General features: G+C 62.6%; 101 protein-coding genes, 2 other RNA genes and 1 pseudogene (2 of these 104 running past the window's edge). 45 read left to right on the forward strand and 59 right to left on the reverse strand.

Annotated elements, in window-relative coordinates; all coding sequences use genetic code 11:
- The 6 genes from M5C98_RS12825 to M5C98_RS12850 all read right to left on the reverse strand — a co-directional run.
- Positions 1-856: the 5' portion of an IS5 family transposase gene (locus M5C98_RS12825; protein WP_272547823.1), read on the reverse strand. Its footprint begins 494 nt before the window's first position; the window shows 856 of its 1,350 coding nt (coding positions 1-856); the start codon lies at positions 854-856; its stop codon lies beyond the left edge, outside the window.
- 123 nt (positions 857-979) lie between these two features.
- Positions 980-1,234, reverse strand: a complete 255-nt coding sequence (locus tag M5C98_RS12830; protein ID WP_272547824.1) for a hypothetical protein — start codon at positions 1,232-1,234, stop codon at positions 980-982.
- Positions 1,235-1,257: 23 nt separating this feature from the next.
- Positions 1,258-4,218, reverse strand: a complete 2,961-nt coding sequence (locus tag M5C98_RS12835) for an RHS repeat domain-containing protein (protein ID WP_272547825.1) — start codon at positions 4,216-4,218, stop codon at positions 1,258-1,260.
- A 12-nt stretch (positions 4,219-4,230) separates the two neighbouring features.
- On the reverse strand, positions 4,231-6,690 hold the full coding sequence (locus tag M5C98_RS12840; RefSeq protein ID WP_272547826.1) for a DUF6531 domain-containing protein: 2,460 nt from the start codon (positions 6,688-6,690) through the stop codon (positions 4,231-4,233).
- A 494-nt stretch (positions 6,691-7,184) separates the two neighbouring features.
- Positions 7,185-8,096, reverse strand: coding sequence for a hypothetical protein (locus M5C98_RS12845; protein WP_272547827.1), 912 nt, complete (start codon positions 8,094-8,096; stop codon positions 7,185-7,187).
- A 268-nt stretch (positions 8,097-8,364) separates the two neighbouring features.
- Positions 8,365-8,895 carry an Mpo1 family 2-hydroxy fatty acid dioxygenase gene (locus tag M5C98_RS12850; RefSeq protein WP_272547828.1) on the reverse strand — a complete coding sequence of 177 codons (531 nt, stop codon included), beginning with the start codon at positions 8,893-8,895 and terminating at the stop codon, positions 8,365-8,367.
- Between the two features lie 174 nt (positions 8,896-9,069).
- On the opposite strand from M5C98_RS12850, the gene M5C98_RS12855 reads away from it, so the two are divergent.
- Together M5C98_RS12855 and M5C98_RS12860 are read left to right on the forward strand one after the other, a co-directional pair.
- Entirely contained in the window at positions 9,070-9,777 is a 708-nt protein-coding gene (locus M5C98_RS12855; RefSeq protein ID WP_272547829.1) for a Crp/Fnr family transcriptional regulator, read from the forward strand.
- Between the two features lie 121 nt (positions 9,778-9,898).
- Complete coding sequence (locus tag M5C98_RS12860; RefSeq protein WP_272547830.1) at positions 9,899-11,332, forward strand: aldehyde dehydrogenase family protein; 1,434 nt, start codon at positions 9,899-9,901, stop codon at positions 11,330-11,332.
- Between the two features lie 77 nt (positions 11,333-11,409).
- Here M5C98_RS12860 and M5C98_RS12865 read toward each other — a convergent pair whose 3' ends face one another.
- Together M5C98_RS12865 and M5C98_RS12870 are read right to left on the reverse strand one after the other, a co-directional pair.
- Positions 11,410-12,309 (reverse strand): ZIP family metal transporter, encoded by a 900-nt coding sequence (locus M5C98_RS12865; RefSeq protein WP_272547831.1) that lies wholly within the window; start codon positions 12,307-12,309, stop codon positions 11,410-11,412.
- An 86-nt stretch (positions 12,310-12,395) separates the two neighbouring features.
- Positions 12,396-13,028 carry a superoxide dismutase gene (locus tag M5C98_RS12870; protein ID WP_272547832.1) on the reverse strand — a complete coding sequence of 211 codons (633 nt, stop codon included), beginning with the start codon at positions 13,026-13,028 and terminating at the stop codon, positions 12,396-12,398.
- A 366-nt stretch (positions 13,029-13,394) separates the two neighbouring features.
- On the opposite strand from M5C98_RS12870, the gene M5C98_RS12875 reads away from it, so the two are divergent.
- The 8 genes from M5C98_RS12875 (at position 13,395) to M5C98_RS12910 (ending at position 22,890) form a co-directional block, all read left to right on the forward strand.
- Positions 13,395-16,481, forward strand: coding sequence for a LodA/GoxA family CTQ-dependent oxidase (locus M5C98_RS12875; protein WP_272547833.1), 3,087 nt, complete (start codon positions 13,395-13,397; stop codon positions 16,479-16,481).
- Between the two features lie 4 nt (positions 16,482-16,485).
- Positions 16,486-17,793: an FAD-dependent monooxygenase gene (locus M5C98_RS12880; RefSeq protein WP_272547834.1), complete on the forward strand. Its 1,308-nt coding sequence runs from the start codon at positions 16,486-16,488 to the stop codon at positions 17,791-17,793.
- A gap of 50 nt (positions 17,794-17,843) precedes the next feature.
- Positions 17,844-18,614 carry an SDR family oxidoreductase gene (locus M5C98_RS12885; RefSeq protein ID WP_272547835.1) on the forward strand — a complete coding sequence of 257 codons (771 nt, stop codon included), beginning with the start codon at positions 17,844-17,846 and terminating at the stop codon, positions 18,612-18,614.
- Positions 18,615-18,676: 62 nt separating this feature from the next.
- Positions 18,677-19,816 carry a GTP 3',8-cyclase MoaA gene (moaA, locus tag M5C98_RS12890; RefSeq protein WP_272547836.1) on the forward strand — a complete coding sequence of 380 codons (1,140 nt, stop codon included), beginning with the start codon at positions 18,677-18,679 and terminating at the stop codon, positions 19,814-19,816.
- Between the two features lie 3 nt (positions 19,817-19,819).
- Positions 19,820-20,500 carry a molybdenum cofactor guanylyltransferase MobA gene (mobA, locus tag M5C98_RS12895; RefSeq protein WP_272547837.1) on the forward strand — a complete coding sequence of 227 codons (681 nt, stop codon included), beginning with the start codon at positions 19,820-19,822 and terminating at the stop codon, positions 20,498-20,500.
- Entirely contained in the window at positions 20,497-21,045 is a 549-nt protein-coding gene (locus M5C98_RS12900; RefSeq protein WP_272547838.1) for a GNAT family N-acetyltransferase, read from the forward strand. The genes mobA and M5C98_RS12900 overlap by 4 nt, the downstream gene beginning before the upstream one ends.
- Entirely contained in the window at positions 21,042-22,412 is a 1,371-nt protein-coding gene (moeA, locus tag M5C98_RS12905) for a molybdopterin molybdotransferase MoeA (RefSeq protein WP_272547839.1), read from the forward strand. The genes M5C98_RS12900 and moeA overlap by 4 nt, the downstream gene beginning before the upstream one ends.
- Positions 22,413-22,557: 145 nt before the next feature.
- Positions 22,558-22,890: a thioredoxin family protein gene (locus tag M5C98_RS12910; RefSeq protein ID WP_272547840.1), complete on the forward strand. Its 333-nt coding sequence runs from the start codon at positions 22,558-22,560 to the stop codon at positions 22,888-22,890.
- A gap of 24 nt (positions 22,891-22,914) precedes the next feature.
- On the opposite strand, the gene rnhA is transcribed toward M5C98_RS12910, so the two are convergent.
- Both rnhA and M5C98_RS12920 read right to left on the reverse strand, forming a co-directional pair.
- The gene (gene rnhA, locus M5C98_RS12915; protein WP_272547841.1) at positions 22,915-23,364 is read right to left on the reverse strand and encodes a ribonuclease HI; all 450 of its coding nucleotides are present in this window, start codon (positions 23,362-23,364) and stop codon (positions 22,915-22,917) included.
- A gap of 5 nt (positions 23,365-23,369) precedes the next feature.
- Complete coding sequence (locus M5C98_RS12920) at positions 23,370-24,224, reverse strand: class I SAM-dependent methyltransferase (protein WP_272547842.1); 855 nt, start codon at positions 24,222-24,224, stop codon at positions 23,370-23,372.
- On the opposite strand from M5C98_RS12920, the gene gloB reads away from it, so the two are divergent.
- Positions 24,223-24,999, forward strand: a complete 777-nt coding sequence (gene gloB / locus M5C98_RS12925; RefSeq protein ID WP_272547843.1) for a hydroxyacylglutathione hydrolase — start codon at positions 24,223-24,225, stop codon at positions 24,997-24,999. The two genes, M5C98_RS12920 and gloB, sit on opposite strands and share 2 nt — an antisense overlap.
- A complete protein-coding gene (locus tag M5C98_RS12930) occupies positions 24,996-26,528 on the forward strand; it encodes a transglycosylase SLT domain-containing protein (protein ID WP_272547844.1) in 1,533 nt (510 codons plus the stop codon). The genes gloB and M5C98_RS12930 overlap by 4 nt, the downstream gene beginning before the upstream one ends.
- 73 nt (positions 26,529-26,601) lie before the next feature.
- Here M5C98_RS12930 and M5C98_RS12935 read toward each other — a convergent pair whose 3' ends face one another.
- From M5C98_RS12935 to dnaX, 6 genes are all read right to left on the reverse strand, one after another.
- Positions 26,602-26,754, reverse strand: coding sequence for a DUF3096 domain-containing protein (locus tag M5C98_RS12935; protein ID WP_272547845.1), 153 nt, complete (start codon positions 26,752-26,754; stop codon positions 26,602-26,604).
- A 190-nt stretch (positions 26,755-26,944) separates the two neighbouring features.
- Complete coding sequence (locus M5C98_RS12940; RefSeq protein WP_272547846.1) at positions 26,945-28,003, reverse strand: ABC transporter substrate-binding protein; 1,059 nt, start codon at positions 28,001-28,003, stop codon at positions 26,945-26,947.
- A gap of 152 nt (positions 28,004-28,155) precedes the next feature.
- Entirely contained in the window at positions 28,156-28,560 is a 405-nt protein-coding gene (locus tag M5C98_RS12945; protein ID WP_272547847.1) for an MAPEG family protein, read from the reverse strand.
- A gap of 65 nt (positions 28,561-28,625) precedes the next feature.
- A complete protein-coding gene (gene recR, locus M5C98_RS12950; protein WP_272547848.1) occupies positions 28,626-29,216 on the reverse strand; it encodes a recombination mediator RecR in 591 nt (196 codons plus the stop codon).
- Positions 29,217-29,360: 144 nt separating this feature from the next.
- On the reverse strand, positions 29,361-29,693 hold the full coding sequence (locus tag M5C98_RS12955) for a YbaB/EbfC family nucleoid-associated protein (protein ID WP_272547849.1): 333 nt from the start codon (positions 29,691-29,693) through the stop codon (positions 29,361-29,363).
- A 78-nt stretch (positions 29,694-29,771) separates the two neighbouring features.
- Positions 29,772-31,814 carry a DNA polymerase III subunit gamma/tau gene (gene dnaX, locus M5C98_RS12960; protein ID WP_272547850.1) on the reverse strand — a complete coding sequence of 681 codons (2,043 nt, stop codon included), beginning with the start codon at positions 31,812-31,814 and terminating at the stop codon, positions 29,772-29,774.
- Between the two features lie 166 nt (positions 31,815-31,980).
- Between dnaX and ffs the strand changes: the two genes are divergently transcribed.
- An RNA gene (gene ffs / locus M5C98_RS12965) (signal recognition particle sRNA small type) lies at positions 31,981-32,077 on the forward strand.
- Positions 32,078-32,575: 498 nt separating this feature from the next.
- Positions 32,576-33,787 carry a GGDEF domain-containing protein gene (locus tag M5C98_RS12970; RefSeq protein WP_272547851.1) on the forward strand — a complete coding sequence of 404 codons (1,212 nt, stop codon included), beginning with the start codon at positions 32,576-32,578 and terminating at the stop codon, positions 33,785-33,787.
- Here the strand turns inward: M5C98_RS12970 and M5C98_RS12975 are convergent, their stop codons facing one another.
- The 3 genes from M5C98_RS12975 to M5C98_RS12985 all read right to left on the reverse strand — a co-directional run bounded on the left by M5C98_RS12975 (position 33,788) and on the right by M5C98_RS12985 (position 41,190).
- On the reverse strand, positions 33,788-35,158 hold the full coding sequence (locus M5C98_RS12975; protein WP_272547852.1) for a TIGR03862 family flavoprotein: 1,371 nt from the start codon (positions 35,156-35,158) through the stop codon (positions 33,788-33,790).
- Positions 35,159-35,228: 70 nt separating this feature from the next.
- A complete protein-coding gene (locus M5C98_RS12980) occupies positions 35,229-38,612 on the reverse strand; it encodes a UvrD-helicase domain-containing protein (protein ID WP_272547853.1) in 3,384 nt (1,127 codons plus the stop codon).
- Between the two features lie 10 nt (positions 38,613-38,622).
- Positions 38,623-41,190, reverse strand: coding sequence for a PD-(D/E)XK nuclease family protein (locus M5C98_RS12985; RefSeq protein WP_272547854.1), 2,568 nt, complete (start codon positions 41,188-41,190; stop codon positions 38,623-38,625).
- A gap of 109 nt (positions 41,191-41,299) precedes the next feature.
- On the opposite strand from M5C98_RS12985, the gene trxA reads away from it, so the two are divergent.
- Together trxA and rho are read left to right on the forward strand one after the other, a co-directional pair.
- Positions 41,300-41,632, forward strand: coding sequence for a thioredoxin TrxA (trxA, locus tag M5C98_RS12990; RefSeq protein WP_272547855.1), 333 nt, complete (start codon positions 41,300-41,302; stop codon positions 41,630-41,632).
- Positions 41,633-41,888: 256 nt separating this feature from the next.
- Positions 41,889-43,151: a transcription termination factor Rho gene (gene rho / locus M5C98_RS12995; protein ID WP_272547856.1), complete on the forward strand. Its 1,263-nt coding sequence runs from the start codon at positions 41,889-41,891 to the stop codon at positions 43,149-43,151.
- Positions 43,152-43,259: 108 nt separating this feature from the next.
- On the opposite strand, the gene M5C98_RS13000 is transcribed toward rho, so the two are convergent.
- On the reverse strand, positions 43,260-44,669 hold the full coding sequence (locus tag M5C98_RS13000) for a CoA transferase (protein ID WP_442867179.1): 1,410 nt from the start codon (positions 44,667-44,669) through the stop codon (positions 43,260-43,262).
- 100 nt (positions 44,670-44,769) lie between these two features.
- On the opposite strand from M5C98_RS13000, the gene M5C98_RS13005 reads away from it, so the two are divergent.
- The gene (locus M5C98_RS13005) at positions 44,770-45,984 is read left to right on the forward strand and encodes a citrate synthase family protein (protein ID WP_272547857.1); all 1,215 of its coding nucleotides are present in this window, start codon (positions 44,770-44,772) and stop codon (positions 45,982-45,984) included.
- Here the strand turns inward: M5C98_RS13005 and M5C98_RS13010 are convergent.
- Together M5C98_RS13010 and sbcD are read right to left on the reverse strand one after the other, a co-directional pair.
- Complete coding sequence (locus M5C98_RS13010) at positions 45,948-49,403, reverse strand: AAA family ATPase (RefSeq protein WP_272547858.1); 3,456 nt, start codon at positions 49,401-49,403, stop codon at positions 45,948-45,950. The two genes, M5C98_RS13005 and M5C98_RS13010, sit on opposite strands and share 37 nt — an antisense overlap.
- A complete protein-coding gene (sbcD, locus tag M5C98_RS13015; RefSeq protein ID WP_272553272.1) occupies positions 49,400-50,620 on the reverse strand; it encodes an exonuclease subunit SbcD in 1,221 nt (406 codons plus the stop codon). The genes M5C98_RS13010 and sbcD overlap by 4 nt, the downstream gene beginning before the upstream one ends.
- A gap of 143 nt (positions 50,621-50,763) precedes the next feature.
- On the opposite strand from sbcD, the gene M5C98_RS13020 reads away from it, so the two are divergent.
- The 3 genes from M5C98_RS13020 to M5C98_RS13030 all read left to right on the forward strand — a co-directional run bounded on the left by M5C98_RS13020 (position 50,764) and on the right by M5C98_RS13030 (position 54,270).
- Positions 50,764-51,021 (forward strand): type B 50S ribosomal protein L31, encoded by a 258-nt coding sequence (locus M5C98_RS13020; protein ID WP_092739517.1) that lies wholly within the window; start codon positions 50,764-50,766, stop codon positions 51,019-51,021.
- A 175-nt stretch (positions 51,022-51,196) separates the two neighbouring features.
- Positions 51,197-52,912, forward strand: coding sequence for a hypothetical protein (locus M5C98_RS13025; RefSeq protein ID WP_272547859.1), 1,716 nt, complete (start codon positions 51,197-51,199; stop codon positions 52,910-52,912).
- Positions 52,912-54,270: an MATE family efflux transporter gene (locus tag M5C98_RS13030; protein WP_272547860.1), complete on the forward strand. Its 1,359-nt coding sequence runs from the start codon at positions 52,912-52,914 to the stop codon at positions 54,268-54,270. The genes M5C98_RS13025 and M5C98_RS13030 overlap by 1 nt, the downstream gene beginning before the upstream one ends.
- Here the strand turns inward: M5C98_RS13030 and phoR are convergent.
- The 7 genes from phoR to pstS all read right to left on the reverse strand — a co-directional run bounded on the left by phoR (position 54,233) and on the right by pstS (position 60,903).
- Positions 54,233-55,606: a phosphate regulon sensor histidine kinase PhoR gene (gene phoR / locus M5C98_RS13035; protein ID WP_272547861.1), complete on the reverse strand. Its 1,374-nt coding sequence runs from the start codon at positions 55,604-55,606 to the stop codon at positions 54,233-54,235. The genes M5C98_RS13030 and phoR overlap by 38 nt on opposite strands.
- 53 nt (positions 55,607-55,659) lie before the next feature.
- Positions 55,660-56,367 (reverse strand): phosphate regulon transcriptional regulator PhoB, encoded by a 708-nt coding sequence (phoB, locus tag M5C98_RS13040; protein ID WP_272547862.1) that lies wholly within the window; start codon positions 56,365-56,367, stop codon positions 55,660-55,662.
- Between the two features lie 16 nt (positions 56,368-56,383).
- Positions 56,384-57,085 carry a phosphate signaling complex protein PhoU gene (gene phoU, locus M5C98_RS13045; protein WP_272547863.1) on the reverse strand — a complete coding sequence of 234 codons (702 nt, stop codon included), beginning with the start codon at positions 57,083-57,085 and terminating at the stop codon, positions 56,384-56,386.
- 11 nt (positions 57,086-57,096) lie between these two features.
- Positions 57,097-57,879, reverse strand: a complete 783-nt coding sequence (pstB, locus tag M5C98_RS13050) for a phosphate ABC transporter ATP-binding protein PstB (protein WP_272547864.1) — start codon at positions 57,877-57,879, stop codon at positions 57,097-57,099.
- A 19-nt stretch (positions 57,880-57,898) separates the two neighbouring features.
- Positions 57,899-58,780, reverse strand: a complete 882-nt coding sequence (gene pstA / locus M5C98_RS13055; RefSeq protein ID WP_272547865.1) for a phosphate ABC transporter permease PstA — start codon at positions 58,778-58,780, stop codon at positions 57,899-57,901.
- Positions 58,777-59,790: a phosphate ABC transporter permease PstC gene (gene pstC / locus M5C98_RS13060; protein ID WP_272547866.1), complete on the reverse strand. Its 1,014-nt coding sequence runs from the start codon at positions 59,788-59,790 to the stop codon at positions 58,777-58,779. Before pstC ends, pstA begins: the two co-directional genes overlap by 4 nt.
- Before the next feature lie 72 nt (positions 59,791-59,862).
- A complete protein-coding gene (gene pstS, locus M5C98_RS13065) occupies positions 59,863-60,903 on the reverse strand; it encodes a phosphate ABC transporter substrate-binding protein PstS (protein ID WP_272547867.1) in 1,041 nt (346 codons plus the stop codon).
- A gap of 194 nt (positions 60,904-61,097) precedes the next feature.
- Here pstS and M5C98_RS13070 point away from each other — a divergent pair, with 194 nt between their 5' ends.
- From M5C98_RS13070 to M5C98_RS13080, 3 genes are all read left to right on the forward strand, one after another.
- Positions 61,098-61,592, forward strand: a complete 495-nt coding sequence (locus tag M5C98_RS13070; RefSeq protein WP_272547868.1) for a fasciclin domain-containing protein — start codon at positions 61,098-61,100, stop codon at positions 61,590-61,592.
- 125 nt (positions 61,593-61,717) lie between these two features.
- Positions 61,718-63,196: a Ppx/GppA phosphatase family protein gene (locus M5C98_RS13075; protein ID WP_272547869.1), complete on the forward strand. Its 1,479-nt coding sequence runs from the start codon at positions 61,718-61,720 to the stop codon at positions 63,194-63,196.
- A 61-nt stretch (positions 63,197-63,257) separates the two neighbouring features.
- Positions 63,258-63,731, forward strand: coding sequence for a hypothetical protein (locus M5C98_RS13080; protein ID WP_272547870.1), 474 nt, complete (start codon positions 63,258-63,260; stop codon positions 63,729-63,731).
- Between the two features lie 50 nt (positions 63,732-63,781).
- Here the strand turns inward: M5C98_RS13080 and M5C98_RS13085 are convergent, their stop codons facing one another.
- The 3 genes from M5C98_RS13085 to M5C98_RS13095 are packed head-to-tail and all read right to left on the reverse strand — an operon-like array spanning position 63,782 to position 67,384.
- Entirely contained in the window at positions 63,782-64,246 is a 465-nt protein-coding gene (locus M5C98_RS13085; protein ID WP_272547871.1) for a SixA phosphatase family protein, read from the reverse strand.
- Positions 64,243-66,531, reverse strand: a complete 2,289-nt coding sequence (gene ppk1 / locus M5C98_RS13090) for a polyphosphate kinase 1 (RefSeq protein WP_272547872.1) — start codon at positions 66,529-66,531, stop codon at positions 64,243-64,245. The genes M5C98_RS13085 and ppk1 overlap by 4 nt, the downstream gene beginning before the upstream one ends.
- Before the next feature lie 16 nt (positions 66,532-66,547).
- A complete protein-coding gene (locus tag M5C98_RS13095) occupies positions 66,548-67,384 on the reverse strand; it encodes a GNAT family N-acetyltransferase (RefSeq protein WP_272547873.1) in 837 nt (278 codons plus the stop codon).
- Between the two features lie 232 nt (positions 67,385-67,616).
- On the opposite strand from M5C98_RS13095, the gene M5C98_RS13100 reads away from it, so the two are divergent.
- Positions 67,617-69,836, forward strand: coding sequence for a sensor domain-containing protein (locus M5C98_RS13100; RefSeq protein ID WP_272547874.1), 2,220 nt, complete (start codon positions 67,617-67,619; stop codon positions 69,834-69,836).
- A 36-nt stretch (positions 69,837-69,872) separates the two neighbouring features.
- On the opposite strand, the gene glmM is transcribed toward M5C98_RS13100, so the two are convergent.
- The 4 genes from glmM to M5C98_RS13120 form a co-directional block, all read right to left on the reverse strand.
- A complete protein-coding gene (glmM, locus tag M5C98_RS13105) occupies positions 69,873-71,207 on the reverse strand; it encodes a phosphoglucosamine mutase (protein ID WP_272547875.1) in 1,335 nt (444 codons plus the stop codon).
- The gene (gene folP, locus M5C98_RS13110; protein WP_272547876.1) at positions 71,204-72,082 is read right to left on the reverse strand and encodes a dihydropteroate synthase; all 879 of its coding nucleotides are present in this window, start codon (positions 72,080-72,082) and stop codon (positions 71,204-71,206) included. The genes glmM and folP overlap by 4 nt, the downstream gene beginning before the upstream one ends.
- Positions 72,083-72,167: 85 nt before the next feature.
- Positions 72,168-74,087 carry an ATP-dependent zinc metalloprotease FtsH gene (gene ftsH, locus M5C98_RS13115; protein WP_272547877.1) on the reverse strand — a complete coding sequence of 640 codons (1,920 nt, stop codon included), beginning with the start codon at positions 74,085-74,087 and terminating at the stop codon, positions 72,168-72,170.
- A gap of 190 nt (positions 74,088-74,277) precedes the next feature.
- Complete coding sequence (locus M5C98_RS13120) at positions 74,278-74,940, reverse strand: RlmE family RNA methyltransferase (protein ID WP_272547878.1); 663 nt, start codon at positions 74,938-74,940, stop codon at positions 74,278-74,280.
- A 20-nt stretch (positions 74,941-74,960) separates the two neighbouring features.
- On the opposite strand from M5C98_RS13120, the gene M5C98_RS13125 reads away from it, so the two are divergent.
- Both M5C98_RS13125 and M5C98_RS13130 read left to right on the forward strand, forming a co-directional pair.
- Positions 74,961-75,437 carry a YhbY family RNA-binding protein gene (locus M5C98_RS13125; protein WP_272547879.1) on the forward strand — a complete coding sequence of 159 codons (477 nt, stop codon included), beginning with the start codon at positions 74,961-74,963 and terminating at the stop codon, positions 75,435-75,437.
- Entirely contained in the window at positions 75,437-76,180 is a 744-nt protein-coding gene (locus M5C98_RS13130; protein ID WP_272553274.1) for a glycosyltransferase, read from the forward strand. Before M5C98_RS13125 ends, M5C98_RS13130 begins: the two co-directional genes overlap by 1 nt.
- 24 nt (positions 76,181-76,204) lie before the next feature.
- Here M5C98_RS13130 and M5C98_RS13135 read toward each other — a convergent pair whose 3' ends face one another.
- From M5C98_RS13135 to carA, 4 genes are all read right to left on the reverse strand, one after another.
- The gene (locus tag M5C98_RS13135) at positions 76,205-76,615 is read right to left on the reverse strand and encodes a DUF4149 domain-containing protein (protein ID WP_272547880.1); all 411 of its coding nucleotides are present in this window, start codon (positions 76,613-76,615) and stop codon (positions 76,205-76,207) included.
- 15 nt (positions 76,616-76,630) lie between these two features.
- A complete protein-coding gene (gene greA, locus M5C98_RS13140) occupies positions 76,631-77,107 on the reverse strand; it encodes a transcription elongation factor GreA (RefSeq protein ID WP_272547881.1) in 477 nt (158 codons plus the stop codon).
- 185 nt (positions 77,108-77,292) lie between these two features.
- The gene (gene carB, locus M5C98_RS13145) at positions 77,293-80,538 is read right to left on the reverse strand and encodes a carbamoyl-phosphate synthase large subunit (protein ID WP_272547882.1); all 3,246 of its coding nucleotides are present in this window, start codon (positions 80,536-80,538) and stop codon (positions 77,293-77,295) included.
- Positions 80,538-81,701 carry a glutamine-hydrolyzing carbamoyl-phosphate synthase small subunit gene (gene carA / locus M5C98_RS13150; protein ID WP_272553276.1) on the reverse strand — a complete coding sequence of 388 codons (1,164 nt, stop codon included), beginning with the start codon at positions 81,699-81,701 and terminating at the stop codon, positions 80,538-80,540. Before carA ends, carB begins: the two co-directional genes overlap by 1 nt.
- Positions 81,702-82,089: 388 nt before the next feature.
- Between carA and M5C98_RS13155 the strand changes: the two genes are divergently transcribed.
- The 4 genes from M5C98_RS13155 (at position 82,090) to M5C98_RS13170 (ending at position 86,377) form a co-directional block, all read left to right on the forward strand.
- Complete coding sequence (locus tag M5C98_RS13155) at positions 82,090-82,182, forward strand: DUF2243 domain-containing protein (protein WP_272547883.1); 93 nt, start codon at positions 82,090-82,092, stop codon at positions 82,180-82,182.
- 354 nt (positions 82,183-82,536) lie between these two features.
- On the forward strand, positions 82,537-83,499 hold the full coding sequence (locus M5C98_RS13160) for a methyltransferase (RefSeq protein WP_272547884.1): 963 nt from the start codon (positions 82,537-82,539) through the stop codon (positions 83,497-83,499).
- On the forward strand, positions 83,496-84,821 hold the full coding sequence (locus M5C98_RS13165; RefSeq protein WP_272547885.1) for a phosphoribosylamine--glycine ligase: 1,326 nt from the start codon (positions 83,496-83,498) through the stop codon (positions 84,819-84,821). Before M5C98_RS13160 ends, M5C98_RS13165 begins: the two co-directional genes overlap by 4 nt.
- Positions 84,822-84,913: 92 nt before the next feature.
- The gene (locus M5C98_RS13170) at positions 84,914-86,377 is read left to right on the forward strand and encodes an iron-containing redox enzyme family protein (protein WP_272547886.1); all 1,464 of its coding nucleotides are present in this window, start codon (positions 84,914-84,916) and stop codon (positions 86,375-86,377) included.
- A 36-nt stretch (positions 86,378-86,413) separates the two neighbouring features.
- Here the strand turns inward: M5C98_RS13170 and M5C98_RS13175 are convergent, their stop codons facing one another.
- The 4 genes from M5C98_RS13175 to rpoN all read right to left on the reverse strand — a co-directional run bounded on the left by M5C98_RS13175 (position 86,414) and on the right by rpoN (position 89,350).
- Positions 86,414-86,863: a hypothetical protein gene (locus tag M5C98_RS13175; protein WP_272547887.1), complete on the reverse strand. Its 450-nt coding sequence runs from the start codon at positions 86,861-86,863 to the stop codon at positions 86,414-86,416.
- 203 nt (positions 86,864-87,066) lie between these two features.
- Positions 87,067-87,381 (reverse strand): KGG domain-containing protein, encoded by a 315-nt coding sequence (locus M5C98_RS13180; protein WP_272547888.1) that lies wholly within the window; start codon positions 87,379-87,381, stop codon positions 87,067-87,069.
- Between the two features lie 278 nt (positions 87,382-87,659).
- Entirely contained in the window at positions 87,660-87,890 is a 231-nt protein-coding gene (locus M5C98_RS13185) for a hypothetical protein (protein ID WP_272547889.1), read from the reverse strand.
- Positions 87,891-87,979: 89 nt separating this feature from the next.
- Positions 87,980-89,350 carry an RNA polymerase factor sigma-54 gene (gene rpoN, locus M5C98_RS13190; RefSeq protein WP_272547890.1) on the reverse strand — a complete coding sequence of 457 codons (1,371 nt, stop codon included), beginning with the start codon at positions 89,348-89,350 and terminating at the stop codon, positions 87,980-87,982.
- A 283-nt stretch (positions 89,351-89,633) separates the two neighbouring features.
- Here rpoN and M5C98_RS13195 point away from each other — a divergent pair, with 283 nt between their 5' ends.
- From M5C98_RS13195 to M5C98_RS13220, 6 genes and pseudogenes are all read left to right on the forward strand, one after another.
- Positions 89,634-90,791 (forward strand): ATP-binding response regulator, encoded by a 1,158-nt coding sequence (locus M5C98_RS13195; protein ID WP_272547891.1) that lies wholly within the window; start codon positions 89,634-89,636, stop codon positions 90,789-90,791.
- An 84-nt stretch (positions 90,792-90,875) separates the two neighbouring features.
- Positions 90,876-92,255, forward strand: a complete 1,380-nt coding sequence (locus M5C98_RS13200; RefSeq protein ID WP_272547892.1) for a sigma-54-dependent transcriptional regulator — start codon at positions 90,876-90,878, stop codon at positions 92,253-92,255.
- 53 nt (positions 92,256-92,308) lie between these two features.
- A pseudogene (locus tag M5C98_RS24805) lies at positions 92,309-92,503 on the forward strand (hypothetical protein); the annotation flags it as partial.
- A gap of 85 nt (positions 92,504-92,588) precedes the next feature.
- A complete protein-coding gene (locus M5C98_RS13210; protein ID WP_272547894.1) occupies positions 92,589-93,053 on the forward strand; it encodes a response regulator in 465 nt (154 codons plus the stop codon).
- 233 nt (positions 93,054-93,286) lie between these two features.
- Positions 93,287-94,135 (forward strand): ammonia-dependent NAD(+) synthetase, encoded by an 849-nt coding sequence (gene nadE / locus M5C98_RS13215; RefSeq protein ID WP_442867180.1) that lies wholly within the window; start codon positions 93,287-93,289, stop codon positions 94,133-94,135.
- Positions 94,136-94,194: 59 nt separating this feature from the next.
- Positions 94,195-94,347, forward strand: coding sequence for a hypothetical protein (locus M5C98_RS13220; protein ID WP_272547895.1), 153 nt, complete (start codon positions 94,195-94,197; stop codon positions 94,345-94,347).
- Positions 94,348-94,391: 44 nt separating this feature from the next.
- Here M5C98_RS13220 and M5C98_RS13225 read toward each other — a convergent pair whose 3' ends face one another.
- The 3 genes from M5C98_RS13225 to M5C98_RS13235 form a co-directional block, all read right to left on the reverse strand.
- Positions 94,392-95,132 carry a hypothetical protein gene (locus tag M5C98_RS13225; RefSeq protein ID WP_272547896.1) on the reverse strand — a complete coding sequence of 247 codons (741 nt, stop codon included), beginning with the start codon at positions 95,130-95,132 and terminating at the stop codon, positions 94,392-94,394.
- A 71-nt stretch (positions 95,133-95,203) separates the two neighbouring features.
- On the reverse strand, positions 95,204-95,389 hold the full coding sequence (locus tag M5C98_RS13230; RefSeq protein WP_272547897.1) for a hypothetical protein: 186 nt from the start codon (positions 95,387-95,389) through the stop codon (positions 95,204-95,206).
- A 564-nt stretch (positions 95,390-95,953) separates the two neighbouring features.
- A complete protein-coding gene (locus tag M5C98_RS13235; protein ID WP_272547898.1) occupies positions 95,954-96,583 on the reverse strand; it encodes a TetR/AcrR family transcriptional regulator in 630 nt (209 codons plus the stop codon).
- A gap of 79 nt (positions 96,584-96,662) precedes the next feature.
- Here M5C98_RS13235 and sdhC point away from each other — a divergent pair, with 79 nt between their 5' ends.
- A complete protein-coding gene (sdhC, locus tag M5C98_RS13240) occupies positions 96,663-97,100 on the forward strand; it encodes a succinate dehydrogenase, cytochrome b556 subunit (RefSeq protein WP_272547899.1) in 438 nt (145 codons plus the stop codon).
- A 58-nt stretch (positions 97,101-97,158) separates the two neighbouring features.
- Positions 97,159-98,121 carry an arsenic resistance protein gene (locus M5C98_RS13245; protein WP_272547900.1) on the forward strand — a complete coding sequence of 321 codons (963 nt, stop codon included), beginning with the start codon at positions 97,159-97,161 and terminating at the stop codon, positions 98,119-98,121.
- A gap of 253 nt (positions 98,122-98,374) precedes the next feature.
- On the opposite strand, the gene M5C98_RS13250 is transcribed toward M5C98_RS13245, so the two are convergent.
- From M5C98_RS13250 to M5C98_RS13275, 6 genes are all read right to left on the reverse strand, one after another.
- On the reverse strand, positions 98,375-98,626 hold the full coding sequence (locus M5C98_RS13250; protein ID WP_336298472.1) for a type II toxin-antitoxin system MqsA family antitoxin: 252 nt from the start codon (positions 98,624-98,626) through the stop codon (positions 98,375-98,377).
- On the reverse strand, positions 98,623-98,991 hold the full coding sequence (locus M5C98_RS13255) for an H-NS histone family protein (RefSeq protein WP_272547902.1): 369 nt from the start codon (positions 98,989-98,991) through the stop codon (positions 98,623-98,625). The genes M5C98_RS13250 and M5C98_RS13255 overlap by 4 nt, the downstream gene beginning before the upstream one ends.
- 43 nt (positions 98,992-99,034) lie before the next feature.
- The gene (locus M5C98_RS13260; protein WP_272547903.1) at positions 99,035-99,616 is read right to left on the reverse strand and encodes a hypothetical protein; all 582 of its coding nucleotides are present in this window, start codon (positions 99,614-99,616) and stop codon (positions 99,035-99,037) included.
- Between the two features lie 14 nt (positions 99,617-99,630).
- Positions 99,631-100,524 (reverse strand): DUF6538 domain-containing protein, encoded by an 894-nt coding sequence (locus M5C98_RS13265; RefSeq protein ID WP_272547904.1) that lies wholly within the window; start codon positions 100,522-100,524, stop codon positions 99,631-99,633.
- A gap of 373 nt (positions 100,525-100,897) precedes the next feature.
- Positions 100,898-101,086: a hypothetical protein gene (locus tag M5C98_RS13270; protein WP_272547905.1), complete on the reverse strand. Its 189-nt coding sequence runs from the start codon at positions 101,084-101,086 to the stop codon at positions 100,898-100,900.
- Positions 101,087-101,155: 69 nt separating this feature from the next.
- Entirely contained in the window at positions 101,156-101,410 is a 255-nt protein-coding gene (locus tag M5C98_RS13275) for a helix-turn-helix domain-containing protein (protein ID WP_272547906.1), read from the reverse strand.
- Between the two features lie 261 nt (positions 101,411-101,671).
- Here M5C98_RS13275 and M5C98_RS13280 point away from each other — a divergent pair, with 261 nt between their 5' ends.
- The 4 genes from M5C98_RS13280 (at position 101,672) to M5C98_RS13295 (ending at position 104,588) form a co-directional block, all read left to right on the forward strand.
- Entirely contained in the window at positions 101,672-102,484 is an 813-nt protein-coding gene (locus M5C98_RS13280; protein WP_272547907.1) for a hypothetical protein, read from the forward strand.
- Between the two features lie 274 nt (positions 102,485-102,758).
- Positions 102,759-102,953, forward strand: a complete 195-nt coding sequence (locus tag M5C98_RS13285) for a hypothetical protein (protein ID WP_272547908.1) — start codon at positions 102,759-102,761, stop codon at positions 102,951-102,953.
- Between the two features lie 45 nt (positions 102,954-102,998).
- Positions 102,999-103,856, forward strand: coding sequence for a hypothetical protein (locus M5C98_RS13290; protein WP_272547909.1), 858 nt, complete (start codon positions 102,999-103,001; stop codon positions 103,854-103,856).
- 24 nt (positions 103,857-103,880) lie between these two features.
- Entirely contained in the window at positions 103,881-104,588 is a 708-nt protein-coding gene (locus M5C98_RS13295; RefSeq protein ID WP_272547910.1) for a hypothetical protein, read from the forward strand.
- Between the two features lie 101 nt (positions 104,589-104,689).
- Here M5C98_RS13295 and M5C98_RS13300 read toward each other — a convergent pair whose 3' ends face one another.
- Positions 104,690-107,218 (reverse strand): MobA/MobL family protein, encoded by a 2,529-nt coding sequence (locus M5C98_RS13300; RefSeq protein WP_272547911.1) that lies wholly within the window; start codon positions 107,216-107,218, stop codon positions 104,690-104,692.
- Between the two features lie 404 nt (positions 107,219-107,622).
- Here M5C98_RS13300 and M5C98_RS13305 point away from each other — a divergent pair, with 404 nt between their 5' ends.
- Complete coding sequence (locus M5C98_RS13305; RefSeq protein ID WP_272547912.1) at positions 107,623-108,192, forward strand: hypothetical protein; 570 nt, start codon at positions 107,623-107,625, stop codon at positions 108,190-108,192.
- A 187-nt stretch (positions 108,193-108,379) separates the two neighbouring features.
- Entirely contained in the window at positions 108,380-109,735 is a 1,356-nt protein-coding gene (locus M5C98_RS13310) for an IS5 family transposase (protein ID WP_272547913.1), read from the forward strand.
- Positions 109,736-110,188: 453 nt separating this feature from the next.
- On the opposite strand, the gene repC is transcribed toward M5C98_RS13310, so the two are convergent.
- On the reverse strand, positions 110,189-111,106 hold the full coding sequence (repC, locus tag M5C98_RS13315; protein WP_272547914.1) for a replication protein C, IncQ-type: 918 nt from the start codon (positions 111,104-111,106) through the stop codon (positions 110,189-110,191).
- 78 nt (positions 111,107-111,184) lie between these two features.
- Positions 111,185-111,355 (reverse strand): hypothetical protein, encoded by a 171-nt coding sequence (locus M5C98_RS13320; RefSeq protein WP_272547915.1) that lies wholly within the window; start codon positions 111,353-111,355, stop codon positions 111,185-111,187.
- A gap of 83 nt (positions 111,356-111,438) precedes the next feature.
- Between M5C98_RS13320 and M5C98_RS13325 the strand changes: the two genes are divergently transcribed.
- Positions 111,439-112,422, forward strand: coding sequence for an IS5 family transposase (locus M5C98_RS13325; protein WP_272547916.1), 984 nt, complete (start codon positions 111,439-111,441; stop codon positions 112,420-112,422).
- 69 nt (positions 112,423-112,491) lie between these two features.
- Here M5C98_RS13325 and M5C98_RS13330 read toward each other — a convergent pair whose 3' ends face one another.
- From M5C98_RS13330 to ssrA, 3 genes are all read right to left on the reverse strand, one after another.
- The gene (locus tag M5C98_RS13330) at positions 112,492-112,665 is read right to left on the reverse strand and encodes a hypothetical protein (protein WP_272547917.1); all 174 of its coding nucleotides are present in this window, start codon (positions 112,663-112,665) and stop codon (positions 112,492-112,494) included.
- 71 nt (positions 112,666-112,736) lie between these two features.
- Positions 112,737-114,524, reverse strand: a complete 1,788-nt coding sequence (locus M5C98_RS13335) for a site-specific integrase (protein WP_272547918.1) — start codon at positions 114,522-114,524, stop codon at positions 112,737-112,739.
- A 108-nt stretch (positions 114,525-114,632) separates the two neighbouring features.
- Positions 114,633-114,882, reverse strand: a transfer-messenger RNA (tmRNA) gene (ssrA, locus tag M5C98_RS13340); it runs 129 nt beyond the window's last position.

A 114,882-nucleotide genomic window follows, 5' to 3' on the forward strand; every position in this document is an offset into this window, starting at 1 on the left:
CGTAGGGTGTCCTGGCTTTGCCCTTGCTGATGCACTCCACCTCGGGCGCGTGCAGGGCGTACAGCTTGCTCTTGTCCTTGGGTGCCTGGGTCAGGATGCGACCTGTGCGCTGCAGCAGGTCCAGGACCTTGGCTTTGGCCGCTTCGGGCAGCACGTGCAGTTGGCGCTGCACCTCGCGGTGCACCCGCCCGACACGAGTGCGCAGCGTGCGCACGGCCTTCTTCATGCGCTTGAATTGCCTGGCGTGCGCGTAGCGCCCGATCTGCACGGCCAACCGAGGGGCCACCCGGTTGTAGTTCTGGCGCAGCCGCAGTCCGTTGTCCTCGGCCGCCTTGACCAAGTGCTGGCGACTCTTGTCCAGCAAGCGGCTGTCGGTGGGGTGCGCAATGGCCTTGGGCATCACCGTGGTGTCCACGATCACCTGCTGCGTACTGGCCTTCTGGATCACGCCGCCCTGGCGGGCAGCGTCGATGCTGGCGGCCAGCAGCGTCTCCACGCCTTCTTCGCCGATGCGCTTTCTCCAGCGCGTCAGGCTCGACGGATCGATGGGCGCCTCGGTCTGCAGGTAGGTCTCGCCGCAGAAGAACTGCCAGTACGGGTTCTCCACCCACGTATTGACCACGGCTTCGTCGGAGGCGTCGAACGTGTGCTGCAGGTACAGCAGGCCGGCGACCAAGCGCGGCGGCAAGGCCGGCCGGCCACGCACAGAAGTGAACGACACCGCGAACGTGCGCTCGATCTCGGCCCAGTCGATCAGCGCCGCCAGTCGGACCAGCGGGTGCTGCATGTTGATCAACTCGTCGAGCCGGGAGATGAACAACTCGCCGCTCTGCGGCTGTGAAGGCTTCGGACCCATCGAACTCCTCGGGGCGATTTGCAAGAAAACAGGTACTGGAACAACCATACCTTGCAAATCCTGCGTCCATCAAACCGAAGAACTGCAAGCCAGATCAACAGCTTGGGAATTGTTCAGGACGGACTAATTACCATCTGGTTCTAAGCGAATACCGTCGCAAGTGACATAGCAATCAATAAATCCAGCAATTTCACCAGGAGCATAGATCAACAAAAACCCATCATTTAAGGCAATAGTAAATTGTGGATTCGCAGTTTTTTCATCACAAATGCCATTAATCTCAACACGCTGAGCAGGTTGAATTACAAAATACTCAGAAAGTGGTTCCAGCAGGACTTTTACTGGCTCCGCCCCTTCATTTACCAAAGGCAGTTTCACGAATAAATTAGTCATATAAAAACTTACTTCCAAAGCCTCAATATTTCATCCATATAATTAGCGCGTGCAGGCGCTACTGTGCCGCCACGTCCCGCAGCTGCTGCTTGTTGGTACAAATTTCTTATAGTCTCAATTTCTGCTCTGCTTATGCTGCCTTGAATTTGTGCCATTGCAGCAGCATCGAGTCCGCCGCTAGCTCGCCGCACACCTTCAATGCCATTTCCCCACTTCAAGATTGATTTGAGTTCAGGTGCCGTTCTCGTTGCAAAAACAGCGGCTTTTGCAACATCTCTGATCGCCCCAGGTCCAAGGCAAATGTTAGGTCCACCACCGGTAGCGATGCAACCGCCATCATCGACTCGGGGAGGAGGCATCAAGGGTTCGCAACTTGACCCGGTGTCAAGGGTAAGCGGCTCCCAAAAGCTCCCGCCTGGAATTATTCCGGCCAATCCAGCGGGATCAACGTACCGTAGTGGATTCGCCCCCACATATGCATAGGTATTCAACCCTCCCTGCAGCCCTATCGGATCAGACTGCGCATATCTTCCCAACCCCGGAACGTAATCCCGATTCCAATTCTGGTGAATCCCCGACTCCACGTCATAGTACTGACCTGGAAAGCGCAGATTGAATACAAAGTCCGCTTGACCCGCAGGACTGCTCTCGGCTGCCGTGGTGCCGAACGGCTCGCTCATCCAACGCCAGCGCACCGTGTTGGCACGATCAACCACCACCCGCGGAGTATTCAAATGGTCTGCATGGATGTAGTAGACCTGTGGCGCATTCGCAGCCGCATTGGCGCCATACGCGGAATCCGGAGTGAAGACCGCCAAGGGCATGTCTCCCAGCCAGACGATTTCCCGAATCGGATTGCCTGACGCGTCGTATTCGCCCAGTAGATGGCCTTCGGCGTCGTACACGAAAATCGTCGTGCCACCGGCCAGCCCCGTGCTTTTTCGCACCCGCAGGCCGTTGTTGTCGTAGGTGTAGCTGGTGGAGCCCTGCGCATTGGTTGCCCGAACCAGCCGGCCTTTCAAGTCGTATTGCAGCGCGAAGTTGCCATCCGACGTGGTGTTGCCCGCTGCGTCATAGGTCAGCGTGATCGCTGGCTTATCGATGGAGGCCAACTGGTTGCTTTTGGGCTTGAGGTTGTACCAGCTCGATACGCCGTTGTCCGAGGCCACGTTGATGCGGTTGCCTGTACCGTCATACATGTAGGTCCAGGTTCCTTGGGCGGTGCTCACCTGTGTCAGTCTGCCCGATGCGTTGTAGCTGAACTGCTGATCCAGCGAGGGGGCCGATGAGCCGCTCGTTGCACCGGACACTGCACGGTAGTGGGTGTAGCCCGTGATACGGCCTGCCCCGTCGTAAGACACGTCACGCAGATACTCGCCCAGCGGATAGCGTATCAACCGGCCATGGGTGTCCATGACCCTGCTGTGCGCCAACGAGCCGCTGGTCATCGCCCAGTTCCAACTTTGCGGTGCGCCGAAAGGTGCGTATCGCAGCCCGGTGATCAAGGAGGTGGGGGTGCTGGAAGCATCTTTGCCGAGACCCAGGGCAACGGGCAAACCACCGCCATACCCGATATTCAGTTTGCGACCCGAAGGGTAGGTCATGCCGATCACGTTGCCCGCCGCGTCGTATTCGTAAAGCGTGGATAAGACAACGGCCTTCTGGTTGGCAGTCGAGTTCGGATGGAGCGTTTGCTGGGCCTTGGTCACACGCCCTTGGGCGTTGTAGGCATAGGTGGTCGTCCCTTCGGGGAAGCTGATCGTGGTCAACCGACCGATACCGTTGGCGAAATCGCCACCCGTCTGGTCGTAAATCCATGTGTAGCTTTGGCTCTGCTGCCCAGCCTGGCTGAAAGTGCTGCCAGTCAGCCGGTTGATGGCGTCGTAGGTATGGGTGGCAAGCACGCCACGGCTGTCTTTGCTGGTCAGCAGGTTGCCCGCAGGGTCGTAACTCAGTTCGGTGCTACCGGTATCTGGGCTGCGCTGCTGTTTGACCTGCCCCAATCCGTCGCGGTCATACTGTGTCGTCAGGCCTATCGGGTCGAATACAGCACTGACCTGGTTGCTGCTGTCGTAGCTGATGACGGTGCTGTTGCCGGATGGATCGAGAACTTTCTTGGTCCGCCCCAACGCATCGTATTCATTACTGGTTGCCAGAGCCAAGTCTGGGCTATCGGGTGCCTGGGTCACCACCGTCGGATGACCTTGAGCGTCATAAGCCAAGCTCACCACAGGTGTGGGCGAAACAGGTGGGCTGGGCAATGCCATCGGTGCACCCGCCACGGTGAAAGACAGCGCATTGGAGTTGCTGGCAGAGACCGCTGCACTACCGGCATAGCTGGCGCTCAGGTGATGGGAGCCGGCCACGGCAAAGCTGGTTTTCAGCGTCGCAACACCGGCATTCAAGTTGGCCGTGCCCAAGGAGGCAGAGCCGTCCTTGAATGTGACGGTCCCTGTGGCCGTGGATGGGCTGATGGTGGCCCGCAGGGTAACGGCCTCGTTGGCGACGCTGCTCGAAGGGGCGGCGCCCAATGCCAGCGTGCTGGCAGTGGCGGTTGCCTTGACCGTCAGTTGCTTTGCCGAAGAGGTGCTGGCAGCGTAGGTGCTATTGCCCGCATATACGGCTGTGAGACTCTGCGTGCCCACCGTAGCGAACGTTGTAGCCAGGCTGGCCACGCCTGTGCTGTTCAGGGTGGCATTACCCAAGTTCGTGGTTCCCGCCATGAAACGAACCGTGCCCTTTGCGGCACTCGGCTTGATGGTTGCCGTGAGTGTGGTGGATTGCCCCACAGAGACGGTGGACGACGCGAGCGTTAAATCGCTCGTGGTTTTGGTCAAGGCCTGAGCCTGGGTAAACCATGGAACAAGGCACCAGCACAGGATGAGAAAAAGACGGCGCAAGAATGACCGCAGAGGGGCTTTAAAAAGAGCGGCTGTATCCATCGAGGCCGGCTGAATCAATGCAAACATGTTGGGCGTCTCTTATTCCAAGCCGGTGGTCTTTTGCAAGCGGCCCACAGCGTCGTACATACGGGTGATCTGGCGGCTGAGAACACCGGCAGGATCTTTGGTTTGCTGAGCGACACGGTTACCTGCGTTGTCCAGCGTGTAATCGATTCGGTTGCCCAGGTTGTCAGTAACGGCGGCCAAACGGTGGGCAGCGTCGTACTCAAAGCCAATCCAATTAGCATCGGGCCGCGTGGCCCGCGTCAACTGACCTACGGCATCGTATGCATAAGTGGTTGTCTGACCCGCAACCGAAGTGCTCAACAGGCGCTGGCGCGCATCATAGGTATTGGCAGTGACAACACCATTCGGATCGGTAATCTGGGTGATCTGGCCTGCGCCGCTGTAGCTGTACAGGGTGACATGGCCCAGTGGGTTGGTGACCTTGGTGGTGTTCCCCGCAATGTCGTAGCCGTAGGTCCATACTTTGCCGCGCGTGTCGGTCATGCTTGCCACCAAGCCTTGATCGTTGTATGTCCAACGAACGGTCCGGCTCTCGTTGCTCGCAGCGTCGGTGATGGTTTCGCTGAGCTTGTTGCCCAACGGGTCGTAGGTGTATGCGGTCGTGCGGCTCGCCTCCGTGATCATGACCGGCAGATGCAGCGCTGGATGCCACTGAGTTTGCGTGGTTTGTGCCAAAGGGGTGCTGGCTGCGCGGGTGGTTTTAAGCAGCAAACGGCGTGAAACATCCCATTCAAAGGTGGTTTTGTTACCAAGGAAGTCCGTTTCCAGAATGGGCAGATTCAAACCATCGGCAAAACTGCGGCTGGCGACGGTAGCGCCTTCAAAGGGACCGCTCGCGCCTAGGGTGCGCACCGTGCCGTCGCCACCTTGGTAGTTCCAGGTTTGCACATTGCCACGCGGATCGGTGGTTTGAACGCTGCTTTGGTACAGGGCCCCATCGACACTGCCAGTGGTCAGGCTGCCCTTATCCGCACTATTACCTTCGGGGTATGTGACGCTATAGCTGAGTACCCCCCCTGCGTGGCTGGTGGATGTGGCACGGCCGTCAGCGTCATAACTGAAGGTCGCATAGCGCCGTCCGCTCTCATCGTTGATGCCGGTGAGCAAATCAGGATATTGAGCATTCTCATATAGATAGGATTTGCTTCGGTTGTCTGGATAAAGCACGCCAAGGGGACGACCCGTGCCATGCAAGGTATATGCGATGGTCTGGCCATTAGGGGCCGTAACGCTTGCAAGATAGCCTTGAGTGTCATAGAAGAATTGCAGCTTGCGACCAAAGGCATTGGTCACCTGGGTCAACGCACCGCCTGCATAGCTGAGTGTCATGACCCACCCGTTGCGCTGCCCTATTTTGACGAGTACGTTATTACCATCGAATTGCCAATATGCATCGTCCTCCAGGCGAGTGATCCGCCATCCATCCGTATTTTGCTCCAAGCGGTATTCCCCGCTGTCGTTGACCCAGGGATCCGTTTTGGTATTTCGGGTGAACAGGGCCAATGTCCCGTTGCCGAATTGCGCATTGCGTTGGAAATCGCCGCCTACCAGCTGAGCAGAATAATTGTGTGACCAATAGCCTCCCCAACCTACGGGGACCTGGCTACCGCTGCTGCGATAAGTGCGAACAAGGCTTAAAGGGTGAGCACTTTGGTCCTGCCAATCAGTTTCAACTTGAATTTTGGCGCCAGACACAGGGGCAACAGGATTGCCAAGCAGTACCCCTGGATCTGCTCTGCAGATGGGAACATCTGTGACATTGATATCCATTTCTGTACTAACGTTATTGCAATCTCTGCAGGCTGCGGTCAGGCGGGCAACCATCGGGCGGCGCGGGGGAATATAAGTAAATTTGAACTTTCCATTCATATCGGTCTTTCCATTGATTGATAGACCTCCAGGAACAGACACTGTAACAAGCCAATTCCTACCCGGCTCACCATTGGCTTTTAATGTTGCAGCCATCGATAATGCCGGCCCAGCAGGCAAGACTTTTGTGGCCGCCGGACCATCAATACTGATGCTGAAGCTGCTTATACAAACTTGATATTCAGGCGAATAAACTGGACTTCCTGGAGGGCAAACGCATGAGGCGTTATCTTCGCTGGGTCTAAGGTGTCCAAAAGGACCGTCAGGATACCACCCATAAGGACAAGATGCGGCGATCTCTTGTTCGCTTGCATATAGGTGCCCAGGAGCATAAAACATGCATACCTTTTGATATGAAAAGCTACCGGGCAATAATTCATACGATTCATACCACCCTGGCTTCCACGCATTGGCATCAATGATCGACTGCTCACAAGCTTCGCCTGGCGTTGCGTGAAAGCCGGGAGGCCCCCAAAGAGGAGCCGGGGGAGCAGCTGCAACACACAGCGGCGAGAACAAGAAAAGAGCCGTCAGGAGCAGGTACCGCCGGACACTTTTCAATCGCGAATTGAAAATTAGCATCAGCTTTTCAAGAAATCTCATTATTTTTCCAGCGAATTTCAAAAAATATTTTTCAGACCGATAGCGCAGTCGTGGCCAGCGCTTCAATGTCAAAGGTAAAGGTAAAAATGGGGAACCCCTCAATGCCCCCACTCGCTTTCATCAGAGCGTGTTTCTGGCGCAACTCCCCCAGGGAACCGCAGGGTTGATCAAACTCACGGAATGGGATCTGTCGGTAATTTTTATTGATGGGCCAGAGAACCCTCAAGATCAAAAATTTGCACCAACATGCATTGTCGCAAGTTTAACTTTAAAACAATAATTTTATTGCTTTAAAGTTAAATCAACCACGAAGTGGCCGGCAGACGTTTGACGAACGCGTGCTGATCCCGGTCGCCGCAGGTATCGGCAGCGCTTTATGGATAGTCCAGCATGCGCCCGAAGCGAACGTGCGGCTTGCCGAAGGCGGGAAACGCCGCATGGGTTCTGCCTGCAACCCAGCGGTGTTTTGGCTTTCGGCAGTGGTGTGATTCCCTTTATTGCCCGTTCACCAGCAGGCGTGTCGCCTCCGATGTCTTGACGCCGCTGGCATTGGCCGTGCGCACGACCAATCCCTTGTACCGGCCCGACGCGACCAGCCAGGCGTAGCTGACGTTGGCGACGGTGGCGCCGCCAGTCACTTCGACCTTGATCTTGCAGGCGGGGAACGTTCCGGCCAGCACGCTGACCGACTCTGCCGAGTAGGTGGTGATGCTGGTCTGTGCCAGCGCAGGCTGCGTGGTCCCGCCGCTTTCGGTCGTGGTGGAGTAGCTGGCCGCATAGGCCGTGCCCAGGGCCGGGTTCAGCGGCGCGCCGGTATAGGCATAAGGCGTGAAATAGCTGCTGGCCGTGGTGGTGGTGCCCTGAAAGAGATTGGAAACGGTCAAACCATAGGTCTGCCGCACATCACCGACGACGCTCGAATAATTGTTTTCGGTCGTCGTCATGACGCTGCCGCCGAAACTGCCATTCACGGCCGCATTGCTGTAAGTGGTGGTATTGACCTGGTTCACCAGGAACAGGCCGGTCTTGTCGCGAAAGCTCGCGCCATTCGACGTGGCGAATCTGCGTTGCTGGGTGGAAATGACCGTGGTGCCGTCGGTGTAATAAACGTTTCCGTCGATCTGGGCGGTATTGCCCGCCACCGTGAGGACGTTGCCGTCCTCACCGCAATCGCTGGCCACGGTCGAAGGCGCAGGGGTGGGCGTCGCAGGGGCCGTATCGCCGGGAGCGGGTGTTGTGGGAGTGGCACCCCCTGGGGTTCCGGCGATGCTGCTATCGCCGCCGCCCCCGCCGCCACATGCGGATAACACGCAAAGGGCGATGGCGCTGAGTACCGTGGTGGTGGTTTTGGAGGGTTTGAAGTGGCCAGCGTTGTTGGAACGATTTTTAATGCCGGAACGATTCATGGTGAACACAATGGTTTGAAAGGGCCCGTAGCCTATGCGAGGCGCAGATATTTTTTAAATCAATTTCAACCGGTTACATCTGCGTGCCAACAAACGACTCAAACCAGCGCCGCGTTGAAATCGACTGGCTATTTTTTGACAAATGCTTTAGCGAATGGCAGTTGCCTTCTTTATGGGCATGGAGTGATCCCAGCCAAGAAAGACCCAGCGATTGAATCGGCCTTCGCTTGAATGGCCAGCCGGCCCCAATGCCCCCAAGGGGGCGTTATCAAGCAGCCCTGCCTTGCCCACGCGGGTGCGGGCGCACCGGCCCGGAACGCGCCTCGATGGTCGCCTGCACCTCACGGCGCAGCCCCATCGCAAACCCCAGTTCGGCCGCCACGAACAGCGGCCCGACGATCAGGCCTGCCAAGTCGTCCACGAACGCCGGCTTGCGGCCTTCGTAGTAGTGGCCCACGAACTGGATCACCCAGCCCACCAAGAACAGCCCGAGCCCCGCGCCCAGCCACAGCGCCGTGGATTGCCCAGCCAGCCATTGGCCCACGGCCAGCATGGCGGCGAGCACCAGCGCCATCGCCACGCCGTAGCGCGCATCGAGCAGGAAATAGAAGACGCACACGGCCAGCGCCGCCAGCAGCGCGAGCGACACCGGCAGGCCGCCCAGCAGCCACGTGGGGCGCGACAGCAGCACCGTCACGGCCAGCATGATCATGGGCACGCCGACGAAATGGGTCTGGATATTGCGCGGATCGCGGTGGTAGTCGGCGTAGCCCGACAGGTGGTCGATCAGGGTTTTCATAGGGTGTCTCCGGGGTCTGTGCATCAGCGCTGCGCGGAATAATCGCGCCAGTGCAGCCAGGGTGTCTGTCGGCCAGCCGACACAACGGCCACCATGGCCTGGGCGCGTGCGGCACCGGCCGGCACGTGTTTCCCGAGACCGGCCTGCGCCGCCTCTGCCTCCCCTATCTTCTGCATGACCTCGCCTGCCGATCACCTGCCCACGCTGCGCTCTGGCCGCTGGTTCGCCGCGCTGCCGCCCGGCCTGGCGCAGGCGCTGATCGACATGGCGGAAACCCGCTCGCTGGCTACCGGTGAGGCGCTGTTCCTGCGCGGCAACGCGCCCTGCGGGCTCTACGCCGTGGTGCGTGGCGCCATCGACATCTCGGGCGTGGGCGGCCAGAGCGACAAGGCGCGCGCCTCGCTGCTCACGCGGCTGGAGGTGCCGGCCTGGTTCGGCGAGATCGCGCTGTTCGACGGCTCGGTGCGCACGCACGACGCGCATGCCGCCACCCCGGGCACCTTGCTGCTGCATGTGCCCCAGGAGCCGCTGCTGGCGCACCTGGCGCGGCACCCGCAGCACTGGCATGCGCTCGCCCTGCTGCTGACCGACAAGCTGCGCACCGCGCTGGTCGCCCTGGAAGAGATGGCCCTGCTGCCCGCGCCGCAACGGGTGGCGTGGCGGCTGGCGCTGATGGCCGAAGGCTACGGCCAGTGGACGGACGGGGCCCGGTCGCGGCGCGTGATCGCGCTGTCGCAGGAAGAACTGTCGCTGATGCTCGCGCTCTCGCGCCAGACCATCAACCAGATCCTGCAGGATTTGCAGGCGCGCGGCCTGCTGCAGGTGCACCGCGGAGAGATCGAGGTGTGCGACCTGCCGGCGCTGCGGGCAGCGGGCGGCTGAGCGCAGGCCCGTCGATCTGCCCGTCAAACGGCTGACCCGATGCGATCTGGCCTGACTGGCCTGGCTGGGGGCGGCCTGCTCCCCAAGCGCCGTGCAGGCCCTGCGGGCGCACAATCCGCCCATGCAGCTCCACTACATCGCCAACGCGCCCGTGGCCTCGTCCTCCGGCCGCACCATCGCCGTGATCGACCCCTCCGACGGCCAGCCCTTCGACGAGATCCAGCGCGGCACCGAGGAGGACATCGACGCAGCGGTCCACGCAGCGCGCCAGTGCCACGAGGCCGTGTGGCGCAAGCTGGCGCCGGTCGAGCGGGGCCGCCTGCTGATGCGCCTTTCGGTGCTGGTGTCCGAGCATGCCGAGGAACTGGCCGCCATCGAGCAGCGCGACTGTGGCAAGCCCACCCGGCAGGCCCGGGCCGATGCGCAGGCGCTGGCGCGCTACTTCGAGTTCTATGCCGGCGCCTGCGACAAGCTGCACGGCGAGACCCTGCCCTACCTGGACGGCTACAGCGTGCTCACCTGGCGCGAGCCGCACGGCGTGACCGGGCACATCGTGCCGTGGAACTACCCGATGCAGATCTTCGGGCGCTGCGTGGGCGGCGCGCTGGCGGCGGGCAACGTGTGCGTGGTCAAGCCGGCCGAGGACGCCTGCCTGTCGCTGCTGCGCGTGGCGCAACTGGCCACGCAGGCGGGCTTTCCGGCGGGGGCCATCAACATCGTCACCGGCTACGGCCATGAGGCGGGCGACGCGCTGGCCCGCCACCCGGGCATCGACCACATCAGCTTCACCGGCAGCCCGCGCATCGGCACGCTGATCCAGCAGGCGGCGGCGGAGCGGCACTGCCCCGTCACGCTGGAGCTGGGCGGCAAGAGCCCGCAGGTGATCTTCGCCGACGCCGACCTGGATGCGGCGGTGCCGGTGGTCATCAACGCCATCGTGCAGAATGCCGGGCAGACCTGCTCGGCCGGCTCGCGCGTGCTGATCGATTCGCTCATCTACGAGCCGCTGCTGGAGCGCCTGGGCCGCGCCTTCGAGGCCCTGCGCGTGGGCCCCGCAGCGATGGACCTGGACGTGGGCCCGCTCATCCGCCAGAGCCAGCAGCAGCGCGTGTGGGACTTCCTCTCCGATGCCCAGGTGGCGGGCATTCCGCTGGTGGCGCAGGGCACGGTGGTGGACGAGGCGCCCGAGACGGGCTTCTACCAGGCCCCCACGCTGCTGCGCGACGTGCCGGTGGACCACCGCCTGGCGCAGGAAGAAGTGTTCGGCCCCGTGCTCTCGGCCATGGCCTTCGAGGACGAGGACCACGCGGTGGAGCTGGCCAACGCCACGCGCTTCGGCTTGGTGGCGGGCGTGTGGACGCGCGACGGCGCCCGCCAGTTCCGCATGGCGCGGCGCATCGCCAGCGGCCAGGTCTTCATCAACAACTACGGCGCGGGCGGCGGGGTGGAACTGCCCTTCGGCGGCGTGAAGTCGAGCGGCCACGGGCGCGAAAAAGGCTTCGAGGCGCTGTACGGCTTCACCACCCTCAAGACGGTGGCCATCCGCCACGGGTAGCGATTGCTACCAAATCAATAGCACCATGCCCTAGTGAATATTGCGCTGGAGGCCTTTTTTTCTTCAAGGCCCCTGGCTCAGCCCAGCGCGGTGTCCAGGATCATCATGATCACGAAGCCGATCATCAGCCCACCCGTGGCCCAGGCTTCGTGGCCCTTGCGGTGCGACTCGGGAATGATCTCGTGGCTGATGACGAACAGCATCGCCCCGGCCGCAAACCCCAGGCCCCACGGCAGCAGGTGGGCGGAAAAGCCGATGACCGTGGCGCCCAGCACCGCGCCCAGCGGCTCGACCAGGCCCGAGGCCATGCCCAGCGCCACGGCCAGCCAGCGCTTGTAGCCGGCGGCCAGCAGGGCCACGGCCACCACCAGGCCCTCGGGCACGTCCTGGATGGCGATGCCGGCCGTGAGCGTGCCGGCGCGCAGCGCATCGGCGCCGCCGTAAGCCACGCCGATGGCCAAGCCCTCGGGCAGGTTGTGCAGCGCGATCGCGAAGACGAAGAGCCAGGTGCGCCGCAGCGTGCGCGGCGACGGGCCGCCCTCCACGCCCTTGATGAAATGCTCGTGCGGCAGCAGCCGCTCCATCACCAGCAGCGCCAGCCCGCCCAGCAGGATGGACGTGCCGATGATGCCGCCCGCCCCCCACGCCCCCGCGCCCGCCGACTGGGCCGCGGCAATGCCGGGAATGATGAGCGAGAAAGAGCAGGCCGCCAGCATCACGCCGGCGCCGAAGCCGAACAGCGTGTCCTGCACCCGCTCGGACAGCCGCTGCGAGAACACCACCGGCAGCGTGCCCAGCGCGGTCGCCAGGGCCGCCACCAGCCCGCCGTGCCAGGCCTGCTCCACACGCGGGTTGGCCGCCAGGAATTGGAAGAACTGCTGGCCCAGCACCAGCACGCCCGCCAGCACGATGGCCGCGCCCAGCCATTTGCGCATGCGCCAGCCGGTGCGCCCGGTGAGTGTGTCGTCAGCGTTCATGTGCAGGGCCCGGTTGGATGGGAAGGTGGTCAGGAAAAACGGGGGGTGCCGTCCGATCGAAGAATCGCTGCGGCCGCCCCCCGGCGTCAACCGCGCGCCTTCGCGTAGCGGCGGGCCACTTCGGCCCAGTTCACAACGTTATAGAACGCCGCGATGTATTCCGGGCGGCGGTTTTGGTACTTCAGGTAGTAGGCGTGCTCCCACACGTCCAGGCCCAGGATGGGCGTGTTGCCCGACAGGAGGCCGGCCATGAGCGGGCTGTCCTGGTTGCCGCTGCTCTCCACCGCCAACTGGCCGGCGGGCGTGACGGACAGCCAGGCCCAGCCGCTGCCGAAGCGGGTGAGCGCGGCCTTGGTGAAGGCTTCCTTGAACGCATCGAACCCGCCCAGCTCCGCATCGATGGCCTGCGCCAGCGCGCCGGAGGGCTGCCCCCCGCCGCCCTGGCCCGCCGGCGCCATCACGGTCCAGAACAGGCTGTGGTTGGCATGCCCGCCGCCGTTGTTGCGCACCGGTGCCTGCAGCTTCTCGGGCAGCGTCTGCACCTGGGCCACCAGCGCCTCGATCGGCAGTTCGGCCTGCGGCGTGCCTTCCAGCGCGGCGTTCAGGTTGTTGACGTAGGTCTGGTGGTGCTTGGTGTGGTGGATTTCCATGGTCTGCGCATCGATGTGGGGTTCGAGCGCGTCATAGGCGTAAGGCAGAGCGGGAAGCGTATGGGGCATGGTTTTCACTTTCAAACAAGGGAACGGAAAGGAGGCCGGGCGCAGCTTGGAGTGGCTCCGTCGCGGTGGCACCGCACCGAGGCCGGGCCGAACGCATTCACTTTGGAAATGATAATTATTTTCATTCACCACAATTCCCACGCGGTTTTGCGGGGCGTCGCCGGTGCCCATTCAGGGCCGGCAAATGCAGCGTGACAAGGGTCCCGCCCTTGTGGGTTCGCTTGTTCCACCCCGTGGAAACCCTGAATAAACCCCGTCCGATTCCCCCGCAGAATGCTTCGTCCCAAAGTGAACGGCATTCGCGCCCGCTTCTGGGAGGGAGCGTTCCATCGTCCACGACGATTCATAAAACAAAGGAGGGTTGCGATGAAAAGCACGTCAGTTCCACCCGCGCAGTCGGCCACCACCGGCACCCCCATCACCCTGCCTCCGACCCTGCCAGCCAGCCCCTGCTGCTGCGACAGCGATCCGGTGGCCGGACTCAAGCAGCTGTTCGTGGACTATTTCCAGGGCAAGGGCATGGCGGCGGGGCGCGACCCGGCCACGCGGCCCGTGTTCCTGCGCCTGCATGGCGTGGCGCACGGCCAGTTCACCATCGATCCGAACCTGCAGCCCGAACTGCGGGTCGGCGTGTTCGGGCAGGCGCCGCAGTACCCGGTGTGGGTGCGCTTCTCGGCCGACGTGCAGCCCGGAAAGCCCGACCTCAAGGGCACGACGGGCATTTCGATCAAGCTCTTCGGCGTGCAGGGCCGCAAGCTGCTGGAGCCCGACCAGGACGCCACCACGCAAGACTTCATCCTTCAGAACCACGACGTGTTCTTCACCGACACCGCGCGGGACATGTGCGAATTCACCTGCGAATCGCTGCATGGCCGGGGCGATGCCTATCTGAAGGCGCACCCCGTCACCGCGCAGATCCTGGATGACATGGAAAAAACGGTGGACTCCGTGCTGGCCACCGACTACTGGAGCGTGCTGCCGTCCTGCTTCGGCCAGGGCCGCTTCGTCAAATACAAGATCGAGCCGCTGGACGTGCCGCCGGCCGACGCGGCGCCGGACTTCGACGACCCGTTCTACCTGCGCGCCGACCTGCACGCCCGCCTGCGCAAGGGCCCGGCGCGCTTTCGCTTCCTGGTGCAGTTCCAGACCAACGACCACGACATGCCGCTCGACGCCGCCACGGTGCGCTGGAGCGAGCAGGCCAGCGTGCCGATCGAAGTCGGCATCCTGGAGTTGCCCCGGCAGGACCTGGACGCCCGGGGCCAGTCGGGCTACGGCGAAAACCTGGCCTACAACCCCTGGCATTGCCTGCCCGAGCACATGCCCATGGGCAGCATCGCCGAAGCGCGCAAGGCCGTGTACCGGGCCTCGTCCGAAAACCGCCGCAACGTGAACGGTGTGCCGCTGGGCGAGCCCGTGGTGCCGCGCCCGGCGCAGTACGCGCCCGGTGTGGACTACCCCGCCGCGAAGGACACGCGCATCGTGCGCGCCGCCATCCACCCGGCCATCGGCATCGCCCGGGTCGGCAACAGCGCGGCAGATTTCTATCTCGGCCCGCAGGTGGTGAACCCGCCGCCCCAGCCCCAGGGCTTTTACCGCGACGCCACCGGCGCGCTCAAGCGCGAGGCGGCGCAGTTCCGCATCTACGGCTACAACGCCGCGGGCGACGTGGTGCGCGAGCTGACCTCGGATTCGGCCGACATCGAATGGTCCGTGCACGTCGCCAACAGCAAGGCGGCCTGGTATCAGTGGCAGATCGCCCTCGATATTCCGGAAGCAGCCAAAACCCAGCTGCCGCTGCGCAACGCCAAGAACACCGCGCGTGACACGCTGGTCATCGACGCCGGCGTGCAGCGCATCACGGGCCGCAACGCGGCGCCGGTGCCCTGCACCGGGCAGTTCACTGGCGTGCCGGTGAAGATCGGCGAGCTGCAGACCGACGCCAGCGGCCGGCTGGTCTTCCTGCCCGGCCATGGCGTCTCGGCCTCGCCCACGGGCAGCCCGATCTTCATTCCCACCGATGGCGATTCGTTCATCAATGCCGACGGCTGGTACGACGACACCTGCGACGGGCCGGTCTCGGCCACGGTGCGCATCGAGGGCCAGGAGATTCCTGTGGAATCCGCCTGGGTGGTGACCGCACCGCCCAACTACGCCCCGCAGGTCAAGACCCAGCGCACGCTGTACGATCTGCTGCAGGACCTCTACGTGCAGGCCGGCTGGCTGCCCCCGCCGGCCACGATCTCCTTCGCCGACGACGTGTACCCCATCCTGCAGCGCCTGTCGGGCCTGCAATGGGTGAACCAGGGCTTCGCCACCCTGTTCGGCCACCAGGGGCAGTACGACTTCGAGAACCCCGCGCTGATCGAGCGGCTCTCCGCCCTGCCCCCCGCGGGCGGCTACGACCCCAACGCCGAACTGCGCCGGCAGGTGTTCAACAGCTTCCGGCCCCCCAGCCCACCGGACGGCAACCAGATGCCCTGGCCCTGGCTGTACGGCGATGCGATGACCGTGCCCGCAGGCCAGAGCCCGCGCCAGAACGCCAGCATCAGCCAGACACAGAGCGATGTGCTGGCGCGCTGGGTGCAGGGCGACTTCGTCTCCGACTGGGATGCCGGGCGCCAGCTGCCGGCCAGCATCGACGCGGTGCCGCTGGCGCAGCAGCCCGCCACGCTAGACCAGGCGGCGCTGGAGTTCTGCCTGGCCGACGCCTTCCACCCCGGCTGCGAAATGACCTGGCCCATGCGCCACGTGACGCTGTACAGCCGCCCGTTCCGCATCCGCCAGCGCCCGGCGGGCACGGCCGAGCCCAGCTACGGCCCCACGCTCGACCAGGCCACCGCCCTGTCGGCCCAGGGGCCGCTCTACGCCCAGGGGCCCGGCGACATCAACCGCTGGATGGGCCTGCCCTGGCAGGCCGACACGGCCTACTGCCGCGCGGGGTACGACACCGCCTACGACCCGTTCGCGCCCACCTTCTGGCCCGCCCGCGTGCCCAACCACGTGCTGACGGCCGAGGACTACGCCATCGTCGTGGACCCGAAGCAGCCCATGGCGCGGCGCATCGAAGCCTTCTCCAACCGCACCAGCTGGAACAAGCCGCTGCACGGCACCACGGCCGGACAGATGGAGGAGATGGTGCGCATCTTCGGATCGATGGGCCTGGTGGAGGTGCGCCCCGGCGTGCCGGATGATCCGGCCTTCCCGGCGCAGATGATGGTGGCCTCGTACGGCCCCGATGTCGCGCCCGCCGATGCCGCCAGCCTCACCGAAGCCGCGCTGGCCGCGCAGACCCGCCTGCTGGCCACTGCCGCCGTCGAGGGCGACGCGGCCGATGGGACCGCCCCCATCCACCCCAAGGCACGCCCGCTGCCGCACGGCGCCAATTTCGGCTCGCACGCGGAAGCCAGGAACGCCCCGCTGCCGGTGCGCAGCCGGCCGCCGGGCGGCTGAGCGCGTGCCCACGCTGCAGCCTCCGCAGGCCTTCGACGTGGCCATTGCCGGGGGTGGCCCCGCCGGCGCGTCGTGCGCCATTCCCCTGGCGCGCGCCGGCTTGCGCGTGCTGCTGGCCGATGGCGGCAGCGAGCGGGCCTTTCGCATCGGCGAAGGGCTGCCGCCGCCGGTGCGCAGCCTGCTGGGGGAGCTCGGCGTGCTCGACCGCGTGCTGGAGGACGGCCACCGCCCCAGCTACGGCACCCTGGCCTACTGGGGTGGACTGGCAGGCCACGCGAACGACACCCTGCGGCAATTGCACGGCAATGGCTTGCAGTTGGACCGCGTGCGGTTCGACACCGCACTGCGCGCCGCCGCCAGCGAGGCCGGCTGCGAGGTGGCCCTGGCCACCCATCTGCAGTGCGATGACGCCGAAGAGGCCAAGGCCAGCACCAATCCCAGCGCCGGCAACGGCACGGATGCCGCAGCCCCCCCCAGCGCGCCGCACCGGCTGCAGTTGCGCCGCGCCGGCGCGCCGCTCGTGCAAGTCACCGCGCGCTGGCTGATCGACGCCAGTGGCCGCATGGCCACGCAGGCCTGCCGGCTCGGCGCGCGCCGCCGCCACTACGACCGGCTGCTGGCCTTCTACCAGCGCCTGCGCAGCGACAGCCGCACCGATCAGGACGGCCGCACCTGGGTCGAGGCCGTCGAAGACGGCTGGTGGTACAGCGTGCTGCTGCCCAGCGGCGAGCGCGTGGTGGCTTTCCTGGGCGATGCCGATCAGCTGGACCGCCGCGCCCTGCTGGAGCACGACGGCCTGTGGCAACACCTGCAGCACACCGCCCACCTGGGCGCGCTGTGCGCCGAGCACGGCTATCGCCCCCACGGTGCAGTGCAGGGCGCCGATGCCTGCAGCGCCGAACTCGACCGTGCGGCCGGCGAGCGCTGGCTGGCGGTGGGCGACGCCGCCCTGGCCTTCGATCCGCTGTCGTCCAAAGGCATCGGCAACGCGCTCTACACCGGGCTGCGCGCCGCGCAGGCCTTGCTGGCGCACGAGGCGGGCGACCTGCGGGCGCCCGAGCGCTATGCGGACCACCTGCGCGACATCCACCGCGTGTACCGCAAGCAACTGCAGGGCTTCTACGCCATGGAAACCCGCTGGCCGGACGCGCCTTTCTGGGCACGCCGGCAGGCAGGCCCCGCTGTCGCGCAAGGGGCAGCGCCGGCCACGTCCGGAGGGAAAGCCGTGGCTACACTGCCCTGGCAGCCCGCGCAGCGAACAGCCACCGGCCGCGAGAACCATTCCAACGGAATCCCGCCACTGCCTTGGTGAATATTGCGCAGGCAGCTATCGAAACCATAGCGCCATCGGAGGCTTCATTCATGCGCGTGCAAGGCAAATCCATCATCGTCACCGGCGCCGGCAACGGCATCGGCGAAGGCATCGCCAAGCGGCTCGCGGCCGAGGGCGGCCGGGTCATCGTCAACGACATCCAGCCCACCGGGGGCCAGCGCGTGGTGGCCGAGATCCGCGCCGCCGGCGGCACGGCGGACTTCCTCGCTGCAGACGTCACCCGCTCGGGCGACATGAAAGCCCTGGTGGACGAGGCCGTGCGCCTTCATGGCCGGCTCGACGTGGTCGTGAACAACGCCGGCTGGACGCACCGCAACCGCCCCATGCTGGAGGTGAGCGAGGAAGAGTTCGACAAGGTGTACGCCATCAACGTCAAAAGCCTCTACCTCTCGGCCATCCACGCCGTGCCGGCCATGCGCGCCAACCCGGGCACGGCGGGCGGCAGCTTCATCAACATCGCCTCCACCGCCGGCCTGCGGCCCCGCCCGGGCCTCACCTGGTACAACGGATCGAAAGGCGCGGTCATCACCACCAGCAAATCCATGGCCGCCGAGTTGGGCCCCGACAACATCCGCGTGAACTGCATCAACCCCGTGTTCAACCCCGACACGGGCCTGGCCGCCGAATTCGCCGGCGGGCCGGTGGACGACGCGCGCCGCGCCAAATTCCTCGCCTCGATTCCGCTGGGGCGCTTTTCCACCGCGCTCGATGTGGCCAACGCGGCGCTGTACCTGGCCAGCGACGAAGCCGCCTTCGTGAGCGGCGTGTGCATCGAGGTGGACGGCGCCCGCTGCGTCTGACGGCCGGATGGCGGCCGCGCGGCCCGATAACCCTACCGCACCCCATGCGGCAAAATCCGCCCATGGCTGAACGTGTCATCCCCCTGGTGGACCAGCGCATCGCTGCGCTGCGCCCCGCCGTGCCGCAGGGCCCGGCCGGGATTCCATCGGGATGGCTGGCCGACACGCTCGGGCGCCCGCTGCGGGACCTGCGCATCAGCGTGACCGACCGCTGCAACTTCCGCTGCGCGTATTGCATGCCCAAGGAGGTGTTCGACAAGGACTACCCCTACCTGCCGCACAGCGCGCTGCTCAGCTTCGAGGAAATCACCCGCCTGGCCCGCAGCTTCGTCGCCCACGGCGTGCGCAAGATTCGGCTCACGGGCGGCGAGCCGCTGCTGCGCAAGCACCTCGAAAACCTCGTCGGCATGCTGGCGCAGCTGCGCATGCCGGACGGCACGGCGCCCGACCTCACCCTGACCACCAACGGCTCGCTGCTCGCACGCAAGGCGCAGGCGCTCAGGGACGCCGGGCTGAACCGCCTCACGGTGAGCCTGGACAGCCTGCAGGACGCGGTGTTCCGGCACATGAACGATGTGGACTTTCCGGTGGCCGAGGTGCTGGCCGGCATCGATGCGGCACAGGCCGCAGGCTTTGCGCGCATCAAGGTCAACATGGTGGTCAAGCGCGGCACCAACGACCACGAGATCGTGCCCATGGCGCGGCACTTTCGCGGCACGGGCGTGACGCTGCGCTTCATCGAATACATGGACGTGGGCGCCACCAACGGCTGGCGCATGGACGAGGTGCTGCCCTGCGCCGACGTGATCGAACGGCTGCAGGCCCACCTGCCCCTGGTGCCCCTGCCCGAACAGGCCCCCGGGGAAACCGCCCGCCGCTGGGGCTACGCCGATGCCACCGGGCGCCACGACCCGGCGCTGGGCGAGGTGGGCGTGATCGGCAGCGTCACGCAGGCGTTTTGCGGCGACTGCAACCGCGCCCGCCTGTCGATGGAAGGCAGCCTCTACCTGTGCCTGTTCGCCACCCAGGGCTGGGACCTGCGCAGCCTGCTGCGCGGCGGTGCCACCGATGCCGACATCGCCGCCGCCATCGCCGGCATCTGGAACGGCCGCGGCGACCGCTATTCGGAATTGCGCAGCAGCCTGCCTGCGGACACCGGCCAGGGCGCGCGGCGGGTGGAAATGAGCTACATCGGCGGCTGACGCATGGATGACGCCACCCGCATCACCGGGCTGGTGCTGGCCGGCGGCCAGGGCACGCGCATGGGCGGGCAGGACAAGGGCCTGCAGCCGTTCCAGGGCGTGCCGTTGGCGCTGCATGCGCTCGATCGACTGCAGCCCCAGGTCGGGCCGCGGCTGGTCAGCGCCAACCGCCACCTCGACCGATACGCTGCCTTCGGCACCCCGGTCGTGACCGATGCCGAGGCCGGCCACGCCGGGCCGCTGGCGGGATTCCTGGCCGGCCTGTCGCGCTGCGACACCCCGTGGCTGCTCACCGTGCCCTGCGACACGCCGCTGTTTCCGCCCGATCTGGCCCGCCGCCTGATGGCCGCCGCTTGGGAGATGGCCAAGGATGGCAGGCCCGCGGACCTCGCCATCGCCGCCGCACCGCAAGCCGATGGGCCGACAGCAGCCGATGCCCCCCACACAGCCGCACCGGGCGCCGCGCCCCTGCGCACGCAGCCGGTGTTCTGCCTCCTGCGGGCCTCGCTGCGGGAGTCGCTCGCGCAATTCATGGCGGGCGGCGGCCGCAAGATCGGCGCCTGGATCGCCCAGCACCGGTGCGCGGTGGCCGCCTTCGACCAGCCCGGCGACGACCCGCTCGGCTTTTGCAACGCCAACACCCTGGCCGAACTGCACGCGCTCGAACGCGCGCTCGCCCCATGACCCCTGCCCCCTTCCGGATCGACGTGCTCGGCCCCGCGCACCTGCACGCCTACAAGGCGCTGCGCGACGAGGCGCTGCGCTGCGCGCCCGAGGCCTTCACCTCCGACCACGCCAGCGCAGTGCTGCGCCCGGCCCAGTCGTATGCCGAGCGCTTCGGCGCGCCCGCAACGGGCACCTTCTTCCTCGGGGCGTTCGCCGCGGACGGCCAGTTGCTGGGCAGCATCGGCTGCGAGCGCGAGGCCCGCCTGCAGCAGCGCCACTGCGCCAGCGTGGTCGGCATGATGGTGGCGCCGCACGCGCAGCGCGGCGGCGTCGGTCGCGCGCTGGTGCAGGCCTGCGTGCAGCTCGCCGAACAGGTGGCCGGGCTGGAACAGCTGGTGCTGACCGTCACCGCCGCCAACACCCATGTCGTGCGCCTGTACGAGCGCGCGGGCTTTCGCGCCTGGGGCCTGCTGCCGCGCGCGGTGGTCATCCAGGGCATCGGGCACGACAAGCTGCACATGGTGCGGTGGCTGCCGGCCTCCCCTCTTTTCTCTGCCGCATGAAGCCCAAGACCCTTGCACAGATCGCCGCCGGCCTGCCCGGCTACGACGCCCACGCCCTGAGTGCCGAGGCCCTCACCGCCTTCCTCGAACAAATGGTGCAACCGGTGGCCGGCACCGAAACCGTCGCGCTGCCGACAGCGCTCGACCGGGTGCTGGCCTGCGACCTCGTCTCGCCCATCAGCGTGCCGCCGCACGACAACTCGGCCATGGACGGCTATGCGTTCGACGGCTCGGCCTTGCGCGCCGGCCAGCCGCTGGCGCTGCGGGTGGCCGGCACCGCCCTGGCCGGCCGGCCCTGGACGGGCCGCGCCGCGCCCGGGGAGTGCGTGCGCATCATGACCGGCGCCGTCATGCCGCCAGGGCTCGACACGGTGGTGCCGCAGGAGCTGGCCACCGTGCAGGGCGACACCGTGCACCTCGCGGCCGACGCGGTGCGGCCCGGCGACCACCGGCGCCGCGCGGGCGAAGACCTGATGCAGGGCGGCGTGGCGCTGGCCCGTGGCGAGCGGCTCACCCCCGCCGCGCTCGGCCTGGTGGCCAGCCTGGGCCTGCCCACGGTCACCGTGTTCCGCCGACTGCGCGTGGCGTGCTTTTCGACCGGCGACGAGTTGCTGAATGCCGGCGACGCCCCGCGCGGGGGCGCGGTGTACGACAGCAACCGCTACGCCCTCATCGGCCTGCTGGCCCGGCTGGGCGTGGAGCCGATCGACCTGGGCGTGGTGCCCGATTCGCCCGCGCAACTCGAAGCCGCGCTGTGCCAGGCAGCACGGCAGGCCGATGCCGTGATCACCAGCGGCGGCGTGAGCGAAGGCGATGCGGACCACCTGCGCTCCACGGTGCAGCGGCTGGGCGACGTGGCGTTCTGGCAGGTCGCCATGCGGCCCGGCCGGCCGATGGCGGTGGGACGGCTGCGCAGCGAGGACGCGCCGGGATGGATAGAAAAAATAGCCTCCAGCGCAATTTCCACTAGGGCATATAGCTATCAAAATAATAGCAATGTCTCTTCGGCAGACGGAATCCTCTGGTTCGGCCTGCCCGGCAATCCCGTCGCGGTGATGGTGGCCTTCCTGGCCTTCGTGCGGCCCGCACTGCTGCGCGCCATGGGCTGCACCCGCCCTGCCCCGCCCCTGCTGCGCGCCGTGATCACCGAGCCCCTGCGCAAGAAACCCGGCCGCACCGAATACCAGCGCGGCATCGTCAGCACCGCACCGGATGGATCGCTGCAGGTGCGCACCACCGGCCACCAGGGCTCCGGGTTGCTCCATTCGATGGTTCAGGCCAATGGCCTCATCGTGCTGCCCCCGCTCCGAGGCCCGGTGGCGGCGGGAGAGACCGTGGACGTGATGGTGTTCGACGGCGCGTGGTGAAACGCCTGCCAGCCAGGTCCCACAGCCCCGCGGCGTATGCGCCGCATGCAGCGCCCGCACGCCGGAGCCTATGCTGGCCGGTGCCCCCCAATCGCTCCATTCGACAATCCGGCAGACGCCGAGCCCCCACAAGGAACCCATTGCCATGACCTATCACGCCAGCCACCTCGAACAGCCGCCCGCCCGCGACGATGTGGACCGCCTGCAGGGTGCGGCCGTGCTGGAGTTCGGAACACCCTGGTGCCCCCATTGCCAGGGGGCGCAGCCGTTCATCCAGGCCGTGCTGGAGGGCCAGGACGGCGTGGCCCACATCAAGGTCGAGGATGGCCCGGGCCAGCGCCTGGGCCGCAGCTTCGGCGTGAAGCTCTGGCCCACGCTGATCTTCCTGCGCGACGGCAAGGAGGTGGACCGCGTCGTTCGCCCGCAGGGGCCGGAGCCGCTGAGGACGGCGCTGCAGGCCATCGCTCCCGGGGCTTGATGTCCAAGCCCCAAGGCGGCGGCTTCAGCCTCGGCCCAGTGCCTTGTCCACGCCTTTGTTGGCCAGCGCATCGGCACGCTCGTTGCCCGGGTCGCCCGCATGGCCCTTCACCCAGCGCCAGTCGATCGCGTGGCCGCCCTGGGCCACCAGATCGTCCAGCCGCTTCCATAGTTCCACGTTCTTGACCGGCTGGCCGGCGGCGGTGCGCCAGCCCTTTTTCTTCCAGCCCTGGATCCACTCGGTGATGCCCTTGCGCACGTACTGGCTATCGAGGAACAGCGTCACCTGGCACGGCCGCTTGAGCGCGCCCAGGGCCTCGATCACTGCGAGCAGCTCCATGCGGTTGTTCGTGGTGTCCAACTCGCCCCCGAACAATTCCTTTTCCAGCGCGCCCGAACGCAGCACCACCCCCCAGCCGCCAGGGCCCGGATTGCCTTTGCAAGCCCCGTCGGTATAGATCACAACCTGATTCAAAAACGTTACTCCCGTCCATCCACATGAAAAGCCGGCCCGCCCTGGCGGGCCCTGCCGCGATTGGCCACCGGCACCGGCGCCGCAGCGCCCTTGGGCGAGCGGCGCCAGGGCGCGCCCAGCAGCCGCACGCCATGCACGCGCTTGACCGCCACCACCACATAGGCGGCCCCGAGTATCGGCCACCAGCGGGCGCCCAGGCCGTCCATCCAGTCGAAACGCTCCAGCCAGGGGGCGCTGCGCACCGCCGGCCGGTAGCAGCCGAAGCTGACCGACTCGACCTCGAAATTGAGCAGCCGCAGCCAGTCGCGCAGCCGCCAGTGGCCGATGAACTCGCCCACGTCCGGCAGATACAGCTGGCCGCCGGCGCCCAGGCGCTGGTACAGCCGCGCCCTCCGCTGGCGAAGGCCCCACAAGCTGACAGGGTTCAGCCCGCTGATGACCACCCGCCCCTCGGGCACCAGCACGCGCTGCACCTCCCGCAGCGCGGCATGGGGGTCGATGCTGAGCTCCAGCGCATGCGGCAGCAGCACCAGATCGAGGCTGTTTTCCGAAAAAGGCAAGGCCACCGGGTCGGCCAGCAAGGCCGGCTCCACCGGCTCGCCACTGCCCAGGGCGCCGGCGGCGTGCCAGCCGGCCGCCTCGTCGGTCCACAGCAGGGTGTCTTCGGCGCCCAGCGCCAGCCAGCGGTGGGGCATGCGGTTGGCGCGCAGCCCCTGCAAACCCGGCATTCCGAGCTGCAGGGCGTGGTAGCCGAACACGTCGGCCACCAGTTCGTCATAGCGTTCCTGCTCCCACGCCAGCAGGTAGCGGCCGGGGGAGGAGTCGAACCAGTGGTGCAAACCTATAATTTCATCGCTCATGAACTTGCTGCCGCTGCCCGCCTTTACCGACAACTACATCTGGATGCTGCACGACACGCAGGCTGCGGTCGTGGTCGATCCGGGAGAAGCGGGCCCGGTGTTGCAGGCACTGCAAACCCTGAACCTGCCATTGCAGGCGATTCTAGTCACGCACCACCACGCCGATCATGTCGGCGGCGTGCCGGCGCTGCGCGAGGCCACCGGCGCCCGTGTCTTCGGCCCTGCGCACGAAACCATGCCCGAGCCGATCACCCGCCTGGTGCAGGGCGATGCGGCCGAGGTGCTGGGCCTGCGCTTTCAGGTCTTCGATGTGCCCGGCCACACGGCAGGGCACATCGCCTATTACGCCCCCGACGTGAACGGCGCACCCGTGCTGTTCTGCGGGGACACGCTGTTTTCCGGCGGCTGCGGCCGGCTGTTCGAAGGCACGCCCGCACAAATGCAGGCGTCGCTCGATACCCTGGCCGCGCTACCGGGCGACACCCTCGTGTGTTGCGCGCATGAGTACACCCTGTCCAACCTGAAGTTCGCCCGGGCGGTCGAGCCTGGCAACGGCGCGTTGCGGCAATACACCCGCGACTGCGAGGCGCTGCGCCAGCAGGGCCAGCCCACGCTGCCGGCGCGCCTTGCGACCGAGCGCGACATCAACCCTTTCCTGCGCACACGGCAACCCACGGTGGCCCAGGCCGCCAAAGCCTACGATGCGCAGGTCGATCCCCAAGATGCAGTGGCCGTCATGGCGGCGCTGCGCCAATGGAAAAACGAGTTTCAATGAAAATTTTGCATATCCTGGGCCTGGCAAGCGTGGTCTGGCTCACCGGCTGCGCTACCCAAGGCACCCCGTCCGGAAACGCAGCGAACAAAGACGGCTCCGGCACCCCGGCCACCGACACGTCGCCCACCTCTTCGCACACGCCATCGATTCCGTCCGGGCCGCTGCAGCCGATCTCGGCGGTGCAGGCCAGCAATGGCGAGGTGGCATCGCTGTACGCACCCTCCGATCTGTGGGACCGCATCCGCCGCGGTTTCGCCATGCCCGACCTCGACCAGGACCTGGTGCGCGACCGCGAGCAGTGGTACGCCACGCGCCCCGACTACATGCAGCGCATGACCGAGCGCTCCAGCAAATACCTGTTCCACATCGTCGAAGAACTCGAACTGCGGGGCATGCCCACCGAGCTGGCCCTGCTGCCCTACATCGAGAGCGCCTTCAATCCGCAGGCCGTCTCCAGCGCCAAGGCCGCCGGCATGTGGCAGTTCATGCCGGCCACCGGCAGCGACTACCAGCTCAAGCAGAATGCCTTCCGCGACGACCGCCGCGACGTGCTGGCCTCCACCCGCGCCGCGCTGGACTACCTGCAGCGCCTGTATGGCATGTTCGGTGACTGGCACCTGGCGCTGGCCGCCTACAACTGGGGCGAAGGCAGCGTGAGCCGCGCCATCGCACGCAACCAGAAGCTGGGCCTGGGCACGAGCTACACCGAACTCACCATGCCGGCCGAAACCCGCATGTACGTACCCAAGCTGCAGGCGGTGAAGAACATCGTGGCCAATCCACAGGCGTTTCGCACCGAACTGCCGCTGATCGAAAACCACCCCTACTTCCAGACGGTGGACATCACGCACGACATCGATGTCTCGCTGGTGGCCAGTTTGGCCGGGGTGCGCGAAGAGGATTTCCGCGCGCTCAACCCCTCGCTGCACCGCCCCGTGATCCTGGCCGCGGGCATGCCGCAGATTCTGCTGCCCTGGGACAACGCCAAGGTCTTTTTGAAGAATCTGGAAGCCCATCGCGAAGGCCAGTACGCCAGCTGGACGGTCTGGAGCGTGCCCACCACCATGACGGTGACAGCGGCCGCCCAGCGGGTCGGCATGAGCGAGAACGACCTGCGCAACGTCAACCGCATCCCGCCGCGCATGATGATCAAGGCCGGCTCCGCCCTCATGGTGCCGCGCGCCACCACCACGCGCCAGGACGTGTCGAGCCAAGTGGCCGACAACGGGCAGGTCGCGTTCACGCCGGAGATCGTCACGCGCCGCACCACGGTGCGCGCAGGCAAGCGCGACTCGGTGGCCAGCATTGCCAGCCGCTACAAGGTGAGCGCTGCCAACGTGGCCGAATGGAACGATGTGAAGGCCGGCGCCGCCTTCAAGGCCGGGCAGCAGGTGGTGATGTATTTGCCGGTGAAGCTGGCCGCCACCTCATCGGCACGGCCCGCCATCAAGCAGACCTCCACGCGCGGCGCGAAAAGTCCTGCGGCCCCCACCCGAAAGGGTGGAACGCCATCGCGCAAGAAGCGCTGAGAAAAAACCGCGGCCTCGGCGAGGCCGTCCCGGTTCAGGCGGCGCGGCCAGCGCCGCCTTGCAGCCGTTCTCCTCAGAGGCGCAGGTTGTGCATGCCCACCAGTCCCAGCACGCCCATCACGATGAGGTACAGGGCCACGATGTAGTTCAGCAGGCGTGGCATGACCAGGATCAAAATGCCTGCGATCAGGGAAACGAGGGGACCGATACTGAGGTTCAGCGACATGGAGAGATCCTTGTTGGGGTAACGGAAATCAGAGACAGAAAAAAGCGGTTCAGCGGCCACGGCACGAACGCCGCTCGCGCGCCCTCGACTCTATCGCCACATGCTGGCTGCATCGTGTCGGACAGTTCAGCCAAAGTGCCGCACCGCCCACCAGGGCAGCGCCTGCCCAGCACGCTCGGGCGCCTTGCCCTCAGGCGTTGAACTTTTGCTTGGCCTTGCGCGCGAATTCGTTCGTGAACGTGCGGCCCAAATCGATCTTGAGTGGCGCCAGTTCAGAGCGCAGACGGGCCAGCACACGCGCCGCATTGGCCGGGCCATCGTCGGGCATGAGGCCATCGGGCGAGAAGGTGTCGCGCACCTTGTGGAATGCCGCCAGGTAGGCCCCCCGTTCGCCCAGCAGGTAGCCGGACGGCACGACGCGCACCAGATCGGCCGGGCTGGCCGTCTGCAGCCACTTGAGCGCATGCACCATGGCATTGGCCAGGGCCTGCGACCGCGCCGGCTGCTTTTGCACGAACGACTGCGGCGCATAGAGACTGGCGGCCGGCATGCTGCCGCCGAACAGTTCCTGCGACCCTTTGAGCGAGCGCGTGTCGCACAGCACCCGCACCTCGGAGCGCTGCTCCAGCGCGCTGACGATCGGATCGGCATGGCACAGGGCGTGCACCTGCCCCTGGCGCAGGGCCGCCACCGCGCCCATGCCCGACCCCACGCCGATGAACGACACCTCGTCCAGCGGTGCGCCGTCCCGCGACAGCATCAGCTGCGCCACATGGTGGGTGGATGACCCCAGGGCGGACACGCCCACGCGCATCCCCTTGAAACGGGCCACGCTTTTCATGGGCCAGGCGCGAGCCGACGCCGCCAGCGCCAGTTGCGGCGCCCGCCCCTGCAGCACGATGGCACGGTAGCTGCGGCCCAGCAGTTGCTGGCGCAGCACGTGGTCGTAGGCGCCCGAGCACACATCGGCCTCGCCATCCTGCAGCGCCTGCAAAGCAAGCGCGCCGCCCGCGTAATCCTGCACCACTACGTGCAGCCCTTCGGCACGGAAGAAACCCAGTTCCTGGGCAATGGTCAGCGGTAGGTGGTACAGCAAGCCCGAGCCACCGACCGCCACCCGCAGCGGGTCGATCCCGGCCGTGAATGGGGATGGAGATGGTTCCGCCAGGGCGCCCACGCCCGCCCAACCCGCCATCGACAGGGCGGACAACGTACCGAAGTGGCGGCGGCGGAGGCGTGAAAAATCCATGAAAAAGAGCGAATTGAAAATGCTGCAGTGCAGCAATCGTGCCACCAGTGCGCAAACGCCCCGTCAGGGCAATCCCTGAGGGACTGGTGCGCCAAGGCAAGGTAACGGCCCGCACAGCGGGGTGGCAGGCCAGCGAACGGCCTCGTAGCCCTTTAGCGGTAGCCGATGAAAAGGATGGCGATGTTGACCACCATGGAACCGAACCACACGGCGCTGCGGGCGGTGGGCAGGTCGGACACGTACATCATCACGTAGAACACCCGCAGCATCACGAAGACGAACGCCAGGATGTCCAGCAGCGCCTGGGCGGCACCCAACTGGTGCGCGATCACCACGGCACCAATGAAGAAAGGCAACGCCTCGAAGGTGTTGGACTGCGCGGCCAGGGCGCGGGCGCGCCAGTCGGTCTGCCGGGAAGCCCAGCCACGCGGGTCCCGGTTGTCGGACACCTGGAAGCTGCCACGCTTGGCGATCAGGGCGCACACCGTGGGCAGCAGCGCCATCAGCAGCACGCACCAGTAGGCGACGGTGAAATGCGCCAGATGCAAGGAATTCATGGTTCAAGCCTTTTCATGCCCCAGCGCAATCAGGTATTGCGCCGGAAGCTATCAATTTTATAGTGCTAACGGCGATCGACCAGTGCATGCGCGATGGTGCCCAGGTCCACGTATTCCAGTTCGCTGCCCACCGGAACGCCGCGGGCCAGCCGGGTGACGTGCAGCCCCCGGCTCTTGAGCGCCTCGCTGATGACATAGGCCGTGGCCTCGCCCTCGGCAGTGAAATTGGTGGCCAGGATCACCTCCTGCACCAGGCCGTCGGTGGCGCGCTCCATGAGCTTGTGCAGCCCGATGTCCTTCGGACCCACGCCGTCGAGTGGCGACAGCCGCCCCATGAGCACGAAATACAGCCCGCGAAACGCCGCCGTGCGTTCCAACGCCGCCTGGTCGGCCGGGGTTTCCACCACCGCCAGCCGCGAGGCATCGCGCTCCGGGTCCAGGCAGGTGTCGCACACCGCTGCCTGGGTGAAGGTGTGGCAGCGATCGCAGTGGTGCACGGACACCGTCGCTTCGTGCAGCGCCCGCGAAAGCACCTCGGCCCCTTCGCGGTCATGCTGCAGCAGATGGAAGGCCATGCGCTGCGCCGACTTCACGCCCACGCCCGGCAGGCGGCGCAGCGCCTGGACCAGGGCATCGAGGGAATTGGTGTCGGACATGAAAAGGAACCGTTCAAGAATCAAAAAACGATGCCCACCCAGGGCATCGGAGTCGCGCGGCAAGCCCTGCGACTCAGGCAACAGGCAGGCCAGACAGGCCCGGCTTGCCGGAAGCCCCACGCCCGCCATGCGGGCATGAAGTCCTCAGAAAGGAAACTTCATTCCGGGAGGAAGCCCGGGCATGCCTGCCGTCAGCTTGCCCATCTTTTCCTGCGAGGTTTCTTCGGCCTTGCGAACGGCCGCGTTGAAGGCGGCAGCCACCAGGTCTTCAAGCATGTCCTTGTCCTCGGCCAGCAGGCTGGGGTCGATGGTCACGCGCTTGACGTCGTGCTTGCAGGTCATCAGCACCTTCACCAGGCCGGCGCCGGATTCGCCTTCCACTTCGATGTTGCCCAGCTCGTCCTGGGCCTTCTTCAGGTTGTCCTGCATGGCCTGGGCCTGCTTCATGAGGCCGGCGAGTTGTCCCTTGTTGAACATGTGAGTTTCCTTTTCTGATGGGAATGTAGGGGAAGGCTTGGAAAGGGGAATTCGTCGGAGAGATGCGGTGGCCTGCCGTCACGCCGGCTTGATGCTGCCGGGCACGATTTTGGCGCCGAAGTCGCGCACCAGTGCTTGCACGTAGGGGTCGTTGTGCACGATCTCCTCGGCCACGCGCTGGCGCTCGGCCGCTGCGGCCGCGTTGCGGCGCGCCGGGCTGTCGATGACCACGCCCAGCTCGACGCTGATCTGGGTCGCATGGCCAGCGGCCTCCAGCGCCGCGCGCAGGCGCTCGCGCGCCACGGGCTGGTTGAGCGATTCGCGCTCCACGCGCAGCAGCCAGTGCCCGGCGTCACGCGCCACCAACTGGGACTGCAGGGCCAGTTCACGCACCAGTGCCGAGATGGCTTCAGCAGCCACCAGTTGCTGCACCGTGGCGTGCCAGACATCGCCCTCTTCCGTGGCGGTGTAGCGGGCCGATGCGGGAAGGGAACCCGTCGGGGCGTTGGGCTGCAGGCGCGCGCCTGGCTCGGGGGACGTCCGCACGGGAATCGCCATGTATTCGGGCGATGGCGTGGACTGGGCCGGCCGTTGTGCGGACGACGATGCGGGTGGTGCGGCACGGCGGAAATCTTCAGGCGCATGGACCGGCAGGCGCACCGGGGCCGGAGCCGCAGCGGGGGCCGAGGGCGTCGGAAGGGTGGCCGCTGCAACGTCGGCTTGACCATCCGAATGCCCCGACGCCTCGGCCTCCGTCCAGGTCTCCGTGGATTCGGGCTCGGCGGCTACCGCAACGGATGTCTCAGCCACAGACGCAGAATTGGCCGCCTGCTGGTGCATCGACTCCGCAGGATCGGCCTCTGTCGAGGGGGAGGCTGCTTGCGAAGGGTTGGCTATCGACCCATTTCCTGGTGCCGCGCTGCTGGCCACCCGGGCAGCCATCTGCGCGGGCGCCGGCTCAACCGGCGTCAGAGTTTTTTTTTCAGCCGAAGGGGCCAGGGCTGCCGAACCATCCGCCGGCTTGAAGGCCAGCAGCCGCAGCAAGGCCATGGTCAGCGCCGCATATTCGTCCGGCGCCAGCCCCAGTTCGGCGCGTCCGTGCAGGCAAATGCTGTAGAGCAATTGGGTTTCGTCCGCGGGCATCTGCGCGGCCAGTCGGGCGATTTCCACGGCCTCGGGGTCGTTGGCATCCAGCGCCTGGGCCATGTTGGGTACGGCCTGCATGACCGCCATGCGCTGTAGCACCGCGCTCATCTCCTCCAGCGTGGAGGCGGCAGACAAACCGTTCAAACGCAGGGCATCGGAGGTCTCCACCACCGTGCGGCCATCGCCCTGGGCCAGCGCCTCGATCAGGCGGAATACATACGACCGGTCCACGCTGCCCAGCATCTGGCGCACGCCCGCTTCCTGCAACTGACCGCTGCCGAACGCGATGGCCTGGTCGGTGAGCGACAGCGCATCGCGCATCGAGCCCCGCGCCGCACGCGACAGCAGGCGCAACGCCTGCGGCTCGGCCGGCACGTTCTCTTGCGCCAGCACGCGCCCCAGGTGTTCGAGCACCGTCTCGGGCGCCATCGGGCGCAGGTTGAACTGCAGGCAGCGCGAGAGCACCGTGACCGGCACCTTCTGCGGATCGGTCGTGGCCAGCACGAACTTGAGATATTCCGGCGGCTCTTCCAGCGTCTTGAGCATGGCGTTGAACGCCGTGTTGGTGAGCATGTGCACTTCGTCGATCATGAAGACCTTGAAGCGCCCTTGCACCGGCTTGTAGACGGCCTGCTCCAGCAGGCCCTGCACCTCGTCCACGCCCCGGTTGGAGGCGGCGTCCAGCTCGGTGTAATCCACGAAGCGGCCGCTGTCGATGTCGGTGCAGGCCTGGCACACGCCGCAAGGGGTGGCCGTGATGCCGCCCTGCCCGTCGGGGCCCTGGCAGTTGAGCGACTTGGCAAGAATGCGCGAGACCGTGGTCTTGCCCACGCCGCGCGTGCCGGTGAAAAGATAGGCATGGTGCAGCCGCTGCTGCGTGAGCGCATTGGACAGCGCCTGCACCACATGCTCCTGGCCCACCATCTCCGAGAAGGTCTTGGGACGGTATTTGCGGGCAAGCACGAGGTAAGACATAGGGAGGGATTCTATGTGGCTGAGCCCGCCCTCCCGGATCGCCGGGATACCGACTCCGCACCGCGCCACGGTGCGCCTGGCCGACAGGCCGCCATGGCCAACACCTGCACGGCGAGCAGGGCCGGCTCTGCCGGAACGGTCCGCTTTATCGCCTACAATCGCCGGTGACGGGCCTCCCCGCATGGTGAAGCAGCCAACCGGGTCAGGTGGGGAACCAAGCAGCCCTAACTGTAGAGTCAGTGCCGGGGGTAAGGCTCGTCAACTCATTTTCCAGCCATCCCTGCCAGGCCTTCGTTGCCTTCACGCAGGGCATGTCCCCAAGCGGTGCACGCCGCAGCCTCTTTCGCTTTTCAACACCTTCGCAGCATTCGCCCCGGTCGATCCAGTGACCGGCAGGCGCCGGATGTGCCGCCCGAACGCTTACGCCGCCTCGGCTGGGTCCGCCCGGCAAGCACCGCTTGCGCGCTGGCCGCTCGAACCGGGCATGCGCGTCTTGCTTTGCCCCTGCGACGCTCGCGCCCTCCCCCGACTGGCCAGAACCAAGCGAAGGCCTGCATCGATCAGGTCACGCCTCATTCGCCTCGTGCAAGCCTCTTTCGCTTGCGCTCATTCCTCGGCGCCTCCCCACACAACGCGAAACCCGTCGGGCACTGACCGCCTTACAAGACCTGCTTTTCAGGGCTTAAAACCCCTGCCGATCCCCCCAAAATATTCACATTTATCAGTTTCAAGTTACTATTTGTTTCTTTTGAGGAGCCGATATGGCAGAAGGTCAAGCGCGAGGAACCGCCTACCTGTGCAACACGGCCGATACGCCGCCGGCGGTCGAGCCGGCGCGTGTCGTCAGCGCCAGCCCGCCAGCGATCGCAGACGAATCCAGCGCCAGACCGCTGGACCAGTTCACCTTCGAGAAGATGCGGCGCGTCAATGGCTCTCTCCTCGCGTTCGGCTCTCTGGGTTGGCTGGCTGCCTGGTGGACGGCCGCACCCACCTACCACTACGACAACATTCTGTTCTCCCTGCTGGCGGTCGCCTTCTTTTGTTGCATCACCGCGTCGATGTTCGCCAGCACGCCCAGAAGGGTGGTGCTGGCCGCGTTGCCGGCCTGTGGTCTGCTGGCCCACGGGTTCTGGCTGCTGTCGGTGCCGAGCCCGGCCGGCGTGTACTTCTGCCTGTCCCTGGGAGTGGCCTTCACGCTGCTGATCGCCTTCATGTTCATTTCGGTGTGGCAGTACCTGGTATCGGTGGCCGTCATCTGGCTCGCATTCGGGCACGGCGATTTCCAGCAGATGCGCTCCGCTCACGACCCCGTCTGGAGCATGCTGATCGTCACCCTGTCGTCGCTGTGCGGGATGCTCCTGAACATCGGCCTCTCGCGCCTGCGCGAAGACAGCCACCGGCAGCAGCTTGAACTGGAAACCCTGGCCTACCAGGATGCGCTGACCGGCCTGGCCAACCGCCGCAGCCTGCTCAAGCACATGCAGTCGCTGCAGGACGCCGGGCACATCGACGGCCTGTATTTCATGATGATCGACATCGATGACTTCAAATCGATCAACGACCAATTCGGGCACGACCAGGGCGACGTGGTGCTGAAGGACGTGGCTTCGGCACTGAAGCGGCAGGCCGGCCGGCACCTGTGCGGCCGCCTGGGCGGCGAGGAGTTCGGCGTGGTGGTGGATGCCGCCACGCTGCCCGAGGCCTGCGAACTCGCCCAGGCGCTGGTCACCGCCGTGAACGCGCTGTACGCGGTGCCGGCGGACCACCCCGCCTTCCAGGGCCGCCGGCTGTCCATCAGCGCCGGCATGACCCGGGGCGAGGCAGACTGCACCACCTCCGACCTGATCCGGCGCGCGGACCTGGCCCTGTACCGCGCCAAGCGCGAAGGCAAGAACCGCTTCTGCATGCACTTCGGCTCCGATGGCGACGCGGGCGCGCAGCCATCGGCCGCGCCCGTGGAACAAAACGCCTGATCAGCAGCCCCGCTGCAGCCAGTCCTTGGCGCCTTGCGCCGCGGCGATGCCGCTGGCCATGCAGGCCGTGATCAGGTAGCCGCCGGTGGGCGCTTCCCAGTCCAGCATTTCGCCTGCGCAGAAAACACCGGGCACCGCCGCCAGCATGAGGTGGCCGTCCATCGCCTCGAACGGCACGCCGCCCGCGGTGCTGATGGCCTCGTCCAGCGGCCGGGCCGCACCCACGGTGACGGGCAGCGCCTTGATGGCCTGCGGGAGGGCGGCAGCGTCGCCCAGGCCGTCCTTGCCCAACTGCTCGTACAGGATGCCCATCTTGATGCCGTCCAGCCCCAGGCGGCTCTTGAGGTGGCTGCTGAGGCTGCGGGCGCCGCGCGGATGGCGCACCTCCTTGAGCACGCGTTCGGGTGTGTGGTCGGGCAGCAGATCGAGCGTGAACGTGGCATGGCCATGCGCCTGGATCTCGTCGCGCAGCAGGCTGGAGACGGCATAGATCAGGCTACCCTCCACGCCGGTCGCCGTGGCCACGAACTCGCCCCGGCGGCTGAATGTGCGCCCCTGGCTGTCGGTGAAATGCAGCGCGACCGATTTGAAAGGCTGGCCGGCAAAGCGCTCGGTGAAGTGCGGCGTCCAACCCGCCGGGTCGGGGGCGCGCCCGATCAACTCGCGCAGAAACTCCCGCCGCGTCTCGCCTGCAGGAGCCCCGCCTGCGCGCACCGTATCGAAGCCGCAGTTGGCCGGCCGCAGCGGCGCCACCGGAACGCCTTTTTCGGCCAGCAGCGGCACCCAGGCGCCATCGGAGCCCAGCCGGGCCCAGCTGGCGCCGCCGAGCGACAGCACCACCGCCTTGGCCCGCACCGGCACCAAGCCGGTGGGGCTGGCGAAACCCAGCGTCAGGGCGCCTGCCCCGCTGCCTTCGTCTGCAGCCGCATCGCTCCAGCCCAGCCAGCGGTGGCGCATGTGGAACACCACCCCCTGGCCACGCAGGCGATGCAGCCATGCGCGCAGCAGCGGCGCGGCTTTCATGTCAGACGGAAACACCCGGCCCGAAGTGCCGACGAAGGTCTCGACACCGAGCTCCTGCGCCCAGGCGCGCACCGCATCGGACCCGAAAGCCTGCAGCAACGGCTCGATGGCGGCGCGGCGCTCCCCGAAGCGGGCCGCGAAGGGCTCGAACGCCTCGGAGTGCGTGAGGTTGAGTCCCCCCTTGCCTGCCAGCAGGAACTTGCGCCCCACGGATGGCATGGCGTCGAACAAATGCACGGCCAGGCCGTCGCGGGCCAGCACTTCGGCCGCCATCAGGCCGGCGGGGCCGCCGCCGATCACGGCGACATCACAGGCCAGCACGGGCGCGAGCGATTCGGAAACAGTCATCTTCAACCTTTGCTTTGGAAACATCGGGGCGCAGCACCGAAGGCACGAGGGCCTTGAGCGAGCCGCACCATCAAAACAGGGCGCCTTGCACCGGCGGTGGCGGTGGCGGTGGCGGTGGCGGTGGCGGTGGCGGTGGCGGTGGCGGTGGCGCAGTCTCTCCGCCCACCTCCACCATCCGCCCATCGCCGGTGAGAAAAGCCGCGCGCACCGCGTGGCCCGGCATCTGGGCCTGAACGGCTTCGCGGTAGCGCGCCAACTGGGCCATCAGATAGGGGCGCCGTTCGGGCTCCGCCGCGCTTTTGTAGTCGAGCACCCACCACGTCGGCGCACCGCCGGGATCGGCGCGCCGCACCAGGCGGTCGATCCGCAAGGTCTGTCCAGCGCGGACGATGGTGGCCTCGTTCACCGCTTGATCGACGGCGGCGGCATCCCACGCCCAGGCGCCTTCACCGTCCAGGATGCGCTGCGCCATGCCGGCGGCAAGGGCCACGGACTCGGGCACCAGGTCGAAGTCTGCGCCGAGCCGTGCCAGCCGCGCAGCCGACCATCCGCCTTCGGAAAAGGCTGGCACGCCGGCCCCCGCCATGGCGGTCTGTTCCAGCAGCTGGTGCATGGCCTCGCCCTGGCGCGATGCGGGGGTGGACGCAGCCAGGCCGGAAGTGGCCTGGCGATCGGCCGCCGGCGTGGGCGGCGGCGACCAGGCAGGCAGTTCGGCCAACACGGCGTGGCCCTCTGCTGCAATACCGCTGTCAAGCGACGGCGCGCGGCCGGATTCGGCCAGTGCGCTCTCTTGCGCCTCAAGCATCAGCGGCGCCAGCCGGTTCCACCAGCTGCCGGGCGCAGAGGACGACGGTTGCACCGACGAGATCGCAAGGCACTGCTTGGCCCGCGTCATGGCCACGTACAAGGTGTTGAGTTCTTCGCGCTGGCGCTCGGTCTGCTCGGTGGCGAGCATGCCCACCGCGCTGGGCGGCGGCGCGCTTTCGCTGGCCAGAAAGACGAAGCTGCGCGGCAGCGGTTCTTCGCCCGGCCAGTCCACCAGCACGCCCATGGTTTCGGCTTTTTGCGGGCGGGTGTCGGTGTCCAGCAGCAGCACGCTATGGGCTTCCAGTCCCTTGGCGCCGTGCACGGTGAGCAGGCGCACCGCTTGCGCGTCCACCCGGCCCGGCGCGCGCTGGCCCGCGCGCTTCATCGCCCGGACGAAGGCATAGGGCGTGAGGTAACGCCCGCCGTCGATCTGCAGCGCGGCCGACAGCAGCGCACGCAAGTTGGCGAGCACGCTGGCGCGCTGCGTTGCCGGGGCGGCGGCGGCATAGCGGGCCAGCACGTCGCGGTGGGTGTACAGCTTCTGCAGCGCGTCGTGGGGCGGCCATGCGTCGAACCAACCCTTGTATAGAGCCAAATCGGCCCCCAGCGCAATAATTCCTAGGGCATCATGCTCACTTTTTAATAGCAAGTCGAGCCAGCTGCATTCAAGGTTCTCTGGCTGCCGGCGCCACAGGGCCAGTTGCACCAGTGTCTCGTCGCCGACCCCGAACAATGGCGAGCGCAGCGCGCGGGCCAGCGACAGGTCGTGGCCCGGCGAGACCAGCACGTCCAGCAGCGCCACCACGTCCTGCACCTCGGGGGCTTCGGCCAGCTCGGCCTTTTCCGGCTGCACGCAGGGAAGGTGCAACTCGCGCAGCGCGTCCTGCATGGCGGCCAGGCGGTCGCGCTTTCGGGCGAGCACCAGCACCTCGCGCGGCGGCACGCCGGCGGCGATGCGCTCGGCCACCCAGCGGGCGGCTTGGGTGCATTCGCGCATGCGCAGGGTTTCCTCGGCCTCGTGCCGCGGCTGCGTGAGGCTGTCGCGCCACGCCATGGGGTCGGAAGCGGCGGCCCCGCTGTCCTGCGGCGCGGTGATGGCGGGCAGGCGCAACAGGCTGCCCGTGTCGGTGGACTCGGTGGTGTGTTCGCGAAAGCCGGCGTATTCCCCCTGGGCCTGCGCAGCCTGCATGGCGTGGTTGACCGCGGCGATCACGCCGGTGGCGTTGCGGCGCGTGTGGTCGCAGCTCAGCAGGTCGCCACCGAGGCCTTGGCGCACGAAGGCCTGTGCGGCCAGGAACACCTGCGGCTCGGCACGCCGAAAGCGGTAGATGCTCTGCTTGGGGTCGCCCACGATGAACACGCTGGGCGCCCTGCCCCCGCCCGCGCCCACATAGCCTGACAGCCAGGCATGCAGCGCCTGCCACTGCAGCGGGTTGGTGTCCTGGAACTCATCGACGAGCAGATGCCGCACGCGCGCATCCAGCCGCTCCTGCACCCATCCGCTCAGCACCGGGTCGGACAGCATGACCAGCGCCGTGCGCTCGACATCGTTCATGTCCACCCAGCCGCGATCGCGCTTGAGCGCAGCGAACGCCGCCACCAGAGCGCGCGTGAGCCGGGCCATCCGATGGTGGTAGCCCCAGGCCTCGTGCTGGCGGCGCGCCAGGCACAGGCGCTGCAGTTCGGCCTCGGCCTCCTGCGCCACGGCGAACTTCTCCAGGTTCTTGCTGAGCCGGTCTTCCTTGGCCACGAAGAAAGCACGTCGCAACCGCTCCAGCCGCTCGTGCAGGTCCTCGCAGGCGAAGGCATCGACCACCGCGTCCGCCGCCTTTTGCGGGGTTTTGTTGGATTCGGTGCCCAAGGCGCTTGCCCAGGCGAGCCAGCGGGCGCGTGCCGCATCGCCCTCCAGCGCGTGGGCCGGGCTGTCCAGCCCTTGCAGGTCGGGGAAGTGCGCATGGAACGGCGGGACCGAGGCGTCGATCACGCCGGCCGCGTCCGCCAGCTCGAACTCGATGCGCTTGGACAGCGCCGCGCCCAGGGCCTTGTGCGTCTGCGACCGCCCGTGCGAGGCCACCGCCGCGAGGTAGTCGGCATGCAGCGCCGCATCGTCGGCCACCTGCTGCAGGAACGGCGGCCAGACCTGGCGCACGGCTTCGGCGTCGTCCTCCAGCAGTTCGTAGTTGCCGGGCAGTCCGCGCGCATGCAGCACGGCCAGCGGCGCGGTGCCCAGCAGCGCAGCGAACCAGCTGTGGAAGGTGCGGATCTGCACCGGCCGCCCGGATTCGAGCATGGAGCGGTACAGCGTCTGCAGCAGCGCGCGTTTTTCCAGCGCGCGCTCGGGTGGGATGCCGCGGGCGACCAGTTCCCGGGCCAGGCGCTCGGGCTCGGCCTGGGCAAATTCCTGCAGCCATTCCTGCAGGCGCTGGCGCATCTCGCCGGCAGCCTTGCGTGTGAATGTGATGGCCAGGATTTCATGCGGCGCGCAGCCGTCCAGCAGGGCACGCAGCATGCGCGAGACCAGCATCCAGGTCTTGCCCGCGCCGGCACAGGCCTCCACCGCCACGCTGCGGTCCGGATCGCAGGCAATGGCATAGAACGCCTCGCGCGTGACCGGGTGGCCGTTGTGTTCGTAGGCGGCGAGCGTCATGGTGCTTTCTTCATGCCCAGAAATCCTTGCGGCACAGGCCGCGCGCGGCGCAGTAGTCGCACACCGCCCCCTCGCCCAGTGCCGGCATGGCGGCACCGGCAGCGATGCGTTCGAAGTCGTGCAGGATGCCTTCCACCAGCTGGTCGCGCAGCGCCACGATGTCGGGCTGCTCGAAGGTCCGCGTGTCGCCGCGCTCGCCCACGTTCACGTAGGCCGCGCGCAGGTGGTCGTGGTGCAGCAGCGCGGCGTAGAAAGCCAATTGCGTGTCTTCGGTGCCGGCGGCCAGGCGCTTGCGGGTGACCGCTTCGTTCTCGGTCTTGTAGTCGATCACCAGCACGGCGGGCTCTTCGCCCGGCACGCCGGAGCGGACGGCATCGATGCGGTCGAGCAGCCCCACCAGCTTGAGCGGCCCGAGCGACTGGGCAGAGCGCACCTCGGCCTGCTGGAAGGCGGCGCCCTGCCCTTCGTGGTCCTGCAGCCAGCGCAGGTAGCCGTCGCGCAGGGCCCGCCAGCCGGAGGCGAACGGCAAAAATTCGCCCGACGCCAGCCGCTGCTCGCGGGTGACGGCCTCGGCCGCCGCATCCATCAGCGCGCGGCGAGCGGGCAGCGCCTCGGCGGGCGCCGCCTGCAGTGCTTCGTGAAAGTGCTGCAGCACGGCATGCAGCCAATTGCCGAAATCCCGTTTGCCGACTTCAGCGCCCAGTTCATCGGCTTCTTGCAAGCCCAACTGGCGCAGCGCGAAGAAGCGGTACGGACAGTGGCGCAGATCGGAATAGGCGGTGGAGGACAGCTGCAGCATGGGCAGCGCCTCGCCCGTCGGCATCGGCCGGGGCACGGGTGAGAGCGGCACTTCGCGCGCACTTCGGGGGTCCGTGCCTGCGCTGGCTTGGCCGTCGAGCTGCAATGCCAGCACCAGCGGACTGGCCAGCAGCGGTTCGCCGCCGTCGTCGCCGCTGCGCCACAGCACGTCCGCGTGAGCGGTGCGCAAGGCATTGCTCCAGGCCTGCCGCTGGGCGGTTTCCAGCGTCTCGCGGGTGGGCAATCCCAACCCCTCGCGCTGCGCGCGGGTCCATGCGCCCGGTGGCTCCGGAGCGGGCGGCAGGCGCTTTTCGTCGCAGCCCGGCACCACCAGCGTGGCGAACGGGCGCGCCAGGATCTGCGGCAGCGGCACGACGAACACCGAGGCGCTGCCGTCATGGTCAGGCCGGTAGCGCGCGGCTTCGAGCACCTCGTTGACCCAGCGGGTGAACTCGGCAATGGACATGGGCCGGCCGGCGCTCGCCAGCCGCTCCAGATCAGAGGGCAAGCCATCCTGCAACCGCAGTTCGGCCAGCACACGCCCGCCAGCGGCGTCGGCGGCCAGGGCGTCCCATTGCCCCGTTGCCTGCAGCAGTTCGCGCAATGCGGCAAGCCACGCCGCCACCGGCCGCGCGGGCTGCAAAGGCGCGCGCCACGCCTGTACCTGCGCGGCCAACGCCTGCACTGCGGCCAGCGCAGGCGGCGTGGCATCGCGTGGGTCGTCGATGGACGCCCAGTGGCTGCTGCCCATCTTGCGCAGCCATTTCTCTGCTGCGTTCACGGCCTTCGGGCTGGCAGCGGGCACGTGCTTGAGCCAGTCCAGCACCGCGTCGGCGGAGGCGTTCCAGGTGCAAGCCCGCAGCGCCGCCATGACATGGGAGGCCGCCCGCGTGGTGGACAGGGTCCAACCATTTTCGTCGTGAACAGCCACCCCGCGCCCCAGCAGGAGCGCGCTGACGCGGCGGGTCAACGCGCGGTCGATCGCGGCCAACGCCAGTGGCGCATGGCCCTGCTCCAGGCGATGCAGCACACAGGCGGCGGCGCGCTGGGCCTCGTCCTCGGCATCGGCTGCTTCGTGAAGGAACACCTGGCCGGGTGATGGCGAAGCGGCATCAGGCATGCCGCCGAGCGGCAACGACAGGGCACGGTCGCCCCATTGTTCGCACAGCGTCTTCGCCAGCGGATCGGGTTGAAAGCCGCCGAGTACGACCAGCGCATCCACGGCCGATTGCGCGTCCGGCGCGAACAGCACGTCCGTCGCATGGCGGGAAGCCAGCACCCATTCGAGGGCGATGCGTGCCACCGCCGCTTCATAGCGCAGCGCCGCGCCATCGCCTGCGGGGGGCATCAGTTCGCGCGCTCCCACGGCCCAGGCTTCACGATCGGACGGCGGCACGGCGCAGACGACGCTGGCCAATTGGGCGGCCGCTTCCAGCAGCGGCGTGGCCAGCACGTCGCGCTGCTCGGTCAGGCCCGCCTGGTCGAGCAAAGCGCGTGCAGTGAGGGTGTCGCGCCCCATGTCGTGCGACAGGTCGTCGCCTTCTGGCACGAAGGGCGCGATGCGGGACGCCCAGTTGCGCGTGGTTTCAAAACGCGGCGCAAAGCCGTCGGGCAGGCAACGCGCCCATTCGCGCTGCGCCTCGGCCATCAGTTGCGCATACGGCACCAGCACCACGGTGGCGGCAGGGTGCGCGCCAATGCGCCGGATGTGGGCCTGCACCCGGTCCACGACCGAGCCCCAAACACTGCTGGACACATCGTTTTTCGCTATGACTGTCATAGCGGCGGAGGCCGCGGCCACACCGTGGGGCGGGAAATGTCTTTCTGTCACAATCCCCTGACTTTATCCGGACCCGCCCACCTCAACTTGCTCCAACAAGGAATGTGCCATGGCAAGCGAACTCATCAAACACCTTTCCGACGCCAGTTTTGAAACCGATGTGCTGCAGCCTGGCACCACGGTGCTGGTGGATTACTGGGCCGAATGGTGCGGCCCTTGCAAAATGATCGCGCCCATCCTGGACGAAGTCGCCGACACCTACAAGGACAAGCTGACCGTCGCCAAGATGAACGTGGACGAAAACCGCGAGGTGCCCGCCAAGTTCGGCATTCGCGGCATCCCGACCCTGATGCTGTTCAAGGACGGCCAGCTGGCCGCCACCAAGGTCGGCGCGATGAGCAAGACCCAGCTCACCGCGTTCATCGACCAGCAACTGGCCTGATGATGTTCGAGGGTGGCGCGGGCGGCGGCCTTGTCCGCAGCGCGCCATCCCGCTTGCACGCATTCGGTTGCAGCGATCTGGCTGCACGGGCCTTGGCAAACCGGGTTTTTTTCCTGTCATAATCGCCGCAGATCATCGCGTCCGCATGCACAAGCGGCCGGTTCCAGATCCCCAGGCCATCCGAGGTCCGCAAACAGCGGCAGCCCGGCTCCCGGCCTCCCCCTGATTCAAATCCGCTCCGTTCAGGAGTCACCCCATGCATTTAAACGAACTCAAGGCACTGCACGTGTCCGAAGTGCTCAAGCAGGCCGAAGAGCTGGAGATCGAGAACACCGGGCGCATGCGCAAGCAGGAGCTGATGTTCGCGATCATCAAGAAGCGCGCAAAGGCCGGTGAGCAGGTCTTCGCCGACGGTGTGCTGGAAATCCTGCCGGATGGCTTCGGCTTCCTGCGCAGCCCCGACACGAGCTACACCGCCAGCACCGACGACATCTACATCTCGCCCAGCCAGGTCCGGCGCTTCAACCTGCACACCGGCGACATGATCGAAGGCGAAGTGCGCACCCCCAAGGACGGGGAGCGCTACTTTGCGCTGACCAAGCTCGACGCGGTCAACGGCGGCCCGCCTGAGCAGAACAAGCACAAGGTCATGTTCGAAAACCTGACGCCGCTGTTCCCCAAGGAGCAAATGAAGCTCGAGCGGGACATGAAGGGCGAAGAGAACATCACCGGCCGCATCATCGACATCATCGCCCCCATCGGCCGCGGCCAGCGTGCACTGATCGTCGCACCGCCCAAGAGCGGCAAGACGATGATGATGCAGCACATCGCGCACGCCATCACCGCCAACAACCCCGACGTTCACCTCATGGTCCTGCTCGTTGACGAGCGCCCTGAAGAAGTGACCGAAATGCAGCGCACCGTGAAGGGCGAAATCATCGCCTCCACCTTCGACGAGCCTGCCGCACGCCATGTGCACGTGGCCGAGATGGTGATCGAGCGGGCCAAACGCCTGGTCGAATTGAAGAAGGACGTGGTGATCCTGCTGGACTCCATCACGCGCCTGGCCCGTGCCTACAACAACGTGGTGCCCTCCTCCGGCAAGGTGCTGTCGGGCGGTGTGGATGCCGCTGCGCTGCAGCGCCCCAAGCGCTTCTTCGGCGCGGCGCGCAAGGTGGAAGAAGGCGGTTCGCTGACCATCATCGCCACGGCGCTGGTCGACACCGGCAGCCGCATGGACGAAGTGATCTTCGAAGAATTCAAGGGCACGGGCAACAGCGAAATCCACCTGAACCGCCGCCTGTACGAAAAGCGCGTGTTCCCGGCCATCGAGCTCAACAAGAGCGGCACCCGCCGCGAAGAGCTGCTGCTGCCGCCCGAGATCCTGCAAAAGACCCGCATCCTGCGCCAGTTCATGTACAACATGGACGAGATCGAGTCGATGGAGCTCATGATCAAGAACATGAAGGCGACGAAGACCAATGTGGACTTCTTCGACATGATGCGCCGCGGCGGCTGATTTTTTGCCGTCCGTATTGGGTGGCTTGCGCCGCTCCCGTGTACATCCAAAAGCCCCGCAGGCCATCCGGCCTGCGGGGCTTTTTGCTGAAGGCAGCGCCCTTTTCCGTCAAGTACCGGACCACGCCGCGGCGGACGATCCCAGTGCAGGTGCAGCCAATTCCCAGTGCATCGCCATGCCTTCGATGGACAGCGGCGCCAGCAAGCGCCTGGCTGGCCCCCAGGCTGTGGCTTCGATCTCCAGAGACTGGTCATGCAAGGCATCGGGCAACAGCGGCTCCCGGTCCAGCGACGACGGCGCCTGTGCCAGCCAGTGGGCGGTTCGCGCCAGCGACGCCCGTACCTCGCAGCCCTGACCGGTCTGCCGGCGGTGCGCCAGCGCCTTCAGGGCCGCGGCCGCCATCAGGTAGCCGGTGGCATGGTCGATGGCCTGCACGGGCAGTGGCACCGGCACCTGCCGCCCGGTCCGGCGCATGCCTTCCTCGGCAATGCCGGTGCTCATCTGGATGAGGCTGTCGAAACCCCGGCGTCCGCGCCACGGGCCGCTCCACCCGTAGGCGTCGAGCGATACATCGATCAATCCGGGATGAACCGCGCGCCGCCACGAAACGCCCAGCCCCAGCCGCTCCAGGGCCTGTGGCCGCAGCCCGTGTACCAACACGTCGGCCTGGCGCAGCAAATGCGCGAACACCGCGCGGTCGGCGGCCTGCCGAAGGTCCAGGCGCGCGCAGCGCTTGCCCAAAACCACCTCGGGCACGGTGCCGGGCTCTTCCCAGCCCGGCGGGTCGATGCGCAGGACCTCGGCACCAAAGCCGGCGAGGAAACGCGTCGCCACTGGCCCCGCCAGGATGCGGGTGAGGTCCAGTACACGCACGCCATGCAGCGGGCGCTGCGTCGTTCCAGGCCAAGCGCGCTCAGGCCCTTCAGTACCAAAGGCCATGTGGAGCAACGGTTCTGCCTGGACGGCGTGCCCCTGCGGATGGGATGACCATTCGTCCAGGCTTCGCATGGCCGCAGCACAACCGCCCTGCTCCACGATGGCGGACTCCAGATCGCTCGCACGCCAGCGAGCGACCGCCTGGGCCGCCGACTCGCGGTCCGCCACCCCGCCAAGCACTGACAGCGCCGCGGCACGGTGGTGCGGCGCATTGGTGTGCAAGCGGATCCATCCATCCGTGGCTTGGTAGTCGCCCGCGACGGTATCCCACAGCGGTGCGAGAGCCCAGCCGATCGGACGCAACGATCCGCCGAACCAGAAAGAGGCCAGTCGCCGGTCCACCCGGACCTGCGGCACCGGTTTGCAGGAGGGCTTCGTGACCTCCGCCAATGCGAGACCGGCCACTCCCATTGAGGCACTGGCCAGGTCGGTCACGGGAAACACGGAAGGCAGTTGCCCCGTGCCCGTGAAATACAGCGCATCCATCGGGTCCGCTGTGCCGCCCAGGCCATCCCACAGCGTCCGTGCGAAATGGGTGAGTGATGCAGAAAAGGGCAAGGGAGCGGAGGAGTGGATGGACATGGCAGGCCTTCACAACGATGCTTCAGCCTAGATCAACCCTTTAAATTGTCAATATTGATTTATATTTTCAACATCAACCTATTTCATACCAAGAGCCCCGATGCCCGTCTATCTGTCCGCCCCTGACGCCGCCGCCCGCCTCGGTGTTTCTCGACAGACGCTCTACGCCTATGTGAGCCGGGGCCTGCTGCCCGCCCACGCGGGAGACAACACCCGCGAGAGCCGATACCTGCAGCAGGACGTGGAACGGATTGCCGGGCAGCGCAGGCGGGGCCGCAAGCCGAAAGAGGTGGTCAAGGCGGCGCTGGACTGGGGCCTGCCGGTGCTGGAGTCCTCCATCACATTGATCGAGGATGGGCAGCTTTACTACCGCGGAGAAAATGCCGTCCCGCTGGCCGCCAACTGCACTGTCGAAGATCTCGCAGGCCGGCTTTGGCGTTGCCCCGCCGAATCGGCTTTCGGCTCAGACACGCCTGCATTGCCCGCGGCCATGGCAGCAATGCAGCCCTGCCTGGCGGGGCGCCGGCCCGAGGAAACGCTGCTACCGCTCTTTACCGCGGGCAGCGAGGACGCCAGCACCGCTGTCTGGCAAACGTCGCCCGAGCGGCTGGCGCAAGGATGCGGTGCGCTGGTGCGGCTGCTGGCCGCGTGCCTGCTGGGCACGGCGCCCCAAACGGCCCCGATCCATCGGCAATGCGGCGCAGCATGGGGACTGGACCGCCACGGGGCGGATCTCGTGCGCCAGGCGCTCGTGCTTTGCGCCGACCACGAACTCAACGCTTCCAGCTTCACCGCCCGGTGCGTGGCGTCCACGGGCGCGAGCCTGCGGGCCGCGGTGATCGGTGGACTGGCCGCGCTCACGGGCGGCAAGCACGGCGGCACCACCGCACGCGTGGAAGCGCTCTGGGATGAGTTGGACAACACGGCGCCAGAACAACGCCTGCGCCAGCGCCTGGCGCGTGGAGAGGACCTGCCAGGCTTCGGCCATCATCTTTATCCGCAAGGGGATGTGCGTGCCGAATGCCTGCTGCGCCCACTGCTGCCGCACAACGAACGCTTGCAGGGCTGGATGGCGGAGGCCCAGGCCTTGACCGGCCAACGGCCTTCGATCGATTTTGCGCTGGTCGCCCTTCGGCGCCACCTGGCGCTTCCAGAAGGATCGGCCTTCGGCCTGTTCGCCCTGGGGCGGTCCATCGGCTGGGTGGCCCACGCGCTGGAGCAGCGCGACAGCGGGCAGCTCATCCGGCCTCGCGCTGCGTACAACGGACCGCGGCCGGCTCAACCCACGGAGAATCGCCGCTCCAACGCGCTGTAGCCCAGGCCCACGCCCTTTTGCACGCGAATCTGCACGGGAATGCGCTCCTTGAGCGCCTCCACGTGGCTGATGATGCCGATGGTCTTTCCGCTGGCATTGAGGGTATCGAGCGCATCCAGGGCGGTTTCCAGCGTTTCGCCATCCAGCGTGCCAAACCCTTCATCGAGAAAGAGCGAGTCGATACTCGCCTTGTGGCTTACCAGATCAGAAAGCGCCAACGCCAGCGCCAAGCTCACCAAAAAACTCTCTCCACCCGACAGGGTTCTGGTGTCACGCGCCACGTCGGCCTGCCAGGTGTCGATCACCTCCAGCTCCAGCTCGCCGGCCGAGCGGCGGCCCAGCCGATAGCGCCCGTGCAATCGCCCCAGTTGGCGATTCGCCAGATGCACCAGATGGTCGAGCGTGAGGCCTTGCGCGAACTTCCGGTATTTGGCCCCGTCGGCCGAGCCGATCAGGCCATTGAGGTGCTGCCACAGATCATGGTCGGCCTCCTGGGCCTGGATTTGCGCCATCAGCGCCTGCAAACCGCTGCGTCGCTGCGCATCGTCTTGCAGCCGGCTCGCGATGGCACCCTGCTGCTGTGCTACCGAAGTGTGCTCGGCATCCAATTGCGCCATGGACGCGGCCAGGTCCTCCGCGCTGCGTTCGGTTTGGGGCAAAGCCTGTAGTTCTGACAAGGCCGCATTGGCTGCGGCCTGCACGGCGTGCGCCTCGGCCAGCGCCTGCTGCCGCTGCGCAAGCCATGCACGCAAACGGTCGCGCTCCGGCTCGGCAATGCAGGCCGCGTGAAAAGCGGCTTCATCGACAAACGGGCTGAGCGACAGTGCGTGCACCCAGCGCTTCTCGGCCTGGCCTGCGATCGCTTGCACTTCTGCTTGCCTGCGTTGCAAGGACTCCAGCGTGCCACGCAGCGCGGCCACTTCGGTTTCGGCAGCATGCCAACGGGCCTCCGCTTGCTCGACCGCTTGAGGCAGCTCGTCAGACTCCGTTCCAAGATCGCCTCCAGGCAGGTGATCCACCTCGGCGGGCGCGCCAGGCTCGCCCCGTGACTCCCAGCGCTGGGCAGCCTCCTGCGCCATCTCGGCCATCTGCTTCAGTGTCGCTTCATCGGCGATCAAGGTTTGAAGGCGAGATTTCGATACCTGCCATGCCCTGTACTCTTCGGCACGGCTTCGTAACCAGTCGGCTCCATCGCTTGGCAGCGTGTACCCCAGGCTTTGCAACTGGTCCACCAGTGCCGATTCGGCTTCGGCATGCTGGCGCTGCTGCTGTTGGTGGTGCTGCGCGAACTCATCTGCCCGCTGCTGGGCCACCTGCAAATCCTTGGCCGAAAGGGCCAACTGTTGAGTGACCATGCGCTCAGCCTGCTCGGCCTGTTGCAACGCAGACAACGCCTGATCGAGCAGCGTCCTCGCCTGGGCGAGTGCGGCCCACTGCTGCTGAGCGGCTTCCAGTTGGACCGAGTGCCGGGCTTGGGCGTCGGCCAAAGCCTGCGCATCCACGGCATCCACCGGCCAGCCGCAGGCCGCGCAGCACGCCTGCCATTGCGCCAGTAGCTGTGCCAATGCCTGCTCTCCCTCAGCCATCTGCTGAGCCACTTGTTCGCTCTGCGCCTGCAGCGCGGCCAAGCGGGACCGGCGTGCGAGTCCTTGCTCGGTCACCTCTTCCCGTTGCGCGCAAAGCGTTGCCAATGCGGATTGGGTGGCGGAGGCGTCCAGCGCCTCATAGGCTTCGATGGCGGGATGGGTGGTCGATCCACACAACGGACAGGCTTCGCCCGGTTGCAAATGGCTACGGTGCGCCTCCAGGGCCTGAATGCGCTGCTCTTGCGCCAGGAGCTTTTCCTGGTCCTGCACTTGCCGGTGCAGACTGGCGTAGCGATCGCGCAGCGATTGCACGGCCTGCGCCTCGTCTGCCTGCTGCCGTTGCCGCTCCAGCTGGGCCTCCATCCATTGGGCTTGGCGCTCGCGCGCTTGCAGCCAGGCTCGCAGGCTCTGGCCCAGGCGGTCCCAAGCGTGGCCGCGTTCCAGCAGTTGCAGCGGGGCATTGCGCCACTCCGATTCTTCACGCCCCATCGCCAGGCGTTCATAGGCTTGGCGGGCCGCCATGGCCTCTTGCTGCGCTTGGCCCAGGGAGGCGGCGGCGCGCTGGCAGGCCTGCCCATGGCTGGCATGCCGTGTCTCCAGTGCCTGTAACTCGCTGCCGTGCTTTTCTCGACGCGCTTGGGTTTCAGCCATCTCCTGCAACCGCCGCGCACGGGCACCGAATTGCTCGCGCCATCCGCTCAGCCACTCCCCCAACTGAGCATGCTGGGGCACCGCTGCGAGTTCTTGGACAAGCGCTTCCTGAGCCTTCACACCATCGTGCCATTGGTTCAGGCGGAAATCGGCCAGCCGCCGGCTGTCGCGTTGCAGAAGTCCAAGTGTCTGAGCGCTGCGTTCCATTGCCAAGCCGTGCTGCCGTTGCGCTTCATTGCGTTGCTGATTCACGGCCACCTCGTCACGCAGCGCCGCCTGCCCTGTGGCATGGATCGGCTGCAGCCGTGCAGCGGGCTCGTCGGCAGCAAGGCGTTGACGCTGCTCGGCGGCTGCGTCCCATTCGGCCTGGGCCTGTTCCCGATACCGTGACGCCTCGTCATGCCGCATTTGGGCGCGATCTCTGTCCGCCAGCCATTGGCGCTCGCGGGCGATGGCTTGCCGCTGCGCCTGCAGCGTTTCGGTATGCAGAGCAAGCCGGCTGGCTTCCTCCGTGAGTGTGGCGCGCGTGGCATCGTCCAGCAACTCCACGCCACCCGCACGGGCACGCAGTCGCTCCAGCACGGTACGTGCGTCGCGGGTACTCTCGAACACCCGCTGCGATATCTGCCCGTAGATGTCGGTACCAGTCAACTCCTCCAGCAACTCCGCACGTTTGCCAGCGCTGGCCTCCAGGAAGGCTGCGAAGCCGCCCTGCGCGAGCAGCATGGACCGGGTGAAACGCTCGAAATTGAGGCCGGTAAGCAACTCTGTCTGGCGCAGCTTGTCTTGTACCTTGCTGGTCAAAATTTCGCCTTCACCGCGAACATGGGCCACCAGTTCCACCTGCACCTGCTGCAATGCCCCATCGGCTTTGCCGTGCGCCCTGCGCTGGCTCCAAAACGCCCGGTAGCGGGCCCCTCGAACTTCAAACTCCACCTCGGCCAGGCATTCCGCCGTGTGCCGGGTCATGACCTCATTGCCCCCTTGCGACACGCCACCGATGCGCGGCGTCTGGTGGTAGAGCGCCAGGCAGATCGCATCGAGAATGGTGGTTTTGCCAGCCCCCGTGGGGCCCGTGATGGCAAACAAACCGTTGCCGGCAAAAGGCGCGGCGCTGAAGTCGATGCGCCATTCGCCTTTGAGTGAATTCAGGTTTTTGAGACGAAGGCTCAGAATCCTCATGGTGCAGGCCGCTCCTGAAGGTCGGCAAGGACGGTTCGATACAACGCAGAAAGCCGCTCTTCCAATGCAGGTTCGAGCGATTGGGAAGCCAGCCGGCGGGCAAAGACCTCAGCAGGGCCCAGTTCGTCGAGCGTTTCTCCTGCAGATGAATCCAAAGACGCGGGAAGCGCATTCCGGGCCCGGCGCACGCGCAGGATCTGGATCGGCAGGCCCTCAGCCATCTTGGCCACGCGCAGTTGCAAGTCGGCAAGGTAGTCGTCATGGGCCACTTCGACTTCGATCCATACCGGCAGGGCATCGTGGCCAAGGTTGGCAGCCTCGGCAAATGCTGCAGGCAAATCGACCAGACGGCCGCGCACGCTCGCCAACGGCTGAAAGCATGGAACCGGCAGCGGCGTCACGGACTTCAGGCCCGCCAAGTCGAAATCGACCAGCAGCACTTCCTTGCGCTGGCGTGCCTCGTCAAAGCTCAGCGGTATTGGTGATCCGCTGTAGCGCACGTGCTCCAGCCCTCCCACCTTTTGTGGTTGGTGGATGTGCCCGAGGGCAATGTAGTCCGCCGGTGGAAACGCATTGGTGGGAAACGCCTCCAGCGTGCCCACGTAGATTTCCCGCACCGATTCGCTGGCGCTGGCGCCGACAGTGGTCAGGTGCCCGGTGGCGACGATGGGCAAACCGCCCAGCGCGGCGCTGCGCTCCAAGGCCAGGACATGCAATGCATCGTAATGGGCACGGATGGACGCCTGCAATGCCGATTGTTTGTCGGCTGCGCTTTGCCCTGGCTGACTCAACAACAGGTCCCGGGGGCGCAAAAACGGTACGGCACACAGAACGGCTGCGGGCACACCGGCGCGGGTATGAAGTACCAGCACCTGGTCTTCAGGTCGCTCCGCCATGCCCGGCACGACCCGGGTATTGAGGTGCGCGAGCAAGCTGCGGCTTTCGCCGAGCATGGAAACGGAGTCATGGTTACCGCCCAGCACGACAAACTCAGCGCCGGCATCGCGCATCGCCAGCACGCAGCGGTTGTACAGTTCCCGCGCATAGCTTGGGGGAGCGCCCGTATCGAAAACGTCGCCTGCCACGATCACGGCATCCACGCCCTGCGCGCGCACCTGCCCCGCCAGCCAGTCGATGAAAGCCAGGTGTTCAAGCTGGCGTGTCTGGCCCATGAAGTGTTGGCCCAGATGCCAGTCGGAGGTATGCAGGAGACGCAATTCGTGGCTTCGGAAGGAGTTCTGGGATGGCAATGGTCTCACTTTGGCGAGCCTATGCGATAATCGAAGGCTAATTTCCGCGGAAAGTGCGACGCAATGGGTGCGGCGTGGCTACCGCAGCAGCCCCCTGAAAGGACCATGCTATGAGAGAAGGCATTCACCCCAATTACCGCGAAGTGTTGTTCGTGGACCTGTCCAACGGTTTCAAGTTCGTGACCCGCTCTTGCGTGAACACGAAGGAAATGGGCAAGACCGATGACGGACGCGAACTGCCTCTGTTCAAGCTGGATACCTCCAGCGAATCGCATCCCTTCTACACCGGTACGCAAAAGTCCGTGGACAACATGGGCGGCCGCGTGGAGAAGTTCCGCAATCGCTTCGGCAAGACCGCAGCGAAGTAATCGGCGGACAACGATGTGTGCAGGCCCTGGCCTGCGGCGCCGCAAGGCGATCGGCCTGTTACATCAGGCCAGACACAGCGTTTGAAGAAAGGCAGCCCGGCTCGACCGCGCTGCCTTTTTCTTTGTCCTTTTGCCCGTATTCTCGGGCCTCCTTTTCGTCATCAGAACGAGCCGAGTGATCCACCCAACCCCCGCCATCGTCACCCAAGGCGCAGTGCGCCCGCTGCCACGTTGGGCGCTCTTGCTGCTGTGCCTGGCGTATGTGGTGCCGGGGTTCGTCCTGCGAGACCCCTGGAAGAACGCGGACATCACGGCGTTCGGGTACATGCTGGAACTGGCGCATGGCACAACGGCCTGGCTCTCGCCATCGCTGGCCGGCATGCCGCCTGAAACGGAAGCCCTGCTTCCGTATTGGCTGGGAGCGCTGGCCCTGCAGGTCGCCCCCTCCTGGCTCTCTCAGGAGATGGCGGCACGGCTGCCTTTCATTGCCTTGCTGGTAGCCACGCTCGTCGCTACCTGGTATGGCGTTTACAACCTTGCAAAAAGCCCAGGGGCACAGCCGGTGGCTTTCGCTTTCGGGGGCGAAGCCCTGCCGGCCGACTATGCCCGCGCCATGGCCGACGGAGGGCTTCTGGCCCTGTTGGCTTGCCTGGGACTGGCGCAACTGTCACACGAGATCACCAGCTACCTCACGCAACTGGCATGCACTGCACTGCTGTTCTTTGCTGCATCGGCCCTGCCCTATCGAACTGCCATTCCAACGGCTGCTGCTGCGCTCGGCCTGATCGGACTGGTATTGAGCGGCGCGCCCACCATGGCGGCCCTGCTGGGTGCCGGCAGTGCCTTGCTGGTGCTGCGCACTACAGACCATGAGCCGCGCTCGAGCCGCACCTGGGCGCTCGCTTTGCTGGGCATGACGGTGGTGGCCGCCTTGCTGGCTTGGAAACTGAATCTCTGGCGCTGGCGCATCGTGGGCACTGCAGAAGGCGCCAAGGACTGGCCAAGCCTGCTGCGCCTATTGATCTGGTTCGCATGGCCCGCCTGGCCCCTGGCGCTTTGGACGCTTTGGCGCTGGCGCCGGCAGATCGCCAGCCGTGCCATGCACCGGCACCTGCTGCTGCCTTTGTGGTTCACGGCCGTCACGCTCGGCGCCACCATCACCACCCAGCCGGCCGACCGGGCCTTGCTGCTGGGGTTGCCGGCCCTCGCGGCGCTGGCCGCATTTGCGCTGCCGACGCTGCGCCGCGCCATTGCATCGCTCATCGACTGGTTCACCTTGCTTTTCTTCAGCGCTTCCGCGATCACCATCTGGGTGATCTGGCTGTCGCTGCAGACAGGCATACCCGCCAAGCCCGCGGCGAACGTGGCCCGGCTGGCGCCCGCTTTCGTACCGCACTTTTCCGCCGTCGCGTTCACGCTCGCGATGATCGCTACCGCTGCGTGGTGTGCGCTGGTGTGGTGGCGCGCCTCGCGGGACCGGGCCGTGATCTGGAAGAGCCTGGTGCTGCCTGCCGGTGGAGCCACCTTGGGCTGGCTGCTGCTCATGACGCTGTGGTTGCCGCTGCTTGACTATGGTCGCAGCTACCGCCCGCAGATGAACAACCTCATGGCGGTACTGGGCCCGCAGCCGGGCTGCATCATCACGCATGGCTTGAGTCGCGCCCAAGCGGCGGCACTTCAGTACCACGGCGGGCTTTCGCTGCAGCCGACCGACGGCCACCGGTTGCCGGCCGCATCCGATTGCCAATGGCTGGTCGCGGACAGCGAAGCCCGGCCATCCGGCGGTGACATCGCCCCGGCACCAGAGTGGTCGCGCGTGACGCAACTGCCCCGGCCCACCGACAAAAACGACCAACTGTTGGTGCTGCGGCGCGCGGCCGCCCCGCAGTAATGTCCGAACGCGCCACCATCGCACGGCATGCGGGCACGGTGCTTGCCGGCCAGTTGGCGGTCATGGCATTTGGCGTCACCGACACCATCGTGGCTGGCCGGCATTCCGCCGCCGCTCTGGCGGCTCTGTCGATCGGATCGGCCATCTACGTCAGCATCTACGTGGCGCTCATGGGCGCCTTGCAAGCCCTGTTGCCTGTCTGGGCTGAGCAGCGGGGCGCAGGCGAGCGCGAAGGCATCGGCCGCACGGTGCGGCAGGCGCTGTACCTTTGCGCCATCGCCTGTGCGATTGGCATGGTGGTGCTGGTGTCACCCGGCGCCATTCTGCGATGGACCCAGGTACCCGAAGAGTTGCGTGCCGTGGTGGGCAGCTATCTGAGCGTGCTGGCGCTGGCGTTGCCCCCGGCCCTTCTGTTTCGCATTTACAGCACGCTCAACCAGGCATTGGGCCGCCCTCAGCTGGTGACCTGGCTGCAGGTGGGTTCGCTGCTGGTCAAGATCCCTCTTTCAGCGTGGTTCACTTTTGGCGGCGCGGGGCTTCCCGCGCAGGGTGCGGTGGGCTGCGCCTGGGCCACCCTGATAGTCAACTACGCTCTGCTCGCGGTGGCGGGATGGCTGCTCAATACAAACGCGCTTTATGCGCCGCTCAACCTGTGGCAACGGCTGGAAAAGCCCGACTGGGCACAAATCGGCCGTTTCGCCCAGTTGGGTGTGCCTGCCGGGCTGGCCATTCTGGTGGAGGTGACGTCGTTCACGCTGATGGCGCTCTTCATCGCCCGACAGGGCAACGTCGCGGCTGCGGCGCACCAGATCGCATCCAACCTCACGGCCGTGCTCTACATGGTGCCGCTATCGCTGTCCATCGCCACCAGTGCGCGGGTCAGTTTCTGGCGCGGATCGGGTGATGAATCCCGTGCCAGAGCGGCAGCCTGGATGGGTTTTAGGCTCTCTGCCGGGACAGGAATTGCGCTGGCAGCTATTCTTTTTATAGCAAAAGAGCATATCGCACCGCTCTACACCTCTTCGGCAGCGGTGGCTGTGCTGACAGCAACGCTGCTCTCGTGGGTGTCGGTTTATCACATCGCGGATGCGCTGCAGACGGTTTGCGTTTTCATTCTGCGCTGCTATCGCATCACCCTGGCACCGCTGGTCGTCTATGGCTTGCTGCTGTGGGGGGGAGGGCTGACCGGCGGGTACACGCTGGCATACCAAGGCGCCATGGGACTGGGGCCCCTGCGATCGCCCGCGGCATTCTGGGGGGCCAGCGCCGCTGCGCTGATCACCACGGCAATTTTGTTCGTCACAATGCTGGCCGGAGCGCTCAGGCCTGGGCGGCCGCTCCCGCCTCCAGCAGCGTGACCGGGCGGCGGCCCTGCACCCGGCTTGCAGGAAAGGTGACGGAAAAAACCGACCCCTTCCCCACCGTGCTTGAAATGTCGAGCACGGCCGAATGGCGCTGCAAAACGTGCTTGACGATGGCAAGGCCCAGGCCCGTGCCCCCCGTCTCGCGCGAGCGGCTGCGGTCCACACGATAGAAGCGTTCCGTGAGACGCGGCAGATGCACCGACTCGATCCCCGGGCCCGTGTCGCGCACCGAAAAACGGGCGCCGCCATCTTCGAGCGTCAGCCACTCCACGGTAATGGAGCCGCCGGCAGGGGTGTAACGAACCGCGTTGCCGATGAGGTTGGACAAGGCGCTTTGCAATTCAGCCGGCACACCGCCCAACTGGCCTGCCGCACGCATCGCTTCCAACGAAGGAAACTGGATCGTGTGCGGCCGCGGCTGGTTCTGGGTGAGCAAGGCGGAAAGGCCACGGGCCTCGTCCTCGCAGCGACGCAGCAGCACCTCCACGGGTGTCCACTCGGTGATGCCAGGCAAGGGGCTTCCTTCCAGCCGTGAAAGAGTTAACAGGTCCTGCACCACGCTTTGCATGCGCGCCGCCTGCTGAGACATCATGCCCAGGTAGCGCGCACGTTCTTCGGTGGAGAGAGGCAGTGTCTGCAGCGTCTCGACAAAGCCCGTCAGCACCGTGAGCGGCGTGCGGATCTCATGCGACACATTGGCGACGAAATCCCGTCGCATGGCCTCCGCCTGCTCGAGCGCCGTCACGTCACGCGACAGCAAAAGTTTGCGCCCGTCGCCATAGGGATGGAGATGGACCGAAATGCGCACTGGCCGGGAGGCCGTGCTGTCCCGGCCCTGCAGCACGACATCGTGTGAGAAATCCTGGCTGGAATAGTAGGCGCTGAAGTCCGGATCGCGCACCAGGTTGCCGATCGATTGCATGACATCGCGCTGCGCGTCGAACCCGAACTGGCCGGCTGCGATGTGATTGCACCATTCGATGCGCCCCTCTGCATCCAGAAGCACCACACCGTTGGGAGTGGCCTGGAGCGCGGCCAGTATTTCCTGGAGCCGAGCATCGCTGGCGGCCACTTCCGCCAGGCTTTGGCGCAGCAACCGCCGCGCGCGGTCGGCCGCTTCTCCCCACAGGCCACGAAGATCGGGCGCCCGGGACAGATCGCCCTCTCGCAGCCACGCGACCACCCGTGCGCCGCGCAGAAGGTCCCAGATGAACCACACCCATGCCGCCAAGGCCGCGGCCAGCATGGCACCCCACGGGCCGCCCTGCCACCATCCAATAGCAAGACCCGTCAGCTGAAAGAAGAAAAAGAAAAAAAAGCGCCAAACCATGTCGTGCAATGCGGGTCAGTGGGCGCGGCGCGCCCGGCGCCGCAAAGCGAACATTACGCCCGCATCAAAGCCGGAGGCTGCGCAGTCAGGCGATAGCCCGCACCGCGCACGGTTTCCACCATGGCGCCCGCCACGCCGAGGGCCTCCCGCAGACGCTTGACGTGCACATCAACGGTACGCTCTTCGATGAAGACGTGGTCACCCCACACCTTGTCCAGCAGTTGGGCACGGCTGTGCACGCGCTCGGGATGCTTCATCAGGTAGTGCAGCAGCTTGAACTCGGTCGGGCCGATCTTGAGTTGCTGCCCCTGGAAGGTCACGCGGTAGGTGCCTGCATCCAGCGTCAGTTCACCGATGGTCACACTGTCGCTGACCTGCTCGGGCGCTCGGCGGCGCAGCACGGCGCGGATGCGGGCCAGCAGTTCCTGAGTGGAAAACGGCTTGGTGATGTAGTCGTCCGCCCCGGCATCCAGGCCGGCGACCTTGTCCGGCTCATCGCCGCGCGCCGTCAGCATGAGGATCGGGATGGGCTTGGTGCGGGCATCGGCACGCCATTTGCGCGCAAGCGTCAGGCCGCTCTGGCCGGGGAGCATCCAATCCAGCAGGATCACGTCGGGTAACACGGCATCCAGCTCGCGCTGCGCGGATTCGCCATCCTCCGACCAGATGGGCTGAAAGCCGTTGTGCCGCAGGTTGACCGCAATCAGCTCGGCGATGGCAGGCTCGTCCTCGACGATGAGTACACGGGGAAGTCTCTTCATGAAAATGCACCGCCTTTCAAAGCACGGCGGACTCGATTTGGTCCAAGGCGGTATGGCGCACGTCCTTGCCCTTGACGAGGTAGATGATCAGTTCGGCAACATTCTTGGAATGGTCGCCGATGCGCTCGATCGCCTTGGCGAGAAAGAGCAGGTCCAGGCTGGCCGAAATGGTGCGTGGGTCTTCCATCATGTAAGTGATGAGCTTGCGCACGAAGCCGTCGAACTCCTTGTCGATGAGATCGTCCTCCTTGAGGATCGCCACGGCCGCCTTGGTGTCCAGGCGGGCAAAGGCATCCAGCGTCTTGCGCAGCAGGCCGGAGGCCAGATCCGCCGCCACCCGCAGGTCCGAGGTGGGCAGCAGCCGGGCGGAGCCGCTTTCGATGATGGACTTCACCATGCGTGCCATCTTGTTGGCCTCGTCGCCCATGCGCTCGAGATTGGCCGTGGCCTTGGAGAATGCGATCAGCAGGCGCAGGTCGCGCGCGGTCGGCTGGCGGCGCGCGATGATGGACGACAGTTCGTGGTCGATCTCCACTTCCATCGCGTTCACGCGGTGCTCGGTGGCCGCCACCTGATCGGCGGCTTCCACGCTGAACTGCGAAAGTGCATAGATGGCTTGGCGAATCTGCGATTCCACCAACCCGCCCAGTTCCATGACGCGGGCGGAAATGCTGTTGAGTTCGCTGTCGAACTGCGAAGAAAGGTGCTTGTCGGGCATGTTGTTGCTCCTCAGCCGAACCGGCCGGTGATGTAGTCCTCGGTCTCTTTGCGCTGCGGCTTGAAGAACATCTGCTCGGTTTCACCGAATTCCATCAAGTCTCCGAGGTACATGTAGGCCGTGTAATCGCTGCAGCGCGCAGCTTGCTGCATGTTATGCGTCACGATCACCACGGTGTAGTCGTTCTTGAGCTCGGCAATCAGCTCTTCGACCTTGGCGGTGGAAATGGGGTCCAGTGCCGAGCATGGTTCGTCCAGCAGCAGCACTTCGGGCTTGATGGCGATGCCACGGGCGATGCACAGCCGCTGCTGCTGCCCGCCGGACAGGCCGGAGCCGCTCTGGTGCAGCTTGTCCTTCACTTCATTCCAAAGGGCTGCCTTGCGCAGCGCCCATTCCACCCGGTCATCCATGTCGGTGGCGTTCAGGCTCTCGAACAGCTTCACGCCGAACGCGATGTTGTCGTAAATCGACATGGGAAACGGCGTGGGCTTTTGAAACACCATGCCGACCTTGGCGCGAATCAGCGCCACGTCCTGCTTGCTGGTGAGCAGGTTCTCACCGTCCAGCACGATCTGGCCTTCGGCGCGTTGCTCGGGGTACAGCTCGAACATGCGGTTGAAGGTGCGCAGCAAAGTGGACTTGCCGCAGCCCGACGGGCCGATGAAGGCGGTGACCTTCTTTTCCGGAATGTCGAGGTTGATGCCTTTGAGGGCGTGGAACTTGCCGTAGTAGAAGTTCAGGTCGCGGACCGTGATCTTGGGCGTCTCGGACACGGCGGGCGTTGGGGAGGGCATGGTGTCTTCCTTGTATTGCTTACTTCTGGCGCGTGAGGACGCGGGCCAGGATATTGAGGCCGAGAACGGCAACGGTGATCAGGAACACCCCTGCCCAGGCGAGCTGCTGCCAGTTCTCGTAAGGGCTCATGGCGAACTTGAAGATGGTGACTGGCAGGCTGGCCATGGGCTTGCCCAGGTCGGCATTCCAGAACTGGTTGTTGAGCGCCGTGAACAACAGCGGTGCCGTCTCGCCAGCGATGCGGGCCACCGCCAGTAGCACGCCCGTGATCACGCCGGCCCGGGCGGCACGCAGTGTCACCATCGTGATCACCTTCCACTTCGGGGTCCCGAGCGCATAGGCCGCTTCGCGCAGGCTGGAGGGAACCAGCACGAGCATGTTTTCGGTGGTGCGGATCACCACGGGGATCACGATAAGCGCCAGTGCCAGAATGCCGGCATAGGCCGAAAAGCTCTTGAACCGGGCCACGATCACCGCGTACACAAACAATCCGATGACGATGCTGGGTGCCGAGAGCAGGATGTCGTTGACGAAGCGGGTCGTCGATGCGAGCCAGCCCCGCGTGTCGTATTCGGCCAAGTACACACCGGCCATGATGCCGATCGGCGTACCGACGAACGTTGCGAGCGACACCATCACGAGCGAGCCGAAGATGGCGTTGGAGATGCCGCCGACCTCGTTGGGCGGCGGGGTCATCTGGGTAAAGAGCGCCAGGCTGAGCCCTCCAATGCCCAGGCGGATCGTTTCCCAGAGAATCCACACCAGCCAGAACACCCCGAACACCATGGCGGCGAGCGAGAGCGTCAGGGCGATGTTGTTCACACGCTTGCGGCTGTCGTAGCGGCGCTGGCGCAGGTCGGCCATTTCAGCGGCCGTAATGAGGGTTTGCGACGTGCTCATGCGCGGGTTCCTTCGTTCTTTTGAAGGCGGGACAGCAGCACCTTCGACAGCGCCAGTACCACGAACGTGATGAAGAACAGCACCAAGCCCAGATAGATCAGCGAAGCCTGATGCAAGCCCTCACCGGCTTCGGCAAACTCGTTGGCCAATGCAGAGGTAATGCTGTTGGCGGCTTCGAAGACCGACAGCGAATTGAGTTGATTCATGTTGCCGATCACGAAGGTCACGGCCATCGTCTCGCCCAATGCACGACCGAGGCCCAGCATCACGCCGCCCAGTACCCCCGTCTTGGTATAGGGCAGCACGACCTTCCAGACCACCTCCCAGGTGGTGGAGCCCAGACCGTAGGCCGATTCCTTGAGCAGCGCCGGGGTGACTTCAAAAACGTCCCGCATCACCGCAGCGATGAACGGGATGATCATGATGGCCAGGATGATGCCGGCCGAAAGAATGCCGATGCCGACCGGGGGGCCGGACACCAGGGCGCCCAGATAGGGAATGCCGCTGAACAGCGACTGCAGCGGCTGTTGGACCCAGGTGGCCAGAATGGGCCCGAACACCATCAACCCCCACATGCCATACACGATGGACGGAACCGCTGCCAGCAACTCGATGGCGGTGCCCAAGGGGCGCTTGAGCCAGGCGGGCGAGAGTTCCGTCAGGAACAGCGCGATACCGAAGCTCACCGGCACAGCGATGAGCAGCGCGATGAACGATGTGGCCAGCGTGCCATAGATCATCACCAGGCCGCCGTAGTCGTTCTGCACGGGGTCCCACACGCTGCGCGTGAGGAAGCTCAGGCCGTACTTCTCGATCGACGGCCAAGCGCCGACCACGAGGGACAGCAGGATGCCCACAAGGAGCGCCAGCGTGAGCAGGGCCGCACCGCGTGCGAGGAAGCCGAACACCCGGTCGGCCATCACACCAGACAGGAGAGGTGACCTCGGAGGCGGTGTGGTACGGGGAGCCTCGGCGCGAACCGGCATCGAGGACGACTGACGTACTGGCATGGTGCTGGACACTGCTGCGCCTTCCATAAGAAAAAACGAACTGGTGGCCTGCATCCGCAGGCCACCATGGGATCACTTCAGCGAAACGGCCTTGCCGGAAGTGTCCTTGATGTCACCCCAGGACTTGATGATGACGTTTTTCACTGCCTCGGGCATGGGCACGTAATCCAGGTCTGCCGCCGTCTTGTCGCCCGACTTGTAGGCCCATTCGAAGAACTTGAGCGACGTGGTCGCCTGGATGGGCTTGTCCTGTACCTTGTTCATGAGAATGAACGTGGCGCCGGTGATCGGCCATGCATCCTTGCCAGGCTGGTTGGTAAGGATCTGGTAGAAGCTCTTGGCCCAGTCGGCGCCTGCTGCAGCGGCCTTGAAAGCGCTGTCTTCCGGCGAAACGAAGGCGCCGTCAGCGTTTTGCAATTGGACGTAGTTCAGCTTGTTTTGCTTCACATAGGCATATTCGACGTAGCCGATGGAGTTCGGCAGACGGCCCACGAAGGCAGCAACACCTTCGTTGCCTTTGCCACCGGCGCCCGTGGGCCAGTTAACGGCCGTGCCCTCACCCACTTTGGACTTCCATTCAGCGTTCACCTTGGACAGGTAGTTGGTGAAGATGAAGCTGGTGCCCGAGCCGTCCGCACGGCGTACAGGCGCGATGGCGGCGTCAGGAAGGCTCAAGCCAGGATTCAGCGCCTTGATGGCTGCGTCACTCCAGTTCGTGATTTTGCCCAAGTAGATGTCGCCCAGCACTTGTCCGCTCAGTTTGATCTGACCGGGCGAGATGCCTTTGATATTCACGACAGGAACCACGCCACCGATGACCGTGGGGAACTGCAGCAGGCCCTTCTTGGCCAGTTCATCGTCCTTCAGAGGCGCATCGGATGCGCCGAAGTCCACCGTTTTTGCCTCGATCTGGCGCAGACCGGCACCCGAGCCTACCGACTGGTAGTTGATTTTGACGCCGGTGGCCTTGTTGTAATCGGAAGCCCACTTGGAATACAGCGGTGCGGGGAAGCTTGCACCAGCACCCGTGGCTTCTTGCTGTGCCCAGGCGCTGGAGAAAGCGCCAGCTGCGACCACACCAGACACCAGAATCCGAATCACAGGCAGTTTCATGTAGGAACCTCTAGGTTGAAAGAATCAGTGAGGCGACTCTAGAAGCGCTTTATGACACCATCGTGACATTCCCTGCAAGCTGTCATTCACGGTTTTCAGAGGGGCAGACACCCGCATTTGTCACGCAATCGTCATCATTGCTGCGTAGCCTCCGGCGCACCGACACCGTCGGCAACCCTTCGGAGAACCCCAATATGTACCGCCGCTACGTCTTTCCTTTTCTGATTGCCGCCCTGACTGCCGCGACGCTGAGCGCTTGCGCCTCGGCCCCCAACGCCTCCAGCCCCATCCCCGCCACTCTGGCGGCGACGCCATCCATCAGCACGTTCCGTACTTTGGCCATGCAGGCTGGATTGGCGGACACGCTGGCTGCCAACGGCCCTTACACAGTCTTCGCGCCCTCTGACGAAGCCTTCAAGGCCGTTCCGGCAAAGACGATGGCAGAACTGCAGGCCGATAAATCCAAGCTCCAGGCAGTCCTGAGCTATCACATCGTGCCCAAGCGACTGACCGCGGCCGATATCCAGCCGGGCTCGGCCAAAACCCTGCAGGGCAGCGATATCACGCTTTCCCGCGCTGGCACCTTCGTGACCGTGGAAGATGCCATGGTCGTTCAAGCCGACCTTCCCGCCAGCAATGGGGTGGTTCACGTGGTCGATCGCGTGCTGATGCCCCCGGCAAAGAAGTGATCCAGTGAACGCTTCAGGAAGGGTGGCGTTGGCCGCCCTTCCTGGCGCAGCTCCGAAGCGCCATCGACTGGAGAGGCAGGTGCTATGCTGCCCCCGCCTAAAACCAGCGCGCACTGCGCAACAACATGCACGACGGAACACTGCTTGCCGCTGTGGATCTGGGATCCAACAGCTTTCGCCTGGAAATCGGGCGTTTTGAACACGGCCATATCCAGCGTGTGGAATACCTCAAGGAAACGGTTCGCCAAGGCAATGGCCTGGACGAAGACCGCAACCTGACGCCTGAGGCCATGCAGCGCGGATGGGACTGCCTTGCCCGCTTTGCCGAACGCCTGACTGCCTTCGAAGCCCATCACGTCCGTGCTGTCGCAACACAAACCCTTCGAGAAGCGCGCAACCGCGAAGTCTTTTTGCAGCGCGGCAGCGAGATCCTGGGTCACCGCATCGAGGTTGTCTCGGGCCCCGAAGAGGCCAGGCTGATCTACCAAGGTGTTGCGCGGCTGCTTCCACAGTCCGACGAGCGCAGGCTGGTCGTGGACATCGGTGGAAGGTCCACCGAACTGATCCTGGGGCAGCAATTTTCGGCACGTGCCGTCGCGTCCTATCGGGTAGGCAGTGTGGCTTGGTCCACGCGGTACTTTCCGGAAGGCATCTTCACGCCCCAGGCATTCCGAACGGCTGAGATCGCGGCCCAGGCCGTCCTGGATGAAGCGCTCAACATCTATCGACCGGATACCTGGGACGTGGCTTACGGGTCGTCCGGCACCGTCGGGGCGGTGGGTGATGTGCTGGCCGCCGCAGGCCAGCCCAGTGGACTCATCACGCGCCAGGGATTGGACTGGCTGCAGGAGCAGCTGCTGCGCATCCGGTCGACAGATCGGCTGCGCATGGAGGGACTCAAGGAAGAACGCCGCAGCGTCATCGGCGGCGGACTCAGCGTGCTGCGGGCCATTTTCGAGTTGCTGCAGATCGATCAGATGCAGGTGGCGCAAGGGGCATTGCGCCAAGGGGCGCTGTACGACCTGCTCGACCGTGAACTGCCGGAAACGGACTTGCGGTCTTCCACGGTGCGGGGACTGATGCACCGGTTCGCGGTGGATATCGAGCACGCGGAGCGAGTCGCAAAGACGGCCTGTTGGTTGTTTACTCAGGCTTGCCGCAAACCCTGCGAACGCGCCGAGCGGAAACTGGCGTGGGCCGCGCAATTGCACGAAGTGGGCTGCCGCATTTCGCACAGCGAGTACCACCACCACGGCGCGTATATCCTGGACCATACCGACGCTGCCGGCTTTGCGGTGTGGGAACTGCACCGGCTGGGCCTTCTGGTGAAAGGCCACCGGGGGAAGGTCCGCAAGCTCGAAGCCGACCTTGACGATCCTGACCTGGCACTGCAGCTGGTCTGCTTGCGGATCGCCGTGGCGCTGTGCCATGCCCGCCGCACGCCTGATATTCAAGGGTTGTCGCTTTTCCAGCAGGGCAATCGATTCGCTTTGTCCACACGCCCCGGCTGGTCGGCAGCGTATCCACAGTCCGCCCATCTTCTCCGAGAAGAAAGCACGGCATGGGTCAAAACGCCTTGGGAGTTCGCAGCGGAGCTGCAGTGATGGACAAATCGCCGGATGAAACGGTATAAACTGTATATACCGTTTTTTTCATTCGACTTTCATGCCCAATACGTCAGACGCTTCCAACCCTTCCGTCTCGAACACGGCAGCAACCCCTGATCCCGCAGCGAGTGCCGCCCCCTCGGCCAAGCCCGCCGCACGCAGCAAGGCCGCGGCTCCCAAGAAAGCCCCGGCTCGCAAGGCGGCCGCCAAACCCGCTGTGCCCAGCCCGGCACGCGACTCCAAGGCCAAGAAGCCCAAGCTCGTGCGTGACAGCTTCACCATTCCCAAAGACGAGTACGCCGCCATCGAAACATTGAAGCTGCGCACCGGGCAACTGGGTACAACTGCCAAGAAGAGTGAATTGCTTCGTGCGGGCCTCAAGCTGCTCTCGGCATTGGGTGACGATGCATTGGTGAAGGCGCTGCAGGCCGTTCCGTCCATCAAGACCGGCCGCCCGAAGGCTCAAGAGCCTGCTCAGCCTGCACCAGCCGCCAAGAAGACTGCCAAGCCGGCGAAAACGGCGCGCAAGTAAGCCAAGAGTCCCGGGCGCCGGTTGGCCCTGCGCTCATGGTGGTGCGGGTCTCAGAGAAAATCCGGGGACTGCACCGCCAGCAGGATGGTTTCCGTCGTTTCCGGCCGTTGCCGCTGACGCAGCCACCACACCGACCCCTTGCGGATGGCGCATTCCGGAGCCTGCAAGCCCAGAAGGCTTGCCACGGCTTGGCCCAATACTGGCTGATGTCCCACCAACAGCACGGCACCGCGAGATTTTGGCCATTGCGCCAACTCAAGCAGCTCCTGTGGGGTGCCCCCAGGCAGCAGTTCGGCGCGCAGTTTGTACTTGCGCCCGAGGGCCTTCGCGGTTGCCTCGGTGCGTCGTGCGGGACTGGATAGAACGCGCAACCCATCGGGTAGCTGCCGATCCAGCCAAGCCGCCATGCGCGCAGCTTGTTTCTCTCCGCGGGCGGTCAAAGGACGATCCAGATCGTCTTCTCCCTCACGGAGTTCTTCTGCCTCCGCATGGCGCCAGAGGATCAGGTCCATCATGCCTTGGAACTGCCGCGACTGTGGTCGATTTGCCCAACTGACGCACCGTAACGGTCCATCAGGGCCTTTTGCGCACCTTTGCCGGACACCGGGTGTGGCGCACGCTCATACGTGCCGTCCGGCTGCAGCGTCCAGGCATCCCGATCGTCTTGAAGGTAAGCCACCAAGCATTCGTCGATGATGCGCTGCCGCAACTCCTTGTCCGTGATCGGCCAGGCCAACTCCACGCGACGCAGCATGTTGCGGTTCATCCAGTCTGCACTGGAGAGGTACAAATCTTCCGCTTTGCCGGCTCGGAAATAGAACACCCGGGTGTGCTCCAGAAAGCGGCCGATGACCGACCGCACCCGAATGTTGTCAGTGATGCCCTTGCGCTGAGCGGGCAGCATGCATGCCCCACGCACGATGAGATCGATGCGAGCGCCGCGCTGCCCTGCCTTGATGAGTGCGCGCATCAGTACGTCATCCGTCAATGCATTCATCTTGGCCACGATGCGCGCGTCTTCCCCCTTCGCCGCCGCCTCCCCTACCCGCTCGATCATGTCCAGCATGTGCTGCTGCAGATGAAAGGGAGCAAGCACCAGCTTGCGCAATTTGGGCAGCTTGTTTTGGCTCGCCAGATGGTTGAACACCGCATCCATGTCGGCAGTAACTTCAGCGTCAGCCGTGAAATAGCTCAGATCGGTATAAAGACGTGCGGTGCGCGGGTTGTAGTTGCCCGTGGAAAGGTGCCCGTAACGGCGCAGGTTTCGACCTTCCCGGCGCGTGACCAGAAGCATCTTGGCGTGCGTTTTAAGGCCCACCACGCCGTACACCACCTGTGCGCCGATGGACTCCAGGGCTTCAGCCCAATTGATGTTGGCCTCTTCGTCGAAGCGCGCTTTCAGCTCCACTACCGCCATGACTTCCTTGCCGCGCCGGACCGCCTCGCGCAGCAACTCCATGAGTTCCGAGTCTGCTCCCGTGCGGTAAATGGTCTGCTTGATGGCAAGCACCTGCGGGTCATTCACTGCCTCGCGCAGCAAAGCCAGTACGGCATCAAAACTCTCGAAGGGCTGGTGCGCCAATACATCACGCCGCCCGATCTGTTCGATGAGAGAGCTTCCCGACTGGATCTGACGCGGCCAGACGGAACGCCATGGGGCAAACAACAGCGCCGGGTCGTTTACCAGATCCACGAGTTGCGACAGCCTGACCAGGTTTACAGGGCCGTGTACGCGGTACAGCGCCGCGTCGGGAAGGGCAAACTGCAATTGCAGGAAATCAGACAAGAACCGGGAGCAACTCGATGAAACCTCCAACCGGACTGCCTGACCATAGTGGCGGTGCTCCAATCCCTGGCGCAGTGCCGTACGCAAATTGCGCACATCATCTTCATCCACGGCCAAATCAGAGTGGCGCGTGACACGAAACTGAGAAAACTCCGTCACTTCGCGACCAGTGAACAGCTCTGCCAGGTGTGCCCGCACAATGCTGGACAGACTGACAAATTGCGCCCCCGTCACGGCGACTTTGGCGGGCATGCGAATCAGGCGAGGCAACACGCGCGGCACTTTGACGATGGCAATTTCGTTCTCGCGACCGAAAGCGTCGTTGCCTTTCAGCCGCACGATGAAGTTCAAAGATTTGTTTGCTACCTGCGGAAACGGGTGCGACGGGTCGAGGCCGACTGGAATCAGCAGGGGCCGGACTTCCCGGTCAAAGTAGTCGTTCACCCACCGTCTTTGTGCGCCGGTACGGTCGCCGTGGGACAAGATATGGATGTCATGAGCAGCAAAGGCTGGAGTCAGGGACTCGTTGTAAAGCGCGTACTGCCGAGCAACAAGATCATGGGCTTTGGCAGCCAATTCTTCAAACGAAGCGATGGTGTACGGACCTTTGGTGTCGCCATTCTGCGCTGCTGTCAGGTGGGCCGCCGCGCGCACCTCGAAAAACTCATCGAGGTTGGATGAGACGATGCAAAGGTATCTCAGGCGCTCCAGCAATGGCACATCGATCCGAGCGGCCCAGTCGAACACTCGCTCGTTGAAAGCAAGGATGCTGTGGTCGCGATTAAGAAAATCAGGATCGGAGTTCAACGCTTTCTCTGGCAAAGGGGGCGCACTGGCTTCTTCGATTTCCCCAGTAAAAATAGCAGAGTGAAGGGGCGGTTCTGCAGGGAGGGGCTCTGAAGGCGACGGCATGGCTGCTTTGGTAGGGATGGGCTCCACCTCAGTATTAGCAGTCACCATGACATTTTCATGACACTTCGATGGAACTGTCACGGAAGATTTGCTGAGGGTCATGACAGATAAGGCGCCGTCATACTCCGAGGAAATGCTTGCGGTATCGCGATGGCAAATCAGCAATGCGCATGAGCATGGGCAAGTCGGCGGTGTTGAAATCAGGATCCCAAGCCGGAGCCCCCAGAACGCGCGCGCCCAGGCGCAAATAACCTTTTATGAGAGCTGGTGGATCGATTTCGAGTGATCCATCCAACTGCTCTACCGGCAAGGGCAGACGCGGACGTACATGGAAATCAATGGGCGCCAGATGCGACTTCTGTACTTGCCGCCAGATGCTGGCGGCAGCATCGCCGCTTACCACTCCGTTGTGCAACATGGGGATGCTGGCACAGCCGATCATGGTGTCCAATTGATTGCGAACCATGAAGTCAGCCAAAGCGCCCCAGAGCGCCAGAATGACGCCACCATGCCGATATTCTGGATGGACGCAGCTGCGCCCCAATTCGACCATGCGCGAACGGAGCGAGCGCAACCGCGTCAAATCGAACTCAGTGTCGCTGTAGGTGCCGCCCACCCGGCGCGCTTGAGCGGGTGTGAGCACGCGGTAGGTACCAATGACCTGCTGCGTGACGGCATCCCTGACCAGCAAATGCTCGCAATACTCGTCGAAAAGGTCAACGTCATGCCCTGCCACCGAAGTATTCAGGCGTGCCCCCATCTCCGACGCAAACACCTCGAACCTCAACCGCTGCGCTTCCCGGACTTCATCGCTGTGCCGCGCCCAGGCCACTTCCACGCCGCCCTCGGTGGACAAACGGCTTGCCACATCGCTCGAATGGCCAGGGCGATGAAGTGACCCCCTGGGCAAAGAATCCGGACACAAAGGCATCGTCGGGGTGGGTAGTTCGTTCACTCGTCTCTCCCTGCAAGGGTGGTTGATCACGGGGCATGAAGGACACAACACCTTCATGCTTGGATGAGACTGTGGCGAGTGGCAATGACGCCACCATGTCCAGGCAATGACAACTTCATGACTTGGATCGGTTGTCGGCGTTGCCGCCGTAGGCAACCCCATGCGTGCAGACGCAGAGCCGACTGCTACACTTTCGTACAACTTGCCGCCCCCCAGGGTCTCACTCATTTCCATGTGCCCCACGCTTGATGCGCCCGTGCTTTCTCAGTCCGGGCCGACTTTGCAACGCATCCTTCGCGAGCAGCAGACTTTGTTGGACAGCGCTGGCGTGGGCATTGTGTTCATCCGCCAACGGCAGATCGTTCGCTGCAACCGGCGTTATGCCGACATGTTTGGCTATGAAACGATTGAAGAAGTCATTGGACTGAGCAGCCAAGCTTTGTATCCCACGCTGGATGCATTCCGGGAGCTGGGGCGCCGTGCTTATCCCGTTCTCGCTCGAGGCGACACTTACCGCACGGAATGCCAGATGCGCCGCTGCAATGGCCGTTTGTTCTGGAGCAGCCTAGCCGGTCGGCTGATCAATCCATCAGACACTGCGGAAGGCTCCATCTGGACCATTGACGACATTGACGAGCAGCGACACGCGCAGATCCAGTTGCATGCCGTCGTGCAGGAAAAGCAAGCCCTTTTCGACCACGCCATGGTGGGAATCGCCTTCATTTCCAATCAGCGCATGACCCGCTGCAACCAGCACTTCGAACAGATGCTTGGCTATGGCCCGGGAGAGTTGGCCAATGCAGCGACGCGGCAGTGGCATTTCAGCGATGAGGACTGGGAAGACGCGAAGCTGCGCTGCTACGAACCTCTGGCCGACGGCAAAATCTTCGTCGGCGAAATGACCCTGCGCGGCAAGGATGGCCGGTCGGTGGCGTGTGAGGTGCGCGTCAAGGCCATCGATCCTGCCCGGCCAGCCAACGGATCGGTCTGCATTGCCATGGACGTTAGCGAACAACGGCAAGCTCAGGCGGAATTGGCACGAATGCATGCCGACCTCGAGCAGCAGGTGCACCTGCGCACCAAGCAACTCAGTGAGACGGTTGATAACCTGCAGCGCGAGATCAACGACCGCAAGCATGACCAGGAAAGAATCTATTGGCTCGCCCACTACGATCCTTTGACGGGCCTGCCCAACCGCACGTTGCTGGCGGAGCGAAGCCATCACGCGATCCGCGCTGCAGCCGAAGGGGGCACACCCCTTGCCGTCATCTTTCTCGATCTGGATCACTTCAAGCATGTGAACGATTCACTGGGCCACCGAGTCGGCGATGCATTGCTGGTGGAAATCGCCAAAAGGTTACGGGCTGCTGTGCGGGACAAGGACACCGTGTCACGTTTGGGAGGAGACGAATTCATCTTGCTGCTGCCCGGAGCAAATGCCCATGGGGCCGCGCGAGTCGCAGGCAAGCTGCAAGAGGCATCGCGTCAGCATTACCAGATCGGACACCACGAACTCACAATGGCTCCCTCGATGGGGATCGCGCTGTTCCCGCAGGACGGTGCGGATTTCGATACCCTCAGCCAATCCGCCGATGTGGCCATGTACCGGGCGAAGCTGGACGGGCGCAACACCTATCGGTTCTTCACTCCGGAAATGCAGGCCCAGTCGGTGCGAGCACTCCTGCTGGAGAACGCCCTGCGCCGTGCACTGGAGCGCAACCAGCTGCACCTTCACTACCAGCCACAGATCACCATTGCAACGGGCGAGATTCGGAGCGTGGAGGCCCTGCTGCGCTGGGAGCATCCCGAACTGGGAAACATATCGCCCGCTGAGTTCATCCCCATTGCGGAAGACAGCGGCCAGATTCTGCAGATCGGCGAGTGGGTCATGCAAACCGCCCTTGACCAATTGCAGGAGTGGCACACCATGGGCATGGACTGGCTGGCCATGGCGGTCAACCTCTCAGCTTTGCAATTCAGACAGCCGCAACTTCCCGAACTCGTTAGCCGGCTGCTGGACAGCACTTCGCTGCGCGCCAATCGACTGGAACTCGAACTGACCGAAGGCGTGGCGGTAGATGACCCCCGCTCGGCCATTGCCACCATGGATCAACTCCATGCCAGGGGCGTGCGAATGTCCATGGACGATTTCGGTACAGGCTATTCTTCGCTGAGCCAGCTCAAGCGCTTTCAGATCTACAAACTCAAGATCGACCAATCGTTCGTGCGCGACTTGGGCAACGACAGCAACGACCGCGCCATCGTCAGTGCCATCATTCGCATGGCCCAGGCGCTGGGCATTCGGACCACCGCGGAGGGCGTGGAAACGAGCGAGCAGCTGTCATACCTTCGTGAGCAAGGGTGCGACGAAGCCCAAGGCTATTACTTCAGCAAGCCTTTGCCTGCGGACCAGATCACTGCCCTGCTGCAGCGGCAGCACCCATCACGGTAGATTGGGTTGAACTAACAGCGCCTGCGGTGAATGGCTCTACCCCGCACGCGCTGCATCCGCAAGCTGCTGTGCAAACTGATTGGCGTGGTCCGCGTTGCTGGCCTCCACCATCACACGCAGCAGGGGCTCGGTTCCGCTGGCTCGGATCAGCACACGGCCCGTTTCGCCCAACGCCTCCTCGACGGACCGCAAGGTGTTCGCCAACGCGGTGTTGCTCTTCCAATCCTGGCCAGGGGCCAGCCGGACATTGAGAAGCACTTGTGGAAAGAGATGAACATTCGCGAGCATGTCCGGCAAGCCACAGGCGTTGCGAACACAGGCCTGGAGCACTTGCAGCGCGCTGATGAGTCCATCACCGGTCGTGTGGCGATCCAAGGCCAGCAAGTGTCCAGAGCCCTCGCCGCCCAACAGCCAGCGATGCCGCGCCAACTCTTCCAGCACGTAACGGTCACCAACTTTGGCACGCACGAACTGAACGCCCTGCGCCTTGAGTGCGAGCTCGACCGCCATATTGGTCATGAGCGTGCCGACCACCCCTGGCACCTGCTCGCCACGGCCCAAACGGTCCGATGCCATGAGGTACAGCAGTTCGTCTCCGTTGTAGAGCCTACCCGCCGCGTCAACCATTTGCAGCCGGTCAGCGTCTCCGTCGAGCGCCACGCCGAAGTGAGCATGATTGGCGCGCACCGCCCGCACCAATGCTTCCGGGTGGGTCGCGCCGACCTGGTGATTGATGTTCAGCCCGTCGGGGGAGCAGCCAATCGCCAAAACCTCTGCGCCCAATTCATGAAAGACCTTCGGTGCAATGTGGTACGCCGCACCGTGCGCGGCATCCACTACGATCTTCACGCCCTTGAGAGTCAGGTCTTGGGGAAACGTACTCTTGCAAAATTCGATATAGCGGCCTGCAGCGTCCTCCAGGCGTCTCGCCTTACCCAGCGACGCGGAATCCGCCCAGACAGGCGCGTCGTCCAGCGCCGCTTCCACCGCGATTTCCCAGTCGTCAGATAGCTTCGTTCCTTGTGCGCTGAAAAACTTGATGCCATTGTCGGGATAGGCGTTGTGGCTGGCGCTGATCACGACACCCAAACTTGCGCGTTGGGCACGGGTCAGATACGCCACGCCGGGCGTCGGCAAAGGGCCTAACAGCACCACATCAACCCCTGCGGAATTGAAGCCCGACTCCAGGGCGCTTTCCAGCATGTAGCCGGATATTCGCGTGTCCTTGCCGATCAGAACCGTGGGGCGCTCCTCTTTGCGGCGCAAAACCCGTCCGACTGCATGCGCCAGCCGCAACACAAAGTCGGGAGTGATGGGCGCCTGCCCCACCGTGCCGCGAATACCATCCGTACCAAAATATCGACGTGTCATGATTTTTTTGCCTCTGTCCGAAGGATATCCGCAGGCTGTGCTGGGGACGGGAGAATTTGAGCAGCCTGCCAAACTTGCAATGCAGCGACCGTTTCGCGAACATCATGTACACGAACAATGCGTGCGCCGCGCTCTACGGCCAACAAGGCCGCCGCCACGCTTGGAACCATTCTCTCGGACACTGGACATTGCGTGATCGCTCCCAAAGAGGATTTCCGCGACCATCCAGCCAGCCAGGGGTAGCCGGCACGAGAAAGCAAAGGCTGACTGGCGAGAAGCGAGAAGTTCTGCGCCACCGTCTTGCCAAAGCCAATGCCGCAGTCCAGCACGATTCGGCTCTTTTCGACCCCCAGCGCTTGCAAATCAACGGCAGATTGCTTCAAAAATGATAGCACCTCCGAAACAACGTCCCCTTGCATGGGTGCTGTTTGCATGGTTTGAGGGTCACGGTGCATGTGCATCAAGCACACCCCGCACGCAGGATGGGCAGCGATCAATTCCGCAGCACCCGGCTGGCGAAGTGCCCAGATGTCATTGATGATGTCAGCGCCCAAATCCAGCGCAGCGCGCATGACCTCGGGTTTGTAGGTATCGATGGACACAGGCACGCCCAAGCCCGTTGCCAAACGGACCAACGGCACCACCCGCGCCAGTTCTTCGCTCAGTGGCAACGCGGGGCTGCCTGGTCGGGTGGATTCACCGCCGATGTCCAATATGTCGGCCCCCTGCGCCACAAGCCTCTCGCAATGGCGCATTGCATCCGCAGTGGTGGCGTGACTTCCACCATCGGAAAAGGAGTCCGGCGTGGCGTTCACGATACCCATGACCTGCGGTCGTGAAAGATCGATTTGGAATCGGCTGGTTTGCCAGTGCATCGACAAGCTGAAAATGTTTTAGGCCAAGGGAATACAAAACGGGGCACACAGGCCCCGTTGTTGTTTACAGCGCTGCCGCGCTGGCTCAAGCTGCCGTAGGCGCAGGCTCGGTGGTCACCGCCGGCGTACCACCGCCAGAGTTGTCGCCTCCCGAAGATGGCGTACGAGGTGTCCAGTCCTTCGGAGGGCGAGGAGGCTTGCCAGCCATGATGTCATCCAGTTGCTCGGTGTCGATCGTTTCCCACTCCAACAGCGCTTTCGCCATGGCATGCATTTTGTCGCTGTTATCTTCAATCAGCTTGCGCGCCAATGCGTACTGCTCGTCGATGATGCGGCGCACTTCGCCATCGACCTTTTCCATCGTCTGCTCGCTCATGTTGTTGGTCTTCGTCACGGAACGGCCAAGGAACACTTCACCCTCGTTATCGGCATAGACCATCGGGCCCAGCGCCTCCGTCATGCCATAGCGCGTCACCATGTCCCGAGCAATAGAGGTTGCACGTTCGAAGTCGTTGCTTGCTCCCGTGGTCATCTGGTTCATGAAGACTTCTTCGGCAATCCGCCCACCGAACAGCATGCTGATCTGATTCAGCATGAACTCGCGGTCGTAGCTATAGCGATCCTTTTCAGGAAGGCTCATGGTCACGCCCAACGCACGGCCGCGGGGAATGATGGTGACCTTATGAACCGGATCACACTTGGGCAACAACTTGCCAATCAACGCATGGCCAGATTCGTGGTAAGCCGTGTTGCGGCGCTCTTCCTCGGGCATGACCATGCTCTTGCGCTCAGGGCCCATGATGATCTTGTCTTTGGCTTTCTCGAAGTCTTGCATCTCCACGGTGCGGGCATTGCGGCGTGCCGCCATCAAAGCCGCTTCGTTGCAAAGATTGGCCAAGTCCGCGCCCGACATACCAGGGGTTCCACGGGCAATCACACTCGGGTTCACGTCCTGGCCCACAGGCACTTTTCGCATGTGAACGTTAAGGATCTGCTCACGGCCGCGGATGTCGGGCAGCGTCACATACACTTGTCGGTCGAATCGCCCCGGGCGCAGCAAGGCGGCATCCAGAATGTCAGGACGATTGGTGGCTGCCACCACGATCACCCCCAGATTGGTTTCAAATCCATCCATCTCGACCAGCATCTGGTTCAAGGTTTGTTCGCGTTCGTCATTGCCACCGCCCAAGCCAGCACCGCGTTGACGACCCACTGCATCGATTTCGTCGATGAAGATGATGCAAGGGGCATTCTTCTTGGCATTTTCGAACATGTCGCGCACGCGGGCCGCGCCCACGCCAACGAACATTTCCACGAAGTCAGAGCCAGAAATGCTGAAAAAGGGAACCTTGGCTTCGCCAGCAATGGACTTCGCCAACAGCGTCTTACCGGTGCCAGGGGGGCCGACCAGCAAAAGACCTCGTGGAATACGGCCACCAAGCTTCTGAAATTTCTGCGGGTCCTTCAGGAAGTCAACGACTTCCTTGACTTCTTCCTTGGCCTCATCGCAGCCTGCGACGTCAGCAAAAGTGACCTGATTGCTGTTCTCGTCCAACATGCGGGCCTTGCTCTTGCCAAAGCTGAACGCTCCACCCTTGCCGCCACCCTGCATCTGACGCATGAAGTAAACCCACACGCCAATCAGCAGAAGCATAGGACCCCAGCTCACGAGCAGGGTCATGAGAAGCGAACCTTCCTCGCGGGGCTTGACGTCGAACTTGACGTTGTTGTTGATCAGATCGCCCACCAGCCCGCGGTCCAGATAGGTCGCAGTAGTGCGCAATTTGCGGTCATCGGTGGTGGTCGCGACGATCTCCGTGCCGCCCTGCCCTTCCTGGATGGTGGCGCTCTTGATCCGATTGCTGCGCACCTCTTCGAGGAATTCAGAGTAACCCACAGACCCCGCGCTGGCGCTAGCACGGGTGTCAAACTGTTTGAACACCGTAAAGAGCACCATGGCAATGACCAGCCACACGGCAATTTTTGAAAACCACTGATTGTTCAAGCGGGGCTCCAGAAGCAAGAGGGATAACGCCACGAACGTGTCATGGAGACGTCCTAGCGCATTTAAGGCGCATTTTAGGCGTTTCAAGGTAGACGGCGTTACGATTTACCCCAGCAGATGCCATGGTCAACCGATAGAGCCAATCAATTCATTGGATGAGAGCTCTCTCGCCACCTCCACTGCACGCCGTTCAAGACTGCTTTTTGAGTCCCATTCCTACCAGAAAAGTTTCGGAAGATTTGTCCCGAGAGGCTTTGGGCTTGAGGGGCTTGACCACTTTGAAGGTTTCTTTAAACAGCTGCACCAGTTCTGCATACCCACTGCCGTGAAACAGCTTGACCACGAGCGCACCCTCGGGCTTGAGATGCTGCACGGCAAAGTCGACAGCCAATTCAACCAGATGGGAAATACGCGCCGCATCGGCAGATCCGATCCCGGACAGATTGGGCGCCATATCGGAGACGACCACATCGACAGGCCGGCCACCTACTGCCTCCTGCAATTGCAAAAGAACAACGTCCTCACGGAAATCGCCCTGGAAAAAGGCAATTCCTTCAATCGGCTCCATGGGCAGCAAGTCCAGCGCGATGATTGTGCCGTTCAGTTGTCCGACAGCTGCTCCTCCTGGTGACATGCGTCGCCGCAGGTACTGGCTCCACGCACCGGGGGAAGAGCCCAGATCGACCACGATGTGTCCTGGCCTGATCAACCCGAGTTGCTCATCGATCTCCTTGAGTTTGTAGGCGGCACGGGCGCGATAACCCTCTTTCTGGGCGAGCTTGACGTAGGTGTCGTTGACATGGTCGTGAAGCCACGCCTTGTTCACCTTCTTGCTTTTCGTGTTTGTTTTCATCCTGCCTCGATAATACGGCCATGCCTCAAATTCAATTGACTCCCGCAGAGCGCCGGGAACACCGCGCCAACGCCCACCATCTGGACCCTGTCGTTTTGATCGGTGGCGATGGATTGACCCCCGCTGTCCAAAATGAAATCAACGCCGCCCTGAATGCCCACGGATTGATCAAAGTCCGCGTCTTCAGCGACGACCGGACATCGCGCGAACAGATTTACCAGACATTGGCGGCAGAGCTCAACGCTGCCCCCATTCAACACATCGGCAAGTTACTGGTGCTCTGGCGCCCGCAGCCTCCCAAGGAGCGCACTGTCGACGAAGACCGCATGCCCGGCCCGCGCGATGTGAAAGTGCTCAAATTCAGCAAGCGGGGCGGCCAGCGACCCGAGATCAAGCAGCTTCGTGTTCTTGGCAACCAGCGATTGACTCCTGGCGGCCAGATCAAGCGGGCCAAGAAGCCCAAGCAGAAATCCGTCAAGAAGCGCCAGGCCGATTGATGGGCTACAGCACGGCGCGAACGCGCCACGTGATTTGCATGAAATGGGGCACCAAATACGGCCCCGAATATGTGAACCGGCTTTATGCCATGGTCCGGCGCCATCTCACTGGCGATTTCCGCTTTGTCTGCCTGACGGATGATTCGACGGGCATCGGGGCACCAGTGCAATGTCTTCCGATTCCCGCCTTGGACCTGCCCGCCGGCATCCCGGAGCGCGGCTGGACCAAGCTCGCAACGTTCAGCGCCGATCTGCATGGCCTGTCGGGCACTGCACTGTTCCTGGACGTGGATGTCGTTGTCACGGGCAGCCTCGATGCCTTTTTCGAAGAGCCGGGCGAGTTCCTGATCATCCATGACTACAAACGGCCATGGCGCATCACAGGCAATTCATCGGTGTATCGGTTTGAGATCGGTGCGCACCCCGACGTACTCGAATATTTTCGCGGGCACTTCGATGCCATCCGAAGAAAGTTTCGCAACGAACAGGCCTACCTTTCGGACTTCCTGCATCAGCAGGGCAAGCTGCGCTACTGGCCCGAAGGCTGGTGTCCCAGCTTCAAGTACCACTGCATCCCTGCATGGCCTTCCAATTACTGGAAGCCACCCATCGTCCCGGCCGACGCACGCATCGTGATCTTTCACGGAGAGTGCAACCCGCCCGATGCCCTGGCAGGTCGGCGGAATCGTCGCTTTCGCCACATCCAGCCCGCCACATGGGTGGCTGAGCACTGGAAAGAATAAAGAAACCGTCCTCAGCGCGGAGAATCAGCGTCGGGAGGACGTGCGCCAGAGGACGGCCAGAGCGCATCCCCATTGCAGCGCATACATCACGCTGCCCACGCTGTGCCAAAGCCGCAGGTTCTGGCGAGCGACGATGCGGGGCGATACACCGTACTGCACCAGCAGCGCCAGCAAAAGCCCACCGATCACGAAAACCAGGGCTGCCTGAGCCCAGGCCTCCTGCGTTTCGGCATGCCTTCGCTTGGACAACAGGAGAAGGCAGACACCGCAAGCGATTGACACGAACGTTTGCGCCTCGAAAAGACGTGCCGCCATGTTGCCTGCCTGCGCTGGTGCAGGCAAGTGAATGAACAGGAGCGGTACAGCCAAAAAGCCGATGGCCGACAAACTACCCCACCACAACGCGGCAGCCAGAATAGGCAAGCGGTCGTACATGGCAGCGCCTTTCGCTCAGATGTAGCTTACGCCAACCACTTCATAGCGGCGTAGGCCGCCGGGGGCTTGGACTTCGGCGGTGTCCCCTTCTTCCTTGCCGATCAATGCACGAGCAATGGGGCTGGACACATTGATCAGACCCAGCTTCAGATCGGCCTCATCCTCGCCCACGATCTGATACGTGACGGCATCACCGCTTTCTTCATCTTCCAGCTTCACCGTGGCGCCGAACACCACCTTACCGCCTGCATCGACACCCGTCGGGTCGATGATCTGCGCAGCGGACAACTTGCTCTCGACTTCCTGGATGCGGCCTTCGATGAAACCTTGCCGATCCTTGGCGGCTTCGTACTCGGCGTTTTCGCTCAGATCGCCTTGGGCCCGCGCTTCGGCAATGGCATTGATCACCGCTGGGCGCTCGATGGTCTTCAAACGGTGCAGCTCTTCCTTGAGCTTTTCAGCGCCGCGCTTGGTAATGGGAATGGTGGCCATTGAATCAGTCTCCACGTTCAATTCGATGCCGCGCAATGCGCGGCCCTCCTGGCGCCTTGTGCACCTATAGATGCACAAGCGGACGCCCCAAAAGGAAACCGCCGCGCGTTGCCGCGCGGCGGTTTCTGGTCAGTCGCAATTATGCCGCGTTTGAAGCGGCAGAGCACTTAACCTGACTGTGCCATTCAGGCTGGCAACTGCGCGTGCAATTCCTGCAAGGAATAAACGTCCAGATGATCCAGGTGCTTCATCCCCTCCACCGCCGCTTCGGCACCGAAAATGGTCGTGAAGGTAGTGACACGCGCCTGAAGCGAACTGGTCCGAATCGCACGGGAATCGGCAATCGCATTGCGCCGTTCTTCCACGGTATTGATGACCATGACGATTTCGTCGTTCTTGATCATGTCCACGATGTGCGGACGGCCTTCGGTTACCTTATTCACCACCGCCACGGGCACACCAGCCTCCGAAATCGCGGCAGCCGTGCCTTTGGTCGCCACCAGATCGAAACCCAGGGCGACCAGTTGCCGGCCGATTTCCACTGCGCGCGATTTGTCGCTGTTCTTCACGGTGAGGAAGACCTTGCCGGAAGTCGGTAGCTTGGTACCGGCCCCCAGTTGGCTTTTCACGAAAGCCTCGCCAAACGTCTTGCCTACCCCCATCACTTCGCCGGTGGATTTCATCTCTGGGCCGAGGATCGTATCCACACCAGGGAACTTGACGAAGGGAAACACCGCTTCCTTCACACTGAAATAAGGCGGCGTGACTTCCTTCGTAATGCCTTGGCTGGCCAGCGATTGCCCTGCCATGCAGCGGGCCGCCACCTTGGCCAACTGAATGCCGGTGGCCTTGCTGACGAAGGGCACCGTGCGCGATGCACGCGGATTCACTTCAAGCACATAGATCACGTCTTTGCCGTCCTTTTCCTGGATGGCGAACTGCACGTTCATCAATCCCACCACGCTCAAGCCCTCGGCCATAGCAGCAGTCTGGCGCTTGAGCTCATCCACCGTGGCCTTGCTGAGGTAGTAAGGTGGCAACGAGCAGGCCGAGTCGCCGCTGTGCACGCCGGCTTGCTCGATGTGCTCCATCACCCCCCCGATGAAAACCTTGCCCTCGGGGTCGCGCAGGCAATCCACATCGCACTCGATCGCATCGTTCAGAAAACGGTCCAGCAGAACGGGAGAATCGTTGCTCACCTTGACGGCTTCGCGCATGTAGCGCTCCAGATCCCGCTGCTCGTGGACGATTTCCATCGCACGTCCACCCAGCACATAGCTGGGACGCACGACCAGCGGATAGCCCAGCGCAGCGGCTTTTTCTAGAGCCTCCGGTTCGGTGCGGGCCGTGGCATTGGGTGGCTGGCGCAGGCCCAGATCGTTGAGCAGCTTCTGGAACCGCTCGCGGTCTTCCGCTGCGTCGATCATGTCCGGACTGGTGCCGATGATCGGCACGCCCTCGGCCTCCAGGCCGAGGGCCAGCTTCAAGGGGGTCTGACCACCGTACTGCACGATCACGCCCGTGGGCTTTTCCTTGTCGACGATTTCCAGCACGTCTTCCAGCGTGAGCGGCTCGAAATACAGCCGGTCCGACGTGTCGTAGTCGGTCGAAACCGTTTCCGGGTTGCAGTTGACCATGATGGTTTCATAGCCGTCCTCGCGCATGGCGAGTGCGGCGTGAACGCAGCAGTAGTCGAACTCGATGCCCTGGCCGATGCGGTTGGGGCCACCGCCCAGCACCATGATCTTCTTGTTGGTGGTGGGCGCGGCTTCGCACTCGTCCTCGTAGGTCGAGTACATATAAGCTGTGTTGGTGGCGAACTCGGCGGCGCAGGTGTCCACCCGCTTGTAAACGGGGCGCACGTTGAGCGCCCGGCGTGCCTCACGCACGGCCTTTTCCTGGGTCCGCAGGAGCTTGGCCAGGCGGCGATCGGAAAAGCCCTTCTTCTTTAGCGCACGCAGCGTATCAGCGTCGATGGCAGCCAACGCGCCATCGCCTTTTTCATCGGTGAGCTTGTCCAGATCCAGTTCGATCTTCACGATCTCTTCGATCTGCACCAGGAACCACTTGTCGATCTTGGTGAGGTCATGCACCTCATCGACCGACAGGCCCATAGCGAATGCGTCGCCCACATACCAGATGCGCTCGGGACCGGGCTCGCCCAGTTCTTTTTCGAGCAGTTCGCGGTCCTGCGTCTTTTCATTCATGCCGTCCACGCCGACTTCCAGGCCGCGCAGCGCCTTCTGGAACGACTCCTGGAACGTGCGGCCCATGGCCATGACCTCGCCCACCGACTTCATCTGCGTGGTCAGGCGGCTGTCGGCTGTAGGGAACTTCTCGAACGCAAAACGCGGAATCTTGGTGACTACATAGTCGATCGAGGGTTCGAACGACGCGGGCGTGGCGCCGCCCGTGATCTCGTTCTTCAGCTCGTCGAGCGTATAGCCAACCGCCAGCTTCGCCGCGACCTTGGCGATCGGGAAGCCCGTGGCCTTCGATGCCAATGCTGATGAACGCGATACACGCGGATTCATCTCGATGACGATCATGCGACCGTCTTTCGGATTCACAGAGAACTGCACATTGGAGCCACCGGTATCCACGCCGATCTCGCGCAGCACCGCGAGGGACGCATTGCGCATGATCTGGTATTCCTTGTCCGTCAGCGTTTGTGCAGGCGCCACCGTGATCGAGTCGCCCGTGTGCACACCCATCGGATCGAGATTTTCGATCGAGCAGATGATGATGCAGTTGTCCGCCTTGTCGCGAACCACTTCCATCTCGTACTCTTTCCAGCCGAGCAGCGATTCTTCGATCAGCAGTTCGTTGGTGGGCGAAGCCTCCAGGCCGCGTTTGCAAATGGTCTCGAACTCTTCCGGGTTATAGGCAATGCCGCCGCCGGTGCCGCCCAGCGTGAAGCTGGGACGGATCACCGTGGGAAAGCCGACGGTTTTTTGCACCGTCCACGCTTCGTCCATGCTGTGGGCGATGCCCGAGCGTGCCGAGCCCAGGCCGATGCGGGTCATCGCATCCTTGAACTTGAGACGGTCTTCCGCCTTGTCGATCGCCTCGGGCGTGGCGCCGATCAGCTCCACCTTGTACTTATGCAGCACGCCATTGCGCCACAGGTCGAGCGCGCAGTTGAGCGCCGTCTGACCGCCCATCGTGGGCAGGATCGCGTCGGGGCGCTCCTTGGCAATGATTTTCTCGACGGTCTGCCAGGTGATGGGCTCGATGTAGGTCACATCGGCCGTGGCCGGGTCGGTCATGATCGTCGCTGGATTGCTGTTGATCAGGATGACTTTGTAGCCTTCTTCGCGCAGGGCCTTGCAGGCCTGTACGCCGGAGTAGTCGAACTCGCAAGCCTGGCCGATGATGATGGGGCCTGCGCCGATGATGAGGATCGATTTGAGGTCTGTGCGCTTCGGCATTATTTCTTCTCCATCAGCGCGGTGAAGCGGTCAAACAGGTAGGCGATGTCGTGCGGGCCGGGCGAAGCCTCGGGATGGCCCTGGAAACAGAACGCTGGCTTGTCGGTGCGTTCCAGGCCTTGCAACGTGCCGTCGAACAGGCTGATGTGCGTGGGACGCAGGGTCGCGGGCAGTGACTCCGCCTCTACGGCAAAGCCATGGTTCTGACTGGTGATGCTGACGCGACCATTGTCCAGATCCTTCACGGGATGGTTTGCGCCGTGGTGGCTGTTGTCCATCTTGAAGGTCTTGGCACCGCTGGCCAAAGCCATGATCTGGTGGCCCAGGCAAATGCCGAAGGTCGGCACGCCGGCATCGATGATCTGACGCGCGGCCTCGATCGCGTAATCGCATGGCGCCGGATCGCCAGGGCCGTTGGACAGAAACACTCCGTCGGGTTTCATGGCCAGCACTTCGGCAGCAGGGGTCTTGGCAGGAACCACCGTGAGCTTGCAGCCGCGCTCGGCCAGCATGCGCAGGATGTTTTTCTTCACGCCGTAATCGTAGGCCACCACGTGAAAGCGCGGCTCGGCCAACTTGCCATAGCCGGAGCCAAGCTTCCATTCGGTTTGATCCCACGGATAGGCCGCAGAGGTGCTCACCACCTGGGCCAGATCCAGGCCCTTCATGTTGGGAGCCGCCTTGGCAGCGGCCAGGGCTTCGTCGATGCGTGCCTGGGTCACCACTTCGCCAGCGGCCAGTCCAACGATGGCACCCTTCTGCGCTCCGTGGGTGCGCAAGATGCGCGTGAGCTTGCGGGTATCGATGTTGGCAATGGCAACGGTCTTCTCACGCACGAGATACTGCGAGAGGGTTTCGGTGCTGCGGAAATTGCTGGCCAGCAACGGCAGGTCTTTGATGATCAAGCCTGCGGCATGGACCTTATCGGCTTCGACGTCCTCGGTATTGACACCGTAGTTGCCGATGTGCGGATACGTCAGAGTGACGATCTGCTGGCAGTAGCTCGGGTCGGTGAGGATTTCCTGGTAGCCGGTGATGGCGGTGTTGAACACCACTTCGCCGACCGTGGTGCCGGTGGCACCAATCGAATTGCCGATAAAGACCGTGCCGTCTGCGAGCGCCAGGATGGCGGGCGGGAAAGATCCCTTGAGAGACAAAAGCACTGGGTTCTCCGAATGGTTACGGGTCGCCCGGAGTCCGCAGGAAGACATTCCTGAAGACTGCTGCTTGTTGGGGATTGCTTTGGTTGCTGCCGGGCGACGTTTTTGCGGGAAAGCCTCCAATTGTAGCCTCAGTGCAAGGGCTTCCAGATATCGGCGGCCCATCCATCCGACGGGAATAAGGCAGCCTGCTGTCAATGGTGACGCGCAGCACCTGAGGCCAGGTCGTGCCTCGCCTCTGCCCTTCCCTTGATCTGGCCCATTTGTCCTACACCAAAACAGCTCGCACACCCAGAAAGATCGCAGCGATCGCATCTCGATGTGTGCCATGCAGTCAGGGCCGCGACGCGCATCAGAACCCGCACCGTCCATCACCGCTGTATCTCGCCACATGGACTGGCCCGGCTATCTTCTTGGCTTCAGTCTGGGAGTCTTCTTCGATGGCATCGTGCTGCACCAAATCTTGCAGTGGCACCACCTGTGAGTCGGGTGGAATCGGTGCCGCTGCTGATGACTGGCGATTTCGTCATAGCCCGCCGTTGGACCATCACGGCCCACTGTCGGAGGCGCCAGCCGCATGCACTGTCGATCGTTTTAGGCGGCCCTCTCACTCTCCGGCATCGGTACAAGGCAGCGAAGTGCTGGTGCTCTTCAGTCCAAGGACCACCGCAGCGACGGCGTTCCGGCGTTTGGCGGATTGGATGCCCGCGTTCTTTAGACAGACGGTGGCGGCAAGCTCTGGGCTGTCCAGATGTCAAATGCCCAGCGCGCACTGAGCCGCCTGATCCAGCCCAATTCGGAAGTTGCTCCCTCCCCCTTACAACCCATTTCGATTTCGATGAATTCACCATCAGTGTCATGCGTCGAACAAAGCCTTCAGCGACTGAGCCAATGGCTTGCAAGCACAGGCTACCGATTCATCACCGTCACGCCGCTCACGCACGAGCGGGTGCTCGCCCGGCCGCACGACCCGGCTTCATCGGACCTTCGCGATGCGTTTGGATGGAACAGGCCATTTTTGAAACAGCGGCTCCCCGAAGATCTGGCAGTTTCATTAGTGAACGATGGCTGGCTGCAACCGACTCAAGGCGACGGGTTGAAAAGCAATGTCCGATTCAGTTCGTTAGACGGGCTACTTTTTGCCCATTCCGCGTTCCCCACAGCCGAAGAAGACGCGGTGTTCTTCGGGCCGGACACCTATCGGTTTGCCAACTTCATCCGCAACCAGTTGCTAACACGTCCCTTGCCTGAATCGGCGCGCATTGCCGACATAGGGTGTGGTGCAGGGCCGGGGGGACTCGTCGCGGCGCGGACGCAGTCGACAACAGGCGAGATGGTCCTGGCGGACATCAATCCGCGCGCACTGGTGCACGCCAAAACCAATGTGGCCGTCGCTGGCCACACCCATGCGCAGTGCATTCAAAGCGATCTCTTTTCCAAAGTGACGGGCACATTCGACCTCATCGTGTCCAACCCACCTTATCTTCTGGACGATACGACCCGTACCTACCGACATGGTGGCGGCCGGTTTGGCGAAGCCTTGTCCGAACGCATTGTGAAAGAGAGCCTGTACCATCTGAAACCCACTGGGCGTCTGTTGCTGTACACGGGCTCGACCATCGCTGGGGGACACGACGGGCTCCGGGAATCCGTCACGGCCTACGCTGCGGGGCGCGGGTTTTCCGTGCATTACGAAGAGTTGGACCCCGACGTCTTCGGCGAAGAACTCGAGCAGCCAGCCTATGCCGATGCGGACCGGATCGCCGCCGTGGGAATGGTGGTTCAACGGAGGCCTGAATGAGGTTTCTCGGTATCGGGCAGACGAATGACCTGGCGGCCATGTATGGCGGCCTGCAGAGCCGAGGGCATGATGTGCGGGTCGTGGTCGAAGACCCCGCGTGCCATGACGTCTTCGAGGGGATCTTGCAGCGCGTCGAAGACTGGGAAGGCGAACTCGGCTGGATCAAAGCTGCGGGAGAAGACGGCATCATCCTCTTCGAATCCGCCACCCATGGCGCCCTGCAGGACGCTTTGCGTTCCGAGGGCTTTCAGGTCATCGGGGGCAGTGGACTCGGCGACCGACTGGAGGCGGACCGTGCCTTCGGCCAAAGCGCTTTGCAAGCCGCTGGACTCCAAGTAGCACGCTGCCACCGATTCGCCGGCTATGACGAAGCGCTGGCTTTTCTTGATCGCTACCCCGCAAGGTATGTGCTCAAGTTCAATGGCGCATCCAGCGAACGCTCGCGCAACTATGTAGGGCAATCGAGCGATGGTGCCGATGTTCGCGCCATGCTCTCCATGCATGCGGGAAGGCCCAACGAGGACCGATCCATGGCGCCTGATTTCATCCTGATGGAATTCGTCCATGGGATCGAGATCGGGGTGGGCGGATATTTCAACGGCCACGATTTTCTGTCGCCTGTTTGCGTTGATTTCGAGCACAAGCGTTTTTTCCCGGGCGATCTAGGCGAACTCACCGGCGAGATGGGGACCATCGTCAGCTACCAGGGCAGCGCACGCCTGTACGCCACGGTCCTTCGCCCCTTGGTTTCCATCCTGCGCGAGGGAGGCTATTGCGGCTACATCAACGTGAATCTCATCGCCAATGAAAGCGGGCTGTGGCCTCTCGAGTTCACCTGCCGGTTCGGCTACCCAGGTTTCGCAATTTGCGAAGCCCTTCATACAGAGCCGTGGGAAAACATCTTTCGCAGAATGCTCCGCCGCGATGTGTTGGACTTCGGCGCGAAAGATGGATTTGCCTGCGGCGTAGTTCTCACGGTTCCGCCCTTTCCCTATCGGCATGGATACGCTGACCTTTCCAAGGGGCTGCCGATATTCGTCGATCCCAACATGACACAGGCGCAGCGTGAAAGCCTCCATTTTTCAGAAGTGGCACTGCGTCAAGGCCAACTGGTGGCCAGCGGGTCATGCGGTTACCTGGGGGTTGTCACAGGCGTTGGCACCACCGTGCAAGCAGCCAATCTGGCAGCACTCGATTCAGTTCGCAAAGTGCTTGTCCCCAATTTGCGGTATCGCACTGACATCGGCGCTCGGCTATCCGGGGGCGAATTGCAGCAGTTGCATTCATGGGGTTGGCTGCCAGGCAAAGATTCGGCGGCGTAGGAACTTGCCGACCGGGGGTCGCGCCATCTGGTGGTTTCTCACCCCTTTGCAGCGCAGCAGCATGAAGGCATTCTTCCAGCCCATAGTCAACGATGCTTGCACAAAAAATCCAACCGGCCGTCGCTTGCCAGGTCATTCCAGCAACCCACGCATTGAATGCACAGCGCCTGAATGCTGCAGCCCCTTACCGTCGGATCTACGAAGCGCTTTTGAAGCCCGCTCCCACGCCACAAGCCCGCCAGCAAGCCGCGCAGTGGCTGCAACGGCTCATGGACGAAAGCAAAGACATCCCCAGCGAACTGTGCGAAACACCCGAAGATCTGCATGCTTGGTCGAGTGAAAACGCCCAGGCTGTGGCACAACGCTACCAAACCTATCTGGACGAGCGGCGGGCAGGCGGTGAGCGCCAGTATTTCCGCAGCCGTGCCCATGCGCTGAACTTTCTGGCTTCAGTGGCTCCCACCAAAATGGTGGATGGATCCTGGCTATATGGGTTGGCGCTCCACACATCGAATGAGCGGCTGCGGCCTTTGCTGCAAACCTACCTGGAAGAACTCGGCGATGGCGTGGCGCACAAAAATCACGTCACGCTTTATCGCCAATTGATGCGGCGCCACAGCATTCATCAAGACCTGCAACTGGACGATGCCCACTATCTGCAGGGTGCTGTGCAACTGGCGCTGGGATGGAATGTCGAGCGGTTCTTGCCTGAAGTGATCGGGTTCAACCTGGCGTATGAGCAATTACCCCTGCACCTGCTGATCACCGCGTACGAACTCAACGAACTGGGCATCGATCCCTACTACTTCACGCTACATGTCACGGTCGATAACGGCGACAGTGGCCACGCATGGCAGGCCTGCGAGGCGGTGCTTCAGATGCTGCAGGTGCAAGAAGATCGCGGACACTTTTGGCAGCGCGTTCGGGCCGGAAGCAAGCTGGCAAACGCCGGTCGCGGTACACGGGAAGTGATCGAGTCCTTCGACGCCCGAGCTGAGGTCGTGAGAATTTTTGAACGCAAGGCGTCAGCCGGCGCAGGCATGCATTCCGATTACTGCCGCGTCGGTGGCCGCACCATCAATGACTGGCTGGGGCCCCAACGAGACATCGGCGCATTGCTGGACGCGCTCGTGGATGGCGGCTGGATCAAACTCGGCGCGCCGGTGGCACAAAGCCGTTTTTGGAACCTGCTCCAAGGAGAGCGTGCCGAAATGTTCGGGGTATTCACGGGATACGAGTTGCAGGTGATCCACGACTGGATACGTGGCGATGACAGCCGCGACGGGCAGGACTACGCCCAGCCATCCTCTGCCAATCAAACGCGCAGATTGCCTTCTTTCAGGGCATTGGCGCGTCACCGCTCAGGCGATCAAGCTCCCGGCCATTCAGAACCCACCCTGGACCCCGAACTGGATCGATTCAAGGCGCAGCTTCAATCGCTGGAAGGAGACCCGCGCCGGCAGTTCTTGAGTGCCGCCCTGTCGCCCGCGACCCATTGGACTTCGACGGGCCTTCTGGCGACCCGGCTCTTCATCAGCGAAGGCTGGGCGGACTGATCGGCTGCTCGGTAACCGCCTTCGGACTGCAACGATTCATGTCGGTGCAGGCAGCTGCAGCAAGGACGAATCGCTGCCAATGGCATTCAGCTGCCCATCCCCGCCGATGCGAAAGTGGGTATTGGAGCCGGTGGCAATCGCTACGCAAGCCGCAAAGCAGCGGGCAGGCATTGTCAGAGTACCGATGGCATCGGTGTCCGTGATTTCAAAACCGGCGGGCCGCGGTTGCTCGCTCAGGGTAAAGCCGATCAGCAGCATCTGCCCGAGGCCCGCCACCTTGGCGCCGATGAGTTCGATGCAGCCCACGGCCTGTTCGACGACCCAGCCTGAGGTGCAGTAAGGTGCATAGCCCCCCAGCGCAATGATGCGCACGCCGCGTGCTTTGACGACGCTGTATTGGTCCCAGGCAGGCGCGAGGTGGAGTGGGGAAAACTGCTGGAACAGCCCGCGATGGCGCGGCGCCCGTGTCGGGTAATTGGTGCTCATGGATGCCTCGGGGATGGGTTCGTGTGCACCACCCGCTCCCTGAGATCCTTTGACGCGATCCCACAGGGCTCGCAGGAACAACGGTTTGGCACACACCTATACGGTCCTGCGGCAATCGGTGTGCCTAGCCCTTGCGGGCCAGTAGTCCGCTGCCCGGACCATCCGGGCGCGTGCTGCGTACAGCCAAACTCAGGCGCATGAAATCAACGGCTTTTGGCGTTTTGGCTGCTGGCCGTGGACCTCTGCTCGACGGCGCCTGCGCGGGTTTTTGCGCCGGAACTGCCGTCTGACTTGACGTCTTCGTAGTTGGCACTGGCGCCTCCCGCCTTGGCAGCGCCCGAACTGCGGCTGCTGTGGCTTTTGGCGCCTGCTGCACGGGCTTCTTCGGATGTGAACTGATGCGCAGTGCCCTTTTGATGCGCTGCCTGTCCCCCCTTGCTGGAAATTTCGCGCTGCTTTTCTGCATCCATGGCAGCGAAGCCACGACTGCTACCGGATTGATTGCCTTGGTTGGCCATTTCGATGCTCCTTCAATGTGCTCCCGTGGAGGGGAACGGCCCAGGCCAGGCAGTGACGCCGGACTTGTCAGAAGAGAGGCAATCGACATGCCCAGCAGAAAAAACGCACAGCAGCCGTGTCGATGTCATCGCTCGGCAACAAGAGGCGCTCCTTCGGTAAAGCGATGCCGGATGCCGCCATATTTTCCAGTGACTCCCCTGACTCCAGCGTGCAATAAAAACCCGCTGCAGCGGGTTTGAATGCACCGATCGAAGGCCCCGGCAGTTACCGCACCGGATCAGGGTTGACCCGCTCGCGCCATCCACCGCGCCGTCTCTTGCCGGGCCTGCAGGCGGCGTGCAATGCCTGCGTACAACGTCCGCACCAGATCGATGGCGTCGGCATCCGCCTGCGCTGCGCTCGGACGCCACTCTGCGCAGGCCACGGTGGTGATCCGGGGCAAGGGCCCTTGCAAGACATCGACCAGTCCGCACCAATGCGCGCCGACTGCCACAGTGCGAGAAAACAAGGTCAAACCGTCAATGGACGTCCAAGCGCAAGCCATGAATGATCTTTGGTGAAGTGAGTCTGCACGGCCTCCAAGTGGAGGCGGTTGATTCAGAGGTTCTGGTGCCGTTCAGGCGCGGCCGAAATGCGGAGTGCCTGCCGATACTTGGTCACCGTACGCCGGGCCACCGAAAACCCTTGCTGCGCCAGCAGTCCCGCAATCGCAGCATCGGACAGAGCATGTGAGGGCGACTCTGCGGCGATCAACTCGGATACCAGCTGCTTGACCGCCGCCGGCGCACAGCTGCTGCCGTTGCTGGTGGACAGGCCCCGCGAGAAAAAATATTTGAGTTCGTGCAACCCAAACGGCGTCGCCATGAACTTGTTGTTGGTGACACGGGACACCGTCGATTCATGCACGCCCACTTCCTGCGCAATCTGCTGCAGTTTCAGCGGCTTGAGCGCCAGGGGGCCGTATTCGAAGAACGCCTGCTGGTGCCGCCCGATGGCGCGCGCCACCGCAAGGATGGTGGCAAAGCGCTGCGACACGTTGCCCACCAACCAGCGCGCCTCCTGCAAGCAGGCACTCAATGCAGCGCTTTCCGCGTTGCGCTTGCGCTGCTGGAATATCCGCACATACGCGGCATGCACGCGCAAGCGTGGCATCACCGCATCGTTGAGCACCATTTGCCATCCCCGCCCGCTGCGCACCGCAACGACGTCGGGAACCGCGCCAGGCACGTCGTCTTGCAGGAATGCCCGGCAGGGGCTCGGGTTGAGCGTGCGAATCAGAGCGCAAACCGACGCCGCCATGTCGCGAGATACGCCCAACGCCTCCGACAGCCGCGCAGGATCACGCAACGCCACGGCCTTCAGGTGGTTTTCAATGGCGCGGCGCACCAAGGCTCGTGAAGTGGCGCACTCCATCGTGTTCAATTGCAATAACAGGCAATGCCGCAGATCCACCGCAGCGACACCCGCAGGGTCCAACCCTTGCACACGGCGCCATGCCATGCGTATTTCCTGCTCGTCCGGCTTCGGGGCCAGCGGCATGGTATGCACGGCCTGCTCGATCTCACCGATGCCGCCGCGCAGGTAGCCCTCGTCGTCCAGCGACTCGATGACGGCCCGGGCCAGCAAAATGTCACGCTCTGGAAGGCGGAGCAAATCCAGTTGTCCATGCAAATGCGCACGCAATGAAATGGGTGCGGCCGACCGCTCCCAGGCAGCTTCTCCATCGCTGTCCGCGGACGGGATGCGACTGCCTGCGGAGGACAGGCTCCAGTCGCCCAGCGACGAGCCCTGGCCTTCCGGCATCGTTTCACCCTCATCGGCTTCCAGCAGCGGGTTGCTCTCCAAGGCCTCACGCACGGCACGCGCAAAATCCTGGGAAGACATCTGCAGCAGGCGCACGGCTTGCTGCAAGCGGGGTGAAGCGCTCTGGGTGAGAGCGGCGGATGTGCTCAGGCTAAGCTGGCTCATTGCAGGCCCGTTGAATGAGTAGTCATTTAAAGGGACAAAGCAAGGCATATGCCCATGCGCTCTTCTCTTTGGAAAGCAGGGCACACCGGCCTCAAAAAGCCATCCGTGCCAACCCAGCGGGACCGCCTATTGCACCGAACCGGTAGAGATTGCGGCAATTTCTGCCGGTTTTCGCTGCGAATGCGTGGCCATGTTCCGTTCTTACCGGCCTTGACTGGCACACGGCGTGCCGCAGAAGCTGGCTTGCCGGAAAACCATAACGAACGCCTTTTCCACTGCCATCATGAAAACCAACCTCATCCCTTACCCGAAGGCAGCACCCGGCGTGTCCGCTGAAGCCCATCCACGGCAGGGGCCAGACGAACGGCCACCGCCTGCCCGCCTGAATTCCACGCCGCCACAGTGGCCCTCCATGGCCGGCGTAGGGCATGAATTGCGCACACCTCTGGGCGCGTTGTCTGCGGCGTTGGAAGTGATTGCGCTCGCTGCCAATCACACGTCCATCCAGAACGAGGCGTGCGCTGTCGCCGTCCGGCAAACGCGGCATCTGTCCCTGCTGATGGAAGATCTGCAAGACGTTCTGGCGGCGCGCGAGGGGCGTCTTGAACTGCGATGCGTAGCGATGGATTTTTCGGAACTCGTGCGGCAGGCCTGGGAGGCCATGGTGAACTCCAGCAAAGGCTATGCGTACACCCAGCAGATCGCGCCGAATCTTCGGGTCATGGCCGATCCCCGGCTGATGCGCCGGGCGGTCGATCGGCTGCTTTGGAGGGCACACAAAGCGGCGGCTCCTGGCATGCGCATGGATCTGACCGTGTCCACGCAAGGGGGCGAGGTGCGCCTGGATGTCCGCGGCCTGCCCAAAGACAACTCCGGGCAGACCCTGGGAACGACAGGCCCGTTCCCGCTCGACCTGCATTTGCGCGCCGGCGCACCTGCCACCTTGGCGGACCTGCTGGCCGACCACGTCATTCAACTGCATGGAGGCCGCCTCGCATCGTCCACCGACGAAAGCGGCCGGTATCTTGGCCTGCCATGCCTGGGGGAGGCGCCTCCCCGGCCTGCCAGATCACGGCGCCCGAAGGTGCTGGTCGCATTGCAGGATGCGAGGAATCGCGAGACAGTCGTTCGAGCACTGGAGCAACAGGGCTACAGCGTGCTGGAAGGAGCGGTGACGCAGCCAGCACTCGACTTGCTGCTGCAGAACGTCCCAGACCTCGTTCTCACGGGCGCGCAGCCTGCACAGGAGGCCCGCCAACTGGCTGCAGCGGCCCGAGAAGCCGGCTACGCCGGGCGAATGGTGGTCGTGGCGGCGGCCAGTCCGTCCACGGATGAGGCGCTGGACGCCGGCGGCGCGCGGCGCGCAGGTTTCGACGCGTGGATGGCATGGGCCGATTTGCCGCAGGCGCTGACAGCCGCACTGGAATCCGGAAACGATTGAACTCTGTACTTTCGTTTACACGCACATCCGTAATCGCTGCAAATAATTCCTCTTTTTCAAATTCTTACTCAGCGGAGACTCTGCATGGCCCACGCCCTGGTAGTTGAAGACGATGCCGACTCCGCGCGCATGCTGGCGAGCCTGCTGCATACCGGCGGATTCACGGCAGCCACAGCGTCTTCGCTTCGGGACGCGCGCCGCCAGATCGCATTGCAGCGCCCCGATATCGTTCTTCTGGACCTGCAGTTGCCCGACGGCAACGGGTTGTCGTTGTGCGAAGAGGCCGAGTTGCTTTCCTATTCGGAAGTGGTCCTGATCACCGGCCATGCAAGCCTGGACACGTCGATCCAGGCACTGCGCCTGGGCGCGGCGGATTATCTGATCAAGCCGGTGGACACACGGCGCCTGAATGCCGTGCTGTCCCGCGCGCGTTCCCCCTCCACCCTGCTGGCCGAGATCCAGGACATTCGGCTGCAGTGGGAAGCGACCGGCCGCTTCGGGCACCTGCTGGGTCGGTCCTCCATCATGCGAGAGGTGTACGAGCAAATCGCGTGTGTGGCCGGCACCTCGGTCTCGGTGTTCGTGACGGGGGAAAGCGGCTCCGGCAAGGAACTGGTCGCCCGCACCCTTCACGATCTGAGCCGCAGGCGCGACGGGCCTTTCCTCGCGGTGAACTGCGGGGCCATCTCGCCCCAGTTGATCGAGAGCGAGATCTTCGGCCATGAGCGGGGCAGCTTCACCGGCGCAGACCGCCAGCATCTGGGTTTCTTCGAGCGGGCCAACGGCGGCACCCTCTTCCTGGACGAAATCACCGAGATGCCGCTGGAGCTGCAGGTTGAGCTGTTGCGGGTGCTGGAGACCGGCACCTTCATGCGCGTGGGCTCCACAGAAGCGCGGCACACCGATGTCCGCATCGTGGCCGCCAGCAACCGCAACCTGGCCCAGGCCGTGGTCGATGGCGCATTGCGGGAAGACTTGCTGTACCGCCTCAATGTGTTCCCCCTTCACCTGCCGCCCCTGCGGGACCGGCTGGAAGATCTGCCGCTTCTGGCGCAGCATTTCCTGGACGACATCGCCGCGCGCGAAGGGGGCCGCAAGACACTGACCGCCGCAGCACTCGAGCGGCTGGCCGAGTACCGTTGGCCTGGCAACGTGCGCGAATTGCGCAACGTGCTGCAGCGCGCCTTCGTGATGACCCAGGAAGGGCCCGTCACCGAGCGCTGGCTGCCACGCGATCTGGTGCCATCGCGGCCGGAGCCGGAGGCCGCGCCGCTCGCAGCCGACGGGGCCGCACTGGCCGAACTGCGGATGCCCTTGGGCAGCTCGCTGGCGCAAGTGGAGCGCGCGTTGATCCTCGCCACCTTTGCCCATTGCGGGCAACGGCGCGAGCAGACCGCCGCCATGCTGGGCATCAGCATGAAGACGCTCTACAACCGCTTGAAGGAATACGGCGCCAGCGCCTGATCGCTCGCTGAGCGCTGATGTGGCGAGCTCAGAACGAGCAGGTTCGAAGCGCCGCGGTGGCCGAGCCGCTGGCGCTGCACCTGGAGCATGAACTGGAGCGCATGCAGCTGCACCTGCGCGACACGGTCGAGCCGTACGAGGTGTCCACCGAAGAGATCAAAGCCAGCGACGAAGAGTTGCAGGCCATGAACGAAGAGCTGCGCTCGGCCACCGAAGAGCTGGAGACCAGCCGCGAGGAACTGCAGTCTGGCGCTGGTGCGCAGCATTGTGGAGCTGCACGGCGGCTCCGTGCAGGGCAGCAGCTCGGGTCTGGGCGAAGGCCGCGCTTTCACCGTGCGCCTGCCACTGCCTGAAGTGGAGCCGGCCGAGCCACCGTCGGCGCCCACACCGCAGGCATCTCTGCGAACGCTGTCCGACATCGCGCCCCGCGTGCTGGTGGCGGACGACAACACCGATGCGGCCTGGAGCATCTCCACGCTGCTGCAGATCTCGGGCTGCCAAGTCAGCACCTGTTCCGATGTCCCATCGGCGGTGCAAGCCGCACACCCGACCATGTCCGACGTGGCCGTGCTGGACATCGGCATGCCGGATATGAGCGGACACGAGGTGGCACGGCAACTGCGAGCCCTGCCCGGCGGCGCCCAGGTGCAGCTGATCGCTTTGACCGGCTGGGGCCAGGAAGCCGACCGGAGCACCGCGGCCGAAGCGGGGTTCGACGCACACATGGTCAAGCCCGTGGAGGTGCAAAAGCTCATCGCGCTGATCGAGGCTCACCAGCAAGACAAGGCCGCTCGCTGAGGCAAAACCGAATGCTATATTTTTAATAGCAATATGCCCTAGTATTTATTGCGGCAGAGGCCTTTTTGACCCCATAGCCTCTGGCGACACCTGGTGAGAGCGGATTCGCGGGCCTTCCTGCCGCAGCCGCGGCCTACCGGCGCTGTCCGACACCCGCGCCGGCGCCACGGCAGATAACTTTGTCCCTTTCGGCCCGGCAGCATCCCAGCCGGGCCCCATCCCTCGAGGAGCGAATGAAGATGAGAGAAAGGCCCAGCCAGCAGCAGATCTTGCAATCCTTGTCGGTCATGCGCGAGTTCGACGCCGAAGCCGAACTGGAGCGGCGCGTCGATTTCCTGGCGCAATACCTGGCCCGCAGCGGGCGCCGAAGCTATGTGCTCGGGATCAGCGGCGGCGTGGATTCGCTGGTCGCCGGATGCCTGGCGCAGCGGGCCGTGGCGCGCCGGCGGGCCTCTGGAGACAACGCCCGTTTCATCGCCATGCGCCTGCCCTACGGCCAGCAACGCGACGAGGCCGAAGCCGCCCGCTGCCTCGAATTCATCGGCCCCGACGAAGTGCGCACCATCGACATCCGCCCATCGGTCGATGCAATGCAGCAAGCCCTGCTGGCTGCCGGCGTGGACCTGGGCGATGCCAAGGCCGAAGACTTTCTCGTCGGCAACATCAAGGCCCGCGCACGCATGGTGGCGCAATACGCGGTGGCCGGCGCCACGGCGGGGCTGGTCGTCGGCACCGACCATGCAGCCGAAGCCCTGATGGGCTTTTTCACAAAGCATGGCGACGGTGCGGCCGACGTGCTGCCGCTGGCGGGGCTGAACAAGCGCCGCGTGCGCGCGGTGGGTTTTGCCATGGGCGCACCGCGCGATCTCGTGATGAAGGTGCCCACGGCGGACCTGGAAACGCTCACACCGCAAAAGCCCGACGAAGACGCGTTCGGGGTGAGCTACGACACCATCGACGACTTTCTGGAAGGCCTGCCCATCGACCGCGAGGCCGAGCGGGTGATCGCGAACACCTACCTCGCCAGCGCCCACAAGCGCGACCCCGCCGTGGCGCCGCAGGCAGCACAGCCCGGGCTCTGAAACCGGAGCGTCTTTGCCATCGGCTTGCGGCGCTGCCTTGGCGATCAACAGCCCGTCGTATGCGTGTGACCAGCGCGCATGGCGCGATCCAGACGCAGCAGTTTGCCTGGGCAAATGCCGATGCATGGCGGCATGAAACGGCGCCCAGGCAACAGAAAAATCCGCTGCAAAAAATACCGGCCGCCACCGTTGCCTATCAGCAAGCCCACTGACCCAACACCACAAGGAGCATTCCCGCGCGTGCTTTCAGAAGCGACTAGGTTTCGTCTGCACCGGAGCGGTGGTTTCGGAGGGCCACGGCACAACCCACCGCGAGGCCAATCGCAAAAGTCGCATAGACCGCCGCCATGGACCGTTTGGACAGATGGTGCTCAAAACCCGGGGTCAGCCGCTTGGGTGTCGCTGCGTAGTCGATCACAAAAGCCGCTGCGGTTGCCAGCCCGGCACTGGCCAGGGACTTCGACGCGCTGTCAGGCTTGGGCCGGCGATGGACCCAAAGCCACGCATACAGCAGGGCCCAGAACGTGGAAGAACCATGATGGATCGCATAGCCCACGGCCGTGTGGCGCCAGGATGGAGATTTTGCCGCCAAGGCCTCTCGATCCCACAACCAATGGCTGGTCGCATTGGTCGGAGCAGACAAGCTGCCCACATCGCTTTGGCCCCGCCACGCGAGCATCACGGTGGAGGCGACACTGGCAAAGGTGCCAGCAATCAACCCTGTGCGGATCACAGCGCGCATGGTTGTCCTCTGGCCATCCTGAGCAACGGCTTGGGTCGGATCGCCGGACAGCGGAGCCGAGTAATCGACCTTGGTCACAGCGACCGAGACCGGGTCACTCGCGGGAAACGACTCTTCGATTCCGTGGTCGAGTGCAGGCTCTTTGTGTTCGGGATCGATTGCCGATTTCAAGGTCGGCGCAGCGCCTTCGGGCGGAGGAGACGGGTGGCTTTCAGAGGTCGGGAAAGGGAAGGCGTCGGGACTGCGGTTGTTCATCGGAGGTTTCCTTCCAACGTCAATGAGTGAGTGCATGAACATGGTGCGCAGTGGGGTTCCAGCGACCCGGTTCAGCGGGAGGTTGTTGATGGGTCGTCCGGTGCCTCAGCGGCATCCTCCTTTCCTTCGCTTTCTCGCAACTCAGGGCGCGTGCCCGGCATCCGCTGCATCGCAGGATCTGTCTCGATGAAAGCCGGGCTGGGACGATCAGGATCTTTGCGTGGCTTGCCATCGCGGGAATCGACTTGGGTCACCATGGTCAAATCTTCAACAGGTGCCTGTTCGCGGCAGTGCACGTTTGCGTTTTTGGCGCACCCTTTGCCTCTCGTGATGCAGTGAAGGCGGTAGCGGATGAAATGGAAAGAGCAGTGGTTTGCATAGATTTCCTTCTCACAGTGAAATCAGTTTGCGAACCTCTTTTTCGCGCAGATGTAGGACTTCAGCGCTCATGCCAAATTTGGATAGGGAGATCCTGAATCCCAGCCTCTGGCTGACCTCCCCTTGGTTTTCCGAGGGGGGCAAACTATCCACAATGAACTGGCATGCAAGGCTTATGCGGCCTTGTCAGCGACCGCTGAAACACCAAAGAAAAAGGGCGTTCGCTGAATATCAGCGAACACCCTTGGACGTTATGGTGGTGGAGCTGGCGGGAAACAGTGAAGTAACCGCCAAAACACCTAAATGTTGTTGCAAATCAATGAGTTGCCGGACCCCCTACAAAGCTCCCCCATATCCAGACTATCGGGCGGGTTGTAAAAGTGTCGCCCCGCAGTGTAGCCCACGGTGTCGCCCTTGGCCGGACGATGATTGCGGACGGCGGTTCAATCTCTGGCACAAATGGCGCTGGACCCGTACACGCGCAAAAAAGCGTCCACTGCCCGCTCAACTGACAGGCCAACACGGCTTGGAGTCGGCTTAGGGGCGGCGTTGTAGAAAAACGAGTCCAGCCACTCGGCCTCCAACAGGGCTCGGAGTTGGATAGCCGCAAGATGACCGTCAGGGACGATGAGCGCACCTTGGGAGGACACGGCTTTGAAGTAAGCCACACAGACACGTAGCGCGACCCTAGGGCCTTCGTCAAAGCACTTGCGTTGAAGCTCACCTGCTCCTACCCCGTTCGCGGCCATCACAAGCCGCCGCAGCGCTTTGACATCATCAGAGCAAACGAGGGACGTGAAACGCTCTCCGAAGCGTGTCAACACCTCTCGGACGGGCGAGGCAATATCGTCTAGCACCGTGTACAGGTCGTGAAACTGGTCATCCAAGGCTTGCACCACAGCAGCGTAGAACAACTCCTCTTTCGACCCAAAGTAAGCGTATAGGGTCACTTTGGAGCATGGCGTGCGCTGCGCGATGTCATTCATCAATGCCCCGTCAAAGCCGTTCTCTTGGAACGACGACGCAGCGGCCCGGAGAATTGCCACCTTGCGGGCAGCGCTTTTGGTCTTCATACCACGAGTCTACGGCAGTGCGTCGAGGTAGAATCGAACATGAACCCATGAGTTCAGTTCAACACCGCAAGAGCCGCCTATGACCATCGAAAAAAAGAACCGCCGCGATTACCGCAATATTTCACTGTTGCAGCTTGTGCCTTACATGCTTCGATTCCCGGCATCAGCGTGGGTGTCGTTGTTGCACCGTGGCAGTGGCCTTTTGATGTTTATCCTGCTTCCGGCAATCATCTGGGCATTTGATGCGTCGTTATCCTCAGAATACTCCTTTGCCAAGCTTAAAAACGTTTTTGAGCATGGCTTCTCCATAGTGCCGGGTTGGTTTTTAAAGCTCGTGGTGCTGGCCGTGCTTTGGGCCTTCATCCATCATCTGATTGCGGGGCTTCGTTTCCTTGTACTTGACGTCAATCACGCATCGGTGGAGAAACGACGTTCAGGGCGTTCGGCGCGTTGGGTTCTCATCAGTAGCGTAGTGCTGACAGTAGCTCTTGGCGCGAAGCTGTTCGGGCTGTACTGAACGCCAGCTTGGCCGCTGACCACGGTTTCGAATGTGGGATACATGATTGGAAGCATCCATGCAGAGCATCAGAGACAAGTTGGAACACCGACAGGTCGCCATCTACTTCTGTACCGTCGCGGTCGCGATGGTCATCGCCAAACTGGTTTCAGGCACTGACCGACTGGAAAGCGCAATCAATCCGGCACTCGCGCTGATGCTGTTCGTCACCTTCTTGCAAGTACCGCTTGCGGAGTTGGGGCATGCCCTCACGCGCATCCGATTCCTCACCGCCTTGCTGTTTACAAATTTCCTGCTGGTGCCCTTGCTGGTCGCTGTCTTGATTCAGTTTCTACCCGCCGACCCGCTGATTCGGCTCGGTGTGCTGCTTGTCCTGCTGACGCCCTGCATCGACTACGTGGTTACCTTCTCGCACCTCGGCCGCGCCGATGCCCGGCTGCTGCTGGCATCGACGCCCGCGCTGTTGGTCGCACAGATGCTGTTGCTGCCACTCTACCTGCGCATCTTCCTAGGGGAATCAGCCACAGGGCTGGTGCAGGTTGGCCCCTTCGTTCACGCGTTTATTTGGTTGATCGTCGTGCCTCTTGCCCTCGCTGCGGCAGTGCAACTGTGGGCGGGAAAAAGCGCTTCTGGCGCACGCGTTTCCGGCGTTCTAGGCTTACTGCCCGTACCGGCGACAGCACTCGTGCTGTTCGTTGTCATCGTGGCCGTAGTCCCGCAAATTGGGGCAGCAATCGACGCCGCCATAAGCGTTGTGCCTTTGTACGTTGCCTTTGCCGTAGCTGCGCCGGTCTTGGGATGGTTGACCAGCCGCGTGTTCAAGCTTGATGCACCGGCAGGGCGCTCCATTGCGTTCAGTGCGGGCACTCGAAACTCCTTGGTCGTGTTACCTCTGGCCTTGGCCGTGCCTGGCGCTATTCCTATCCTTCCTGCGGTCATCGTTACGCAAACACTGATTGAGCTGGCGGCACAGCTGGTCTACGTTCGCGTGCTGTCTCGGCTGGTCGCTTCGGCTCGATGACTTCGGGCCGTTCCGGCATCGTGGCCGTGGTGTATTCGTCGTCCGAAGAACCAACGTACGAGCAACCATTCCCGCACGAAATCCACCTATGGTTTCAGACCGGCACCGGCAAAGCCTTCGTGGGATGCGAAGACGGGTGGAAAGAGTGGGTTCGAGGGAAAGCCATCAAAGAGGTTTGTCTCAAAGACTCTTAACGCACCGGCGTAGTGGTGGCCGTGCCTACGGTTGAGCAAACGGCAGCCCTGGCTAACCTCTATTCGGGAGATTGACGGCGGGGCACGTCCTGCATGTCAGGCGCAGCGCCGCCCAGCTCGGCCAAACGCTTCCCGGCTATCAAGCGCGCTTGCTTCAAAGCAGCCCCGTATCGGTCGCCGTTTTCACGGTCGAGGATGCATTCCCCGCATAAGGCGCAAAAGTCGCCCGCAACTACTACGGGCACGCCGTTAGCGTCCATTTCTCGGGTATCGCGGACGAGTTCAGCATTCCCGCAGCATGGGCACTTCATGGCGCTACGCGATACTTTTCCATATCTCCGCCCACATCTTGGATAGCCTTCACCCAAGCGGGGCGCGGGCCTTTGCCACCGCCCCAAGTGTTGCCGTTGTCGTCCTTGTATTTGACAACGGACGGGGGCCGCTTTCCTGCCTTGGCTTTTACGGTCGGCTTTACTGGGGCCAATGCAGCTTCTCCAAAAAGCTCCACAGCGGTAAACCCGTAGTTCTCAATGTCTTTCTTCAACTCTGCAAGCTTTGGCCCCCGGTTTTCTTTACGAAAACTTGCCAACTTCGCATTGGCTTCTGCAAGCGCAGCGGCTGCCTTTTTCTGGTCGGCTTCGAGTTTTTCCAATTGTATTGCGCTGTTATCTGCCATGCGGTCTCCTATGTGTTGGTCGCAATGTAGCACATGGGCGCAATTAGGCGAAGTCTAATTCGAGACCGGGCGCAATTAGAGCTAGAACGGGTGTAGGCGTGGACATAGGAGCGAGCGCAGGCACTGCGGTGGGAAACATGTATAAATGCGTTTTAGCGCGGTATTCGCCAACTGCAAATGTATAGCGCGCAAAGTGCCGGGCCGTTAGTAATTCGGTCGCTTCGGGGGCCGCTTTCAACGCTTCGGCAAGGCGGTATGCGCTCTTTTTCTTTATTAGCTGAATGTCAGCCTTGATTGTCTCATCGCACATGCGAAGGGCCATGCGCTGTACGCTCCCGGGGCGGGCCGCTTCATTCCTGCCAGCGCGCAACAGGAAGGCAAGGCCCGCACGCTCGCTATTTGGGGATGTGGCGACCATGTGATGGGCTTGGGGGTACTCGATGACCTGAACGGGTGCAACGTCGTTCATAGACGCAATTGCGGTGTTTTTCCAATCACTCGGGCATGGAATGCCAAGCTTGCTTGCCAATTGGCCCACGTTCCAGCGGTCGCGGCCTTGAATTGCTTTCGCTGCGCGAATCCAGTCTTGCCCCGCTTGCTTGTCGCCGCGTGCGCTTTTGTCCAAGAGCTCAAATAGGTTTACAAGGTCGCTCTTGCTGTTCGTCTTTGTGTCGTGGGCCGCAAGTTCTTTTGCAATGTAATGTGGGTCAAAGTCTCCATCTTTGCCACCGTTACATAGCCTTCAAGCGTGGCTTCCGTAAGGCGCTCTGCAATAGCGCCGTCATTGTCCAACAACAGCTTGCGGCGGGAATGGCTCACAATTTCGTCAAACGTCAGATTTACGGCATTGCGCAGGTTTGGCGCATTGACAGGGTAGAAAACCAAGTCCTTCTTGAATTTCTCCATGTCGGCAGGCGTGAGTGTTCCGATCTGCTTGGTTCCGAAGCGTTCGAGGAATGGCCTCAACCGAGTTTTGGTTTGCGGAAGGCTTCTCTCGCCGATTTCCTTGTCGTCTTCGCGGGCTTGCTCGGATTTCAGATAGTCCGCTATGTGCCTGGACACCCGGAGGCGCGCAGCAGACGACAGCCGCCCAGGCTCGTGAAAACGTTCTGGCAAGGGCTCGGATATGGCAACCTGCGACAAAGGCCTATCGCCCTGGCTAGACCTATTCACGGCCTCTAAAAAGGCGTCGATGGCCCCCACGTCCCCGGGCTTTACGTCCGTGAAGCGCCAGTTGCCGTTGTCGTCCTTGTCAGCATTGAATGGAGCGAGGTCTTCGAGCTTTGGTTTTTTCATGTTGCTGCGCAGGTATTCAATGAGCGCTTGGCGCTCGATACGCACATTTTGCAACAGATACAGCTCGAAATAGACGCGCAGACGCCGCGCTATGCTCTTAGCACAACGCGGGTCTTTGGTGAGCGTTGAAAACTTTATATCCCTCGGCTCTTTGTGGTTTCTGCGTTCGCTCGGGATGACCAAACGAACAAGAAAAACCCCGCAGCGCGAGACGGAAAGGTAAGCGGATGACCTCATGGAACAGACTCCAAAGTGTCGCCCTTGGTGTCTGCTCGAGGTGTCTTCGTTTTAGAAGTCCTGAAAACCCTTTGATATCAACAACTTACAAAAGTGGTGGAGCTGGCGGGAACCAAAGGGCAACACTCAGCCCAAATCCACCATCTATTTTTTCGTTAAAAATCAAACACTTAACGAGATAGAAAGCCTTACAAGGGATACACCCGCACTCGGATGGCACCCCAAAATGGAGTCCCGAGTGTACCCTTTTGGACAGGTGCTTGGTTGGCTTGCATTTGCGGACGCGGGTTCAATTCCGAATTTTTCAAGGGCGTCCGGAAACCCGCTGTTGCGGCGTGTCGCAGTCTCGCAGTGGTTCACCTCGCGGCGCATTTCAGTCGGAACGAAGTGTTCGGCCGAGGACAGTGCTTGCATTGTCCAAAGCAAGCTGGGCTTCTTTGAGGTACATGGCTTCTTCCCGCGTGCCAGTATCTTGAAGCCGAGCCTTGGCAAGCTCTCGCTGTGCTTTGTGGATGTACTCATCAACGCGGTCGAGGTACTGGGCGGTGTCGTTGTTCATCATTCCAAAGTGCCTGACGCAACACCGTTTGGCAAGTGGTAGGTAACCTCACGTTTGAGGACGTCGATTTAGCTACGCGCGCACCTCCGCAGACCGGTCAAAAAGTTCGTCCAGCACTTTCCCAGGCTTGGTACCGCAAGCTTGGCACCATCGCGCGTACAGCAGCACGTCTATGAAGTTCTCCCCGCGTTCGAGCTTCGAGACGTACGACTGACCAACACCAAGGGCCTCGGACATCTGCACTTGGGTCAATCCGGCCTTCACGCGCACGGAGCGCAGCAACCTGCGCAAGTGTTCGTAGTCAACATGGTACAGAGAGGCGGACATGCCTCGCATGATTTAGTCTCAAACGGAATAGTCGTAACACGACTTTCTTGAGCTACGATGCGCCCCTGATTGCGGCGTGGTGCCGCCCTCACTAACAGGAGTTAATCGCTCATGAAACTGGCAATCCTTGCCTTCGCCTTTGCAGCCTTGTCGGGCTGCACAACCCCCGCCGCTCCGACAGCCAGCCATGGCCCGGCATCTGTCCATCAGCCCCTTCCGTGGTCGTCGGGCTCCAAAGGCATGGCTGACTAAGGGGGAAAAATGCGTTCTATCTACAAAAAAATACGGGCGGCCCTTGCGGCTTGCGCAGCCTTTGCGCTGCTTAGCTTTGGCGCGCACGCCACCGACATTGCTGGCGTGAAGTTGGGAATGTCGGTGGCAGAGGCAAAAGCAGCCTTTGGCAGACCTGCACAAATGAAGGTCATACCGATCTACACCAACAAGGTTGAGAGCGGCCTTGCCGCTTGGCAAGGGGAGCGTCTTTACGACAACTCGTGGAGTGGACCGCTCGATGAGTTCGCGGCGTTCAAGGGCCAAGCCGACAGCATCTGGTTCGTGCAAAAGAATCAGCGTCTACCGAAAACCGCAAGATACACGCGCCAAGTCCTGCTGGAAGCAGTCCGGAAAAAATTCGGCAAAGAGAGCTTCGTCAAAGGTGAGATGGGCGACAAGCTCGGTGCCATAGTGGTAGGGTGGGAGTTCGACCAGGACGGAAAACAGTTCTTCGGCCCGTACTCCGAAGGTGGTCGAACTATCACGGGCGCTGCGATACCGGCAGCACCATGCCGAATGTTCGACCTCGTGAGGATTGGGTCTAACCCGACAGGTGGAGACAACTTCCTTCCTGAACCCATGTCCATCATCCTGCCATCCGAATTCAAGCGCTCGTGCAGTCGCGCGTACTACGTCGAATGGACCCACGATAGCGACGGGCTGGTGGAGGCAGTAGCTCTGAGAGCGATTGACTCCGCTGCAATCCTTCGAGCCATCGATGGCAAAAACGCGGGCAGCGAGGCCGATGCACGCAAGCGGGTCCAGGACCAACAGAACAGGGGCGTGAAGCCTACCTTGTGACGGACGCTGTGACTGACTGAATCAGTCAGTCGGCCAACCTCAAAGCGACGGTAAGCCCGCTCTGCGATAGCTAGCCACTCGCCTAGCCTTCGTCAAAATGCGGGCGTGCCTTGGCGTTGTCAGCCTCGGCGGCCTGCCATGGCCGTCCCACCGCGCAGCGGTCTTGTCGTAGCCCCATCCCGCACCATTGCTCAAATGAGGTTTTTAGGCGCACCTTTGACTTTAGCTTGCGTACACGTCCTCGTTGGGCTACAATGCTGGTGCGGAAGACCTGATGCTGCTGTCTGAAATATTCAGAGGGGAAAGACAATTTACCTTTGTCGAGCAATGGGACCCGAAGCCAAAAATGCCAGGTTTTGAATTGGCAGTCGATGCGAGCGACTACCAAGCTGATTCAAAGTATCGCGCCAGCTGCGCCCCGGTTATTTTCGCCTTGCAAAAGCAGTATTTATCAAAATTTGCCTCTTAGGATATAAATATATCGTAAGAGGTTATCTGCTTCACGGCTTTAGTCATGACATATCAAGATTACGTTGAATTTTTAATTCAAACTGTCGCAGAAAATCTCACTCCCACGAGAAATTACATTACAACGGCCGCTTTAGGCGGGCTGCTATTGAAGGCGTTGCCAGACATTAGCTGGAAAACCTTTGGTAAGCGTACGTTGTCGGCCTTCATTCAAGACATCGAAGGCCAGGGAAAACTTGCTCTCATTAAGACTCAGAAAGATGCACTAGCTGTTACGCTTGGTGATACAGCTTCTGCTCCAGTAGTATCTGCGTCTGAAAAGACTAGCTCATTGCGGAAGGCTATTTGGGACGCTTTTGTTCTGCTGTCTCCCAGCGGTAAGCGCTTTATGCATCGCAAAGATGGGACAGTTCGCGTTGCCTTAGAAGCAGCCCCTGTTCCTACCGAAGATTGGATTGAGATTACACCAATCGATTTGGAAAGCCAAAAAAAATGGGCCAGTGATTTTTTGGCTCAAAATTCCACTGATGGAAAAGATTTTTCTGCTCTATCAGCCAGTGAAGACTGGCAGCCTCAGATATTTATTCAAAAGCTTAGGCAAATTGATGAGGCTTCTGCACGCGCTTGGAATAAACTGAGAACGGTCAAAGTTTCTGTAGTCGTGCAAAATTGGCTGACGCAGAACTCGCTTCCCCATAATTTTGCATTTCAACCCGCCACCAAATCAAGCAATAATAAATCAGTAGCTGAATACACTATTGAGACGCCAAGCCCTCGAAATCAAGATGATTTGCGCAAAGTCATTTTGGCTGCGCTGTCGTCTTTACCCATCGAAAAGCTCCTAGAGATTCCCATTCCAGCAGGAGTGATGCTTACAGCTCTCTCTGACGCCAAGCTGCGCTAATCCGCGTGATGGCGAGGAGGAGATATGGGAATCATCTACATTGCCCATCCATTGGGTCTGTATGCCGGCTCTTCTGCGTCGTTTGTACAAGCGTGTGCGAATAACCCGAAATGGAATGCTGAGTGGCAATTTAGCCTTCATCAGTACGAAAAAAATTCCTCTCTGATTGCAAGGGATTTTTGTTCGTTAGTCCTCCAATCTCCTGGTCCAGTTGTAATGGTTCGACCAGTGCAAGCAAAGACTCTAGAAGAAGTTCGCGTTCGCATAGCAAATCGGCTACCACTTATGGCAGTTGACGTAGCCTCTGCTGCGGACTTAGAGGAATTTATCGATGCGGCCATTGCGCAATTTAGCAATGGAGAGCCACTTGTAGCTTTAGATATCGTTGTGGCTTTTTTGCTAATCAGAAAACTTGACCAAGAGCACATGTGGGCAGGCAATGCAAAGGGTTATATGTGGGTAAGCGATATTCCCAAAGGAAGAGGAATTGATCTCAAATACGAGTCACGAGTTCCAAACGTTTTGAACATATTATTTTCTCATGAATTGATATTTTATAAAACAAGTAATTCAAAGAAAAAATATGCGCTAAACCCGGAAAAGCGTGTGGAAATTTACGGAATTTTAAAATCTCGAATATTTCCCTCTGAAATCGAAAGACCTCTGTTACGTCATCCGGACCAAGAAAGCGTCCGAGCGCTAGATGTGCTGGATATTTATAATGCAGTCTAAATAAGAATTTGCAATTTTACCGTCTGACTGCCTCACGGATGCGGAATCTTCGAGGCCTAGTGAATTGATAGTGTGCAAGGGTAGCCCCATCTACGCGGCATTCATTGCAGCTCGTCTGTGCCCTGTGGTGAGAGCGACGGAAACGGTGTTTCGGGCACGCTGTACGGGTACTTTGCGGTCGATGGCCGGGGTGCGCGCCGGGGAGCCCATGCCACGGGGCTCACGTCACCCATAGAAACCCACTGACGCTCTTGCTCATGGTGCTCCATGGATGCAATGCGCCCCATTCTTAGCGCCGTGTGGTACGCCAAGTCTTCGGGCAACTGCGCTCCATACTGAGCCATCTCGGGTTCACGAATGAGGGGCACCAAGTCGATGTTGTATTGGCGTAGGCTCATGTCCAAGGCAAGAACCCATGCGTCTTCCCCACGCGATTGCCAATAGGCAAGCTTGAAGCGCTTCACCATGTCCACGGTGCACCCGCGTTCAATGCCGATACGCTCGATGTCTTCCAACGTGTCCGCTTCCATGGTCTGACCATCGACAGACAGCACCTTGGCGACGCCGGGGGCACGCTCTGGCGCGACATAGGCGACAGACTCGGCATAGATGGGCGCAGGGTTGTACAGACCCATGGGGTATGACTTGGGCGTGTCCACTGCCTTGATTTCGCTGCCGTAATACCAAGCAGGAAGGCACGCCATCAGGGTGGTGGCTTGTTCGCCAAAGCTGCGGTCCACCTGCTCGCGCCACCATGCACGTTGCCAGCCTTCGCCGTCTTGCGCCAGGCGCTGTATATCTTTTTGGAAATCAACCCAGGTGTAAGCCGCCCCAAACGACTTCATGAACTGCGCCCGCTCCTCGTAGTCCTTCAACTGGAATGGAGACAGCGCGGCGCGCAGGCTCCATTGGGCTTGAATCTCATGTTGGCTCTGCACGGTGTAGGTCAAGCCAGCGGCGACATCCTGGCGCGCCTGGGTGGAATCCACGGACGCGGCGATGGCAACCACCATGGTTTCAAACAACTCGCGCTTGTGGATGGGCAGCGCTGCAAGCCCTGCCGCCACACGCTCGGGTGCCTTCCTCACGGCATAGGCGAAGTCGCGGGACAACAGTTCATCCATCAAGGCCTGTTGCGATGGTGGCTGTAACCCCTCGCGCTCAATCCGGGCGATGCGTTGGGTAAGTACCCCAGGACTGAACTTCCGCCCCAATGCCGTGGCCACTGTCGTCAACTGTTGGACCATCCCGTCCAGCTCGAAAACCATGTGCGCAAACGAGCACAAGGTCTCCCGCCACGCCGGAGCGTTATCCAACTGTGGAGATGCCGCAGGAGGGGAAATTGTCGGCCCACCGCCGCGATGATCCTCGGCGTGATTCAACTGCGGCGACACCACGGCTTTGGGTGCGACAGGAACTGTGCGATGGCCTCGCAAGGAATCTTGCAGCCGCCCCAGCTCCTGCGCCCCGGTGTGGCTGGAGAACTGCACCTTGGCACGTACCGACGTGATGGCGGGTAGCAACTTTTCAGGCTCGACCAGCGACGCAAACCGCTTCAATTCGTCGGCGCGGCGCTTCGAGAAAAACATCAGTTCGTTGCACAGCAAGGCATGGAAAGCGTCTTTGGACATGTCCAAACGCTCCGACAAACTTGCGAAGGTAGCCCAGTTCCAAGCACGCCCCATCCCTGTGCGAATGGGCTCCATGGCCGCAAAAACCGCCTCGGCATTGGGTACTTTTCCAACGACATCGCTGTATGCGGCAGCCTCTTCGGGTGACATTCGAGGCAGGGTGTCAACTTGAACCTCGTCCGCCAAAACGGACAAATCGGCAATCAACGAATCCGCTAAAGCGTCCGCCCGCAGGTTTTCCGGCGTGGCTTCGCCCACGCTGGCGCGCTGGCGGTAGGTCTTGGCAAGGCGGTTGGATTTCGCAATCCGTTCGTTGCGCTTGACCCGGCTGGCACGCTTGTGCGCCCTCGCGGCATCCTTGCGCCCAAGGTGTTCCGGTCCAAGGTGAACCGTGGGCTTCAAGTCCGGATTGGTGTCTCTGTATGCTTTGGCCGATATACGGGCATCGAAGCCAGCAGCCGCCAAAGCATCGTTGACGTGTTTTTCCCAAGCATCACGCCACCCTTGCAGGAAGGCGCGGTTGTTCCAAGCCCGGTTCTTTTTGCCGAACTTGCCATCGGGCGTTAGCTCCCGCATGGTCAGCATCATGTGAACGTGTGGGTTCCCCGGTTTGTGATGAATGGCATAGGTGGCGCACATGCCCTCCTCGTTGACCTCCTGGTCAATGAAGCGCCTCACAATGTCAATTTGCTGCGACAAAGACAACTCGATGGGAAGCGCAGCCTCGATTTCTCTAAAAATCTGGGCATCGTCGCGTGTCTCTTTTTCCTCGACCTGCCCCCATAGCTCCATAGCTCCCGTCATCCAACTTGGCGCATATTTCGGGACCATGGTTTCAGTGGCGACCACCTCTTTCTTCTTGTACCAATAATTGAACCGCCGCCCAATCTCGGGCAGGTTGATGACCTGCGCCGCACGATAGGCCAACGCACGAAGCGCATGCAACTTTGGGTTGTCTGCGCGTCCATGGACCTTGGTCGTGAAGTGGTAAATCGCCATATCAATTTAGCATCGGTGAGGCATCACCGCTGGGTCAGTCCAAGCATCAGAAATGCTAGGTTGCGAAGCAGTGAAGAGTCCGCCCTCGGACTCTGAATCAACGTTCTGCGCCCTCGCAGAACGTGGAGTGTTTCGCCCTCGAAACACGACAGGGGAGCCGGAATTCCGCAGGAATATCCGGGGGGCATCGCCCCCACTTACGTATATCCGCAAGGATATATGTATAAGTGCGCTTACGGTGTATTTAAAAACACCGTTTAGGTGCTGAATCAAATAACTCGCCAGTGATACCAAAATAATATCTTCCATAGCCAAAATCATACTTCTCAACCCACAATACCACGATTTTAGAGAAATCCAATTTTGTTCGTGCTAGGCTGAATAACATTTTCAGCTTAGATATCATGAACAAATCGATGAGAGAAAAAATCGCCTCCAGTGCAAAACAGTTTCAGAACAATAAAACAGATATCAAAACAAAATCATTCACGGAATCCAAAGCCGGGCAAAAAAGCGCAGCAGCATTAAACAAGAAATCCAAGGAAATATATCAACAAAAGATTAAAAACCGAGAAGCTGCCGCATCAAGGAAGCAGGAAAAAAAGGCGTTGCGAGAAAACCGCAATCGGATTTTGATGCACGCCGGGGGCTTGATGGACATGACCGGGCTTCTCAGATACTGCTTCGCCCAATCTGACGAATTCGACAATCCCCAAGACAACCTTCGGGCAAACCTGCTTGTCGGTAGCCTGCTCCACTTATCTGAGTATTTGAATAACTGCTCGCCCGCAGATTTAGAAAACATCGAAGCCTCGGGAAAATCCTTCCGACGTTCTGACAAGAAAAATCGCACCCTAGCGGGCATAAATCCATCTCTGAACAATGCAAGGTCTGTGCGCCCTCTGCTGCTCCATGAGGTTTTGCATTACAAAAACCGAGACGCAACCGAATTCATTGAGCCAGAATCACTTTAAAAACCCCGGAACCTTTTTCCGCACCACGCACAAGCAAGAGCTGCATATTGACCATTCTAGGTAGTCCGCCCTGAACAACCCGCAAGTCATTGATCTGGTGTGCAGTTTTGCTGATTGATGGGCGCGGGATTTGCAAGGTATGGTTTTGCCAGTACCTGTTTTCTTGCAAATTCCTCCGAGGAGTTCGATGGGCCCGAAGCCTTCGCGGCCGCAGAGCGGCGAGTTGTTCATCTCCCGGCTGGACGAGTTGATCAACATGCGTCACCCGCTGGTCAAGCTGGCCGCGTTGATCGACTGGACAGAGATCGAGCGCACGTTCGCGGCCTCGTTCACATCCGGCCGTGGCCGGCCCGCCTTGCCCCCGCGCTTGGTGGCGGGGCTGCTGTACCTGCAGCACACCTTCGACGCCTCCGATGAGGCCGTGGTGAACACCTGGGTGGAGAACCCGTACTGGCAGTTCTTCTGTGGCGAGACCTACCTGCAGACCGAGTCGCCCATCGACCCGTCCAGCCTGACGCGCTGGAGAAAGCGCATCGCAGAAGCAGGCGTGGAGACGCTGCTGGCGGCCAGCATCGAGGCGGCCCGGCGTGGTGGCGTCATTCAGAAGACCAGCACACAGCAGGTGATCGTGGACACCACCGTCATGCCCAAAGCCATTGCACACCCCACCGACAGTCGGCTGCTGGACAAGAGCCGCCAGCACCTGGTCAAGGTGGCAGAGGACAACAGCCTGCAACTGCGCCAGAACTACAACCGGGTGGCCCCGCGCCTGGCCGTGCAGATCGGTCGCTACGCGCACGCCAAGCAGTTCAAGCGCATGAGGAAGGCCGTGCGCACGCTGCGCACCCGGGTCGCCCGCGTGCATCGAGAGGTCACCCGCCAACTGCAAACGTTGCCCGAATCGGCCCAGGCCAAGGTGCAGGACCTGCTGCAGCGCACCGGCCGCATCCTGGCCCAGGCCCCCAAGGACAAGCACAAGCTGTACGCCCTGCACGCACCCGAAGTGGAGTGCATCAGCAAGGGCAAGGCAAGGACACCCTACGAGTTCGGCGTGAAGGTCAGCATCGCCACCACGCTCAAGGAAGGCCTGGTGGTGGGCATGCGCTCCATGCCGGGCAACCCCTACGACGGCCATACCCTGGCCGAGACACTGGAGCAGGTGGGCATCCTCACTGGCACGGACAGGCCGCCGGCCACAGCCATCGTGGACAAGGGCTACAAGGGCGTGCAACTCGACGGAGTACGCATCCTGATGTCAGGCCAAAAGCGAGGCATTACCCGAACACTCAAGGCCATGATCCGCCGGCGCAGTGCCATCGAGCCGGCGATCGGGCACATGAAGATGGACGGGCGCCTCGCCCGCAATCCGCTCAAGGGCGCGCTGGGTGATGCGCTGCATGCGGTGATGTGCGGCGCCGGGCACAACCTGCGTCTGATCCTGGCCGCGCTGCGGCTTCTGTGCGCCCGATTCGGGCTGTCCATGCAGGCGGTCATTACTGCAATGATCCCCGTAGCGCATGAACTCCGATCTGCCTGCAGCTGAAAACGGGATTGTTCAGGACGGACTAGGTACATTACAGCCTCAACTTGACCCCTTAGCGCCGCTCAGCGGCGTCGAAAGCGGTACGATAGTACCGCTTGGCTTGGAACGGCTTAACAAGCGAACGAAAAAACGATATGACCCATTAGGCGTAGAGGGATGGTGAGGCGTCAGCCGAAACATCCTTCTGACGCCGTTCATATATATAGTTGTATATTGATTTATCATTCAAATATGACCAACCACCCCATGATGAGCAAATTTGTCTAAATTTGCTCTATAGTTGTCTACCCTTGTCTACAGTTTTCAAAACGCCCCGCCAGCCCGCATGGAATAAGGCTTTGCGAAAACAGGGCGTTCACCCAACTACGGTTCAGCGTTCACCCAACTACGGTACTGATAATTTATACAGTCCATATCGTTAAGACATGAAAAAACCGCCTCTCGGCGGTCGCATTATTGGTATCTCGGTCGCTTTATTTGAAAAAGCGTTGGGTCATCCTCATCGGCATCAACAGTCCAACCGTCTAACTGAGATATTGCAACCAATGCGGTTCTAACTTTCATGCGTCTCTTTCGAAGTGCTGCACCATCCTTCCCAAAATCTCCCCAAACGTGCTTGACTAATCTATCCAATCCAATGGATTGCCTCCAGTCATAACGAGACCAAGCCGAGAGCCACAAAAACAATCTCTTGCTGACATCGTTTCGCAACGCCCTGATGTGCGTCATGTCCAAATACGTTACCTGAAACGTTCCGAGAACAGCTTTGGTTAAAAACGGATTTACGCCAATATAGGCATCGCCATCTTTCATCCCCCAATGTGCGATGAGTGAAAATGAGGACTCCATACGACGGTCAATTTTTCCACCTTCCAAGAGATATACCCAGCATCGAGTGCATTGCATTCTATGTATGCTGTTGTATACCGATTCCAAAACCTCCCCACCGTCGGAAAATCCTGCCACCTTACAGATTTCGTACAACGAAGTCTTGGCCACCAAGATATTTGGCGGCTCAACAGAAAAATCAAACCCCTTCACCAATTCACTCCATGGCTCTGCATTTTCTGAGTTTTTTTGTATCTGCCGACTCTTCTCCGATACTATTCGCAAGATAGCCAGGAATACTTGTTGGTCGGTGATATCGAGCTGAACGCCCTGCCACTCCAACCCTACCGTGGAGCCTCCAGGAGATTTGAATTGCTGGGCAATGTGAAAACTGGGGCGCTCAATCTTGTGGTCAATCGGTCTAAAAAGGCCATCCGTCATGGCGTGAGTGCGTTCAATCTGAGCGCAGTCCATTCGCTCAATGATGCATACAGGTTTTTTTGATGGCGCTATCGCGTCGCCATTGTTCTTTTTGAGTGCCATAACTCACCCTAGCAAAGCAGTCGGAAAACTGCAAGTAGAGACGTAGACTATGGCACCCGACCGCTTCCGCTTGTCTCCCTACCCAGCTTTCAAGCTTGCTTTCATCGCAGCGATGGCATCTACTTTTTTTGCGTAGAGATAAGGAGAAATCAATTCATAAAATTTGATACTTTCCAAGTTCAGCGGAATACTTCTATTCCCATTCGACATGACAAGCATCATCAAATTATTTTTTTGGTCGATTGCCACATCAAGCAATTCATCTAAGGAAGGTCTGCAAAACCTCCCCGCCTGATCCTCCCCCAGCGCCAAGCATTCAAGACAATGGCGCCATGGATCAATACACCCTGGGCCTGGACCCACTGCCCAAGAAGACCCGCAAGGAGATCTTCCTCGAAGAGATGAACCAGGTTGTGCCCTGGGCAACGCTGGTGGCCCTCATTGCTCCGTTCGCCCGGGGCGCGCACCAGGCCCTGGGTGGCCGCCCTCCATTCCCCATCGAAACCATGCTGCGCATCCACTGCCTGCAGCTGTGGTGGAACCTGAGCGATCCGGCCATGGAAGAAGAACTGCACGAGCGGCCCCTGTACCGCCGCTTCGCCGGCCTCGATGGTGCAGCGCGCATGCCCGATGAGACCACCATCTTGCGTTTCCGCCATCTGTTGGAGAAGCACCAACTGGCTCCGCAGGTGCTGGCTGCCATCAACACCGGTCTGGCCCAGCAGGGCCTGATGCTCAAGACAGGCACCATCGTGGACGCCACCATCATTGCAGCGCCCAGTTCGACCAAGAACAAAGAGGGTGAGCGAGACCCCGAGATGCATCAGACCAAGAAAGGCAACCAGTGGCACTTCGGCATGAAGGCGCACATTGGCGTGGATGCCGACTCGGGACTGGTGCACACCGTCATCGGCACAGCCGCCAACGTCAACGACGTGACGCAGGCAGCAGGCCTGCTGAATGGCAAAGAAAAGCATGCCTGGGGCGATGCAGGCTACCAGGGCGTGGACAAGCGCCAGGAGATGCAAGGGAGCAAAGCCAAGGCCAAGATCAAGTGGCACGTGGCCATGCGCCCGGGCAAACGCAAGGCACTTGATCCCGAGCGGGAACTTCACAAGCTGCTGGACAAAGCCGAGCGCCTGAAGGCCAGCGTGCGAGCCAAGGTCGAACACCCGTTCCGCGTGATCAAGCAGCAGTTCGGCTACGCCAAGGTGCGCTACCGAGGTCTGGAAAAGAACACGGCGCGCCTCATGATGCTGTTTGCGCTGGGCAATCTGTGGATGGCCAGGAAGCGGATCCTGGCGCTGCAGGGATAGGTGCGTCTGCGGGGTGCCGAGGTGGCGCCGCAAGGGCTGAAACGGGCCTGTAAACCGTGCCAATCGGGCCTAAGCAGCGGATTGCGCAGGAATCAGGCGGACCTTCCGTTCAACATCAGGCTGTGCCGGGCTGACGAATGGGGTTTTGCAGACCTTCCCTAAATCTATATCGCCATCACCAATAACAGCTGAGACTGAAATTTTAATACTCACATTATTATTCATAATATCAATATTTATCATGGTTTTCCTTATTAGACATCAATTTTTTAAGATTTGGAGGTCAGCTGCGTGGCTGACAACCATAATGATGGTTACAGGAGCCCACCCAGCACCCCCCCGTCAATGCCAAAATCTTCCTTCCCGCTTTGGGAGGCACTTTTGGGCTCGGGGTTGTACCGAATCCGCTGCCCTGGTTTGACATCCTTGTATTTGGCAATGGGAAAGCGAGTCATATCCAAACGGTTCAACAGCCTAACTCGGGCTTCCATGGAAACCTCGCCCATGTACGTGTTGATATGCACGTCCGATTTCCCCGTGCTTCGCGTGAAGCCGGACGCAATGGAGTGCCCCACCATCTGGCGAAGCACCAGCCCCTCGGGATAGTTCTCAATGTTCTCCTCCACTCGCGTGCCCGCGTTGTCGATGATTGCCTGACGCAAGCGGGTGATGAAGGTGTATCGAAAGCTATGGAACACCTTGGTATCGCTGTTGATCCCCACGTACTCACGCAAAAGCGTGTTGCGGAAAAAATCCCCCGGCACCTTGCCGTAGCCGTCCTTTTTTGCCGCTTTCACGCCCAGCAGATTGACGTTCCCTTCCTTCTTGCGCTTCTTCCAGAAATCGATAAAGCCCAGTTCAACCAGTTGGGGATGCACTGGCATGACCCGGCGCGATGACTTGTTCTTCAAACGCTTGTTGGACTTGCGGCGACTGCCATCCTCATCATCTTCCCCGTCTTCATCGTCGTTGAATGAGATTTGCCATGCCCCTGGCTCATACTCTTTGATGTCCCCCGTGGTGAGCTGGCAAATCTCGCTCAACCGCGCGCCGGTGAAGAGGCCAATGACCGGCGTCCAGTATTGGTGGGGAAGGTTATAGGCAGGCTGCCAAAAGTATCGGCACGAAAAAACGCTTGTCAGTTCGCCGTCTGTGAAGGGTTCTTTGGGGTTGCGTTCTCCCTTTGGCGCCGAATCCACGATGCTTTTCATACGGCTAGCTGTACGGTCCAACACTGCCAGTTTGAGGTCACAAAATCCGATGAAATTGGCCAAGGCCAGCATGTAGCCCTTAACGGTTGCTTCTGACAGTGTGTCGTAGGGTTTGCCGTCGTCCCGGCGCAACTTGTTCGCCTTACTCAGCTTGATGACCTCGCGCACGCTGCGCCCGGGCGCTATACCGATGACATCCCGACTGGTCGGGTAGAACGCGATGTCATCCATGTAAGTTTTGATGTCGTTGGGAGTAATGTCACCAATGGCCTTTCCCTCAAAGTAACTGGTAAACAGCCGGAGGCGTGTGGCACGTTGCGAAACATTTTTTGGCCCAATTTCATCCCTGAGTGCTCGCCCTTCCTGGCTTTCCAGATACTCGTCAACCATGGTTGCGATGGGCAACCGGGCATCTTCGGACAGTCCGTCTGTTCTGGCGGGGGCTATGGCTGCCGTAGCGGGTGGCGCCGGGGGCGAGACAGCTATTTGTGCAGCAGGCAAAGGCAAGCGGTTTTGCATGTCTTCCAGCATGCTCATCACAGTCGCCTCTTCCCCTGGCTTCACGTCCTCAAATTTCACCTTGCCGGTGGCAAAGTCGTATTCCATGCCGAACTTGGGTGTGCCTGGGGGCGGTGCTTTGAACTGCGCCATGATGGATTGGAAGTAGGTTGAAATGCTCTCCCGGCAGAATACCCCACCTTGGTGCAACAAACTCTCGTAGAGCACGCGCAGAAGCCGCGCGCGTGCAGCAGCATCGCGCGGGTCTTTGGTGAGTGTGGAGACGCGGATTTCCCGGCCAGCGGACTTGCTGGAACCTCGGAAAGCGAGGGGAACAACAAAGCGTGCGCAATACACGCCGTTGCGGGTCTGAACAAGATACGAAGCGGCCAAAACAAGCTCCCGGTGTAGTACCGGGTGTCACCCCTGAATGGATGACCCCTTGTTTTGGCTTTGCTTCTTTGGAAAAGTCCTTGAAAATCAAGGACTTACCAAAATAGATGGTGGAGCTGGCGGGAATTGAACCCGCGTCCGCAAGCCTTCTTCGGGCAGATCTACATGTTTAGCGGTCTGTTTTGATTCTCATGACCCACATCGCGCAGCCGCACGCTACGTGGATCACCAGTACCCTTGAGTCTCGTTCCATGCCAAGGTACCCGGCACGGAACCAGCTAGCGTGAATAACCTTGCAGCCGGGAGGTCTTGCGACCCCCTTGCCCAGCCCGCTAGCATGCTGTTGCAAGGCTCACCG

Source organism: Acidovorax sp. NCPPB 3576 (assembly GCF_028473605.1).
Lineage (GTDB): Bacteria > Pseudomonadota > Gammaproteobacteria > Burkholderiales > Burkholderiaceae_C > Paracidovorax.

Bases quoted from the DNA above. Each gene is read 5' to 3' on its own strand.
- M5C98_RS12835 (WP_272547825.1), bottom strand. From the start codon at position 4,218: ATGTTTGCATTGATTCAGCCGGCCTCGATGGATACAGCCGCTCTTTTT.
- M5C98_RS12840 (WP_272547826.1), bottom strand. From the start codon at position 6,690: ATGAGATTTCTTGAAAAGCTGATGCTAATTTTCAATTCGCGATTGAAA.
- M5C98_RS12845 (WP_272547827.1), bottom strand. From the start codon at position 8,096: ATGAATCGTTCCGGCATTAAAAATCGTTCCAACAACGCTGGCCACTTC.
- M5C98_RS12850 (WP_272547828.1), bottom strand. From the start codon at position 8,895: ATGAAAACCCTGATCGACCACCTGTCGGGCTACGCCGACTACCACCGC.
- M5C98_RS12855 (WP_272547829.1), top strand. From the start codon at position 9,070: ATGACCTCGCCTGCCGATCACCTGCCCACGCTGCGCTCTGGCCGCTGG.
- M5C98_RS12860 (WP_272547830.1), top strand. From the start codon at position 9,899: ATGCAGCTCCACTACATCGCCAACGCGCCCGTGGCCTCGTCCTCCGGC.
- M5C98_RS12865 (WP_272547831.1), bottom strand. From the start codon at position 12,309: ATGAACGCTGACGACACACTCACCGGGCGCACCGGCTGGCGCATGCGC.
- M5C98_RS12870 (WP_272547832.1), bottom strand. From the start codon at position 13,028: ATGCCCCATACGCTTCCCGCTCTGCCTTACGCCTATGACGCGCTCGAA.
- M5C98_RS12875 (WP_272547833.1), top strand. From the start codon at position 13,395: ATGAAAAGCACGTCAGTTCCACCCGCGCAGTCGGCCACCACCGGCACC.
- M5C98_RS12885 (WP_272547835.1), top strand. From the start codon at position 17,844: ATGCGCGTGCAAGGCAAATCCATCATCGTCACCGGCGCCGGCAACGGC.
- moaA (WP_272547836.1), top strand. From the start codon at position 18,677: ATGGCTGAACGTGTCATCCCCCTGGTGGACCAGCGCATCGCTGCGCTG.
- mobA (WP_272547837.1), top strand. From the start codon at position 19,820: ATGGATGACGCCACCCGCATCACCGGGCTGGTGCTGGCCGGCGGCCAG.
- M5C98_RS12900 (WP_272547838.1), top strand. From the start codon at position 20,497: ATGACCCCTGCCCCCTTCCGGATCGACGTGCTCGGCCCCGCGCACCTG.
- moeA (WP_272547839.1), top strand. From the start codon at position 21,042: ATGAAGCCCAAGACCCTTGCACAGATCGCCGCCGGCCTGCCCGGCTAC.
- M5C98_RS12910 (WP_272547840.1), top strand. From the start codon at position 22,558: ATGACCTATCACGCCAGCCACCTCGAACAGCCGCCCGCCCGCGACGAT.
- gloB (WP_272547843.1), top strand. From the start codon at position 24,223: ATGAACTTGCTGCCGCTGCCCGCCTTTACCGACAACTACATCTGGATG.
- M5C98_RS12920 (WP_272547842.1), bottom strand. From the start codon at position 24,224: ATGAGCGATGAAATTATAGGTTTGCACCACTGGTTCGACTCCTCCCCC.
- M5C98_RS12930 (WP_272547844.1), top strand. From the start codon at position 24,996: ATGAAAATTTTGCATATCCTGGGCCTGGCAAGCGTGGTCTGGCTCACC.
- M5C98_RS12935 (WP_272547845.1), bottom strand. From the start codon at position 26,754: ATGTCGCTGAACCTCAGTATCGGTCCCCTCGTTTCCCTGATCGCAGGC.
- M5C98_RS12940 (WP_272547846.1), bottom strand. From the start codon at position 28,003: ATGGATTTTTCACGCCTCCGCCGCCGCCACTTCGGTACGTTGTCCGCC.
- M5C98_RS12945 (WP_272547847.1), bottom strand. From the start codon at position 28,560: ATGAATTCCTTGCATCTGGCGCATTTCACCGTCGCCTACTGGTGCGTG.
- recR (WP_272547848.1), bottom strand. From the start codon at position 29,216: ATGTCCGACACCAATTCCCTCGATGCCCTGGTCCAGGCGCTGCGCCGC.
- M5C98_RS12955 (WP_272547849.1), bottom strand. From the start codon at position 29,693: ATGTTCAACAAGGGACAACTCGCCGGCCTCATGAAGCAGGCCCAGGCC.
- dnaX (WP_272547850.1), bottom strand. From the start codon at position 31,814: ATGTCTTACCTCGTGCTTGCCCGCAAATACCGTCCCAAGACCTTCTCG.
- M5C98_RS12970 (WP_272547851.1), top strand. From the start codon at position 32,576: ATGGCAGAAGGTCAAGCGCGAGGAACCGCCTACCTGTGCAACACGGCC.
- M5C98_RS12975 (WP_272547852.1), bottom strand. From the start codon at position 35,158: ATGACTGTTTCCGAATCGCTCGCGCCCGTGCTGGCCTGTGATGTCGCC.
- M5C98_RS12980 (WP_272547853.1), bottom strand. From the start codon at position 38,612: ATGACGCTCGCCGCCTACGAACACAACGGCCACCCGGTCACGCGCGAG.
- M5C98_RS12985 (WP_272547854.1), bottom strand. From the start codon at position 41,190: ATGACAGTCATAGCGAAAAACGATGTGTCCAGCAGTGTTTGGGGCTCG.
- trxA (WP_272547855.1), top strand. From the start codon at position 41,300: ATGGCAAGCGAACTCATCAAACACCTTTCCGACGCCAGTTTTGAAACC.
- rho (WP_272547856.1), top strand. From the start codon at position 41,889: ATGCATTTAAACGAACTCAAGGCACTGCACGTGTCCGAAGTGCTCAAG.
- M5C98_RS13000 (WP_442867179.1), bottom strand. From the start codon at position 44,669: ATGTCCATCCACTCCTCCGCTCCCTTGCCCTTTTCTGCATCACTCACC.
- M5C98_RS13005 (WP_272547857.1), top strand. From the start codon at position 44,770: ATGCCCGTCTATCTGTCCGCCCCTGACGCCGCCGCCCGCCTCGGTGTT.
- M5C98_RS13010 (WP_272547858.1), bottom strand. From the start codon at position 49,403: ATGAGGATTCTGAGCCTTCGTCTCAAAAACCTGAATTCACTCAAAGGC.
- M5C98_RS13020 (WP_092739517.1), top strand. From the start codon at position 50,764: ATGAGAGAAGGCATTCACCCCAATTACCGCGAAGTGTTGTTCGTGGAC.
- M5C98_RS13030 (WP_272547860.1), top strand. From the start codon at position 52,912: ATGTCCGAACGCGCCACCATCGCACGGCATGCGGGCACGGTGCTTGCC.
- phoR (WP_272547861.1), bottom strand. From the start codon at position 55,606: ATGGTTTGGCGCTTTTTTTTCTTTTTCTTCTTTCAGCTGACGGGTCTT.
- phoB (WP_272547862.1), bottom strand. From the start codon at position 56,367: ATGAAGAGACTTCCCCGTGTACTCATCGTCGAGGACGAGCCTGCCATC.
- phoU (WP_272547863.1), bottom strand. From the start codon at position 57,085: ATGCCCGACAAGCACCTTTCTTCGCAGTTCGACAGCGAACTCAACAGC.
- pstB (WP_272547864.1), bottom strand. From the start codon at position 57,879: ATGCCCTCCCCAACGCCCGCCGTGTCCGAGACGCCCAAGATCACGGTC.
- pstA (WP_272547865.1), bottom strand. From the start codon at position 58,780: ATGAGCACGTCGCAAACCCTCATTACGGCCGCTGAAATGGCCGACCTG.
- pstC (WP_272547866.1), bottom strand. From the start codon at position 59,790: ATGCCAGTACGTCAGTCGTCCTCGATGCCGGTTCGCGCCGAGGCTCCC.
- pstS (WP_272547867.1), bottom strand. From the start codon at position 60,903: ATGAAACTGCCTGTGATTCGGATTCTGGTGTCTGGTGTGGTCGCAGCT.
- M5C98_RS13070 (WP_272547868.1), top strand. From the start codon at position 61,098: ATGTACCGCCGCTACGTCTTTCCTTTTCTGATTGCCGCCCTGACTGCC.
- M5C98_RS13075 (WP_272547869.1), top strand. From the start codon at position 61,718: ATGCACGACGGAACACTGCTTGCCGCTGTGGATCTGGGATCCAACAGC.
- M5C98_RS13080 (WP_272547870.1), top strand. From the start codon at position 63,258: ATGCCCAATACGTCAGACGCTTCCAACCCTTCCGTCTCGAACACGGCA.
- M5C98_RS13085 (WP_272547871.1), bottom strand. From the start codon at position 64,246: ATGATGGACCTGATCCTCTGGCGCCATGCGGAGGCAGAAGAACTCCGT.
- ppk1 (WP_272547872.1), bottom strand. From the start codon at position 66,531: ATGACCCTCAGCAAATCTTCCGTGACAGTTCCATCGAAGTGTCATGAA.
- M5C98_RS13100 (WP_272547874.1), top strand. From the start codon at position 67,617: ATGTGCCCCACGCTTGATGCGCCCGTGCTTTCTCAGTCCGGGCCGACT.
- glmM (WP_272547875.1), bottom strand. From the start codon at position 71,207: ATGACACGTCGATATTTTGGTACGGATGGTATTCGCGGCACGGTGGGG.
- folP (WP_272547876.1), bottom strand. From the start codon at position 72,082: ATGCACTGGCAAACCAGCCGATTCCAAATCGATCTTTCACGACCGCAG.
- M5C98_RS13120 (WP_272547878.1), bottom strand. From the start codon at position 74,940: ATGAAAACAAACACGAAAAGCAAGAAGGTGAACAAGGCGTGGCTTCAC.
- M5C98_RS13125 (WP_272547879.1), top strand. From the start codon at position 74,961: ATGCCTCAAATTCAATTGACTCCCGCAGAGCGCCGGGAACACCGCGCC.
- M5C98_RS13130 (WP_272553274.1), top strand. From the start codon at position 75,437: ATGGGCTACAGCACGGCGCGAACGCGCCACGTGATTTGCATGAAATGG.
- M5C98_RS13135 (WP_272547880.1), bottom strand. From the start codon at position 76,615: ATGTACGACCGCTTGCCTATTCTGGCTGCCGCGTTGTGGTGGGGTAGT.
- greA (WP_272547881.1), bottom strand. From the start codon at position 77,107: ATGGCCACCATTCCCATTACCAAGCGCGGCGCTGAAAAGCTCAAGGAA.
- carB (WP_272547882.1), bottom strand. From the start codon at position 80,538: ATGCCGAAGCGCACAGACCTCAAATCGATCCTCATCATCGGCGCAGGC.
- M5C98_RS13155 (WP_272547883.1), top strand. From the start codon at position 82,090: ATGGACTGGCCCGGCTATCTTCTTGGCTTCAGTCTGGGAGTCTTCTTC.
- M5C98_RS13160 (WP_272547884.1), top strand. From the start codon at position 82,537: ATGAATTCACCATCAGTGTCATGCGTCGAACAAAGCCTTCAGCGACTG.
- M5C98_RS13165 (WP_272547885.1), top strand. From the start codon at position 83,496: ATGAGGTTTCTCGGTATCGGGCAGACGAATGACCTGGCGGCCATGTAT.
- M5C98_RS13170 (WP_272547886.1), top strand. From the start codon at position 84,914: ATGCTTGCACAAAAAATCCAACCGGCCGTCGCTTGCCAGGTCATTCCA.
- M5C98_RS13175 (WP_272547887.1), bottom strand. From the start codon at position 86,863: ATGAGCACCAATTACCCGACACGGGCGCCGCGCCATCGCGGGCTGTTC.
- M5C98_RS13180 (WP_272547888.1), bottom strand. From the start codon at position 87,381: ATGGCCAACCAAGGCAATCAATCCGGTAGCAGTCGTGGCTTCGCTGCC.
- rpoN (WP_272547890.1), bottom strand. From the start codon at position 89,350: ATGAGCCAGCTTAGCCTGAGCACATCCGCCGCTCTCACCCAGAGCGCT.
- M5C98_RS13195 (WP_272547891.1), top strand. From the start codon at position 89,634: ATGAAAACCAACCTCATCCCTTACCCGAAGGCAGCACCCGGCGTGTCC.
- M5C98_RS13200 (WP_272547892.1), top strand. From the start codon at position 90,876: ATGGCCCACGCCCTGGTAGTTGAAGACGATGCCGACTCCGCGCGCATG.
- nadE (WP_442867180.1), top strand. From the start codon at position 93,287: ATGAAGATGAGAGAAAGGCCCAGCCAGCAGCAGATCTTGCAATCCTTG.
- M5C98_RS13220 (WP_272547895.1), top strand. From the start codon at position 94,195: ATGCGTGTGACCAGCGCGCATGGCGCGATCCAGACGCAGCAGTTTGCC.
- M5C98_RS13225 (WP_272547896.1), bottom strand. From the start codon at position 95,132: ATGAACAACCGCAGTCCCGACGCCTTCCCTTTCCCGACCTCTGAAAGC.
- M5C98_RS13230 (WP_272547897.1), bottom strand. From the start codon at position 95,389: ATGGTGACCCAAGTCGATTCCCGCGATGGCAAGCCACGCAAAGATCCT.
- M5C98_RS13235 (WP_272547898.1), bottom strand. From the start codon at position 96,583: ATGAAGACCAAAAGCGCTGCCCGCAAGGTGGCAATTCTCCGGGCCGCT.
- sdhC (WP_272547899.1), top strand. From the start codon at position 96,663: ATGACCATCGAAAAAAAGAACCGCCGCGATTACCGCAATATTTCACTG.
- M5C98_RS13245 (WP_272547900.1), top strand. From the start codon at position 97,159: ATGCAGAGCATCAGAGACAAGTTGGAACACCGACAGGTCGCCATCTAC.
- M5C98_RS13250 (WP_336298472.1), bottom strand. From the start codon at position 98,626: ATGAAGTGCCCATGCTGCGGGAATGCTGAACTCGTCCGCGATACCCGA.
- M5C98_RS13255 (WP_272547902.1), bottom strand. From the start codon at position 98,991: ATGGCAGATAACAGCGCAATACAATTGGAAAAACTCGAAGCCGACCAG.
- M5C98_RS13265 (WP_272547904.1), bottom strand. From the start codon at position 100,524: ATGAGGTCATCCGCTTACCTTTCCGTCTCGCGCTGCGGGGTTTTTCTT.
- M5C98_RS13270 (WP_272547905.1), bottom strand. From the start codon at position 101,086: ATGATGAACAACGACACCGCCCAGTACCTCGACCGCGTTGATGAGTAC.
- M5C98_RS13275 (WP_272547906.1), bottom strand. From the start codon at position 101,410: ATGTCCGCCTCTCTGTACCATGTTGACTACGAACACTTGCGCAGGTTG.
- M5C98_RS13280 (WP_272547907.1), top strand. From the start codon at position 101,672: ATGCGTTCTATCTACAAAAAAATACGGGCGGCCCTTGCGGCTTGCGCA.
- M5C98_RS13285 (WP_272547908.1), top strand. From the start codon at position 102,759: ATGCTGCTGTCTGAAATATTCAGAGGGGAAAGACAATTTACCTTTGTC.
- M5C98_RS13290 (WP_272547909.1), top strand. From the start codon at position 102,999: ATGACATATCAAGATTACGTTGAATTTTTAATTCAAACTGTCGCAGAA.
- M5C98_RS13295 (WP_272547910.1), top strand. From the start codon at position 103,881: ATGGGAATCATCTACATTGCCCATCCATTGGGTCTGTATGCCGGCTCT.
- M5C98_RS13300 (WP_272547911.1), bottom strand. From the start codon at position 107,218: ATGGCGATTTACCACTTCACGACCAAGGTCCATGGACGCGCAGACAAC.
- M5C98_RS13305 (WP_272547912.1), top strand. From the start codon at position 107,623: ATGAACAAATCGATGAGAGAAAAAATCGCCTCCAGTGCAAAACAGTTT.
- M5C98_RS13310 (WP_272547913.1), top strand. From the start codon at position 108,380: ATGGGCCCGAAGCCTTCGCGGCCGCAGAGCGGCGAGTTGTTCATCTCC.
- repC (WP_272547914.1), bottom strand. From the start codon at position 111,106: ATGGCACTCAAAAAGAACAATGGCGACGCGATAGCGCCATCAAAAAAA.
- M5C98_RS13325 (WP_272547916.1), top strand. From the start codon at position 111,439: ATGGATCAATACACCCTGGGCCTGGACCCACTGCCCAAGAAGACCCGC.
- M5C98_RS13330 (WP_272547917.1), bottom strand. From the start codon at position 112,665: ATGATAAATATTGATATTATGAATAATAATGTGAGTATTAAAATTTCA.